106 protein-coding genes, 3 tRNA genes and 1 pseudogene (1 of these 110 running past the window's edge) are annotated in these 114,545 nt (G+C 58.8%); 93 read left to right on the forward strand and 17 right to left on the reverse strand.

The genetic code is table 11. The annotated features are described in order from the left end of the window. The first annotated feature begins 359 nt into the window (after positions 1-359). From HMPREF3053_RS08565 to HMPREF3053_RS08625, 13 genes are all read left to right on the forward strand, one after another. Positions 360-432: transfer RNA gene (locus HMPREF3053_RS08565), tRNA-Thr, on the forward strand. A 39-nt stretch (positions 433-471) separates the two neighbouring features. Beyond that, positions 472-545 (forward strand) — tRNA-Met (locus tag HMPREF3053_RS08570). A gap of 103 nt (positions 546-648) precedes the next feature. Continuing rightward, positions 649-721 (forward strand) — tRNA-Trp (locus HMPREF3053_RS08575). A 456-nt stretch (positions 722-1,177) separates the two neighbouring features. After that, positions 1,178-1,486: a preprotein translocase subunit SecE gene (secE, locus tag HMPREF3053_RS08580; protein ID WP_016422041.1), complete on the forward strand. Its 309-nt coding sequence runs from the start codon at positions 1,178-1,180 to the stop codon at positions 1,484-1,486. Positions 1,487-1,677: 191 nt separating this feature from the next. Continuing rightward, a complete protein-coding gene (gene nusG, locus HMPREF3053_RS08585; protein WP_048732408.1) occupies positions 1,678-2,547 on the forward strand; it encodes a transcription termination/antitermination protein NusG in 870 nt (289 codons plus the stop codon). Between the two features lie 338 nt (positions 2,548-2,885). Then, complete coding sequence (gene rplK / locus HMPREF3053_RS08590) at positions 2,886-3,323, forward strand: 50S ribosomal protein L11 (RefSeq protein WP_016422043.1); 438 nt, start codon at positions 2,886-2,888, stop codon at positions 3,321-3,323. Positions 3,324-3,424: 101 nt separating this feature from the next. Then, positions 3,425-4,129: a 50S ribosomal protein L1 gene (gene rplA, locus HMPREF3053_RS08595; protein WP_016422044.1), complete on the forward strand. Its 705-nt coding sequence runs from the start codon at positions 3,425-3,427 to the stop codon at positions 4,127-4,129. Between the two features lie 253 nt (positions 4,130-4,382). Next, a complete protein-coding gene (locus HMPREF3053_RS08600; RefSeq protein WP_070767573.1) occupies positions 4,383-5,015 on the forward strand; it encodes a hypothetical protein in 633 nt (210 codons plus the stop codon). Between the two features lie 387 nt (positions 5,016-5,402). Further along, on the forward strand, positions 5,403-5,915 hold the full coding sequence (gene rplJ, locus HMPREF3053_RS08605) for a 50S ribosomal protein L10 (RefSeq protein WP_016422046.1): 513 nt from the start codon (positions 5,403-5,405) through the stop codon (positions 5,913-5,915). Positions 5,916-6,039: 124 nt separating this feature from the next. Continuing rightward, on the forward strand, positions 6,040-6,423 hold the full coding sequence (gene rplL / locus HMPREF3053_RS08610; protein ID WP_038627619.1) for a 50S ribosomal protein L7/L12: 384 nt from the start codon (positions 6,040-6,042) through the stop codon (positions 6,421-6,423). 225 nt (positions 6,424-6,648) lie between these two features. Further along, positions 6,649-7,614 (forward strand): cell envelope lipid trafficking protein PgfA, encoded by a 966-nt coding sequence (locus HMPREF3053_RS08615; RefSeq protein ID WP_070767574.1) that lies wholly within the window; start codon positions 6,649-6,651, stop codon positions 7,612-7,614. Positions 7,615-8,049: 435 nt separating this feature from the next. Further along, positions 8,050-11,538, forward strand: a complete 3,489-nt coding sequence (locus HMPREF3053_RS08620) for a DNA-directed RNA polymerase subunit beta (RefSeq protein WP_049190603.1) — start codon at positions 8,050-8,052, stop codon at positions 11,536-11,538. A 148-nt stretch (positions 11,539-11,686) separates the two neighbouring features. Next, the gene (locus HMPREF3053_RS08625) at positions 11,687-15,658 is read left to right on the forward strand and encodes a DNA-directed RNA polymerase subunit beta' (RefSeq protein ID WP_070767575.1); all 3,972 of its coding nucleotides are present in this window, start codon (positions 11,687-11,689) and stop codon (positions 15,656-15,658) included. A gap of 253 nt (positions 15,659-15,911) precedes the next feature. Here HMPREF3053_RS08625 and HMPREF3053_RS08630 read toward each other — a convergent pair whose 3' ends face one another. Continuing rightward, positions 15,912-16,559 (reverse strand): SDR family oxidoreductase, encoded by a 648-nt coding sequence (locus HMPREF3053_RS08630; protein WP_070767576.1) that lies wholly within the window; start codon positions 16,557-16,559, stop codon positions 15,912-15,914. A 296-nt stretch (positions 16,560-16,855) separates the two neighbouring features. Here HMPREF3053_RS08630 and HMPREF3053_RS08635 point away from each other — a divergent pair, with 296 nt between their 5' ends. The 19 genes from HMPREF3053_RS08635 to HMPREF3053_RS08725 all read left to right on the forward strand — a co-directional run bounded on the left by HMPREF3053_RS08635 (position 16,856) and on the right by HMPREF3053_RS08725 (position 33,259). Then, a complete protein-coding gene (locus tag HMPREF3053_RS08635) occupies positions 16,856-18,394 on the forward strand; it encodes an FAD-binding oxidoreductase (protein WP_070767577.1) in 1,539 nt (512 codons plus the stop codon). A gap of 91 nt (positions 18,395-18,485) precedes the next feature. After that, complete coding sequence (locus tag HMPREF3053_RS08640) at positions 18,486-19,790, forward strand: SAM-dependent methyltransferase (RefSeq protein ID WP_070429873.1); 1,305 nt, start codon at positions 18,486-18,488, stop codon at positions 19,788-19,790. A gap of 388 nt (positions 19,791-20,178) precedes the next feature. Continuing rightward, complete coding sequence (gene rpsL / locus HMPREF3053_RS08645) at positions 20,179-20,550, forward strand: 30S ribosomal protein S12 (protein WP_005509887.1); 372 nt, start codon at positions 20,179-20,181, stop codon at positions 20,548-20,550. A 3-nt stretch (positions 20,551-20,553) separates the two neighbouring features. Then, the gene (gene rpsG / locus HMPREF3053_RS08650; RefSeq protein ID WP_016422052.1) at positions 20,554-21,024 is read left to right on the forward strand and encodes a 30S ribosomal protein S7; all 471 of its coding nucleotides are present in this window, start codon (positions 20,554-20,556) and stop codon (positions 21,022-21,024) included. A gap of 298 nt (positions 21,025-21,322) precedes the next feature. Continuing rightward, positions 21,323-23,455 (forward strand): elongation factor G, encoded by a 2,133-nt coding sequence (gene fusA, locus HMPREF3053_RS08655; RefSeq protein WP_083317235.1) that lies wholly within the window; start codon positions 21,323-21,325, stop codon positions 23,453-23,455. Between the two features lie 502 nt (positions 23,456-23,957). After that, positions 23,958-25,148: an elongation factor Tu gene (gene tuf / locus HMPREF3053_RS08660; protein ID WP_070767578.1), complete on the forward strand. Its 1,191-nt coding sequence runs from the start codon at positions 23,958-23,960 to the stop codon at positions 25,146-25,148. A gap of 668 nt (positions 25,149-25,816) precedes the next feature. Further along, entirely contained in the window at positions 25,817-26,122 is a 306-nt protein-coding gene (rpsJ, locus tag HMPREF3053_RS08665; RefSeq protein ID WP_003938093.1) for a 30S ribosomal protein S10, read from the forward strand. A gap of 31 nt (positions 26,123-26,153) precedes the next feature. Further along, on the forward strand, positions 26,154-26,810 hold the full coding sequence (rplC, locus tag HMPREF3053_RS08670; RefSeq protein WP_070767579.1) for a 50S ribosomal protein L3: 657 nt from the start codon (positions 26,154-26,156) through the stop codon (positions 26,808-26,810). Next, on the forward strand, positions 26,807-27,454 hold the full coding sequence (gene rplD / locus HMPREF3053_RS08675) for a 50S ribosomal protein L4 (RefSeq protein ID WP_005510033.1): 648 nt from the start codon (positions 26,807-26,809) through the stop codon (positions 27,452-27,454). Before rplC ends, rplD begins: the two co-directional genes overlap by 4 nt. Next, positions 27,454-27,759, forward strand: coding sequence for a 50S ribosomal protein L23 (gene rplW, locus HMPREF3053_RS08680; protein WP_005509869.1), 306 nt, complete (start codon positions 27,454-27,456; stop codon positions 27,757-27,759). The genes rplD and rplW overlap by 1 nt, the downstream gene beginning before the upstream one ends. Before the next feature lie 37 nt (positions 27,760-27,796). Beyond that, the gene (gene rplB, locus HMPREF3053_RS08685; protein ID WP_005509800.1) at positions 27,797-28,639 is read left to right on the forward strand and encodes a 50S ribosomal protein L2; all 843 of its coding nucleotides are present in this window, start codon (positions 27,797-27,799) and stop codon (positions 28,637-28,639) included. A gap of 14 nt (positions 28,640-28,653) precedes the next feature. Beyond that, positions 28,654-28,932 carry a 30S ribosomal protein S19 gene (gene rpsS / locus HMPREF3053_RS08690; RefSeq protein WP_005509882.1) on the forward strand — a complete coding sequence of 93 codons (279 nt, stop codon included), beginning with the start codon at positions 28,654-28,656 and terminating at the stop codon, positions 28,930-28,932. Positions 28,933-28,935: 3 nt separating this feature from the next. Next, positions 28,936-29,298 carry a 50S ribosomal protein L22 gene (rplV, locus tag HMPREF3053_RS08695; protein WP_005509775.1) on the forward strand — a complete coding sequence of 121 codons (363 nt, stop codon included), beginning with the start codon at positions 28,936-28,938 and terminating at the stop codon, positions 29,296-29,298. Next, a complete protein-coding gene (gene rpsC / locus HMPREF3053_RS08700) occupies positions 29,298-30,038 on the forward strand; it encodes a 30S ribosomal protein S3 (protein WP_005509954.1) in 741 nt (246 codons plus the stop codon). Before rplV ends, rpsC begins: the two co-directional genes overlap by 1 nt. A 3-nt stretch (positions 30,039-30,041) precedes the next feature. Next, on the forward strand, positions 30,042-30,458 hold the full coding sequence (gene rplP / locus HMPREF3053_RS08705) for a 50S ribosomal protein L16 (protein ID WP_049170015.1): 417 nt from the start codon (positions 30,042-30,044) through the stop codon (positions 30,456-30,458). Next, positions 30,458-30,694, forward strand: coding sequence for a 50S ribosomal protein L29 (rpmC, locus tag HMPREF3053_RS08710; protein ID WP_005509851.1), 237 nt, complete (start codon positions 30,458-30,460; stop codon positions 30,692-30,694). Before rplP ends, rpmC begins: the two co-directional genes overlap by 1 nt. Next, entirely contained in the window at positions 30,691-30,969 is a 279-nt protein-coding gene (gene rpsQ, locus HMPREF3053_RS08715; RefSeq protein WP_048760623.1) for a 30S ribosomal protein S17, read from the forward strand. The genes rpmC and rpsQ overlap by 4 nt, the downstream gene beginning before the upstream one ends. Before the next feature lie 200 nt (positions 30,970-31,169). After that, complete coding sequence (gene mgtE, locus HMPREF3053_RS08720) at positions 31,170-32,519, forward strand: magnesium transporter (RefSeq protein ID WP_070767580.1); 1,350 nt, start codon at positions 31,170-31,172, stop codon at positions 32,517-32,519. A gap of 53 nt (positions 32,520-32,572) precedes the next feature. After that, entirely contained in the window at positions 32,573-33,259 is a 687-nt protein-coding gene (locus HMPREF3053_RS08725; RefSeq protein WP_083317236.1) for a class I SAM-dependent methyltransferase, read from the forward strand. Here HMPREF3053_RS08725 and HMPREF3053_RS08730 read toward each other — a convergent pair. After that, the gene (locus HMPREF3053_RS08730) at positions 33,239-34,135 is read right to left on the reverse strand and encodes a carbohydrate kinase family protein (RefSeq protein ID WP_070767581.1); all 897 of its coding nucleotides are present in this window, start codon (positions 34,133-34,135) and stop codon (positions 33,239-33,241) included. The genes HMPREF3053_RS08725 and HMPREF3053_RS08730 overlap by 21 nt on opposite strands. Before the next feature lie 22 nt (positions 34,136-34,157). Between HMPREF3053_RS08730 and HMPREF3053_RS08735 the strand changes: the two genes are divergently transcribed. The 3 genes from HMPREF3053_RS08735 (at position 34,158) to HMPREF3053_RS08745 (ending at position 38,569) form a co-directional block, all read left to right on the forward strand. Next, positions 34,158-35,495 (forward strand): glycoside hydrolase family 32 protein, encoded by a 1,338-nt coding sequence (locus HMPREF3053_RS08735; protein ID WP_070767582.1) that lies wholly within the window; start codon positions 34,158-34,160, stop codon positions 35,493-35,495. Positions 35,496-35,611: 116 nt separating this feature from the next. Next, positions 35,612-37,624: a sucrose-specific PTS transporter subunit IIBC gene (locus HMPREF3053_RS08740; RefSeq protein WP_070767583.1), complete on the forward strand. Its 2,013-nt coding sequence runs from the start codon at positions 35,612-35,614 to the stop codon at positions 37,622-37,624. A 162-nt stretch (positions 37,625-37,786) separates the two neighbouring features. Beyond that, positions 37,787-38,569, forward strand: a complete 783-nt coding sequence (locus HMPREF3053_RS08745; RefSeq protein WP_070767584.1) for a formate/nitrite transporter family protein — start codon at positions 37,787-37,789, stop codon at positions 38,567-38,569. Between the two features lie 43 nt (positions 38,570-38,612). Here the strand turns inward: HMPREF3053_RS08745 and HMPREF3053_RS08750 are convergent, their stop codons facing one another. Together HMPREF3053_RS08750 and HMPREF3053_RS08755 are read right to left on the reverse strand one after the other, a co-directional pair. Next, the gene (locus HMPREF3053_RS08750; RefSeq protein WP_070767585.1) at positions 38,613-39,329 is read right to left on the reverse strand and encodes a VIT1/CCC1 transporter family protein; all 717 of its coding nucleotides are present in this window, start codon (positions 39,327-39,329) and stop codon (positions 38,613-38,615) included. Between the two features lie 129 nt (positions 39,330-39,458). Then, a complete protein-coding gene (locus tag HMPREF3053_RS08755; RefSeq protein ID WP_070767586.1) occupies positions 39,459-40,700 on the reverse strand; it encodes a multidrug effflux MFS transporter in 1,242 nt (413 codons plus the stop codon). Positions 40,701-40,997: 297 nt separating this feature from the next. On the opposite strand from HMPREF3053_RS08755, the gene rplN reads away from it, so the two are divergent. From rplN to rplO, 10 genes are all read left to right on the forward strand, one after another. Beyond that, a complete protein-coding gene (gene rplN, locus HMPREF3053_RS08760) occupies positions 40,998-41,366 on the forward strand; it encodes a 50S ribosomal protein L14 (protein ID WP_070653456.1) in 369 nt (122 codons plus the stop codon). Beyond that, a complete protein-coding gene (gene rplX / locus HMPREF3053_RS08765) occupies positions 41,367-41,681 on the forward strand; it encodes a 50S ribosomal protein L24 (RefSeq protein WP_005509963.1) in 315 nt (104 codons plus the stop codon). A gap of 2 nt (positions 41,682-41,683) precedes the next feature. Then, on the forward strand, positions 41,684-42,238 hold the full coding sequence (rplE, locus tag HMPREF3053_RS08770; RefSeq protein WP_005509901.1) for a 50S ribosomal protein L5: 555 nt from the start codon (positions 41,684-41,686) through the stop codon (positions 42,236-42,238). 382 nt (positions 42,239-42,620) lie between these two features. Further along, on the forward strand, positions 42,621-43,517 hold the full coding sequence (locus HMPREF3053_RS08775) for a GDSL-type esterase/lipase family protein (RefSeq protein WP_049170004.1): 897 nt from the start codon (positions 42,621-42,623) through the stop codon (positions 43,515-43,517). A gap of 401 nt (positions 43,518-43,918) precedes the next feature. Then, entirely contained in the window at positions 43,919-44,317 is a 399-nt protein-coding gene (gene rpsH / locus HMPREF3053_RS08780) for a 30S ribosomal protein S8 (RefSeq protein ID WP_005509822.1), read from the forward strand. A gap of 15 nt (positions 44,318-44,332) precedes the next feature. Beyond that, positions 44,333-44,869, forward strand: coding sequence for a 50S ribosomal protein L6 (rplF, locus tag HMPREF3053_RS08785; protein WP_048760667.1), 537 nt, complete (start codon positions 44,333-44,335; stop codon positions 44,867-44,869). Continuing rightward, positions 44,869-45,267 (forward strand): 50S ribosomal protein L18, encoded by a 399-nt coding sequence (gene rplR, locus HMPREF3053_RS08790; RefSeq protein WP_048760670.1) that lies wholly within the window; start codon positions 44,869-44,871, stop codon positions 45,265-45,267. Before rplF ends, rplR begins: the two co-directional genes overlap by 1 nt. Before the next feature lie 34 nt (positions 45,268-45,301). Then, positions 45,302-45,919, forward strand: coding sequence for a 30S ribosomal protein S5 (gene rpsE / locus HMPREF3053_RS08795; protein WP_005510059.1), 618 nt, complete (start codon positions 45,302-45,304; stop codon positions 45,917-45,919). Between the two features lie 5 nt (positions 45,920-45,924). Further along, positions 45,925-46,110, forward strand: a complete 186-nt coding sequence (gene rpmD, locus HMPREF3053_RS08800) for a 50S ribosomal protein L30 (protein ID WP_005509843.1) — start codon at positions 45,925-45,927, stop codon at positions 46,108-46,110. A gap of 7 nt (positions 46,111-46,117) precedes the next feature. Beyond that, positions 46,118-46,564: a 50S ribosomal protein L15 gene (gene rplO / locus HMPREF3053_RS08805; protein WP_016422071.1), complete on the forward strand. Its 447-nt coding sequence runs from the start codon at positions 46,118-46,120 to the stop codon at positions 46,562-46,564. Between the two features lie 103 nt (positions 46,565-46,667). On the opposite strand, the gene HMPREF3053_RS11295 is transcribed toward rplO, so the two are convergent. Both HMPREF3053_RS11295 and HMPREF3053_RS11300 read right to left on the reverse strand, forming a co-directional pair. Further along, positions 46,668-47,819: an aminotransferase class I/II-fold pyridoxal phosphate-dependent enzyme gene (locus tag HMPREF3053_RS11295; RefSeq protein WP_370647672.1), complete on the reverse strand. Its 1,152-nt coding sequence runs from the start codon at positions 47,817-47,819 to the stop codon at positions 46,668-46,670. Positions 47,820-47,867: 48 nt separating this feature from the next. Further along, positions 47,868-48,527: pseudogene (locus HMPREF3053_RS11300) on the reverse strand (6-carboxyhexanoate--CoA ligase); the annotation flags it as partial. 348 nt (positions 48,528-48,875) lie between these two features. On the opposite strand from HMPREF3053_RS11300, the gene secY reads away from it, so the two are divergent. After that, positions 48,876-50,213, forward strand: coding sequence for a preprotein translocase subunit SecY (secY, locus tag HMPREF3053_RS08815; protein WP_048731466.1), 1,338 nt, complete (start codon positions 48,876-48,878; stop codon positions 50,211-50,213). Continuing rightward, positions 50,213-50,764 (forward strand): adenylate kinase, encoded by a 552-nt coding sequence (locus HMPREF3053_RS08820; protein ID WP_005509947.1) that lies wholly within the window; start codon positions 50,213-50,215, stop codon positions 50,762-50,764. The genes secY and HMPREF3053_RS08820 overlap by 1 nt, the downstream gene beginning before the upstream one ends. A gap of 171 nt (positions 50,765-50,935) precedes the next feature. Here HMPREF3053_RS08820 and HMPREF3053_RS08825 read toward each other — a convergent pair whose 3' ends face one another. Then, the gene (locus HMPREF3053_RS08825) at positions 50,936-51,517 is read right to left on the reverse strand and encodes a hypothetical protein (protein WP_070545638.1); all 582 of its coding nucleotides are present in this window, start codon (positions 51,515-51,517) and stop codon (positions 50,936-50,938) included. Positions 51,518-51,654: 137 nt separating this feature from the next. On the opposite strand from HMPREF3053_RS08825, the gene map reads away from it, so the two are divergent. From map to HMPREF3053_RS08870, 9 genes are all read left to right on the forward strand, one after another. After that, complete coding sequence (gene map, locus HMPREF3053_RS08830; RefSeq protein ID WP_049190406.1) at positions 51,655-52,455, forward strand: type I methionyl aminopeptidase; 801 nt, start codon at positions 51,655-51,657, stop codon at positions 52,453-52,455. Between the two features lie 284 nt (positions 52,456-52,739). Beyond that, complete coding sequence (infA, locus tag HMPREF3053_RS08835; protein ID WP_016422077.1) at positions 52,740-52,961, forward strand: translation initiation factor IF-1; 222 nt, start codon at positions 52,740-52,742, stop codon at positions 52,959-52,961. Positions 52,962-53,257: 296 nt separating this feature from the next. Then, entirely contained in the window at positions 53,258-53,626 is a 369-nt protein-coding gene (gene rpsM, locus HMPREF3053_RS08840; RefSeq protein WP_005509836.1) for a 30S ribosomal protein S13, read from the forward strand. Between the two features lie 3 nt (positions 53,627-53,629). Next, positions 53,630-54,034 carry a 30S ribosomal protein S11 gene (gene rpsK, locus HMPREF3053_RS08845; RefSeq protein ID WP_016422078.1) on the forward strand — a complete coding sequence of 135 codons (405 nt, stop codon included), beginning with the start codon at positions 53,630-53,632 and terminating at the stop codon, positions 54,032-54,034. 24 nt (positions 54,035-54,058) lie between these two features. Then, positions 54,059-54,664 (forward strand): 30S ribosomal protein S4, encoded by a 606-nt coding sequence (gene rpsD, locus HMPREF3053_RS08850; RefSeq protein ID WP_005509964.1) that lies wholly within the window; start codon positions 54,059-54,061, stop codon positions 54,662-54,664. A 73-nt stretch (positions 54,665-54,737) separates the two neighbouring features. Then, on the forward strand, positions 54,738-55,763 hold the full coding sequence (locus HMPREF3053_RS08855) for a DNA-directed RNA polymerase subunit alpha (protein WP_016422079.1): 1,026 nt from the start codon (positions 54,738-54,740) through the stop codon (positions 55,761-55,763). A 37-nt stretch (positions 55,764-55,800) separates the two neighbouring features. Beyond that, positions 55,801-56,271 carry a 50S ribosomal protein L17 gene (gene rplQ, locus HMPREF3053_RS08860; RefSeq protein ID WP_016422080.1) on the forward strand — a complete coding sequence of 157 codons (471 nt, stop codon included), beginning with the start codon at positions 55,801-55,803 and terminating at the stop codon, positions 56,269-56,271. 293 nt (positions 56,272-56,564) lie between these two features. Further along, positions 56,565-57,455, forward strand: coding sequence for a tRNA pseudouridine synthase A (locus HMPREF3053_RS08865; protein ID WP_048731480.1), 891 nt, complete (start codon positions 56,565-56,567; stop codon positions 57,453-57,455). A 59-nt stretch (positions 57,456-57,514) separates the two neighbouring features. Continuing rightward, entirely contained in the window at positions 57,515-59,656 is a 2,142-nt protein-coding gene (locus HMPREF3053_RS08870) for a DUF6541 family protein (protein ID WP_070545641.1), read from the forward strand. Between the two features lie 589 nt (positions 59,657-60,245). Here HMPREF3053_RS08870 and HMPREF3053_RS10920 read toward each other — a convergent pair. After that, the gene (locus HMPREF3053_RS10920; RefSeq protein WP_083317238.1) at positions 60,246-61,397 is read right to left on the reverse strand and encodes a hypothetical protein; all 1,152 of its coding nucleotides are present in this window, start codon (positions 61,395-61,397) and stop codon (positions 60,246-60,248) included. A 114-nt stretch (positions 61,398-61,511) separates the two neighbouring features. On the opposite strand from HMPREF3053_RS10920, the gene eccB reads away from it, so the two are divergent. After that, on the forward strand, positions 61,512-62,954 hold the full coding sequence (gene eccB / locus HMPREF3053_RS08880; RefSeq protein WP_070767588.1) for a type VII secretion protein EccB: 1,443 nt from the start codon (positions 61,512-61,514) through the stop codon (positions 62,952-62,954). On the opposite strand, the gene mycP is transcribed toward eccB, so the two are convergent. Both mycP and eccD read right to left on the reverse strand, forming a co-directional pair. Beyond that, positions 62,913-64,151, reverse strand: a complete 1,239-nt coding sequence (gene mycP, locus HMPREF3053_RS08885) for a type VII secretion-associated serine protease mycosin (protein ID WP_246819395.1) — start codon at positions 64,149-64,151, stop codon at positions 62,913-62,915. The two genes, eccB and mycP, sit on opposite strands and share 42 nt — an antisense overlap. Before the next feature lie 14 nt (positions 64,152-64,165). Further along, positions 64,166-65,581, reverse strand: a complete 1,416-nt coding sequence (gene eccD, locus HMPREF3053_RS08890; RefSeq protein WP_224784273.1) for a type VII secretion integral membrane protein EccD — start codon at positions 65,579-65,581, stop codon at positions 64,166-64,168. 247 nt (positions 65,582-65,828) lie between these two features. Here eccD and eccCa point away from each other — a divergent pair, with 247 nt between their 5' ends. The 18 genes from eccCa (at position 65,829) to HMPREF3053_RS08980 (ending at position 86,861) form a co-directional block, all read left to right on the forward strand. After that, positions 65,829-69,602 carry a type VII secretion protein EccCa gene (gene eccCa / locus HMPREF3053_RS08895; protein ID WP_070767591.1) on the forward strand — a complete coding sequence of 1,258 codons (3,774 nt, stop codon included), beginning with the start codon at positions 65,829-65,831 and terminating at the stop codon, positions 69,600-69,602. Further along, on the forward strand, positions 69,602-70,990 hold the full coding sequence (locus tag HMPREF3053_RS08900) for a type VII secretion-associated protein (RefSeq protein WP_070545656.1): 1,389 nt from the start codon (positions 69,602-69,604) through the stop codon (positions 70,988-70,990). Before eccCa ends, HMPREF3053_RS08900 begins: the two co-directional genes overlap by 1 nt. A gap of 205 nt (positions 70,991-71,195) precedes the next feature. Continuing rightward, positions 71,196-71,522, forward strand: coding sequence for a WXG100 family type VII secretion target (locus HMPREF3053_RS08905; protein WP_005510029.1), 327 nt, complete (start codon positions 71,196-71,198; stop codon positions 71,520-71,522). A 73-nt stretch (positions 71,523-71,595) separates the two neighbouring features. Next, positions 71,596-71,883 carry a WXG100 family type VII secretion target gene (locus HMPREF3053_RS08910; RefSeq protein WP_016422090.1) on the forward strand — a complete coding sequence of 96 codons (288 nt, stop codon included), beginning with the start codon at positions 71,596-71,598 and terminating at the stop codon, positions 71,881-71,883. 320 nt (positions 71,884-72,203) lie between these two features. After that, positions 72,204-72,647 carry a 50S ribosomal protein L13 gene (gene rplM, locus HMPREF3053_RS08915; RefSeq protein ID WP_005509852.1) on the forward strand — a complete coding sequence of 148 codons (444 nt, stop codon included), beginning with the start codon at positions 72,204-72,206 and terminating at the stop codon, positions 72,645-72,647. Next, positions 72,644-73,204, forward strand: a complete 561-nt coding sequence (gene rpsI, locus HMPREF3053_RS08920) for a 30S ribosomal protein S9 (RefSeq protein ID WP_016422091.1) — start codon at positions 72,644-72,646, stop codon at positions 73,202-73,204. The genes rplM and rpsI overlap by 4 nt, the downstream gene beginning before the upstream one ends. Positions 73,205-73,424: 220 nt before the next feature. Continuing rightward, positions 73,425-75,347 carry an acyltransferase family protein gene (locus tag HMPREF3053_RS08925; protein WP_070767592.1) on the forward strand — a complete coding sequence of 641 codons (1,923 nt, stop codon included), beginning with the start codon at positions 73,425-73,427 and terminating at the stop codon, positions 75,345-75,347. A gap of 43 nt (positions 75,348-75,390) precedes the next feature. Further along, complete coding sequence (locus HMPREF3053_RS08930; RefSeq protein ID WP_070438199.1) at positions 75,391-77,079, forward strand: VanW family protein; 1,689 nt, start codon at positions 75,391-75,393, stop codon at positions 77,077-77,079. A gap of 102 nt (positions 77,080-77,181) precedes the next feature. Further along, a complete protein-coding gene (gene glmM, locus HMPREF3053_RS08935; RefSeq protein WP_070767593.1) occupies positions 77,182-78,525 on the forward strand; it encodes a phosphoglucosamine mutase in 1,344 nt (447 codons plus the stop codon). A gap of 16 nt (positions 78,526-78,541) precedes the next feature. Next, positions 78,542-79,198 (forward strand): isopentenyl-diphosphate Delta-isomerase, encoded by a 657-nt coding sequence (idi, locus tag HMPREF3053_RS08940; RefSeq protein ID WP_016422095.1) that lies wholly within the window; start codon positions 78,542-78,544, stop codon positions 79,196-79,198. 4 nt (positions 79,199-79,202) lie between these two features. Then, positions 79,203-80,228, forward strand: coding sequence for a mevalonate kinase (mvk, locus tag HMPREF3053_RS08945; RefSeq protein ID WP_241482029.1), 1,026 nt, complete (start codon positions 79,203-79,205; stop codon positions 80,226-80,228). Next, positions 80,225-81,202, forward strand: coding sequence for a diphosphomevalonate decarboxylase (gene mvaD, locus HMPREF3053_RS08950; protein ID WP_048731502.1), 978 nt, complete (start codon positions 80,225-80,227; stop codon positions 81,200-81,202). Before mvk ends, mvaD begins: the two co-directional genes overlap by 4 nt. Before the next feature lie 12 nt (positions 81,203-81,214). Beyond that, positions 81,215-82,300 (forward strand): phosphomevalonate kinase, encoded by a 1,086-nt coding sequence (locus HMPREF3053_RS08955; RefSeq protein WP_070438132.1) that lies wholly within the window; start codon positions 81,215-81,217, stop codon positions 82,298-82,300. 93 nt (positions 82,301-82,393) lie between these two features. Continuing rightward, positions 82,394-83,449 (forward strand): hydroxymethylglutaryl-CoA reductase, encoded by a 1,056-nt coding sequence (locus HMPREF3053_RS08960; RefSeq protein WP_049190384.1) that lies wholly within the window; start codon positions 82,394-82,396, stop codon positions 83,447-83,449. Between the two features lie 210 nt (positions 83,450-83,659). Then, complete coding sequence (locus tag HMPREF3053_RS08965) at positions 83,660-84,850, forward strand: hydroxymethylglutaryl-CoA synthase (protein ID WP_070545663.1); 1,191 nt, start codon at positions 83,660-83,662, stop codon at positions 84,848-84,850. Between the two features lie 99 nt (positions 84,851-84,949). Next, positions 84,950-85,285, forward strand: a complete 336-nt coding sequence (locus tag HMPREF3053_RS08970; protein WP_016422101.1) for a hypothetical protein — start codon at positions 84,950-84,952, stop codon at positions 85,283-85,285. After that, the gene (locus tag HMPREF3053_RS08975; RefSeq protein WP_070549711.1) at positions 85,285-86,580 is read left to right on the forward strand and encodes a hypothetical protein; all 1,296 of its coding nucleotides are present in this window, start codon (positions 85,285-85,287) and stop codon (positions 86,578-86,580) included. The genes HMPREF3053_RS08970 and HMPREF3053_RS08975 overlap by 1 nt, the downstream gene beginning before the upstream one ends. Then, positions 86,580-86,861 carry a hypothetical protein gene (locus HMPREF3053_RS08980; RefSeq protein ID WP_070549712.1) on the forward strand — a complete coding sequence of 94 codons (282 nt, stop codon included), beginning with the start codon at positions 86,580-86,582 and terminating at the stop codon, positions 86,859-86,861. The genes HMPREF3053_RS08975 and HMPREF3053_RS08980 overlap by 1 nt, the downstream gene beginning before the upstream one ends. Before the next feature lie 15 nt (positions 86,862-86,876). On the opposite strand, the gene HMPREF3053_RS08985 is transcribed toward HMPREF3053_RS08980, so the two are convergent. Beyond that, positions 86,877-87,755, reverse strand: coding sequence for a dienelactone hydrolase family protein (locus tag HMPREF3053_RS08985; protein ID WP_070549713.1), 879 nt, complete (start codon positions 87,753-87,755; stop codon positions 86,877-86,879). Positions 87,756-87,839: 84 nt separating this feature from the next. Between HMPREF3053_RS08985 and glmS the strand changes: the two genes are divergently transcribed. Beyond that, entirely contained in the window at positions 87,840-89,714 is a 1,875-nt protein-coding gene (gene glmS, locus HMPREF3053_RS08990; RefSeq protein ID WP_070767594.1) for a glutamine--fructose-6-phosphate transaminase (isomerizing), read from the forward strand. Here glmS and HMPREF3053_RS08995 read toward each other — a convergent pair. Together HMPREF3053_RS08995 and HMPREF3053_RS09000 are read right to left on the reverse strand one after the other, a co-directional pair. Then, the gene (locus HMPREF3053_RS08995) at positions 89,697-91,049 is read right to left on the reverse strand and encodes an HNH endonuclease signature motif containing protein (protein ID WP_049169963.1); all 1,353 of its coding nucleotides are present in this window, start codon (positions 91,047-91,049) and stop codon (positions 89,697-89,699) included. The two genes, glmS and HMPREF3053_RS08995, sit on opposite strands and share 18 nt — an antisense overlap. Before the next feature lie 219 nt (positions 91,050-91,268). Continuing rightward, on the reverse strand, positions 91,269-92,330 hold the full coding sequence (locus HMPREF3053_RS09000) for an esterase/lipase family protein (protein WP_070767595.1): 1,062 nt from the start codon (positions 92,328-92,330) through the stop codon (positions 91,269-91,271). A 24-nt stretch (positions 92,331-92,354) separates the two neighbouring features. On the opposite strand from HMPREF3053_RS09000, the gene HMPREF3053_RS09005 reads away from it, so the two are divergent. The 10 genes from HMPREF3053_RS09005 (at position 92,355) to groL (ending at position 103,014) form a co-directional block, all read left to right on the forward strand. Then, positions 92,355-94,025: a bifunctional ADP-dependent NAD(P)H-hydrate dehydratase/NAD(P)H-hydrate epimerase gene (locus tag HMPREF3053_RS09005; RefSeq protein WP_016422108.1), complete on the forward strand. Its 1,671-nt coding sequence runs from the start codon at positions 92,355-92,357 to the stop codon at positions 94,023-94,025. Then, positions 94,022-95,635, forward strand: coding sequence for an alanine racemase (alr, locus tag HMPREF3053_RS09010; RefSeq protein WP_070767596.1), 1,614 nt, complete (start codon positions 94,022-94,024; stop codon positions 95,633-95,635). The genes HMPREF3053_RS09005 and alr overlap by 4 nt, the downstream gene beginning before the upstream one ends. Positions 95,636-95,665: 30 nt before the next feature. Continuing rightward, entirely contained in the window at positions 95,666-96,316 is a 651-nt protein-coding gene (gene tsaB, locus HMPREF3053_RS09015) for a tRNA (adenosine(37)-N6)-threonylcarbamoyltransferase complex dimerization subunit type 1 TsaB (RefSeq protein ID WP_070767597.1), read from the forward strand. Further along, positions 96,313-96,792, forward strand: coding sequence for a ribosomal protein S18-alanine N-acetyltransferase (gene rimI / locus HMPREF3053_RS09020; protein ID WP_016422111.1), 480 nt, complete (start codon positions 96,313-96,315; stop codon positions 96,790-96,792). Before tsaB ends, rimI begins: the two co-directional genes overlap by 4 nt. A 38-nt stretch (positions 96,793-96,830) precedes the next feature. Further along, the gene (locus tag HMPREF3053_RS09025; protein WP_016422112.1) at positions 96,831-98,567 is read left to right on the forward strand and encodes a pyruvate dehydrogenase; all 1,737 of its coding nucleotides are present in this window, start codon (positions 96,831-96,833) and stop codon (positions 98,565-98,567) included. Positions 98,568-98,622: 55 nt separating this feature from the next. Then, entirely contained in the window at positions 98,623-99,051 is a 429-nt protein-coding gene (locus tag HMPREF3053_RS09030) for a hypothetical protein (protein WP_042388422.1), read from the forward strand. A gap of 58 nt (positions 99,052-99,109) precedes the next feature. After that, entirely contained in the window at positions 99,110-100,189 is a 1,080-nt protein-coding gene (gene tsaD, locus HMPREF3053_RS09035; RefSeq protein WP_049170057.1) for a tRNA (adenosine(37)-N6)-threonylcarbamoyltransferase complex transferase subunit TsaD, read from the forward strand. 103 nt (positions 100,190-100,292) lie between these two features. Continuing rightward, the gene (locus HMPREF3053_RS09040) at positions 100,293-100,934 is read left to right on the forward strand and encodes a hypothetical protein (protein ID WP_049169953.1); all 642 of its coding nucleotides are present in this window, start codon (positions 100,293-100,295) and stop codon (positions 100,932-100,934) included. 156 nt (positions 100,935-101,090) lie between these two features. Further along, positions 101,091-101,390 carry a co-chaperone GroES gene (gene groES / locus HMPREF3053_RS09045; RefSeq protein ID WP_005510054.1) on the forward strand — a complete coding sequence of 100 codons (300 nt, stop codon included), beginning with the start codon at positions 101,091-101,093 and terminating at the stop codon, positions 101,388-101,390. 19 nt (positions 101,391-101,409) lie between these two features. Then, a complete protein-coding gene (groL, locus tag HMPREF3053_RS09050; RefSeq protein ID WP_016422116.1) occupies positions 101,410-103,014 on the forward strand; it encodes a chaperonin GroEL in 1,605 nt (534 codons plus the stop codon). A 119-nt stretch (positions 103,015-103,133) separates the two neighbouring features. Here groL and HMPREF3053_RS09055 read toward each other — a convergent pair whose 3' ends face one another. Beyond that, positions 103,134-103,457 carry a WhiB family transcriptional regulator gene (locus HMPREF3053_RS09055; protein WP_016422117.1) on the reverse strand — a complete coding sequence of 108 codons (324 nt, stop codon included), beginning with the start codon at positions 103,455-103,457 and terminating at the stop codon, positions 103,134-103,136. Positions 103,458-103,594: 137 nt separating this feature from the next. Continuing rightward, the gene (locus HMPREF3053_RS09060; RefSeq protein WP_038629374.1) at positions 103,595-103,963 is read right to left on the reverse strand and encodes a DUF5319 domain-containing protein; all 369 of its coding nucleotides are present in this window, start codon (positions 103,961-103,963) and stop codon (positions 103,595-103,597) included. 263 nt (positions 103,964-104,226) lie between these two features. Between HMPREF3053_RS09060 and guaB the strand changes: the two genes are divergently transcribed. The 4 genes from guaB (at position 104,227) to guaA (ending at position 110,411) form a co-directional block, all read left to right on the forward strand. Continuing rightward, positions 104,227-105,756, forward strand: a complete 1,530-nt coding sequence (guaB, locus tag HMPREF3053_RS09065; protein ID WP_016422119.1) for an IMP dehydrogenase — start codon at positions 104,227-104,229, stop codon at positions 105,754-105,756. A 50-nt stretch (positions 105,757-105,806) separates the two neighbouring features. Continuing rightward, a complete protein-coding gene (locus HMPREF3053_RS09070) occupies positions 105,807-106,955 on the forward strand; it encodes a GuaB3 family IMP dehydrogenase-related protein (RefSeq protein ID WP_048731529.1) in 1,149 nt (382 codons plus the stop codon). A 119-nt stretch (positions 106,956-107,074) separates the two neighbouring features. Further along, complete coding sequence (locus tag HMPREF3053_RS09075) at positions 107,075-108,823, forward strand: FAD-dependent oxidoreductase (RefSeq protein ID WP_070767598.1); 1,749 nt, start codon at positions 107,075-107,077, stop codon at positions 108,821-108,823. Positions 108,824-108,836: 13 nt separating this feature from the next. After that, a complete protein-coding gene (gene guaA, locus HMPREF3053_RS09080) occupies positions 108,837-110,411 on the forward strand; it encodes a glutamine-hydrolyzing GMP synthase (protein ID WP_070642892.1) in 1,575 nt (524 codons plus the stop codon). 4 nt (positions 110,412-110,415) lie between these two features. Here the strand turns inward: guaA and HMPREF3053_RS09085 are convergent, their stop codons facing one another. Then, complete coding sequence (locus HMPREF3053_RS09085) at positions 110,416-111,093, reverse strand: hypothetical protein (RefSeq protein WP_070767599.1); 678 nt, start codon at positions 111,091-111,093, stop codon at positions 110,416-110,418. 149 nt (positions 111,094-111,242) lie between these two features. Between HMPREF3053_RS09085 and HMPREF3053_RS09090 the strand changes: the two genes are divergently transcribed. The 3 genes from HMPREF3053_RS09090 (at position 111,243) to HMPREF3053_RS09100 (ending at position 114,090) form a co-directional block, all read left to right on the forward strand. Continuing rightward, a complete protein-coding gene (locus tag HMPREF3053_RS09090; protein WP_038629377.1) occupies positions 111,243-111,548 on the forward strand; it encodes an antibiotic biosynthesis monooxygenase family protein in 306 nt (101 codons plus the stop codon). 182 nt (positions 111,549-111,730) lie between these two features. Continuing rightward, positions 111,731-112,426, forward strand: coding sequence for a hypothetical protein (locus HMPREF3053_RS09095; RefSeq protein WP_070595978.1), 696 nt, complete (start codon positions 111,731-111,733; stop codon positions 112,424-112,426). Further along, positions 112,426-114,090: a Y-family DNA polymerase gene (locus HMPREF3053_RS09100; RefSeq protein WP_070604451.1), complete on the forward strand. Its 1,665-nt coding sequence runs from the start codon at positions 112,426-112,428 to the stop codon at positions 114,088-114,090. The genes HMPREF3053_RS09095 and HMPREF3053_RS09100 overlap by 1 nt, the downstream gene beginning before the upstream one ends. Positions 114,091-114,129: 39 nt before the next feature. Here HMPREF3053_RS09100 and HMPREF3053_RS09105 read toward each other — a convergent pair whose 3' ends face one another. Then, positions 114,130-114,545: the 3' portion of an AMIN-like domain-containing (lipo)protein gene (locus tag HMPREF3053_RS09105; protein ID WP_049190345.1), read on the reverse strand. The gene runs 265 nt beyond the window's last position; only the last 416 of its 681 coding nucleotides appear in the window; its start codon lies off the right edge, out of view; its stop codon occupies positions 114,130-114,132.

Raw genomic sequence — 114,545 nt, forward strand, 5'->3', positions numbered from 1 at the left:
CCGAATCCAGACACACTTTCTGTCGTTTAACCCGGGATGCGGGGCGGGGGTTTGGGGTAGGGGCTCGAGTGAGGGGCTCTGGATTAAGCGGGGGCAGGGGCTCGAGTTAGAGGTCAGCCACTCATCGATGAGCTATTCACTTATGGTTCCGCTGGAGCTCATCGATAAGTGAATAGATTATCCATAAGTGCGCGCCAAATGTCTGCAAACGTGACAAGAAATACCGCTGCCTACCTGCTGATTTGTGCTTAGTGGTGATTTCGGGTTAATCTTTGCAAGGCTTCACGGAGAGCACAGAGCGAAACGAAGCGGTCAACAATTGGCCACGGAGTTACGTGCTGAGTTCAACGGATGCTGATGCCCCCTTAGCTCAGTCGGCAGAGCGTTTCCATGGTAAGGAAAAGGTCGACAGTTCGATTCTGTCAGGGGGCTCTGTTCTTTTATACGGACTTATGTCCGGTAGAGAATAGGGGCGATGTAGCTCAGATGGTGAGAGCGCACGACTCATAATCGTGAGGTCGGGGGTTCGATCCCCCCCATCGCTACTACGGACAGTGATGTTCGTCGAACCCCGCCTTGATTATGCAGCAATGCAGTAAGGTGGGACATTGTCAGCTAAGGACTGAAAAGTTCTTTCGCTGGTGGTGAAGGGGCGTGGCTCAATTGGTAGAGCAGCGGTCTCCAAAACCGCAGGTTGCAGGTTCGAGTCCTGTCGCCCCTGCAAGTACCCGTCATCCAGGGCGTATGAAAATGCGTCTGGGTGGCGGGTTTTTCGTTTATGTTCGGTGGCGGTGGGGCAATGCGAGTTACTGACTGCGTTTATGACAAAAACAGCTCGAAAAATGGCTTGAAAGTGTCATAAACCCATACAGTTTCACATTTGCAGCCCCAAGTTCGCATCCCCGAGCGAGCGGCCGAAGCGAGCAGCCCGAGCGAGCAGCCCGTAGCTCTTTGGGGTTGTCAGAATCGAATCTCGAAGCCTGCGGTTCCCACGAAGGGCATTTCTTCGATAGTGTGGATTATCGGCTAGAATTTACGCACTGAACCAGACTTGCTCTGCACAGTGGGGGCTTGGCTCCGGAGAACTTCCCCGGAGTTTGCCCTTGAAGAATTCACGTTTGAGTTTCACTGTGCAGTATCTTTAGGTCTCATATGCACGAAGTAGCGAAGGAGCATCGTGTCTGAGGAAAACCAGACTTTCCAGGCGGCGGCTCGCCCGTCCGGTAAGCGCCAGGCGACGGGCGCGCAGACCACCGTGGCGAAGAAGCCTGCGCGTGAGAAGGAGACCAACGAGCTTTCGACTCGTAATCCTTTGGTTTTCATCAAGCAGGTTGTTGACGAGCTGCGCAAGGTGATTTGGCCGACCGGCCGCCAGATGGTCACCTACAGCATCATCGTGATTCTGTTCCTGATTGCCATGATCGCTCTCGTGTGGGGTGTGGACACGCTGGCCGGTCTGGGTGTCCGATCGGTGTTGGGTAAGTAATCGGTTATACTGTTTCGCAGTGATGCTTTTCATCCCGCCTCCGAGTTCCGGACGGCGGGATTATTCGTTAGCGCAGCTGGTGTCTGGCTGTGCGAAGTGATTGCGGATGGCATATTGGCTCTTAGGACTCTTTAGGCGAAGATGCCAATGTCGCGAACCGTTGATGTAGATACAAGAGGGGTTAGCACGACATGAATGATGGTCAGAATATTTTCTCCGACGCCCAGTCCGCGGATGCTGCCGCAACTGAGCAGGATGCGCAGGACGCACCGGCTCAGGTAGAAGCTCCGGCCGAGGGTGCAGTCGCAGCCGCAGCCGACGCAGCCGCAGCTGACTCTGCTGCAGCAGAAGCAGCGCCGGCAGAGGAGACTGCCGCTGACGCTGAGGCACAGGCAGCTGCTGACGCAGATGCCGAGTACCGTAAGCGCCTGCGCGAGTTCCAGCGTGAGCTCAAGCGTCGTCCGGGCGACTGGTACATCATCCAGTGCTACTCCGGCTACGAGAACAAGGTGAAGACCAACCTGGAAATGCGCGCCCAGACCATGGGTGTCGATGAGCAGATCCACGAGGTCATCGTTCCGGTTGAGGAAGTCGAAGAGCGCAAGGACGACGGCAAGAAGAAGATCGTTAAGCGCAAGCTGCTGCCGGGCTACGTTCTGGTTCGTATGAGCCTGGATGACCCGTCCTGGTCCGTCGTCCGCGACACCCCGGGTGTTACTTCCTTCGTCGGTAGCGAGGGCCAGCCGTCCAAGGTCAAGATTCGCGAGGTCGCTAAGTTCCTCATGCCGAAGGAGACCATCACCGCGGACGCCGCTGAAGAAGCTGCAAATGCTGACGGTGAGCTGGCTGTCGCAGCGGCGCCGCAGGCGGAGAAGAAGGCCGTCGCCATCGACTACGAGGTCGGCGAGTCCGTCACCATCCTGTCCGGTCCGTTCGCATCTGTGGCTGCGACCATCTCCGAGATCGACCCGGACACCGGCCGCATGAAGGCTCTGGTTTCCATCTTCGGCCGTGAGACCCCGGTCGAGCTGGGCATCGATGAGGTCGAGAAGCTGAACTAGGCCCGACCTCAAGCCAGGCGCAGAGCCAAGCGGAGAGCACCGCCAAGCCAAGCGCCGAGCAAGGCACCAGCTAGCTCGCTCGCGCAACCAATCCGGTAACGGATTTTGATGCACGCCATACGCTGCGGTAACGTAGCCAGGCGTGCATTTTTGTGCCTTGAGCACAGATGCGCCAAGTAATTCGTATCCCCGGTGGCTGGCACCAACTCGATGACCAGCGCCAGCGGCCATGATGGTCGAGGGCGCAAGGGTCGTCGTAAAGCGTCGGCATCCGGACGGGGTGAGTCGCCTTTTCATCGGGGCGGCGCGCCCCGGTAACTAGGAAGTAGGTTAATCCGATGGCTCCGAAGAAGAAGCTTTCTGCGATTATTAAGCTGCAGATTCAGGCTGGTCAGGCTAACCCGGCTCCGCCGGTTGGTCCGGCACTGGGTGCTCATGGTGTCAACATCATGGAGTTCTGCAAGGCTTACAACGCAGCAACTGAGAACCAGCGTGGCAACGTTGTCCCGGTTGAAATCTCTGTCTACGAAGACCGCTCCTTCACCTTCGTTCTGAAGACCCCGCCGGCAGCTAAGCTGCTGCTGAAGGCCGCTGGCATTCAGAAGGGCTCTGGCGTTCCGCACACCAACAAGGTCGGTTCCGTGACCTGGGAGCAGTGCAAGGAAATCGCCGAGCTGAAGAAGCCGGACCTGAACGCTAACGACATCGAGATGGGTGCACGCATCATCGCCGGTACCGCTCGTTCCATGGGCATCACCGTCGAGGGCGCTAAGTAAACCGTCAGCGTTTAGCTGCTCCTTCATCAAGTGGTAGGGCCAGCTTCGGCCCGCTATACACCACAATCCAACCATTTCACTTAATTGAGATTGGACTTTTCATGAGCAAGAACTCCAAGGCATACCGCGCCGCCGCCGAGAAGATCGACGCCGGCCGCATTTACTCTCCGCTCGAGGCCGCTAACCTGGCCAAGGAGACTTCCTCCAAGAACTACGACGCCACCATCGACGTCGCTATCCGCCTGGGCGTTGACCCGCGCAAGGCTGACCAGCTGGTTCGCGGCACTGTCTCCCTGCCGAACGGTACCGGTAAGACCGTCCGCGTTGTCGTCTTCGCTGCTGGCGAGAACGCCACCAAGGCTGAAGAGGCTGGCGCTGACTTCGTTGGCTCCGAGGAGCTGATCGAGAAGATTCAGGGCGGTTGGACCGACTTCGACGCTGCTATCGCTACCCCGGACCAGATGGCCAAGGTTGGTCGCGTGGCTCGCATCCTCGGCCCGCGTGGTCTGATGCCGAACCCGAAGACCGGCACCGTTACCCCGGATGTCGCTAAGGCTGTCACCGAGATCAAGGGCGGTAAGATTTCCTTCCGCGTTGACAAGGCTGCAAACCTGCAGGCTGTTATCGGTAAGGCTTCCTTCGACGCTGAGAAGCTGGCCGAGAACTACGGTGCGCTTATCGACGAGCTGATGCGCCTCAAGCCGTCCGCTGCTAAGGGTAAGTACCTGAAGAAGATCACCGTCTCCGCCACCAACGGCCCGGGCATCCCGGTTGACACCAGTGTGATCAAGGACTACACCGCCTAAATCAGCATCAGCCGATAGGCGAGTGTGCTCTTCACGAGTCACTCGAGAGTGACTCTGAGCAAAGCTCTTTAAAACCGCCGCCGCGCGCACTTTCCAGAGTGTGTGAGGTGGCGGTTTTGCATTGGCATAAGGGGTATCGATAGCGCGGTGGGGGCTTGGGCGCGGTAGACGTCGTAAAGCGAATTGCTAATCCAAACAACTAATCCAGGCGAAATGGACTCACAGCCAAAGTTTGTTGCTTAAAATCGCGACTATGATGTTAATTTTGGAACCCGAAGAAGGGCTGGAGGCGCTCGGCGAGATTAATCGCCTGGCGCAGCTCGACGACGGTTCCGGAATTATTGAATCGCAGCTCATCTCGTATCTCGACTCGTTGGGCGACGACGCCTATGACATGCCCTGCCTGCGCATCGCGGGACAGACTCTGCTGGGCGAGGTACTGACGGGGCTAGGGGAGGACGAGCGCGTAGCTGAGGTCCTTCGCCGCAATATCCAGGACTCTGTGGTGCTTCCGGGGATGAGTGAGGAGGAAGCTCTGCAAGCTCGGGCGGCGCAGGTCGTGGTCGTGCGGCTGTTGCGCATCATCGCGCGGATGGAGGCCGTCGAGCTGCGCAATGTCGTGGCGCAGCAGTGCCTGGCATCGCAGATCCCGCCGGTTGTGCGCGTGGCACTGACACTCACCGTGGATATTCTCGACGCCGCCAGATTGGACGCACATCCCGACGACATGGTGCGCGTGGTGCTCGACTACGCCGACCAAGTGCTCTGGCTTGCCGACGACAACCTGAATGCGTACTTTGCCGAGCTCGAGATGATTGTCCAGCAACGTGAGAAGGACCTGGAGTTCGGCCGCTTCGGAGAGCCAGGTGCGGCGCGGTTTGGATAGGCGATTTGGTTAATTGCCAGGGTCTGGTATAAAGTTTCTTCACGAAGTTTGACCGGCTTCCAATCGGTACCAACATCGAGTTGGGAAGATGGAGGTTGGTACTCAAGTTTCACCGAAGACCGTCGGTCATTCGCTTTGAAAGAAGCGGATTGAAGGTTTCATTGTAGGAATACAGTGAGCGGCCCACGCAGGAGGACTTGGAAGCGCTTGCGCAGTTTGACTTCACCTGCTGGCCTTGGGGTTGGCGGAGTTGAAGTGGAACACGCCACAAGAATTGTGCGCCCCATCCTTGTGCGAGGATTGGGGCGTTTGTTGTATTTGCGCAAAAGAATCCTTCACTTGGCCGAGCGGAAAATTGCAAAGACCAGGAAGGAGGCGAGAGTACACATGGCAGCAAATGCTGAGAAGATTGCAGCTGTTGCAGCGCTGAAGCAGGACGTTGAAGAGTCCAACGCTATCGTGCTGACTGAGTACCGCGGCCTGTCCGTTGCGGAAATCACGGAACTGCGTCGCGCCCTCGGTGCTGATGTTAAGTACTCCGTCGCCAAGAACACCATGATCAAGATCGCTGCCGACGAGGCAGGGATTGAGGGTCTTGATGAGCACCTGAACGGCCCGACTGCAGTCGCCTTCATCAAGGGCGAGGCTGTGGATGCGGCTAAGGCGATTAAGAAGTTCGCCGGTGACAACAAGAACCTCGTGATCAAGGGCGGCTACATGGACGGTGCTGCAATGGATGCAGCACAGTTCGAGGCTCTTGCGGATATGGATAACCGTGAGACCACGCTGGCAAAGCTGGCTGGTGCCTTCAACGGCGTTCTGGCGAACGTCGCTGGCCTGCTCGATGCTCCGACCTCCTCGGTTGCCCGCCTTGCTGCGGCACTCGAGGAAAAGAAGTAATCCCGAGCGGCTCGCGAACTACGCGAACTAAATCACGCGAAAAACTTTTAAATATCACTTTGACGGCTTCGACCCCAGGGATCTCTGAGGGGAGCGGCCGCACCACACTCATAGGAGAATATCCATGGCTAAGTACACCACTGAGGAACTGCTCGAGGCTTTCAAGGAAATGACCCTCGTTGAGCTCACCGAGTTCAAGAAGGCTTTCGAGGAGGAGTTCGACGTCACCGCTGCTGCTCCGGTTGCAGTTGCTGCTGCAGGCGCTGCTGGCGGCGAGGCTGCTGCTGAGGAGAAGGACGAGTTCGACGTCGTCCTCGAGGACGCTGGCGCTAAGAAGATTGGCGTTATTAAGGCTGTCCGCGAGATCGTCTCCGGCCTGGGCCTGAAGGAGGCTAAGGAGATGGTTGAGTCCGCTCCGAAGGCTATCCTGGAGGGTGCTTCCAAGGACGACGCTGAGGCTGCTAAGGCTAAGCTGGAAGAGGCTGGCGCAAAGGTCTCCCTCAAGTAATTCAGTTACTTGCTTCGGCCCCGGTAGTGGCCTAAGGCTACCAATTCTGACCGCCAATTCTGGGATTTTTACCCGGGGTTGGCGGTTCTTTTGTTTCTGGGGCCTTTGCTAACCCACCCGACCCCGGGCAAAACCTCACTAATCTCACCCGTCACAGGGAGTTGGGGGCAAAAACCAGACCACTCATTGTCTTGATTGCCCCTATTGGCCTGTAAAGTATCTAACATGCTCTCACGGCCGAGAATTTTGTCTATCCTTCTGTTGGGTCTAGGCACCGCACTGCTTGCTGCTGGCATCTTGCTGCCCAAAGTGCTCAATGTTGATCCCAAAATGCCGCTTGACCTGCCGCCGGTGTCGTACACTCTGCGGGCGGAAGACGGCGTATCCACCAGGATTAACGAAGAAGGCAAGCGGGAAGAAGTGCACTCGCCGCTGCAGCGACAGCTTCACGGCGTGCTTATCGAACCCGCCGATGCGGACAAGGTTTCGCTTCGTGTCGGTGTGACTGAAATGCGTGAGCTTCCCCCTGAGGTTATGGGCACCGACCCGCTGACGGAACTTATCGAGGCCAATATCTGGACAGTGACCATTGACCGACTCACCGGCGAGGCGCTGGCTCCTGCGACGCTCGTCGATCGCATGGCCGGCGTTCCGCGGTCTGTGGCTTTCGAGGGGAACTGGGTGAAGCTCCCGGCCGACACGGAGGAAAAAGAATACCTGATCTTTGATGATTTCCTCCACGATTCCTTGCCGGCAAAGTTTGTCGGGGAAGAGGAGCGCGGTGGCAACCGCGTTCTGCATTTCCGTCAGGATATTGAGAAGACGAATCTCGCCCAGAAGTACCGTTCTTACGTCTCTCAGCTAACTCAGGATGACAAATCCGGGTTCCTCCAGTACCAGGGCACCCGTGATTTGTGGGTTGAGCCGAAGTCTGGCTCGGTCATCGATATGGCCGAGGACATCCACCTTTGGTGGGAGACTCGCGACGGCGAGCCGATCATGGACTACCTGCGCTTCAACGGAAAGATGGACGAAGGCCTTTCCAATCAGCTTCTCTTCGGCGCAATACAGAATTTCCAGCGCCCGGCTCTAGAGCCGTGGTCAATCGGTCTCATTACGTCCGGTTCGATTCTGGTATTCATCGCAATCGTGGGCATCGTGCGTCCTTCGACCCGTCGTAAAGCAGAGTAACGCTTTACGACGGCCATAGCGCCCAGGCCTCACCCTTTATATCGGTGACGGGTGAATGCGACACGCCCGATTTGTCAAGTTGTACTAGACAACTGCCAGTTTTTGATATAGGCTAAATCGTTGCGCTGGAATTAGTGTATCTGTCGCCAGCTCTTTTATAGTTTGCGCTCGGGGCTCGGGGCTATTATGTAGCACCGTTTTTCGTGCATCTAGCTGTTAAAGGAGTTGCCGCGGCGCCGTCGTTAGGGCTCGGGGGCTCGCCTTTTAAAGGCTGGTCTTGGAGGCCAAGTGGCGGGGGAATCACTTTCGTGTGTGACCAAAGGTTAGACGCAAAGTATCCCGGTGCGCAACAGAAATAATTCCTGCAACTTGAATCGCGTATAAACCAAGCGGGCGGAGCGCACCACCGGTTGCCGGTGTGCTCCACCGCGTGAGGTGCTGGAAGGACGCATCTTGGCAGTCTCCCGCCAGACCAAGGCAGTAACCGGTATTCCCGGAGCTTCGAAGAGGTACTCGTTTGCAAAGATTCAGGAGCCGATCGCGGTTCCTGGTCTGCTCGACCTGCAGCGTGAGTCTTTCGCATGGCTCATTGGCACGCCTGAGTGGCGCGCTCGTCGCCAGGAGGAGCTCGGAGAAGACGCTCGGGTTACCAGCGGTCTCGAAGATATTCTAGAAGAGCTCTCTCCGATCGAGGACTACTCCCAGAAGATGTCTCTGACGCTGTCGGACCCATGGTTCGACTCCGTCAAGAACACCGTGGATGAGTCCAAGGATAAGGACATCAACTACTCGGCTCCCCTCTACGTCACCGCGGAGTTCACCAACCGCGAGACCGGTGAGATTAAGAGCCAGACTGTCTTCATCGGCGACTTCCCGATGATGACGGATAAGGGTACGTTCATCGTCAACGGAACTGAGCGTGTCGTTGTTTCTCAGCTGGTGCGCTCTCCGGGCGTCTACTTCGATGAGACCATCGACAAGTCCACCGAGCGCCCGCTGCACTCGGTGAAGATTATTCCGTCGCGCGGTGCGTGGCTGGAGTTCGACGTCGACAAGCGGGACACCGTCGGCGTTCGTATTGACCGTAAGCGTCGCCAGCCGGTCACGGTTCTGCTGAAGGCTTTCGGCTGGACCACTGAGGAAATCAAGGAGCGCTTCGGCTTCTCTGAGATTATGATGGCCACCCTGGAGAAGGACGGTGTTGCAAACACCGACGAGGCTCTGCTGGAGATTTACCGCAAGCAGCGCCCGGGTGAGCCGCCGACGCGCGAGTCCGCGCTGGCTCTGCTGGAGAACAACTTCTTCAAGCCGAAGCGCTACGACCTGGCCAAGGTCGGTCGCTACAAGGTCAACCGCAAGCTGGGCCTGGGCACTGAGGTCTCTGGCGAGATGGTCCTGACCGAACAGGATATCGCTACCACCATTGAATACCTCGTGCGCCTGCACGACGGCGAGAATGTTATGACCTCGCCGGAAGGGGTCGAGATCCCGGTTGAGACCGACGATATCGACCACTTCGGTAACCGTCGTCTGCGTACCGTAGGCGAGCTGATTCAGAACCAGGTTCGCGTGGGTCTGTCCCGCATGGAACGCGTGGTTCGTGAGCGCATGACCACTCAGGACGTGGAGTCGATCCAGCCGACCACTCTGATTAACGTGCGCCCGGTCTCCGCGGCTATCCGTGAGTTCTTCGGTACTTCCCAGCTGTCCCAGTTCATGGACCAGAACAACTCGCTGTCGGGTCTGACCCACAAGCGTCGTCTGTCCGCACTGGGGCCGGGTGGTCTGACCCGTGACCGTGCTGGTCTCGAGGTTCGAGACGTTCACCCGTCCCACTACGGCCGCATGTGTCCAATTGAGACCCCAGAGGGTCCGAACATTGGCCTGATTGGTTCGCTGTCCTGCTACGCACGCGTGAACCCGTTCGGTTTCATTGAGACTCCGTACCGCCGCGTCCGCGATGGTGTCATCACCGACGAGGTCGACTACCTCACCGCTGATGAGGAAGACCGCTACGTCGTCGCGCAGGCTAACACCCCGATTGATGAGAACGGCCGCTTCGTTCAGGAGACCCTGTCTGTTCGTAAGAAGGGTGGTGACGTCGAGTCCGTCCGCGCCGATGAGGTCGACTACCTCGATGTTTCCCCGCGTCAGATGGTCTCCGTGGCTACTGCCATGATTCCGTTCCTCGAGCACGATGACGCTAACCGTGCCCTGATGGGTGCGAACATGCAGCGCCAGGCTGTGCCGCTGCTGCGTTCGGAGGCTCCGTTCGTCGGTACCGGTATGGAGCAGCGTGCTGCTTACGACGCGGGCGATGTCATTGTCGCTTCGGCCACCGGTGTGGTCGAGACCGTGTCGGCAGACTTCATCACCATCATGGACGATGAGGGCCAGCGCCACACCTACCTGCTGCGCAAGTTCGAGCGCACCAACCAGGGCACCTGCTACAACCAGAAGCCACTGGTTGACGAGGGCCAGCGTGTTGAGGCCGGCCAGGTCATCGCTGACGGTCCGGGTACCGACAACGGTGAGATGGCACTTGGTAAGAACCTGCTCGTGGCATTCATGCCGTGGGAAGGTCACAACTACGAGGACGCCATCATCCTGAACCAGCGCATGGTTGAGGAGGACATCCTGACCTCGATTCACATCGAGGAGCACGAGATTGACGCCCGCGACACCAAGCTGGGTCCGGAGGAAATCACCCGTGACATCCCGAACGCGTCCGAGGAGATGCTGAAGGATCTGGATGACCGCGGTATCGTCCGCATCGGTGCCGACGTTCGCGATGGTGACATCCTGGTCGCTAAGACCACGCCGAAGGGCGAGACTGAGCTGACTCCGGAGGAGCGCCTGCTGCGCGCTATCTTCGGCGAGAAGTCCCGTGAGGTCCGTGACACTTCCATGCGTGTTCCGCACGGTGAGTCCGGCAAGGTCATCGGCGTCCGCGTCTTCTCCCGTGAAGACGATGACGACCTGGCACCGGGTGTCAACGAGATGGTCCGCGTGTACGTTGCGCAGAAGCGCAAGATCCAGGACGGCGACAAGATGGCAGGTCGCCACGGTAACAAGGGCGTTATCGGCAAGATTCTGCCGCAGGAGGACATGCCGTTCCTGCCTGACGGCACCCCGGTCGACATCATTCTGAACACCCACGGTGTTCCGCGTCGTATGAACATCGGCCAGGTTCTCGAGGTTCACCTCGGCTGGCTGGCGAAGGCCGGCTGGAGCATTGAGGGCGACCCGGATTGGGCTAAGCGTCTTCCGGCCGACCTGCACGACGTTCCGTCCGACTCCCTGGTTGCAACCCCAGTGTTCGACGGTGCTGAGAACGAGGAGCTCGCTGGTCTGCTCGCGTCGTCCCGCCCGAACCGTGACGGCGAGGTGCTGGTCAACGCTGACGGTAAGGCCACGCTGTTCGACGGCCGCTCTGGCGAGAAGTTCCCGTTCCCGGTTTCGGTGGGCTACATGTACATGCTGAAGCTGCACCACCTGGTCGACGAGAAGATTCACGCTCGCTCCACCGGTCCGTACTCCATGATTACCCAGCAGCCGCTGGGTGGTAAGGCTCAGTTCGGTGGTCAGCGCTTCGGTGAGATGGAGGTGTGGGCAATGCAGGCATACGGCGCTGCCTACACCCTGCAGGAGCTGCTCACCATCAAGTCCGATGACGTGGTTGGCCGCGTCAAGGTCTACGAGGCAATCGTGAAGGGCGACAACATTCCGGATCCGGGTATTCCGGAGTCGTTCAAGGTGCTTCTGAAGGAACTGCAGTCGCTCTGCCTGAACGTTGAGGTCCTTTCGGCCGACGGCGTTCCGGTTGAGTTGGGCTCCTCCGACGATGAGGAACTCGACCACGCGACCGCTTCCCTCGGCATTAACCTGTCCCGCGATGAGCGTTCCGACGCTGACTCCGCATAGTTTCTCGCTTCACGACGAAACATTGCGTGAGTATCAGGGTCGGGAAGCCCTAACTCGCGAATAACCCAACACAGACGACAACGTACAAAAACCTCCGCAGAGAATTTGGTTTCCGCATTACTTCGATGCGGAGGGAAAGGGAAAACAGGTGCTCGACGTCAACAACTTTGACGAGCTCCGGATTGGGCTCGCTACCGCCGACGACATCCGCCGCTGGTCTCGCGGTGAGGTCAAGAAGCCCGAGACGATTAACTACCGTACGCTGAAGCCGGAAAAGGATGGCCTTTTCTGTGAGCGTATCTTCGGCCCGACCCGTGACTGGGAGTGTGCTTGTGGTAAGTACAAGCGCGTTCGCTTCAAGGGCATCATCTGTGAACGCTGTGGCGTTGAGGTGACCAAGTCGAAGGTTCGCCGTGAGCGCATGGGCCACATTGAGCTGGCCGCTCCGGTCACTCACATCTGGTACTTCAAGGGTGTGCCGTCCCGCCTCGGCTACCTGCTCGACCTGGCTCCGAAGGATTTGGAAAAGATCATCTACTTCGCTGCCAACATCATCACCTCCGTGGATGAAGAGGCTCGCCACAACGACCAGGAAACCCTCGAAGCAGACATGCTCGTGGACAAGAAGCTGGTTGAGGACGATCGCGACCAGGAGCTGGCCGAGCGTGCCCAGACCCTGGAAGAGGATCTGGCTGAACTCGAGGCAGCGGGTGCCAAGGCTGATGCCCGTAAGAAGGTTCAGTCTGCAGCCGAGCGCGAGATGCGCCACATCCGTGAGCGCGCCCAGCGCGAGCTGGATCGTCTCGACGAGATTTGGAACACCTTCATCAAGCTTGAGCCGAAGCAGATGATTATCGACGAGGGCATTTACACCGAGCTCGTCGACCGCTACGAGGATTACTTCACCGGTGGTATGGGTGCTGAGGCTATTCAGACCCTGATCCGCAACTTCGACCTGGCCAAGGAGGCCGAGGAGCTGCGCGAGATTATTCGCGACGGCAAGGGTCAAAAGAAGATGCGCGCCCTGAAGCGCCTGAAGGTTGTCACTGCATTCCTGCAGTCCGGCAACGATCCGGCCGCTATGGTGCTCGACTGCATCCCGGTGATCCCACCGGAGCTGCGCCCGATGGTCCAGCTCGACGGTGGCCGCTTTGCGACCTCCGACCTGAACGACCTCTACCGTCGTGTCATCAACCGCAACAACCGCCTGAAGCGCATGATTGACCTCGGCGCTCCGGAGATCATCGTCAACAACGAGAAGCGCATGCTTCAGGAATCCGTTGACGCACTGTTCGACAACGGTCGTCGCGGTCGTCCGGTCACTGGTCCGGGTAACCGCCCGCTGAAGTCCCTGAGCGACCTGCTCAAGGGTAAGCAGGGTCGTTTCCGTCAGAACCTGCTGGGTAAGCGTGTGGACTACTCCGGTCGTTCGGTTATTATCGTCGGCCCGCAGCTGAAGCTGCACCAGTGTGGTCTGCCGAAGCTGATGGCTCTTGAGCTGTTCAAGCCGTTCGTTATGAAGGAGCTCGTGGCCAAGAGCTACGCGCAGAACATCAAGAGCGCGAAGCGCATGGTTGAGCGTCAGCGCCCAGAGGTGTGGGACGTCCTCGAAGATGTCATTACCGGACACCCGGTCCTGCTGAACCGTGCACCTACGCTGCACCGCCTGGGTATTCAGGCGTTCGAGCCGGTCCTGGTTGAGGGTAAGGCAATTCAGCTGCACCCACTGGCATGTGAGGCTTTCAACGCCGACTTCGACGGTGACCAGATGGCAGTTCACCTGCCGCTGTCCGCTGAGGCACAGGCAGAGGCTCGCGTCCTGATGCTGTCCTCGAACAACATTCTGTCGCCGGCTTCCGGTAAGCCGCTGGCTATGCCGCGTCTGGATATGGTCACTGGCCTGTACTTCCTGACGTTGGAGAAGCCGGAGCTGCCGGGTGGCCACCAGGATGCCACCGAGGACGCACCGGAGCAGGGTATTTACACCAGCCCGGCCGAGGCCATCATGGCTTACGACCGCGGTGCAATTGGCCTGCAGAGCCCGATTAAGGTGCGCATCAGCCACCTGCGTCCGCCGGCTGAGATTGAGGCCGAGCAGTTCCCAGATGGTTGGAACAAGGGCGATACCTGGCTGGCTTCGACCACGCTTGGCCGCGTTATGTTCAACGACCTGCTGCCGTGGAACTACCCATACGTCGAAGGCGTCATGGCTAAGAAGCCGCAGGCCGCGATCATCAACGACTTGGCTGCAAAGTACCCGATGATTACGGTCGCTCAGACCGTCGACAAGCTCAAGGATGCTGGTTTCTACTGGGCTACCCGTTCTGGTGTCACCATTGCTATGTCTGACGTGCTGGTCCTCCCGAACAAGCGTGAGATCCTGAACGGCTACGAAGAGAAGGCCGCCACGGTGGAGAAGAAGTTCCGCCGCGGTAAGCTCTCGGCTGCTGAGCGTCACGAGTCGCTGGTTAACCTGTGGAAGGCCGCGACCTCTGAGGTCGGTGAAAAGGTCGAGGCTCTGTACCCGGATGACAACCCGATTCCAATGATCGTGAAGTCGGGTGCTGCCGGTAACATGGGCCAGATTCACTCGCTGGCCGGCATGAAGGGCATGGTCACGAACCCGCGTGGTGAGTACATCACCCGCCCGATTAAGACCTCCTTCCGCGAAGGCCTGTCGGTTCTCGAGTACTTCAACAACTCGCACGGTTCCCGTAAGGGCCTGGCCGATACCGCGCTTCGTACCGCTGACTCGGGTTACCTGACCCGTCGTCTGGTCGACGTTGCGCAGGACGTCATCGTTCGCGAAGAAGACTGTGGCACCCACGACGGTGTCATTGTCGAGATCGGCGAGGATGTCCTGGACGCAACCGGCAACCCGACCGGCGAGATCCGTCGTGCGAAGTACGTCGAGACCGCCGCGATCGCTCGTGTGCTGGCAGCCGATGTCACCGACGCTGAGGGCAATGTCCTTATCGAGGCTGACACCGACCTGAACGACGACCACATCACCCTGGCTCTCAGCCACGGTGTCAAGGAAGTCAAGGTCCGCTCGGTTCTGACCTGCTCCACCGCAACCGGTGTCTGTGCCAAGTGCTACGGTCGCTCGATGGCAACCGGCAAGCTGGTCGACATCGGAGAGGCTGTCGGTATTGTCGCTGCGCAGTCCATTGGTGAGCCGGGTACCCAGCTGACCATGCGTACGTTCCACCAGGGTGGTGTCGGTGGCGACATTACCGGTGGTCTGCCGCGTGTCCAGGAGCTGTTCGAGGCCCGCGTGCCAAAGAACAAGGCTCCGCTGGTCCGCGAAAACGGACGCGTGCGCCTGGAAGAGGATGAGCACTTCTACACGCTCACCCTCATCCCGGATGCCAACAGCGAGGACGAGGTCGTCTACGACAAGCTGTCCAAGCGTCAGGGCCTTGCTGAAATCACCGTCGATGGCCGTCGTCGCGCCATCCGCGATGGTGACCATGTGGTCAAGGGACAGCAGCTGCTCAAGGGCGCTGCCGATCCGCACGAGGTCCTCGAGGTCCTGGGTCGCCGAGGCGTTCAGCGTCACCTCATCGAGGAAGTCCAGTCGGTCTACCGTGACCAGGGTGTGGCCATTCACGACAAGCACATCGAGGTTATCGTCAGCCAGATGCTGCGCCGCGTGATTGTGTCTAAGCCGGGTGACTCCGACCTGCTGCCAGGTGCACTGGTCGAGCGCTCCACGGTCATGGCTAAGAACCGCGAGATTGTTGCCTCCGGTGGCAGCGTCATCGAGGGTCGTCGCGTGCTGATGGGTATTACCAAGGCATCGCTGGCCACCGAGTCCTGGCTGTCCGCCGCCTCCTTCCAGGAGACGACGCGCGTGCTTACCGACGCCGCTATCAACAAGCGCTCGGATAAGCTCATCGGCCTGAAGGAGAACGTGATCATCGGTAAGCTGATCCCGGCTGGTACGGGTATCTCGCGCTACCGCAACATCACGGTTGAGCCGACTGAGGAAGCTGCCCGCCAGGCAGCCGCCCCGTTCGCTTCCTTCGGTGAGGGCTTCTACGGCGCTGAGGACACCTACGGCATCGACCAGGTCGGTTCCGCAGTTCCGCTGGATGACATCGGAACCTTCGAGTAAAAACCAATAGCTTTGCGGCAGTGGCTGGGGAGCGGGAGAATTCCCTCGGTCACTGTCGGGCAAAGCACCTCGCCTGACAGTTGGGGCTTCGTGCGCTAACTGTTAGGTGGCAACCGGAAAAATCCTCCGGCACAGTTGTGGCTTACTAGCAGCTTGCTAGTTCGTCACGGTTGTGCCGGAGGATTTTTCTTTGTCAGGAGTTAGCGGTTTCCAAGAAGATGAGAGCTAATTATGTACCGCTCTCGGATGTCGCTTAAGCCTTGAGTGCCTCCGAAATCGGAGTGTTGCCCTCGTTGAAGTTGATCATGCGACGAACAGTGGCGTCGTTGAATACGGTCTGTGCGATGACATTGGCGACGGTCGCGCGAGCGACCTTGCCTGCCTTAGTTGCAGCAGTGTCGATGGAATCCGGACCCTTATCAAGGGTAAGTGTGCTTGGGCCGAGAATGGTCCATTCGAGGTCTGACGCGCGCAGCGCTTCGTCGGCTGCAGCCTTGGACTCGGCATAGGCAAAGAAGCTGTGATCCTCTGGAACGCCATGGTCGTGACCCGCACCAAAGTAGGAGACCATGACGTAGCGCTTAACGCCAGCCTGCTCGGCTGCGGCAATCGAAGTAATAGCTGCGTCGCGGTCGATCGCGTACGTCCGTTCTGGTGAACCTCCACCAGCGCCGGCGGACCAAATCACAGCGTCGTGCCCGCGCAGGAGGTCCGCAAACTGCTCGGTCGAGAGACTGGTGATGTCGTAAACGGCTGGAGTGGCACCGAGAGCCTCGATATCCGGAACCTGGTCGGGGTTGCGAATAACAGACGTGACCTCGTAGCCATCGGAGATAAGTAGGGGAGTAGCGATTTGGGCCACCTTGCCGTGGCCGCCAATGACAATAACCTTCTTAGACATGTCCCCACCTATACGCTGTCAGTACACTGCTGGCAATGAAGAAGGCATTCGCCTGTGGTGAGCATGGCGAAATTCTGTTTCATACCGCATTCGGTCGCCACCCCTTTTAAAGGGTAAGCCGACTGGACACTAAGGTTACCCATAGCAAGTTATAGATATAGAGGTAAATCCCCTTTTCAGGCGATGAATTGCTCTCCACGGAGAATGCAAAGTTTGGTGGCTTCCCACGAAGATGCGAAAAACAATCCGTCAACTTGCATAGAAGTCACCCAAGACCTGCGGTTACGGTAGCTTTCATGGCTCATCAACAGAATCCTGGTGTTGGCACTGTCCCTCGTTTAGCCGGAAGGCTCACTGCCGCGGCAGCAAAGCTGGCACCAGGGCGGGGGATTGACCAGGTCTGTGTTGAACCGGTGGGCTGGTACGCGCATGAGCAGGGAGTGCAGAAACTTCTGGAGAGTTTTCAATCTATTCCCGTCGATAAGCGAGTGCGGTTGGCGAAGCAAACGTCGAACCTTTTTCGGACCCGCAGTGAAACCGATGTTCCTGGCCTCGATGTCAGTGGCCTCGGTGGGGTAGTGGCCGTTGACCCTGTTGCAAAGACTGCCGATGTGCAGGGAATGTGCACGTACGAAGACTTGGTGGATGCCACCTTGCCCTATGGGCTCATGCCCTTTGTAATCCCTGAACTGAAGACAATCACGCTCGGCGGAGCTGTCACAGGCATGGGCGTAGAGTCCACAGCGTTTCGCAATGGTCTGCCGCATGAATCGGTCCTGGAAATGGATATTCTGACGGGCACTGGCGAGATTATTACCTGCTCTCGTACTGAAAATGTGGACCTGTTCCGTGGCTTTCCTAATTCCTATGGGTCGCTCGGGTACGTCGTGAGACTAAAGATTGAGCTGGAAGAAGTACTGCCGTACGTTGAACTCCGGCACGTGCGATGCCACTCCACAACAGAGGCGGCTGAAAAGCTCGCAACCGTTGTCGCCGAGAAGGAATACCAAGGCGAACCCGTTGATTTTCTTGATGGTGTGGCGTTCTCGCCGGAAGAAATCTACCTTGTGCTCGGCCGTAAGACGGAGGAAGAAGGTCCTGTCTCGGACTACACCCGGGACAAGGTTTACTACCGCTCGCTCCAGCATCCATCGGGAATCACCCGAGATCGTCTCACCATTCGCGATTACATCTGGCGCTGGGATGTTGACTGGTTCTGGTGCTCTCGAGCTTTTGGAACCCAGAATCCGACAGTGCGGGCTATGTGGCCGCGAGAGCTCAAGCGTTCGTCTTTCTATTGGAAGCTGGTTGGACTCGATAAGAAATATGACCTTGAGAACAAGATGAAGGCTCGGAAGGGCCTGCCAGCTAACGAGCGCGTCGTTCAGGATATCGAAGTCACTGTCGACCGACTGGCTGAGTTTTTGGATTGGTTCTTCGAAGCTTGCGATATCCAGCCAGTGTGGATGTGCCCAATCCACCTTCGGGAAGGTTCAGAGAATCTGATTGGTGGCGGTGACAAATTAGCCGATAGTGACAGCCCGTGGCCGCTCTATCCGCTTGATCCCGAGACCACCTGGGTCAACGTGGGGTTCTGGTCAGCAGTGCCAATAAATTTGGTGCCCGGCGATTCGCGTCCCGGCGCCTTTAACCGGGTCATCGAGGAAAAGGTCAGTGAATTGGGTGGCCATAAGTCACTGTATTCCGAGGCTTTCTATTCGCCGGAGCAGTTTGAAGAGCTCTATGGAGGCGGTCTGCCCGACGAGCTCAAGGAAATCTACGATCCCAACTCGCGCTTCCCGCGCCTTTATGACAAGACCGTTGCTGGCGCTTAAATCAATCGCAACGCCGAGTGTTTAACCCTGCGCCGACGTCTAAAACAAAAACAGATCACTTAGCCACATCTTTCAAAGATAAGGACTCATCATGGCGTTTACTCCAATGACCGTTGCAGAGATCTTTGAGGCCTTCATCGATACTTCGGAAAAGCCACTGCCGCTGCGTTTGACTGCTTTCGACGGTTCGGCGGCAGGCCCGGAGGATGCGAAAGTAGGCATCAACGTACGCTCGCGCGACGTTTTGAACTACATCGTGACTCATCTGCGTGACGATGTCGGCTTTGGGCGAGCATTCGTTACCGGTGAACTGGAACTGACCCGTGTGAGCCTCGGGCACCCCATCGAGGCCTTCGGGGCGCTGATGGATCTGCATGATCAATTCGAGGTTCCACCTGCTGCAACTTTGGCAAAGGTCGTCCGCTCGCTACGGGCGATGGGGCTGCCGTATGTTCCTGAAATCCCGGAGATCGAGCGCACCGCATGGTGGAAGAAGCGCCTGCACAACGGTCTGGCTCGCCATTCTAAGGAACGCGACGCAGAGTCAATCTCTTCGCATTACGACGTGAGCAATGAATTCTATGAGTTCCTACTCGGCCCGTCGATGACGTACACCTGTGCGTACTATCCGAATGAAGACTCTACGCTTGAAGAGGCTCAAGAGAACAAGTATCGCCTCGTGTTCGATAAGTTGCGTCTGAAGGAAGGCGACCGGCTTCTCGACGTTGGCTGCGGTTGGGGCGGCATGGTTCTCTATGCAGCTAGGCGCGGAGTGAAGGCGATTGGCGTGACTCTCTCCGAACAGCAGGCAGAGTGGGCACAGGCGAAGATCAAGGAAGAAGGTCTCGAGCACCTCGCCGAGGTGCGTTTCCAGGATTACCGAGATGTCGCCGAGCAGAACTTCGATGCCATCTCTGCGATTGGCATCCTGGAGCACATTGGCGTTAAGAACTACCGGAGCTTCTTTGGTTTCCTTTACGGGAAGCTGAAGGAGGGCGGTTTGATGCTCAACCATTGCATTACTTACTGGGATAATCACCGCACCCGCAAGGGCACCTTCATTGATCGCTACATCTTCCCTGACGGCGAGCTCACTGGCGTTGGCACAATCATGCATGCCATGCAGGACCAGGGATTCGAGATGGTCGATCAGCAGAACCTTCGTTTTGACTATGCTCGCACTCTCAACGACTGGTGCGAAAACCTGGAGAACGACTGGGATAAGGCAGTTGAGCTTGTCGGAGAACAGACGGCGAAGTTGTGGGGCATGTACATGGCCGGCTCGGAATACAATTTCCGTCACAACGCCATCCAGCTGCATCAGGTGCTGGGAGTTAAGTTGCTGCCTGACGGCTCCCGCGGCGATGTTCCCGAGCGACAGTGGTGGGAGGATTAGAGACTCCAGTGGCGCGAGAGGTCGTGGGGTGAGGCGCGCCGCGCTTTACGACGAAAATTTGGTCGCAAACCGGAGTTGTACTCAAAGTGCTTGAAATTTATAGGCCATTACCAGGGTGTTTGGACTAAATCCGCAGCTCGCGTACTGTTATACAACGATCCCAGAAAAGAATTGGGAACTTGAGACATTACCCAGTAGGCCAGCGAGAGCGGCTGACTGGGTTTCGCACGTTCAAAATCCCTCCATTTCTTGCGTTCAACCGATGGGCTCACCACTGGATGAGTAATAACTTTTCTTGTGATGCATTCACACGGAAGGTGGTTACTCCGCTGCGGTTGGCATCGGGCGTGAGAATGTCCAGCGAGGATTGAAAACAGAAAGAGGCTTCATGCCCACTATTCAGCAGCTGGTCCGCAAGGGCCGCCATGACAAAAAGGCTAAGGTTGCAACCGCAGCTCTGAAGGGTTCCCCTCAGCGCCGCGGCGTTTGCACCCGTGTTTACACCACCACCCCGAAGAAGCCGAACTCGGCTCTTCGTAAGGTCGCTCGTGTTCGCCTGACCTCCGGTATCGAGGTTTCGGCTTACATTCCGGGTGAGGGCCACAACCTGCAGGAGCACTCCATGGTGCTTGTTCGCGGTGGTCGTGTTAAGGACCTCCCGGGTGTCCGCTACAAGATCGTCCGTGGTTCCCTCGACACCCAGGGTGTCAAGGACCGCAAGCAGGCTCGTTCCCGCTACGGCGCAAAGAAGGAGAAGTAAGCCATGCCACGTAAGGGCCCAGTACAGAAGCGTCCTGTCGTCAACGACCCGGTCTACGGCTCCCCTCTGGTGTCGCAGCTGGTCAACAAGGTTCTGATCGACGGTAAGAAGTCGACTGCAGAGCGCATCGTCTACGGTGCGCTTGAGCTGTGCGAAGAGAAGACCGGCACTGACCCGGTGCTGACTCTGAAGCGCGCAATCGAGAACGTCAAGCCGGCTCTTGAGGTTCGTTCCCGCCGTGTTGGTGGCGCCACCTACCAGGTTCCGGTCGAGGTTCGTCCGGGCCGTGGCACCACGCTGGCACTGCGCTGGCTGCTGATGTTCTCCCGTCAGCGCCGTGAGAACACCATGACCGAGCGTCTCGCTAACGAGATCCTCGATGCATCCAACGGCCTGGGTGCATCCGTCAAGCGTCGTGAGGACACTCACAAGATGGCGGAAGCAAACCGCGCATTCGCTCACTACCGCTGGTAATCGCTTATCGACGGAGGCCGCGAATGGTCACCGTCGTAAAGCAGCTGCCGGTATGTCAACGGCGCGCGTCGGTCGCGGTCCACAGATCTTTAAGGTCACTCAATAGGGGCCAGCCCGGCGCTCACACCCGATGTCTTGCGTAGAATTTACGCAATAGGTGTACGTCACGGCGCGACTTCGCGCCAAGACGGTGGCATTATAGATAAAGCAAACCCGACCGACGGCGGATTTGACGGCCAATTACAATCCCGTAATTGAGTCTCACCGCCAAACCGATTTGAAACGAGTGGGGAATCAAGTGGCTGAAGGTGCACTTCCCGTTAAGAAGGACCTCCACAAGGTCCGCAACATCGGCATCATGGCGCACATCGATGCTGGTAAGACGACTACGACTGAGCGCATCCTGTACTACACGGGTATTAACCGCAAGGTCGGCGAGACTCACGATGGTGGCGCTACCACCGACTGGATGGAGCAGGAGAAGGAGCGCGGTATTACCATTACCTCCGCTGCTGTGACCTGTTTCTGGAACGACAACCAGATCAACATCATCGATACCCCGGGCCACGTCGACTTTACCGTTGAGGTTGAGCGTTCCCTGCGTGTCCTCGACGGTGCCGTCGCAGTCTTCGACGGTAAGGAAGGTGTCGAGCCGCAGTCTGAGCAGGTTTGGCGTCAGGCTCAGAAGTACGATGTCCCGCGTATTTGCTTCGTCAACAAGATGGACAAGCTGGGCGCTGACTTCTACTACACCGTTGGCACCATCGTTGACCGCCTGGGTGCTAAGCCGTTGGTTATGCAGCTGCCAATCGGCGCTGAAGATGACTTCGACGGCGTTGTTGACCTGCTGGAGATGAAGGCCCTCATGTGGCCGGGCAAGGTCGAGATCGGTACTCCTGCGCAGGTCGAGGAGATTCCGGCTGACATGGTCGACAAGGCTAACGAGTACCGTGAGAAGCTCATTGAGACCGTCGCTGAGTCCGACGAAGAGCTCATGGAGAAGTACTTCGGTGGCGAAGAGCTGACCATGGACGAGATCAAGGGTGCCATCCGCAAGATGGTTCTGAACTCTGAGATCTACCCGGTCTACTGTGGTACCGCGTACAAGAACAAGGGTGTTGAGCCGCTGCTCGACGCTGTCATTGACTTCCTGCCGAATCCGCTGGACATCGGTGAGGTTCACGGCCACCAGATGGGCGACGAGGACGTCGATATGGTCCGTAAGCCGTCTAAGGATGAGCCGTTCTCCGCTCTCGCATTCAAGATTGCTGCTCACCCGTTCTTCGGCAAGCTGACCTTCGTCCGCGTTTACTCCGGTCGTGTGGAGCCGGGCCAGCAGGTCCTGAACTCCACCAAGGACAAGAAGGAGCGCGTCGGTAAGCTGTTCCAGATGCACGCCAACAAGGAGAACCCTGTTGACGAGGCAGTGGCAGGTAACATCTACGCCTTCATTGGTCTGAAGGACACCACCACCGGTGACACCCTGTGTGCACAGGATGCTCCGGTCGTTCTGGAGTCCATGTCCTTCCCGGATCCGGTTATCTCCGTTGCTATTGAGCCGAAGTCCAAGGCTGACCAGGAGAAGCTGGGTACCGCTATTCAGCGTCTGGCTGAAGAGGACCCAACCTTCACCGTTCACCTGGATGAGGAAACCGGCCAGACCGTTATCGGCGGTATGGGCGAGCTCCACCTCGACGTCCTGGTTGACCGCATGAAGCGCGAGTTCAAGGTCGAAGCAAACATCGGTAACCCGCAGGTTGCTTACCGCGAGACCATCCGCAAGCCTGTCGAGAAGTTCGAGTACACCCACAAGAAGCAGACCGGTGGTTCGGGTCAGTTCGCCCGCGTCATCATTGCTCTGGAGCCGTACTCCCCGTCCGCTGAAGAGGTGGAAGAAGGCGAGTCCACAACTTACCTCTTCGCAAACGAGGTCACCGGTGGCCGCGTTCCGAAGGAGTACATCCCGTCTGTCGACGCTGGTATTCAGGATGCAATGCAGTACGGTACCGTCGCCGGCTACCCACTGGTGAACATCAAGGCAACCCTGCTCGACGGTGCTTACCACGAGGTTGACTCCTCTGAAATGGCCTTCAAGATCGCTGGTCAGCAGGCTCTGAAGGAAGCTGTTCAGAAGGCTAAGCCGGTTCTGCTCGAGCCGATGATGGCCGTTGAGGTCATTACTCCGGAAGAGTACATGGGCGAGGTCATCGGTGACATCAACTCCCGTCGTGGCCAGGTCAACTCCATGGAAGACCGCACCGGCGTCAAGGCTGTCAAGGCACTGGTTCCGCTGTCCGAGATGTTCGGCTACGTTGGTGACCTGCGTTCCAAGACCCAGGGTCGCGCTAACTACACCATGATCTTCGACTCCTACGCTGAGGTTCCGTCCTCCGTGGCCGAGGAGATTATTGCAGCTCGTACCGGCGCTTAAGTTGTGTCGGTAGGGTGGGGCACTCATTCAGCGCTGACCCCACCCCTGCACCCACTGCACTGTCACTCTTTTTAGGGAACGCAGTGCGAGGGTCTGCAGCTTTAGTAGATTCCCTCTAGCTTTGACTGTGCTGAGACATCGTCAGACCGTTGGCGTGTGTTAGCACAGGCAAGCTCTAGGGGGTAGCTGCTCGCAATTCATATCGTTGGGCGATTTTAGATCGCAACTCAAATATCTAGTATTTATGCAGGTAAATGACGATGTGAGTTGCTGGCCGTTACCCACCCTTAACTAGGGGGTTGGTCTGGTTTGGAAAACTCCAGTATCCTGCCCTAGTATCGAGTAACTGGCACAGTGAAAGAATAGTGCTCTTTTGCGCGCGCACGTTCCGAAGTCGTAAGCGAACAGCTTGAAGGCTTCTGATGTTGTGAAGGCGGATTGAGTGACCACAAAATTGTGGCTGCGAGAGTCGTGGCCACCTAGACCTCCAGGAGGACTAAAAGTGGCAAAGGCGAAGTTCGAGCGTACGAAGCCGCACGTCAACATCGGTACCATTGGTCACGTTGACCACGGTAAGACCACCACTACCGCCGCTATCACCAAGGTTCTGGCTGACAAGTTCCCGGACCTGAACGAGTCGTTCGCTTACGATGCCATCGATAAGGCACCGGAAGAGAAGGAACGTGGCATTACCATCAACGTTTCCCACGTTGAGTACCAGACGGAGAAGCGCCACTACGCTCACGTCGATGCCCCGGGCCACGCCGACTACATCAAGAACATGATTACCGGTGCTGCTCAGATGGACGGCGCAATCCTGGTTGTCGCTGCTACTGACGGCCCGATGCCGCAGACCCGCGAGCACGTTCTGCTGGCTCGCCAGGTTGGCGTTCCGTACATCCTCGTTGCACTGAACAAGTGCGACATGGTCGACGACGAAGAGATCATCGAGCTCGTCGAGATGGAGGTCCGCGAGCTGCTGGCTGAGCAGGACTACGACGAGGAAGCTCCGATCGTTCACATCTCCGCTCTGAAGGCTCTTGAGGGCGAAGAGAAGTGGGTCGACTCCATCGTCGAGCTGATGGAAGCCTGCGACGAGAACATCCCGGATCCGGTTCGCGAGACCGACAAGCCGTTCCTGATGCCGATTGAGGACATCTTCACCATTACCGGTCGCGGCACCGTTGCTACCGGTCGTGTTGAGCGCGGCGTTCTGAACGTCAACGACGAGGTCGAGATTCTGGGCATCAAGGAGAAGTCCCAGAAGACCACCGTTACCGGTATCGAGATGTTCCGCAAGCTGCTGGATTCCGCTGAGGCTGGCGACAACTGTGGTCTGCTGCTCCGCGGTACCAAGCGTGAGGACATCGAGCGCGGTCAGATTGTTGCTAAGCCGGGCGCTTACACCCCGCACACCGAGTTCGAGGGTTCCGTCTACATCCTGTCCAAGGATGAGGGCGGCCGTCACACCCCGTTCTTCGACAACTACCGTCCGCAGTTCTACTTCCGCACCACCGACGTCACCGGCGTCGTTTCCCTGCCGGAAGGTGTCGAGATGGTCATGCCGGGCGACAACGTTGACATGTCTGTCAAGCTGATCCAGCCGGTCGCAATGGACGAGGGTCTGCGCTTCGCTATCCGCGAGGGTGGCCGCACCGTCGGCGCTGGCCGCGTTACCAAGATTGTTAAGTAAGTTTTCTCCCCGTAGGGGAAATGTCTTAACTAGGTCTTAGAAGAATCCCGACTCCGCATAAGCGGAAGTCGGGATTTTTTGTATCTGTATATAGCCGACACTAGGCGGGAGGGGCTTGGCGCAACGGCCGTCGTTAAGCAGGCCGTGCCGTAATGGATGTGATGTACGTTGCACTTTGGAATCGTGATTTTACATTCGTAGTGCGGACGTGCTTTAATACGGAGGTTGCTTTAACAAAGGCGTTCGCGCCAATTGTTGTATCAGGCCCAGCGGGGAACCAGTACGAAATTGGATTTAGCGCCTATGGTAAGGCGAGCATGACCACGTAGGGACTTTGTTCCCAATCGTGCCTCACGGAGAAAACGGGCGACACGCCCGACCGCGGGGGTCGGAGGTGGCATGGCAAATTAACAGCGGCAGTAGGCAAAATGAAGAGCCCCACGAGGGGGACTTGTTTTCCACTGGGATTTGAGTACAGGCATTATTCGTCCGCTCGGGTCATGGCCAAAAGTTAATTTGCCATGACGATCGAAGACGAAATCGCTTTGAAGTAATGCACAACCCAGTTTTAATTTCTGGCGCTGGCCATAGTTGCTGACGGCGTCGAGAAACATTGACAGGGTCGACGCCCCTTTAATTGGGGCGCGCCGACCGAGGAGAGGACAAGCGTGGCCGGACAGAAGATCCGCATCAGGCTCAAGGCCTACGACCACGAGGCTATCGACGCTTCTGCGCGAAAGATCGTGGAGACCGTTACCCGTACGGGTGCACGCGTCGTTGGCCCGGTGCCGTTGCCAACCGAAAAGAACGTTTACTGCGTTATCCGTTCGCCGCACAAGTACAAGGACTCGCGCGAGCACTTCGAGATGCGCACTCACAAGCGTCTGATCGACATTCTCGATCCAACGCCGAAGACCGTCGATGCACTTATGCGCATTGACCTTCCGGCAAGTGTCGATGTGAACATTCAGTGATCCTGGACTTTTGGTAGCGGAGACAAGATAAATGAGTGAAAACGAGATCAAGGGCATCCTGGGCACGAAGCTCGGTATGACTCAGATCTTCGACGAGGAAAACCGCGTTGTTCCGGTTACCGTCGTTGAGGCTGGGCCGTGCGTAGTGACTCAGGTGCGCACTAAGGAAACCGACGGCTACGACGCCGTCCAGATTGCATACGGCGAAATTGACCCGCGTAAGGTCAACAAGCCGGAATCCGGCCACTTCAAGAAGGCCGGTGTGACCCCGCGTCGCCACAGCGTCGAGATTCGCACCCCGGACGCTTCCTCTTACGAGGTCGGCCAGTCCGTTGGTGTCGACATCTTCGGCGAAATTGAGTACGTCGACGTCACTGGTACCTCCAAGGGCCACGGCTTCGCCGGTGGTATGAAGCGCCACGGCTTTGCGGGCCAGGGTGCAGCTCACGGTAACCAGGCTGCTCACCGTCGTGTTGGTGGCATTGGCGCCTGCGCCACGCCAGGACGCGTCTTCAAGGGCAAGCGCATGGCAGGCCGCATGGGTAACGACCGGGTCACAACCCAGAACCTGAAGATCCAGAAGGTTGACGCTGACGCGAACCTGCTGCTCATCAAGGGCGCAGTTCCGGGTGCACGCGGCGGCCTGCTGGTTGTTAAGACTGCCACGAAGGGTGGTGCTCACGCATGACCAACCTCAAGCTAGACGTACACACCGCTGAAGGCGGCGTGAACGGTTCGGTTGAGCTTCCTGCTTCCGTGTTCGACGCGGAGGTGTCCATCGCCCTGATGCACCAGGTTGTTGTCGCACAGCGTGCAGCAGCTCGCCAGGGCACCCACAAGGTCAAGACCCGCGGCGAGGTTCGCGGCGGTGGCCGCAAGCCGTGGCGCCAGAAGGGTACCGGTCGCGCTCGTCAGGGTTCGATCCGTGCTCCGCACTGGACCGGCGGTGGCATTGTCCACGGCCCGGTGCCGCGCGACTACAGCCAGCGCACCCCGAAGAAGATGATTGCAGCTGCTCTGCGCGGCGCACTCTCTGACCGTGCTCGCCACGACCGCATCCACGTTGTCGAGGAACTGGTCCCAGGCCAGACCCCGTCCACCAAGGCAGCTCGTACTTTCGTCGAGCGTCTGACTGAGCGCCACAACGTGCTCGTCGTTCTGCCACGCGAGGACGTCAACTCGTGGAAGTCGGTTCGTAACCTGCCAGGTGTCCACATCCTGTCTGAGGATCAGCTGAACACCTACGACGTTCTGAAGGCCGATGACGTCATCTTCGCCGTTCAGGCACTCAATGACTTCATCACTCGCACCGCCGGTAAGGAGGAGAAGTAATGGCTACCATCGCAGATCCCCGCGACATCATTGTTGCACCGGTAGTGTCTGAGAAGTCCTACGGACTCATGGAGCAGGGCGTTTACACGTTCCTGGTTCACACCGACGCTAACAAGACCCAGATCAAGATCGCGGTCCAGGAGATTTTCGGTGCCAAGGTCGCTTCCGTCAACACCCTCAACCGTGAGGGCAAGCGCAAGCGTTCCCGCACCGGCTACGGCAAGCGCAAGAACACCAAGCGCGCCTACGTGACTCTCGCGGCCGGCAGCGATCCCATCGACATCTTCGGCGGTTCGGCAGCCTAGCCGCTAGCCGACGAGGAAGTTAAGGAAGAGCAAAAGTATGGCTATTCGTAAGTACAAGCCGACTACGCCGGGTCGCCGCCAGAGCTCCGTCTCCGAGTTCAGCGAGGTTACTCGCTCGACTCCTGAGAAGTCTCTGCTGCGCCCGCTGTCGAAGACTGGTGGCCGTAACGTACACGGTCACATCACCACTCGCCACAAGGGTGGCGGACACAAGCGCCAGTACCGCGTCATCGACTTCCGTCGTAATGACAAGGACGGCATTCCGGCAAAGGTCGCTCACATCGAGTACGACCCGAACCGTACCGCCAACATCGCACTGCTGCACTACGCAGACGGTGAGAAGCGCTACATCATCGCTCCGAAGAACCTGAAGCAGGGTGCCATCGTTGAGTCCGGCGCTAACGCCGACATCAAGGTTGGTAACAACCTGCCGCTGCGTAACATCCCGACCGGTTCCACCATTCACTGCGTGGAGCTCAAGCCGGGTGCCGGTGCACAGCTGGCACGTTCTGCTGGTGCTTCTATTCAGCTTCTCGGTAAGGAAGGCAAGTACGCAGTTCTGCGTATGCCGTCCTCTGAGATCCGTCGCGTCGACGCTCGTTGCCGTGCAACCGTCGGTGAGGTCGGAAACCAGGATCAGATCAACATTCGTTGGGGCAAGGCCGGCCGTATGCGCTGGAAGGGCTGGCGCCCGACTGTCCGCGGTGTTGTCATGAACCCGGTCGACCACCCGCACGGTGGTGGTGAGGGTAAGACCTCCGGTGGTCGCCACCCGGTTTCCCCGTGGGGCCAGAAGGAAGGCCGCACCCGTAAGCCGAACCGCCCGAGCGACCAGCTGATCGTTCGTCGCCGTCGTACCAACAAGAATAAGAAGCGCTAAGGAGGGAACTGAGAATGCCACGCAGCCTTAAGAAGGGCCCGTTCGTCGATGAGCACCTCCTCGCGAAGGTCGATGCACAGAACGAGAAGGGCACCAAGCAGGTCATCAAGACCTGGTCTCGCCGCTCCACGATTCTCCCCGATTTCATCGGCCACACCTTCGCCGTTCACGACGGTCGCAAGCACGTGCCGGTGTTCGTGGATGACTCTATGGTCGGCCACAAGCTGGGCGAATTCGCCCCGACCAAGACCTTCAAGGGTCACGTCAAGGATGACAAGAAGGGACGTCGATAAGCCATGAGCAACGACATTACTTCTGCACGCGCAACTGCGCGCTTCGTCCGCGTTACTCCAATGAAGGCACGTCGCGTCCTGGACACCGTTCGCGGTAAGTCCGTCGACGAGGCACTTAACATCCTGGAGTACGCTCCGCAGGGTGCTGCTGATCCAGTTGCCAAGGTTGTTGCGTCTGCAGCTGCAAACGCTGAGAACAACTTCGGCCTGGACCGTCGTACTCTGGTCATCTCCGAGGCTTACGCCAACGAGGGACCGACCATGAAGCGCTTCCGCCCGCGTGCGCAGGGCCGTGCTTTCCACGTCCGCAAGCGCACCAGCCACATCACCGTGGTCGTCGAGAGCCAGAAGGAAGGTGACCGATAGTGGGACAGAAGATCCATCCACACGGTCTTCGCCTCGGTATTTCCAGCGACTGGAAGTCCCGCTGGTACGCCGACAAGCAGTACGCTGACTACCTGGCCGAGGACATCAAGATCCGCGATCTGCTGTCCACCGGTCTTGAGCGCGCCGGCATCTCCGATGTCGTTATCGAGCGCACCCGTGACCGCGTGCGTGTGGACATCCACACGGCACGCCCGGGCATCGTTATCGGTCGTCGTGGCTCCGAGGCTGACCGCATCCGCGGCCAGCTCGAGAAGCTCACCGGCAAGCAGGTTCAGCTGAACATCCTCGAGGTCAAGAACATTGACGCGGATGCGAAGCTGGTTGCTCAGTCCATCGCTGAGCAGCTCGCCAACCGTGTCGCTTTCCGTCGTGCAATGCGCAAGGCTATCCAGTCTGCAATGCGTCAGCCGCACGTCAAGGGCATCAAGGTTGTCTGCTCCGGTCGTCTCGGCGGTGCCGAGATGGGCCGCACCGAGCGCTACCACGAGGGTCGCGTTCCGCTGCACACCCTGCGTGCGGAGATCGACTACGGCACCCACGAAGCTCACACCACCTTCGGCCGCATTGGCGTCAAGGTGTGGATCTACAAGGGTGACGTGATCGGTGGCCGTCGCGAGTCCGAGATCAACGCCGGCAACGCCCGCCAGCGTCGCGGCAACGACCGCCCGCGTCGCGGTGGCAAGCGTCGTCAGCGTGCATCTGAGAAGAAGGAGGGCTAATTCATGCTCATCCCGAAGCGCGTTAAGTTCCGTCGCCAGCACCGCCCGACCCGTTCTGGTATGTCCAAGGGCGGCAACAAGGTGACTTTCGGTGAATACGGTCTCCAGGCTCTCGAGCCGGCCTACATCACCAACCGTCAGATTGAGGCAGCGCGTATTGCCATCAACCGCCACGTCAAGCGTGGTGGTAAGGTTTGGATTCAGATTTTCCCGGACCGTCCGCTGACCCAGAAGCCGCTGGGTGTTCGTATGGGTTCCGGTAAGGGCCCAGTCGAGAAGTGGATTGCAAACGTCAAGCCGGGTCGCATCATGTTCGAGATGTCCTACCCGGACGAGGCAGTTGCCGTCGAGGCACTGAAGCGCGCAGGCGCTAAGCTGCCGATTAAGACCCGAATCGTTCGGAAGGAGGATCAGTACTGATGTCGAACGGCATTCCCGCCCACGAGCTTCGCTCGCTGGATAACGATGACCTGGTTGCCAAGCTCAAGGAGTCTAAGGAGGAGCTGTTCAACCTCCGTTTCCAGAGCGCTACCGGTCAGCTGACCAACAACCGCCGTCTCCGCACTGTCCGCAAGGATATTGCTCGCATTTACACCGTTATGCGTGAGCGCGAGCTCGGCCTGTCTGCTGCACCAACCGATGGTGATGCAGCATGAGTGAGGAAAACATGAACACCACCGAGGCTGGCGCACGTAAGGTGCGCACCGGTTACGTCGTGTCCGACAAGATGCAGAAGACCATCGTTGTCGAGCTCGAGGACCGCAAGCAGCACGCCCTGTACGGCAAGATCATGCGCACGAACTCCAAGGTCAAGGCGCACGACGAGAACGAAGAGGCTGGCGTGGGCGACCGCGTCCGCATCGAAGAGTGCCGTCCGCTCTCCAAGGACAAGCACTACCGCCTGCTCGAGATCGTCGAGAAGGCTAAGTAAGACCCGATAGCTGAGCAATCAGCTTGGGCTTTACGACGAGAACCCCGCCGCGAGAAACACGCAAGTGTTTTCTGTGGCGGGGGTTTTGTTTTTGGCAAGCCATGTTTCTTCGTGTTTCTATTCCCCTCAGTGCAAGTTTGCTGGGTTTGTATCTCTGATAGCATTGGCGAGGATTTATGCTGTGTGAGGGGAGAAGTTCGGTGACTACTGACGTGACCAGGATTGATGATCGAGACCTGGAGTCCGCACTTCGCTCACACGACGTGGCGACATTGTCGCGGCTTTTAGCTGATATTGAGCCCAAGGCTGCCGCTCGAAAGATGCGCCGCCTCAGCCATGAGGACCGTGCACTGCTCTACCGCACACTGCCGAAGGACACTGCGGTTGAAACCTTCGATGAGCTGGACTCGGCTCTGCAGGCGCACCTGATTGAAAGCCTCCGAGATCCCGAAGTCACCGCAGTCTTTGCGGAGATGGAACCGGACGACCGAGCTGAGTTGCTCGATGAGTTACCAGCCTCGGTTGCTTCAAAACTGCTCGCCGATCTACCGGATGATGAGCGAGAGCTGACCAACATTGTTCTCGGTTACGCCGATGGTTCCATTGGGCGTCGAATGAGCCCGGAGCTGGTGTCGCTTCACGACGATATGACGGTGGGGGAGGCTCTGGAGACCGTCTACAAGCATCTGGATGATGCCGAATCCATCTACACCCTGCCGGTGTCGAACCGGAATCGCCGCCTGGTGGGCGTGGTCAGCCTTCGTGATTTGATGCGCGCCAGCAGTGATATCCATGTTGCGGCGATTTTGCGGAAGGCAGACTACGCAGAGGCCACCGAGTCTGAAGAGAAGGTGGCTCGCATGTGCGCTGATCGTAAGCGCCTAGCTCTGCCGATTGTCGACAGCGAGCAGCGTGTTATCGGTCTGCTCACGGTGGACGACGCACTCCGGATTCTGGAGGAGGCAGACTCCGAGGACCAAGCTCGTATTTCCGGTTCTGAGCCTCTGCGATTGCCCTATCTCGCGACGCCCATTTTCGAGATCGTTCGCTCTCGTGTGGTGTGGCTGCTCGTACTTGCTATCGGTGCGACATTGACCGTGCAAGTCCTGGAAACCTTCGAAGAGACGCTGTCTCAGATGGTGGTTCTTTCGGTGTTCGTGCCGCTGCTGATTGGTACAGGTGGCAATACCGGTAACCAGGCTGCAACTACGATTACGCGTGCGTTGGCGCTGGGGGATGTCCAACCCCGCGATATATTCAAAGTCATTCTCCGAGAGGTGAGGGTCGGCGCGTTCCTCGGTCTATTGCTTGGCACTCTCGGCCTGCTGCTAGCTGGCTTGGTTTACGGTTGGGACATCGGCCTAGTGATTGGCCTTACGCTGCTGGGTATTTGTACTCTCGCGGCAACCGTCGGTGGCATTATGCCGCTGATTGGTAAGAAGTTTGGCATTGACCCAGCAGTCTTCGCTAACCCGTTCATTACGACGCTTGTCGACGCCTCCGGTCTGATCATCTACTTCCTGATCGCTAAGTCGGTACTGGGGATTTAGACCCCACGGTGCGCAGCTGCACCGATACATAAAAAGTGTCCAGCTGCGCCATAATGGTGGCCATGAGCGATGGCACCCACAATCACCGTACTTGGAAAGAAATTATTGCCGCCGATTCGCAGCATTCCCGGCGCTACGCCAACCGATGGCGGGGATTCGTGCGCGAGGGCCGCGATATCGATGGCGAGGCGCGGCTGGTGGATGCGATGGCGCCACGCCACGCTCGAATTCTAGATGCCGGTTGTGGTCAAGGACGCGTGGGCGGTTACTTGGCGAAGGCTGGACACCAGGTCGTTGGTGTCGACGTCGACCCCTATCTCATCGATGAGGCGAAACGCCAGTTCCCGGACGCGACGTGGTTGGTAGGGGATTTGGCGCAATTGCCCCACGTGCTTGACGACGGCCTCGAGAACACGCCCCACGATGACACGGCATCCGCTTTCGATGTCATCATTTGCCCCGGCAATGTCCTGACCTTCGTAGCGCCAGAAGACCGCACGAAGGTACTGCAGGCCTTCGCAGCGGCACTGAATCCGGAGGGCGGTCGTGCCATCATCGGCTTCGGTGCCGGCCGTGGCTGGGACTTTGCGGATTTTGAAACCATTGCGCAGGAGGCGGGGCTCACCGTGATTCAGCGTTATTCGACGTGGGATCTTCGTCCGTTTGAGGATGAGTCTCAGTTCCTGGTTGCAGTGCTTGAGCGGACTAAGTGGCGCGGACTAGGAATCCTTGGCCAGTAGTGCTGCGACCTCAGACTTGGTCGGCGGCTGCGCGCCCTTGCGGGACACAGTGATGGCAGCCGCGGCGGCCGCATAGTGCAGAATCTCGCGCCACTGATCTGGTGATACGGAAGTCAGGTCAGCGGCCGTCAGACCTCGTTCCTCAAGTTGCGCCAAAAGTGCTCCCATAATCGTGTCGCCAGCGCCGATGGTGTCAACGACATTCGCGTTGACGGCTGGTACATCAATGCGGTTTCCGTCGGCAAGCAAAGTGAGTCCATCGCCACCTCGGGTGATAACGGCGACCGGAACTTTAGTCAGTGCCTCTTCGCCAAGGAACTCGACTTCCTCATCGGAAAGCTTCAATAAGTTGGCGTAGGGGAGCAAGCCCATGAGGAATTCGCGGTGTGCATCCGTTGCGTAAATGGGGCGAATATTTGGATCCAAAGCGACCAAAGCGCCATTGGCAGCGAACTGTTTGAGCAATTCCGCGTACCGGCTGGCACCTGGTTCCAGCGCCAGCGAGAGTGTTCCGAAGCATGCGATATTCGCATCGATGAGCTTCGGCTCCACAAGCGGAGTGGCGGTGCCATCGGTATAGAAGGTGTACGTCGCGGAGCGATCTTCGTGGATGGTGGTCACAGCCAAAATGGTTGGCTCCGGACCACGCTGGATGTAAGAGGTATCGACCCCTTCGTTTTCTAAGTGTTTGACCAGCTCATTTCCGAATCCGTCCGTAGATAGGCGCGACTGGAAAATAACATCTGCACCGAGGCGAGAGGCCGTAACCGCGACGTTGTAGGGGCCCCCGCCTAGCGCCGGCACGTGGTTATTGAGGCTGCCAGGAGATACCGGAACGAGGTCAACCAGACCTTCGCCGCAAACACAAATAGCCATGACTTCAATAATATCGGGGAGTATGAGCTATCGGCCGAATTACCATCTGTCACCGCCACAGGGCCGACTGAATGACCCGAATGGCCTTTTCGTGGACGGTGAGACGCTGCATGTGTTCTACCAGCATGATCCATGCTTTCCACATGCGCCGAAGAGAACTGGGTGGGGACATGCGTCCGCGTCGCTCACTACGGCCGAGCGGTGGCGTCATCACCCCGATGCGCTGTATCCAGACATGCCCTATGACAAGCATGGTTGTTATTCGGGCGGCGCGGCTGTTGATGGCGATGATGTGTGGCTCTTCTATACCGGCAACTTGAAGGTAGACGGACGCCGTATACCATCGCAGAACCGCGTCCGTGCGCTTGCTCCCTCCGGTCCGGAGGGTGGCATCTATCTGCGCGATCCGGCTACCCCTCTGATTCCTGACACCGAACCGGGGTTCACCGGGCACTTCCGTGACCCCCAGATTGTTCGTGAAGCAGATGGCTGGCGCATGGCTATCGGCGCCCAGACCGAGGGCGAGAAAGGCACAGTGGTCCTCTATCGCTCAGCTGATTTGGTGAACTGGCATTTCGAAGGGCCACTGCAATTCGATATCACCGGCACCAAGCCGGGCCTGAGCCCAGATATTCTTCCCGGCGGCTACATGTGGGAATGCCCGAACCTCATCACATTGATTGATGAGGCCTCAGCGGAGGAGAAGCAGATTCTGGTCTTCTGCCCGCAGGGGCTCGACCCAGTGAACGTCGATGGGCAAACTCATTACGCCTCGTCTGATCAGTGCGGCTATCTTGTCGGCACGCTCGATGGCGCCACATTCCACGTTGAGCGCGGGTTTAGCGAACTCGATTACGGCTTCGAATTCTACGCACCACAACTGATCGAAACCGGCGCCGGCGACGCCATCATGCTCGGCTGGGTCGGCTTGCCCGCCCAGGACGACAAGCCCACCGTCGCCGACGGATGGGTACATTCGCTCACATTGCCGCGTCGCGTTTCGCTTTACGACGGCACCCTTCGGCAGCAGCCGATGTGGGAAAACGTCTCCGCCGTCGCAGGAGGCAGTAACGCTCCGGAGAGAGAAGGTTTCGGCAATGTGGTTGTCGCTGAGGCCGAAGGCGAGGGCACGTGGGAACTCGTCGACCAGGCTGACTGCGTGGCTTTCAAGGTCGAATTCCGGGAGGGAATTCTTCAACTCGAGCGAGGGGGAGAACAGCGTCGAATAGCGTGCCCGAACGGAAATCTGTTTTTGGTTGCCGACGGCTGTGTCATGGAAGTCTATGCCGGGGATGGCGCCATTGCGGCGTCGCAATCAGTGTTCGCCACCCACGGTTATCGCTGGAAAGGCTGGGTTTAGCTGTCGCCCTAAGTGACATTGCATACAGATTATTGGATTTGTTGGAGTTATGTCCGAATTGTGGGTCTAATTGGTATTAGTAACACCTAGCCCGCATTACTGAAGGGTCTGAATAGATGGATCATAGGGGAGTTGCCGCCAGAACTCTGGAAGCCATCGGCGGTGAAGAAAATGTAGTGGGTATGGCACACTGCGCGACGCGTCTGCGCATGGTGCTCAAGGACTCGAAGAAAGTCGATAAGAACGCCCTGGAGTCAGATCCAGACCTCAAGGGCATCTTCGAAGCCGGCGGGATGTTCCAGGTCATTGTCGGTCCTGGTGACGTCAATATCGTCTTCGATGAGATCAGCAGGATGTCCTCGAAGGACATTGCGGTCTCAACGGACAAATTGAAGGATATCGCTGCCAACTCGGGAAATTGGTTCTCCCGCTTCATCAAGGTACTGGCCGATATCTTCGTGCCGCTGATTCCAATCCTTGTCGGCGGCGGTTTGCTGATGGCCCTGAACAATGTGCTGACTGCCGAAGGGCTCTTTGGCGAGCAGTCCGTTATTCAGATGTTCCCGGCAATGGAGGATGTGGCGGGCCTCATTAACCTGTTGGCCTCTGCACCATTTGCGTTCCTGCCAGTGCTGGTTGGCTTTACCGCGACCAAGCGCTTCGGCGGCAATGAATTCCTGGGTGCCGGTATTGCAATGGCGATGGTGATGCCCGACCTGGTCAATGGATATCAGGTGGCGGAGGCAATTCAAGCCGGAGAAATGCCGTATTGGGACATTTTCGGGCTGGACGTTGCACAGGCTGGTTACCAGGGATCCATCTTGCCGATTCTGGTTATCTCATGGATTCTGGCAACGATTGAGAAGTTCTTCCATAAGCATTTCAAGGGCACTGTCGACTTCATGCTGACACCACTGTTGACGTTGCTCATCATTGGTTTCATCACCTTTGCCGCCATTGGCCCAGTACTGCGCACTGCAGGTGAATGGCTGGGTATCGGCCTGGCAAATCTGTACGAATTCGCGGGCCCTGTGGGCGGCTTCTTGTTCGGCTTGGTTTACTCGCCAATTGTCATTACCGGTCTGCACCAGTCCTTCCCACCAATCGAGTACATGCTGTGGGACCAGGGAGGCTCATTCATTTTCGCGACGGCATCGATGGCCAATATTGCCCAAGGTGGTGCCGCGCTGGCAGTGTACTTCCTGGCCAAGAGCGAGAAGCTCAAGGGCCTGGCTGGTGCGTCCGGTATGTCGGCACTATTCGGAATTACCGAGCCAGCCATCTTCGGTGTGAACCTACGTTTGCGCTGGCCGTTTTACATCGGCATGGGTGCCTCGGCCATTGCCTCAACAATGATTGCAATCCTTGACGTAAAGGCGACCGCACTTGGCGCAGCTGGTTTCGTTGGCTTTGTTTCGATGCGCCCAACGGACATTATGCAGTTCTTCCTCTGTGCGCTGGTCTCACTTGCCATTTCGTTTACCTGTGCGTTCCTCTACGGACGGTTCCTGGTCTCCAAGAATGGTTCGGTCGATCCCGACGAGGTAGGTACTGCAACTCCGACCAGCACGGTCGAGTTTGTTTCCGACGCTGCGGAGAACGCATTCCCAGTGGCCTCCCCGCTGGAGGGGACGGCAGTTGCGCTACCAACTGTGTCCGACCCGATGTTTGCCGGCGGCAAGCTCGGTCAGGGAGTGGCTGTGGAGCCGACCGTCGGAAAGCTGGTGGCTCCTATTTCAGGAAAGGTCATGGTGACCTTCCCAACAAAGCACGCCTACGCCATGCGCGGCTTCGATGCTGAAGGTAACAAGGTGGACATCCTCATGCACATCGGTTTTGACACCGTGAACTTGAAGGGTGAGCACTTCACTTCGTTGGTCAATAAGGGCGACGAAGTTCAGCAGGGAGATACATTGGCCGAGTTTGATATCGAGGCAATCAAGGCCGCTGGATACCCGGTAACTACGCCGGTCGTTATTTCCAACTCGAAGAAGACCGGCCCTGTGCTGCCAGCTGAAGGCTTCCGCGATGGCCAACCAATTTCGTTTGGGGCACCATTGCTAACGGTTGATCCAAAGGTTAAGGATGAGCCGAAGCCAGAGCCAGCTACCACAGCAGAAAAGAAGTAAATCTGCTGCTCTTCGGCGGTGGATTGCCGTTCCTGGTTACAGTGCCTAAGTGGGGGTAAAGCGCTGTGATCGTCGTAAAGCAGTTGCGATTCTGTGCCGGCCTGTCGTTATTCTTTTATGCGAATAACTGCAATTAACGGCACGCAGGGAAAGGCTTCGGCGGTGACGCTATACGAAACGCTGGATACGGCTGGCGACAAGAAACAGGAACTGCTGACGCAGGACTACGGACGTTTTGCCGTGCGAGCGGTCCTGGCGGGCATGTACCTGACGCTCGGGACGGCCTTTGCAGCGGTCGCTGGCCAAGTAGCAGAGGGCGTCGCGCCGGGGACCGGGGGACTGGTTTTTGCGTGCCTGTTCGGGCTTGGGCTGTTCGCCATTGTGGTGCTCGGCGCGGAGCTGGCTACCGGCAGCATGATGTTTGTGTCCTGGTCCGCCACCCGCGGTCGCATGCCGTGGGGAGTGGCTCTTCGGATGGTGGCCGTCGCCACGTTCTACAACTTCATCGGTGCCGCGATTGTGGCGCTGGTGCTAAGCCAGAGCGCCAAACTCGGTGGGATTGATGACACACATCTGATTTCCACCTTGACCGAGGGGAAGCTAGCCAAGCCGTTCTTCGGTGCTTTCGTAGAGGCGATGGGCGCGAACTTCGTGGTCAATATGGCTGTTTTAGGCGCGCTACAAGCCAAAGAAATCATTTCGAAGTTCGCTGTGATTCTGCCGATTATTGCGGTGTTCGTTGGGCTCGGGCTTGAGCATGTGATTGCGAACTTCTCGCTGTTTTCCTTGGCCTTTTTCGCCGATCCGCGTCCTGCCGGCTTCGATGGCCTGCACATTACAGGCAACTGGGTGGCAGTGTGGTTGGGCAACTTCGTAGGCGGTGGCCTGGGAATTGGCGCGGTCTACGCCTGGTTGAACCAGACGAAGACCAGCTATGTTGATTAGCTTTGAGCTTTGCCGGAGCCTATCCGACGGCCTATCTCAAGGGCTATCCGACAGCCTGCCCGAAGAGCAGACCGACGAAGTAGGACACAATCAAACCGAGTGCACCACCAATCACCAGGCGTAGCGCAGCCTTGCCGGAGTGCGTGGAGCTGAGCTTAGCGCTGATGTAGCCGGTCAGAGCCAGAGTCACGATGGTGACAACGGTGACTGCGATTGCGCCAGAGGTGGGGCCGGTGAAGATCAGTGCCGCAATCATTGGCAGGATGGCGCCGAGTAGGAACGACAGTGCCGAAGAACCAGCAGCCGCCCAGGGGTTGGTAAGTTCCTCACCGTCAATGCCCAATTCCAGCTTGAGGTGAGCCGCCAGCGGATCGCTTTGTGCGATGCCGTCGGCAGCATCTTCTGCGATATGTACTGGGATGCCGTAGCCAGAGAGAATCCCCACGAGCTCCTTATGCTCTTCATCTGGAAAGTCTGTAAGCTCGGCCTTTTCTTTGGCAATCAGTGCTCGCTCAGTATCGCGCTGGGTTGAAACCGAGACGAATTCACCCAGAGCCATCGAGATAGCACCAGCGATAACGGCGGCGGCACCAGCAGTCAGAATGGCTTCGCGAGAGGAACCTGCTGCAATCACGCTGAGCAAGATTAGAGCAGTGGAGACGATGCCGTCGTTGGCTCCTAGGACTCCGGCGCGAAGCCAGTTGAGCTTCGACGCCTCAGAAGACTTATGCGGTTCATGAGGATGCGCGTACGTGGTCATGGCAGGACCTTTCTCCCATGTCAGCCTCACGCCTACGGGTGGTACGAGGCCTCGCCATCGATTTAATGCCGATTCGGGCACATTCTCAACCAGCGAAGTGAAACGAGGGCAGTCCTCTCGTATGTAGTTTTATGCCAGCTTATGTGGGTGTTTGCGGAGGCCGTCGCGCGTCAATGTCAATACCGCGATTAGCGCAATCAGCGCGCAGATCAACATTGATATAGCCATTGATAAGGGCAGATTGGAACCAAGCCCCACCAACGGGGAAACCGTGGCGGCCGCGAGGAATTGTGTGAAGCCCATGAGACCGGAACCTGAGCCAATTCCGATATCTCGAACCTCCTCAATTCCGAGTGCCGTGGCATTGGCGAAAATTAGCGGCATCATCGGCACCGTAATGAACAGCAACAGCCAAGTAGTGAAGAAGGTAATCCCGACGATGGCATTAATAATCAGGCCTACCGACGTCACGAGCATGACCGTAAGAGCAACGAAAATGCCCTTGCGGGGATGAAGCCGGTTGATCATCTTGCCGTTGAGGATTGACACAAATGTCAACATCGCTGCATTGGAAGCGAACACGAGAGAGAACTGAGTAGGGGTGAGCCCCAGTAGCTCCTGGAAGATAAAGGGTGACGCAGCGATATAGGAGAACATCACCGAGAAGCCACCAGCGAAAGCTAACAAGTAGCCGACAAATACGGGCCGCTGTAGCAGCCTGCCGATATTAGGCAGGAGATTGCGCAGAGAGCCTGTGGAGCGTCGCTCTGGTGGCAGAGTTTCCGGAACCATCAGAACCACAATCGCGACCATCGCGACGTTGATGGCTGCGAGAAACCAGAACACGCTGCGCCAGCCGAATGTGGGGCCCAGAAAGCCACCCACAAGGGGAGCGATTGCCGGGGCGATGGAGGAAATGCCCATCAGCGTGGAGAAAGCTCTCGCTGATGCCTTGCCCGTCAAGAGGTCTGGGACTACAGCACGAGCCAGAACCACTGTGGAGCCACCAGCTAACCCCTGGAACAGGCGCATTGCAATAAGCGTGCCAATATTCGGTGCTATTGCACAGAGGATTGACGAGCCCAAGAACACCATAGTCGCAATGAGAAGCAACTTCCTACGGCCCAAACTATCGGAGAGAGCGCCAATGACGAGCTGCCCTGCAGCCATGCCAATCATGAAGGTTGTCAGCGTGAGCTGAACCATTGACTCGGTCGCGGAGAACTCCTTGGCTATCTCCACGAAGGAGGCCAGGTATGTATCTGCGCCGAACGGGGCGGCGGCGGATAATAAGGCTAACCCGGCAAGTAGCGATACCGGAAGCGTCTGTGCTGGCTGTGTCTGAGCGTTCTCGGAATGTGGATTTGTCACTGTTTCAGTGTAGGGTTGCCGCGGTATAGGGTTGCTGCGGAGGGTATAAACCATGTTGGGGGCATGAAACTAAGAGATTTTGTTGTCCCGCACGAACGTGCCATAATACACAGGTTGCGCGAAGTGGCTGCGTGCTGCTCTCAACGGTCTATGGCCGTAGTTAGCACGGGGTCAAAGCGATATGGAAGTTGCCTCTAGCAGGTGCTTTCGTCGTAAAGCGTAAACGCAAGACATAAAGACCGCGTGCGTTTAGGACGGAAATCTGACGCACAATGCAACCAGGTCAGGAGAAACGCAGTGATTCAGCAGGAATCCCGTCTGCGCGTTGCCGACAACACTGGTGCACGTGAAATCCAGTGCATCCGCGTTCTCGGCGGCTCGACCCGACGCTTCGCTGGCATTGGCGACACCATTGTCGCAACTGTCAAGGAAGCTGCTCCGGGCGGCAACGTCAAGGCAGGCGAAATTGTTAAGGCAGTCATCGTCCGTGCGAAGAAGGAGACCCGTCGTCCGGATGGCTCCTACATCTCGTTCGACGAGAATGCAGCTGTCATCATCAAGGCCGACGGTGAGCCAAAGGGCACCCGTATTTTCGGCCCTGTCGCGCGTGAGCTGCGTGACAAGAAGTTCATGAAGATTGTCTCGCTCGCACCGGAGGTGATTTAAGTGAAGATCCGTAAGGGCGATACCGTGCTGGTTATCTCCGGTCCGGACAAGGGTGCTCAGGGCAAGGTCATCGAGGCCTACCCGAAGCGCGACAAGGTCCTGGTCGAGGGCGTTAACCGTATCAAGAAGCACGTTGCAAACTCCGCTGCGGAGCGCGGTGCATCCTCGGGTGGCATTGTCACTCAGGAAGCTCCGATTCACGTGTCGAACGTCATGCTGGTCGACGAAGATGGTACCCCGACTCGCGTCGGTTACCGCTTCGATGAGGACGGCAAGAAGGTTCGCATCTCCCGCCGTACCGGGAAGGACATCTAAGCATGAGCGAAAATTACACCCCTCGTCTGAAGGCCCGTTACCGCGATGAGATTCGCGGCAAGATGCAGGAAGAGTTCTCCTACGAGAACGTCATGCAGATTCCGGGCGTCACCAAGGTCGTCGTCAACATGGGCGTCGGCGCTGCTGCTCAGGACAAGAAGCAGATCAACGGTGCTATCAACGACCTGACTCTGATCACCGGTCAGAAGCCGGAGACCCGTCGTGCTCGCAAGTCGATCGCTAACTTCAAGCTTCGTGAAGGCGACGCCATCGGCGCTCGCGTCACCCTGCGTGGCGACCGTATGTGGGAGTTCCTGGATCGTCTGCTGACCGTGGCTCTGCCGCGAATCCGCGACTTCCGCGGTCTGTCTGATCAGCAGTTCGATGGTCACGGTAACTACACCTTCGGCCTGTCTGAGCAGACCATGTTCTACGAGATCGACGTTGACAAGATCGATCGCCCGCGCGGTATGGACATCACCGTCGTGACCACCGCTACCAACAACGAGGAAGGCCGCGCGCTGCTGCGCGAGCTGGGCTTCCCGTTCAAGAAGTAGTTTTGCCTCTTCGGTAGCTTTTGCCTAAAGCTCCGGATGCCGCTTGGCCTCCGGGGCTTTTTGCTGCTCTGTTAACTGCTTATGTTCGTGGGGGAGTGAGGTCGCTGTGCGGGGCCTGCGTAAAAGTTACCAGTGTTGCTGGTGGGAAAGTTGACCCTTTTTGGGGGTTGGAAATTAGTAAAGCCACAAGGTTTCTCAGTTGAAAGTTAGGCGTTTGTGATGATTTCGTTGTAAACTGCCATTCGTCATAGTGACGGCCGCCAAAATGCATTGTGGTCGTTATCAATTTGGGCAAGACTTAAGTGACTTCAGCTTCTGTGTGATTGAGCCAGTGGTTCTACACAGAGCGGTTCTTAAGTTAAAACGCAAAGGGATTAACTACATGAAGAACTTCTCCGTGGCCGTCCGCTCGGCTGCTATTGCAACTGTTGCGGCTCTGGGTCTGAGCTTGGGTGCAGGTGCTGCCAACGCACAGCCGGCACTGCCGGAAATGCCGAACATTCCGATTCCGGGTATCGGCGACACCGGCCCGAAGGGCGTCAAGCAAATCGTTACCTTCGGTGACTCCTTCACCGCTAATGCCGGTAAGGGCGGCCCGCGTGGACTGGCGCCGGGACAGAACGCACTGGTCGCTAACTGCGCTACCGACATGGAAAACTGGCCGAAGATTGCAGCTTCGAAGCTGAACAAGTCCCTGGGTGACTGGTCCTGTAACGGTCTTGGCGGCTTCCCGGGTCAGCTCCTCGCATACCTGGAGGCTTCCATCCAGTACGGCGACATCGGAGAGGGCACCGAGAAGGTTGTCCTGATGTACGGCGGCATGGACTGGGTCCAGTGGGTTGACGTGGCAGGCGAGCTTGTCGCAAAGCCGGATCCCCAGGCTCCATCCGCGTTCAAGCAGACGCTGCGTCAGTTCACTGACCGCGTCCACCAGGTTGCCCCGGGCGCTCAGGTCGTCCTGGCGTCGTACCCTGAGTACGCCACTGATGATCAGCTGTGCCTGGTGAACACCTCGGACCAGACCTTCCCGATCCCGGCACCGGGTGCCAGCGAGATCCAGGGTGCATTCCGTGACAGCATTCGCTCCGCATCTCACCACGTAGGTGCCGGCTTCATTGACGTCTACGAGGCAACCCTCGGCCACGGTACCTGCAACCCGAACCCGGATGAGCGCTTCGTCGCCGGTTTCGCAGACCCGGTGATGGGTCCGATGACCAACCATCCGACGGTGGCTGGTGAAAAGGCAATGGGTAACATCATCGCCGACCAGCTCTACTAATTTCCTCTAGCCGGCGCCATGTCGGCTAGGAATTGAGTTCCACTGTTAATTGGTGGGGCTTCACGCCGCGAGCGGACTAACGTCCGGCCGCGGCGTTTTTGCATTTCGGCAGGGGTTTGTTAGTATCACCAGGTCTGCCCTCTATATGAGGTGCGACAGTAAATGTAAGAACTTTGCTGTAGGCCCCTCGCCTCGCATCGTCTCTGGCGTCACTTGGGTGGCGAGCTGACTCGGCTACTGAACCGAGTTGGCGAACAGTAGCCCTTAAATCGCCGGAATCACGATATTGGCAATAGCTCCAACCCAAGCTTTCGCCGTGTGACAGTTGCTGTTTCCACGGTCATCGGAGCTGGCCACGAGGTGAGAAGGAACCGCAGCGAGAAAGGATACGGTCACTAATCATGACCATGACTGACCCAATCGCCGACATGCTGTCGCGCGTGCGCAACGCTAACAACGCGTACCACGACTCTGTCTCGATGCCGTCGTCCAAGCTGAAGGCCAACATCGCCGAGATCCTCAAGTCTGAGGGTTACATCGCGGACTACGCTGTCGAGGACGCCAAGGTCGGCAAGACCCTGACCCTGAACCTGAAGTACGGTCCGTCCCGCGAGCGTTCCATCGCTGGCGTGCGTCGCGTCTCCAAACCGGGTCTGCGCGTTTACGCAAAGTCCACTAATCTGCCAAAGGTCCTCGGTGGCCTGGGCGTGGCTATCATCTCCACGTCTCAGGGCCTGCTGACTGACCGTCAGGCTTACGAGAAGAAGGTTGGCGGGGAAGTCCTCGCTTACGTCTGGTAAAGGGGGAACTACACAATGTCTCGTATTGGTAAGAACCCTGTCGTTGTCCCGGCAAACGTTACTGCTGAGGTCAACGGCCAGGACGTTTCCGTCAAGGGCCCGAAGGGCGAGCTGTCTGTCTCTATCCCGGCTCCGATCACCGTTGAGCTGAAGGACAATGAGATTGTTGTCAACCGTCCGGATGACCACCGCAAGAACCGCTCCCTGCACGGCCTGTCCCGTTCGCTGATCAACAACATGGTTGTCGGTGTTACCGAGGGCTACACCATCAAGATGGAAATCTTCGGTGTCGGTTACCGTGTCGCCAAGAAGGGCAAGGACCTCGAGTTCTCCCTGGGCTACTCGCACCCAGTCCTGATCGAAGCACCGGAAGGTATCACCTTCGACGTCGACGGCACCACCAAGCTGTCGATCACAGGTATTGATAAGCAGAAGGTCGGACAGCTCGCAGCTAACATCCGTCGTCTGCGTAAGGATGATCCTTACAAGGGCAAGGGTATTCGTTACGATGGCGAGCAGATCCGTCGCAAGATCGGAAAGACGGGTAAGTAATGAGCAACACCAACGAAAAGCGCCTCCCGGTAGGCAAGGACATCTCGACTCGTCGTCGTGTCGCCCGTGCCCGCCGTCACGCACGCCTGCGCAAGAACGTCCGCGGCACCTCCGAGGCACCGCGCCTCGTCGTACACCGCTCTTCCCGCCACATCACCGCTCAGGTTATCGACGACTCCATCGGTCGTACCCTGGCTGCTGCTTCCACTCTGGACGCAGATTTCCGCGGCTTCGAGGGCGACAAGAAGGCCAAGAGTGCCAAGGTCGGCGAGTTGATTGCTGCTCGCGCCAAGGATGCTGGCATCGAGAAGGTCGTTTTCGACCGCGGTGGTTACCAGTACCACGGCCGCGTTGCTGCTCTGGCCGAGGCTGCCCGTGAAGGTGGTCTGAAGTTCTAATGCGCACTTACAAGTCCAACGGAAGGAATGCGTGATGTCGGAACGCGATAAGCGCGAAGGCGGACGTAACTCCGCTGACAACAAGAACAACAACCGTCGTGGTGGCCGCGGTAACGACCGTCGCCAGCAGGACGAGCGTTCGCAGTACATCGAGCGCGTAGTAACTATCAACCGAGTTTCCAAGGTCGTCAAGGGTGGTCGTCGCTTCAGCTTCACCGCTCTGGTCATCGTCGGTGACGGCGAGGGCATGGTCGGCGTCGGCTACGGCAAGGCCAAGGAAGTACCGGCAGCTATTCAGAAGGGTGCTGAAGAGGCTCGCAAGAACTTCTTCCGCGTCCCGATGATTGCCGGCACCATCACCCACCCGGTTCAGGGTGAGACCGCTGCTGGCATCGTGCTGCTGCGCCCGGCTGCCCCGGGTACCGGTCTCATCGCCGGCGGCGCTGTCCGCCCGGTGCTCGAGTGCGCCGGTGTTCAGGATGTTCTGTCCAAGTCGCTGGGTACCAACAACTCCATCAACGTTGTTCACGCAACCGTTGATGCCCTCAAGCAGCTGGTTCGCCCCGAAGAGGTCGCCGCACGTCGTGGCAAGTCCCTCGAAGAGGTAACTCCGGCACGTATGCTGCGCGCACGCGCAGGTCAGGGAGCGTGATTTCCATGGCACTGAAGATTACCCAGGTCCGTGGTACCGCTGGTACCAAGCAGAACCAGAAGGATTCGCTGCGCACCCTCGGCCTGAAGCGCATCAACGATTCCGCCGTTCGCCCGGATACTCCGGCTGTGCGCGGTCTCGTGAACGTTGTGCGTCACCTGGTCGAGGTTGAAGAAGTAGCGGGGGAGTAGGTAAACCATGAGCGAACCAATTAAGCTCCACGACTTGGCCCCGGCTCCGGGTGCTAAGAAGAAGAAGACTCGCGTCGGCCGTGGTGAGGCTTCCAAGGGTAAGACCGCTGGTCGCGGCACCAAGGGCACCAAGGCCCGCAAGCAGGTTTCGGCAGCATTCGAGGGTGGCCAGATGCCACTTCACATGCGTCTGCCGAAGTTGAAGGGCTTCAAGAACCCGGCGAAGGTCACCTTCCAGGTGGTCAACGTTTCGGATCTGGAGCGTCTGTTCCCGAACGGTGGCGACGTCACCATCGCCGACCTGGTTGCAAAGGGCGCTGTCCGCGCTAACCAGCCGGTGAAGGTCCTCGGCGACGGCGACATCAACGTCTCCGTCAACGTCACCGCAACCAAGTTCTCGGGCTCCGCAAAGTCCAAGATCGAGGCTGCAGGCGGCTCTGTCACTGAGGCCTAAAGCATTTAAGCTTTAACAAAAGAGCTCTTAACCCAAGTGGTTAAGAGCTCTTTTTGTATTGAAAGGGAGGAAAGGGGAGGGGAGGGCAGCGCAAACCGCCCGCTTACAGCAGGCCGGTGTTGCGCAGAGCCTGCTCCAGTCGGTCGATGTCAGCGTCCGTATGGAGCGCTGTAATGGTCAATCGCAACATTGCCTCACCACGGGGAACCGTCGGGTAGCGAATCGCAGGTATGTACACGCCTAGCTCCGCCAACCGTGCTGAGGCGTCCATCGCTTCGGCTTCGTCGCCGACGGGCAGCGGGATAATCGCAGATGCGGGGTCGGCCTGTGCACCAACCAGGGAGCGGACGCGCGCAATATTACGCTGCAATCGCTTGACGACGTCTCCAGCCTCCAACTGCTTCAACGCTGCACGGATAGCTGCGACGGAACCGGGGTTCATCGACGTTGAGTACACGAAGCTACGGGCTTGATTGCGTAACAGTTCGCCAACTGGTGCCGAGCAGAGAACGTATCCTCCTTCGACACCGAGAGCCTTGCTCGCGGTGCCGACCACAATGTCCGGGTGAATGCCCAGGTGCGATGCGGTGCCACGGCCTTGCTCTCCGATAACGCCGACGCCGTGGGCGTCGTCAAGCATCAACCATGCGTTGTGACGGCGACAGGTGCGCTCGAGTGCGGGGCCGTCGATGACTTCGCCTGACATGGAGAACACTGAGTCGGAGATGACAAGCTTGTGGCGAGCGCTCGATGTTTCGAGGAGACGGTCGAGTGCCTGGTAGCCAGCGTGCGGAAAGACCGTGACTTTAGCTCGGGCATTGCGGCAACCGTCGATGATGGAAGCATGGTTGGCGGCATCGGAGAAGATTTCAACATCGGCGGTGGCAATGGCGGCGATGGTTGAGTGGTTCGCCTGGTAGCCAGTCGCAAAGAGAACGGCATCGTCGAAACCGAAGAACTGCGCCAGTTCATTCTCAAGTGCGCTGTGGATGCTAGTGCCGGTGGTCAGGCGAGAGCCGCCGGACCCGGTGCCGAAATGTCCAATTGCCTCGGTGGCAGCTGAGATGAGTTCAGGGTGCGTGGACAGGCCGAGGTAGTCCGAAGAAGAAAACAGTAGATAGTCGGTTCCGTCAATTCGGCTGTGTGGCAGTTGTCCGGTTTCGAAAGTGCGCAGTGTGCGGGCAAGCCCTTCAGCGGCCCAGGCCGAGTTCCTTTGGGCGGCGATTGCTGAGAGGTCGCTGTTGGGGGCGGTCACGTCCGGCGAGGAACTGGCGTCAGCTGGGAGCTCGACGTAGACCGGCGCGTTCTCCAGGTAATCGATTAGCTCGGGGATATCGGTGCCGGGTTCAACGATGAAGATGCGAGTACCAAGAGTGCTGCCGTGGTCCTTGATATTGGGGATACGGTGAAAGATTCCGTCCAGCGCCAGATATCCCCGCGTGTAAAAGGGGTCATCAGAGAGGCAGATTTCTGCGACGATACCCGGGGCGCTGTGAACCTTAGATGCGAGGATGAGCGCCTCGTGAAAATGATCCTTGGTGCAGTCCTTACTGGGGTGCGAGATGGCATCAAAAGTGGAAACCCGTACACCACGGGCAGGATTTGGGTCGAGCCGTTCACCGGAGGAGGCATCGATAAGAGCGGCACCGCGGAGACCTGTGAGTGAATAGGCCATTTCGACGGCGATGTCGGCTGCCTGTATGCCTGCAGCGTGTAGGCGTTGAGCAATGAGATTGCGTGCGTCCTCAGGGCTGGGGTTCGACTCTAGAAAGGGAGTCAACGCGGGCACGGTGCCGATAGCTGACTCTTCAACCTTGTCCACAGTGATGTGAATTGTGTCGGCTCGACCCTTGTCGTGGTGAAGTGCACGGCTAGTCATTGCAGAAGCCAGCTGAGGTAGTTCGACAACCGGTGCAAGACGCTCAGCGCCAGAGATATGGCAGCCATCGGCGCTGGATCGCATGCGGATACTGTAGGTACTCACAGAGCAAAACTTTAACACTGTTCAAGTTTTGTCTGGGAAAATTGGGTGGAGCACAGTGAGGGGCGTGGGCTCAGAGGGGAGGGGGCGCTGGGATCGTCGTCAAGCGAAAAGAGGTGATTGGCGGGGCGCTGTACTAACGGTGATATGGAGGTGTATTGCGACGATGTGGAGAAACGCTGGTAGACTCACTACGTCAAATACTGTCAATTAAAGGTTTGAGGAATACGTCATCCGCGTTGCTTAACTAAAACGGGAGACTACTGGCGGATAAGCGGGTAAGTCTTTCGGGAAAAGCGTGGGAGAAGCGGATTTCTTGACCTCGGGAGGATGCACGTGGCTTCCGGTCTCATTGCGGCGTTGCGCGATCCCGATTTGCGTAAGAAGATCTTCTTCACTCTGACGATGATCATTCTGTACCGAATCGGCTCGCAGATTCCAACCCCTGGTATCGACTACCAGTTGGTCAACGCGCAGCTCGAGCAGATTTCGAAAGATCAGTCCAGCGTTTACTCGCTGATTAACCTGTTCTCAGGTGGCGCTCTGCTGCAGATGGCGATTTTCGGCATCGGCATTATGCCGTACATTACGGCCTCGATTATCGTCCAGCTGCTCACGGTGGTGATTCCACACTTCGAGCAGTTGAAGAAGGAAGGGCAGTCGGGTCAGACAAAGATGACCCAGTACACCCGCTACCTCACAGTGGCGTTGGCGTTGCTGCAGTCTGCAGGCATTGTGGCCATGGCAGACCGAGGTGCCCTGTTGGGTGGCTCGCAGTCGCTGCTGGTTAAGGATGCGGGTGTCTTTGACCTCGTGGTGATGGTCGTTGTGATGACCTCCGGTGCCGTGCTGGTCATGTGGATGGGTGAGCTCATCACTGACCGAGGCGTCGGCAACGGTATGTCGCTGCTGATTTTCTCCGGTATCGCCGCTGGTATGCCGGCGCAGGGAGCGAACATTCTGCGCTCCACTACCGGTGTCGTGTTCGCCACCGTGATTGTTGCCGTGCTGATTCTCATCATCGGCGTTATTTTCATTGAGCAGGGACAGCGCCGTATTCCGGTGCAGTACGCAAAGCGCATGGTTGGTCGTCGCCAGTACGGCGGATCTTCCACCTACCTGCCGCTGAAGGTGAACCAGGCCGGTGTTATCCCTGTCATCTTCGCGTCCTCTCTGATTTACGTGCCGGTTCTGATTACCCAGATTGTTCAGTCCGGTCAGTCGAATCCGAACATGGACAACTGGTGGCAGCGCAATGTCATTCAGTACCTGCTGGCGCCGTCCAGTTGGCAGTACATTCTGCTGTTCTTCCTGATGATCATCTTCTTCTCCTTCTTCTACACCTCCGTGCAGTACGACCCGCACGAGCAGGCGGAGAACATGAAGAAATACGGTGGATTCATTCCGGGCTTCCGCCCGGGACGTCCGACTGCTGAATACCTGTCCTACGTCCTGATTCGCCTGCTGACTGTCGGCTCGCTGTACCTGGCGCTGATTGCTGTTCTGCCAAATGTCGCTCTTGATATGGGGCTTGGCGACGCGAACTCCGGTACAGGCGGTATGTTTGGAGGTACAGCCCTGCTGATTCTGGTCAGTGTTGCGCTGACGACGGTCAAGCAGGTTGAAAGCCAAATGATGCAACGTAACTACGAAGGGTTCTTGAAGTAATGCGACTCGTACTTGTAGGTCCTCCCGGTGCAGGCAAGGGCACTCAGGCAGCTATCCTCTCGGAAAAGCTCGGTGTCCCGCACATCTCCACCGGTGACCTGTTTCGCGCAAACATCGGTGAAGGCACTCCGCTTGGCATTGAGGCGAAGTCCTACATCGACGCCGGCAACCTTGTTCCGGACGACGTGACTGTGCGTATGGTCGAGTCCCGTCTGAATGAGGACGACGCTGCCAAGGGGTTCCTGTTGGATGGCTTCCCGCGCACTGTTGGTCAGGCAGAAGAGCTGAAGCGTCTGCTGTCCAACCTCGGCACTGAGCTGGATGCGGTCGTACAGTTCGACGTTTCTGAGGATGTCGTCGTCGAGCGCATGCTGGCCCGTGGTCGCGCAGACGACACTGAAGAGGTCATCCGCAACCGCATGCATGTGTACACCAATGAGACCGCTCCTTTGCTGGATTACTACTCGGAGAAGATCATCAAGATTGCCGCTGAGGGATCCGTTGAGGAGATTAACGAGCGCACGATGGCTGAGCTGGAGAAGCTGAACTAGGCTCCTGGCACACCGGGTAACTAGACGCTCTAGCTTTTTCGCTGGCTGGGGCCGATGGGTTTGCCGGTTGTAGATGGTTGTTGAAGCCGCCCTTTCGAACCGTTGAGGTTTGGAAGGGCGGCTTTTGTGTGTGGCTGTTGGGGCTGGGGTGGGGGCAGCCGATAGTGAGGGCTACTGGAAGTCTTGAATGATTTCGTCGATAAGTGGCTGTGCAGCCTCGGCGCCAATATTCGCGAAAACGAACTCTTGGTAGATGCGGTTATCCTCGTCGATAACCATAACGAAAGGGGACCCCTTGCTGATGCCGCTAAATGCGTGCTTGCCGGGTAGCTCGTATGGCGTGTAGCTCTCGACGGACTCAGCCTTTTCGTTAATGCGCTCGACAGTGGCCGGGTCCTCGGCAGTACTGAGCATTGCGGTGCCACCGTCGCCAACCGCCATTACGCAGGTGAAGCCATGTACGCTCTCGCTGCCAAAAATGACGGGTTTAGAGTCATCCGACTCGACGCAGCTGCCAATCGCCTCCTTAATTGCATCAGGTGTGAAGTTTTGGAGCGACTCAGGCAGTGCAGAGGTGCCCATGAAACCCGAGGTGCTTCCAGGGGCCTCCGGCGATTCTGCGGCAGGGGAAGTGGAGGGGACAGTCGGCGCCGGCGACGGCTCGGGGTTGCTTGAGCATGCGCCAACCAGGAAAAGCGAGCTGGCAGCAATAACAACGCCCGCAGTCTGCGCGGACTTCAACAGTGAATGCATGCCAGTTATCGTAGGGCAGCTCATCTTTGGGTGTAAATTTCTCGGAAGTGGCAGCGATCCGAGCGGCGCCCTCGTAGGTGGCGGGGTACAGCTAGCCGGTGGTTCCCTTCTGGGGCAGAGTAGACTCAACCAGCGTGATGAGTTTTCGACGCCGCCGCAAAGTAGTTCCTGCCCGCACCGAGGGAGAATTGGATGCGATGCAAGCGGCCGGCGAGATCGTCGGTCGTGCATTGCTAGCCTGCCGAGACGCCGCTAAGCCAGGGGTCACCACGGCAGATCTCAATGAGATTGCGCACCAGGTCATTATCGATGCTGGCGCAACGCCGTCCTTCCTTGGCTACGAAGGCTTCCCGGCATCTGTCTGCGCATCAGTGAACGAAGTAATTGTCCACGGCATTCCGTCTTCGTCTACGGTTCTCGCCGATGGTGATTTAGTCTCAATTGACTGTGGCGCAATCCTGGATGGCTGGCACGGCGATTCGGCACTTACTTTCGGCGTCGGAAAGCTGAGTGACGATGTCGAAAAGCTGAACATTGCGACATCAGAGGTCCTCGCCGAAGGTATTAAGGCCATGGTGCCGGGCGCTCGCCTCACCGATATTTCGTATGCGCTTGAAATGGCCACCCGTGAGGCTGAACTGCGCCACGATATTGAACTCGGCATCGTCGATGGATACGGCGGGCACGGCATTGGGCGCGAGATGCACATGGATCCCTTCCTTCCCAACGAAGGCAAAGCAGGAAAGGGGCCCCGCATCGTCGAAGGCTCCGTTTTGGCCATTGAACCGATGCTCATTCTCGGCGGCGAGTGGGGTAGTGATGAGCTTGACGACGGCTGGACGGTCGTCAGCGCCGATAGAATGCCGGCCTCCCATTGGGAGCACACAGTTGCCGCCACAGCGGACGGCCCCCGTATTTTGACTCCTCGATATGAATAACTAGTGCGTGAGAGGCCACGCGAAAGGTCAGAATGTTGCCATAAAGGCTGCGATGAATTCTGAGCGCGGGGAGCGAATCCGCCTGCCGTCGCTTGCAACCGGTCCCATAGTGGTCGTATTTGGTAAAAACGCAGGTCGCGTGTAAAGTTGGGCGATGGTGTGGGCGCAGTGTCGCTGCAGTGATGATTATCTCTGCACGGAACTGCTAAAACACCAGGCAGAGTAGAGATTTCCCAACTGGTGCCGGGATTGTCCCGGGTATCCGCCAGAGAGACGTGGAGGACATGGCTAAAAAGGAAGGCGCAATTGAGGTTGAGGGTCGCGTCGTCGAGCCCTTGCCGAACGCGATGTTCCGAGTGGAGCTGGACAACGGGCACAAGGTGCTCGCCCATATCAGTGGCAAGATGCGCCAGCACTACATCCGTATTCTCCCGGAAGACCGAGTCGTAGTGGAGCTTTCTCCGTACGATCTCGAGCGTGGGCGAATCGTCTACCGCTACAAGTAAATCGACCTGACCACTGTTGGTAGTGGTTATGGGCTTATTTACTAACTAGACAGAAACTCCACCGTCCTAGCTGCTTCTGGTGACGGCCGCGTGATGTTGAGACCTGGTGTCTCAGCAGTTCGGCGCGGCGGTTCTTTATGAAAGCTTTTCCACAGAAGTAAGCGAGAATACCTCCGGCAACGGTGGCTGGAGCCTTTCTATAACACTTGCGCGACTCGGCGTCCGACCGAGTAAGCCGGGTCTGGGAAGGATGGCAGTGGAGTAAACCACCGCATCAACCGGAAGGAAATTGCCGTATGGCACGCCTTGCTGGAGTTGACCTGCCACGCAACAAGCGTATGGAGGTCGCTCTTACCTACATCTATGGCATCGGCCCCGCCCGTGCCAATGAGCTGCTGGAGAAGACCGGCATCTCTCCGGATCTGCGCACCGACGCTCTCACCGATGAGCAGGTTGCTGCGCTGCGTGACGTGATTGAAGCTACCTGGAAGGTCGAGGGTGACCTCCGCCGCCAGGTTCAGGCTGATATCCGCCGCAAGATTGAGATTGGTTCCTACCAGGGTCTGCGCCACCGTCGTGGCCTGCCAGTCCGTGGTCAGCGCACCAAGACCAACGCTCGTACGCGTAAGGGTCCGAAGAAGACGATCGCCGGAAAGAAGAAGTAAAACATGGCAGCTCCGAAGTCCGCACGCGGCCGTCGTACCGGCCGTCGCGTTGTAAAGAAGAACGTGGCTCAGGGCCACGCATACATCAAGTCCACCTTCAACAACACCATCGTGTCCATCACGGACCCGAAGGGCGCTGTTATCTCGTGGGCCTCCTCTGGTCACGTCGGTTTCAAGGGCTCTCGTAAGTCCACTCCGTTCGCTGCTCAGATGGCCGCCGAGAACGCTGCTCGTAAGGCCATGGAGCACGGTATGAAGAAGGTTGACGTTTTCGTTAAGGGTCCGGGTTCGGGCCGCGAAACCGCCATCCGTTCCCTCCAGGCCGCTGGCCTTGAGGTGTCCTCGATCTCGGATGTGACCCCTCAGCCGCACAACGGCTGCCGTCCGCCGAAGCGTCGTCGCGTCTAGGAATAGGGTAAGGAGAGAACAGAAATGGCCCGTTATACCGGTCCCGCAACCCGTAAGTCCCGTCGTCTCCGCGTCGACCTCGTCGGTGGCGACATGAACTTTGAGCGTCGTCCCTACCCTCCGGGGCAGGCTGGCCGCGCTCGTATCAAGGAGTCGGAGTACCTGCTCCAGCTCCAGGAGAAGCAGAAGGCACGTTTCACCTACGGCGTGATGGAGAAGCAGTTCCGTCGCTACTACGCCGAGGCTCACCGTCGTCCGGGCAAGACTGGCGATAACCTCGTCGTCCTGCTGGAGTCGCGTCTCGACAACGTTGTCTACCGCGCTGGTCTGGCTCGTACCCGTCGCCAGGCTCGTCAGCTGGTTTCCCACGGCCACTTCACCGTTAACGGTAAGAAGATTAACGTGCCGTCCTTCCAGGTAAGCCAGTACGACATCATCGACGTGCGCCCGAAGTCGCAGAAGATGATTTGGTTCGAAGAGGCACAGGAGAACCTGGTCGACGCTGTCGTCCCGGCATGGCTTCAGGTTGTTCCTGAGTCCCTGCGCATCCTCGTGCACCAGACCCCGGAACGCGCACAGATCGACATTCCGCTTCAGGAACAGCTGATCGTCGAGTTCTACTCGAAGTAATAACCAACTTCGCTTGCATCCATTCATTCCCTATGGCGTCATATAGCGGTCGCCACCTGGAGGATTTTCGAAAATGCTCATTTCCCAGCGCCCAACGCTGACTGAGGACTACATTGATTCCTCTCGCTCCCGGTTCGTTATCGAGCCGCTGGAGCCGGGTTTCGGTTACACCCTCGGTAACTCCCTTCGTCGTACGTTGCTGTCGTCCATTCCGGGCGCTGCAGTCACCAGCATCCGCATTGACGGTGTGCTGCACGAGTTCACCACTATCCCGGGCGTGAAGGAAGATGTCTCCGACATCATCCTGAACATCAAGGGTCTGGTGCTCTCGAGCGAGTTCGATGAGCCGGCTACCGTTTACCTGCGTCGCGAAGGTGCAGGCGCGGTGACCGCTGCAGACATTGAGTGCCCAGCAGGTGTGGAGATTCATAACCCGGATCACCACATTGCTACTCTCAATGATTCCGGTCGCTTGGATATTGAGATGATCGTTGAGCGTGGTCGTGGCTACGTGCCGGCGACCCCGAACTCCGGTGGCGAAATCGGCCGCATTCCGATGGACCAGATTTACTCGCCAGTTCTGAAGGTCAGCTACAAGGTGGAGGCTACTCGTGTTGAGCAGCGCACCGACTTCGACAAGCTGATCATCGATGTCGAGACCAAGAACTCGATCACCGCCCGCGACGCAATGGCGTCGGCAGGCAAGACTCTGGTTGAGCTGTTCGGTCTGGCACGTGAGCTGAACGAGGCTGCTGAGGGCATCGAGATTGGCCCGAGCCCGCGCGAGGCTGAGGATGTCGCTGCGTACCAGACTCCGATTGAGGATCTGGACTTCTCTATGCGCTCCTACAACTGCCTCAAGCGTGAGGAGATCCACACTGTCGGTGAGCTCGCTGCTCGTACCGAGTCGGATCTGCTGGATATCCGCAACTTCGGTGACAAGTCCATCAATGAGGTCAAGGAGAAGCTCGCTGAGCTTGGCCTCGCTCTGAAGGATTCCCCGAACAACTTCGACCCGGCTGCTGTCGCTGATTTGGACGCTGCCTCGGGCGATGACGCTGACTGGACTGATGGCGCAAGCGCTGGCTACGACGAGTAGTTCACCGACGCGACTTCATTAAAACGAGGAGATACCTATGCCTACCCCTAAGCAGGGTTCCCGTCTCGGCGGCTCCGCTTCGCACCAGAAGAAGATTCTGGCCAACCTCGCGAAGCAGCTCATCGAGCACGGCAAAATTAAGACCACCGACACCAAGGCCAAGCTGCTGCGTCCGTACGTTGAGAAGCTGATCACCAAGGCAAAGCGCGGCACTCTCGCAGATCGCCGCAACGTTGCAAAGCTGCTTAACGACAACTACGCAGTTAAGAAGCTGTTCGACGAGATCGGTCCGCAGTTCGCTGATCGCGACGGCGGCTACACCCGCATCATCAAGCTGGGTAACCGCAAGGGCGACAATGCCCCGATTTCTCTGATCGCTCTGGTTGAGGAAGAGACCGCAACTGCTGAGGCAACTCGCGCAACTCGCGCCGCTGCTTCCAAGCAGGCTGAAGAGGCAAAGGCCGAAGAGGCTGAGGCTACTGAGGCTGAGGCTGCAGAGGAGGAGTAATTCCCCTCGCCGACGGCTTCTGGCCTTCACAGCTTTGAACCCCCGTTGAGCAGTTCATATCTGAACGCTCTCCCGGGGGTTCTTTGTGCTTAACGACGGTGCATAGCGCCCGTCCCCAGTTCTGCCTCCGGTTACACCGACGGATTACGCACCAACATTGAGAGCTATACGGAGACCCTGCGGTGGAAACTGCTGATTCTCTAATCCGGGGTCCCGGCTACAATCTGTTAACCGTGACATCACTTACTCCAACGACTCCGGATGCCCCGTGCGATTCTCCCGATCGTGCCGCTATGGGGAGCACCGACTCCGACCTGGTTCGGTTGCGTTTTGACATTGCTTATGACGGGACAGATTTCCACGGTTGGGCTGCTCAGCGCGATAAGCCCACGGGAGAACCGGTGCGGACTGTGCAGGCGACGTTGGAATCCACTCTGGAGAAGGTGTTGCGCACTCCAGTGCAACTGACTGTGGCCGGTCGTACAGATGCTGGTGTCCATGCCTCCGGGCAGGTGGCTCACGCAGATGTTCCTGTCTCCTGTTTAGACACACGTTCTATCGCAGGGGATCCGGGTAATTTGGTTCGTCGTGTAGCGCGACTATTGCCCGCGGACGTGACGCTTCGGGGCACCTCGTTTGCGCCCCCGGGTTTCGATGCCCGTTTTTCCGCGTTACGTCGGCACTATGTCTACCGTGTCACTAGTTGCGTCAGTGGCCCGCTTCCTACCCGTGCTCGCGATACGGCCCACTGGCGGCGGTCAGTGGACATCAACCGCATGCAGGTGGCGGCTGATGCCCTACTGGGGCTCAATGACTTTGCCGCTTTTTGCCGACACAAGCCGCATGCGACGACCACTAGAGATTTACAGCAGTTCCAGTGGTTCGACGTATCTACGCGGGAAGAACCAGAGCTGTACGAGGCCCATGTGACTGCCGACGCGTTCTGCTGGTCTATGGTGCGCTCACTGGTTGGGGCCTGCCTTAGTGTCGGTGAGGGGCGACGTGCGGTTGGATTCACTGAACAGTTGTTGAGTGAAGAGAAGCGTTCCCCGTTGGTCCCGGTGGCAGAGGCGCGTGGGCTCAGCCTGGTAGGTGTTGATTACCCCGGCGATGCTGATTTGGCGGCCAGGGCGGAGCAGACCCGCGAGCGTCGTGATGCCCGGACAGATGTGGACGAGGCTTAAATGTACAAGCTCTCGGTAATACTCCCTGAAGAAAGTGACCGTAGGAGGAGTGTTCGGTAGTGGTGTGGGCAATTGTTAGCTTGGTTGCGCTGCTCGTAATCCCCGGCGCTGTTGTAGTGCGAGCCAGCGGCGTTCGTACTCCGTGGGCTCTGGCCCTCGGTCCTGCGGTGACGTTTGGTATCGCAGGTACTGCAGGGTGGGCGCTCGGCGCTATCGATGTGCGCTTCACCTTGGTCAGTGCGTCTATCTGCTGGGCCGTGACACTACTTCTCGCGCTTTGCTGGAGTGGCGGCAGCGCTTTGATTCGGCGGCGGCGCGGTAGTGTCGATCGCTCAGTGTCGGCCGAGACGCAGCCGCCCGCCGCAAGTCGATGGCGCGAGTTGGGCTATGGGCTAATCGCAAGTATCGGGGTCATCATCGCAGCGGCGGTTCTCACGTGGACCGCTATCGGCCGCATCGCTTCAATGTCCGAGGGGATGGCGACCATCCAGCAAGGCTGGGACACACTCTGGCATGCAAGTGTGCTCCGTTCGATTACGGAAGACGGCATGGCCTCGGCCACTAGGATGGGCGAGATCCAGAATGTGGAAACTCAGGCGGTGTCCTACTATCCCGCCGCATGGCATGCGTTCGGTGCGCTTTGGGTATTGATTGTCCGTCTACCAATCACCGAGGCGGTCAATTACCTCGGCATTATCATTCCGGCCGTGACCATACCTACGGCGGCTGCGGCGCTGACCTGGCGAATTATTGATCGCCGAAAGCTGTCCACTGCCGTTGCTGCAGGGGTTGCAGCGCTTGTTTCCGCAGCGCTTCCGGTATTGATGCCCGTCGGGGTCTTCGTGGGGGCCTGGCCGTACCAGGTCTCGATTGCGCTAGCGATTACCGTTTTTGCCTTTGTTACGTCGCTCCCGCACGCACCTCAGCGCATCTTGAGCGCCGCGCTTTCGATAATCGGTATCGGAGAGCTCCATCCGGCATCGGTACCTACAGTCGTTATGCTCGGTGCAATTTGGTGGTTGTGCTACCGCCTGCCGCGTCCCGCGCATCCTGAACTGGGTGCGGTTCGCGCCAGGCTTTACGACGTCGCGGTGATTGCAGCCGCCTTCGTGCCAGCAGTGGCAGTTCTCCTGCCGCAGTGGCTTACGGGAACTTCTCAGACCGAGGATGTGCGCGCGGTTAGTGCTGAAGTAGACGACCTCGATCGTTTCGATGCGTGGTATCGAGGCGCCACAATGCTGACTCGCCACACTGAGGAATTCCGGCCGTTCTGGCCAATTATCATCCTTGGTTTCATCGGGATGGCGTTTTTGGTTTTCGCAGATACTTCGCGCCGACGGGTGTGGGTAGTACCGGCCTGGTTTGTTTCGGTGTTGATGACGACCCACGCGCTCAATCATTTTGGTGGCGTGCCGGGCGATATTCTCGCGCTGTATACGGATCTTCACTATTCGACGCCTCACCGGTTGGTGATGGTCACCGCGTACCTGTATTCCGCGTTTGCGGGTATCGCCGTTGCGTGGGGCTGCGCGTGGGCGGCTCGAATTAGTGAGTCAAAGGTGCCATCGACGGGGCGGGTTCTGGGGTTGAGCTTAGCGACGGTGAGCTCTGCTGTACTTGTGGTCTATGGAGTGGCGTCTAATGCTAGCGCTGCGGATTTCGCCTACAAGAGCCCTAGGGAATGGCAAATCATTTCCAAGGCTGACTTGAAGGCATTTGATTGGTTGGCCGAGCAGCCGGAGGCACATAAGTACCGCACGTTTACCAATCCGCCGGAGGGGTCCAGCTGGATGTACGCTCGCAATGACTTGCCAGTAGTGTTCCCGCACTATGACTGGCCAGTGGCGAATAAGTGGACTGCCACCTCAATGCTGTATTGGCACGCTGATTACCTCGGTTTTCCAGACCCCGACCGGCCGGATGGGGTGAACGATGTCGATCGCTCAGCCCGAAAGCTGAACGTGGGATTCATCTATTTGTCACCCCCGGGTATTTGGGATTCCAAGGAGGATTTAGAGTTTCCTGGTGAAGGGCTCTGGGTAGCTCCAGGGGTAACCCCTGTTTATCGAGATAGGGAAGTAACTATCTTCGCCTTCAATGACGTGATTACGCCAGAACGCATCGACGAGATGCGAGCTAGTTCTCCGGAAGTAATTCCTCCCTCGGCTACTAGGGGATGGAGCGATGGTCGGGTAGGTTAGGACACCATGCGGATGAATAAATTTATGGCAACGATCGCAGCTGGTGTGATGATGACTTTCGCGCTGGCCGGATGTGGAGACGACGAGCCGGCTAAGCCGGAAGTCTCGAATCGCTCCGTCAGTTCTTCCGCAAAGACTAAATCCTCGACTCCGCCGAAGCCGACTGAGGAGTCGACGACACCGACAGAATCAGAGACGCCGACGGAAACTCCTGCAATCACCCAGGTCAATGATGCGGATTACACCCCGGCGGACGGCCCAAATACTCGACTCTTTCAGTTGGAGGATGGCACGACACGTTGCTTCCTCAACGATCTGAGCGGTGACGCCTACTTGGCCTGCCAGGTGAATCTTGCCAATCCTCCGATGGTCGATGACGGCACGGGAAACAAGGTTCCCGCCAATGCTGTGTCCTGGAACCCGGGGGGAGTTACTTACGAGGTCCTGACGTTCCCGCCGGCGGGTGAGATGAAGACGCTGCCAGCGAATTCTCAGTTGAGCGCATTCGGTTACAACTGTGCGGCCTATGGCCCGTCGACTCTGGAGTGCTCGGGACCAGCGGGCGCTGCCACTATCGACAATGGCAATGTCACTGGTGCACAGATGCCGAAGGAGGATGTGCCTCCTGCAGCAGGCGGTCAGCCGGGTGGCCAAGAAAATGGCGCTCCGAATGACCCGGCGCAGCAGGGGGAGCCTGACGGCTCCCAGGCGCCGGGCGGTCTGCCAGATTTGGGTGCGTTGATTCCGGGACTAAACCGCTAGTTGCCCGCATAGCTAGTGGCTGCAATTCATCGGTAGTGCGGGCGGTAGATAGCGTCCAGGTGAATTCGCCCATCGCCAGTCGAGGGCACGAAGCTGGCATTTCCGCTGCTGCCGTGGGCGAACCTGTACGACTGACCTCGATGATTCTCGCGATTCCAGTACACAGGTCGGGCTCATACTCTTCGACAACAACCACATCGACGGTGTCGTCTCCAGCTCGCGCGAGAAGTACTGCGCCCAGATCAAGGGCCACAGTATAGAAATGTGGTCGGGCCGTGCGAATTCCTACTCGATAGCCGAGGGAGAGCATTCCGATGAGCAGCTCACAAATGTCCTGATTGCCGCAGTCGACCTCCAACCGGGGTAAGTTCGCGGGACACATTGTGATGGTTTGTCCGCTGCTCCCGGCTCCTATGACCTGCGCCGGACCATTAGTGATAGCGATGTCACGTTGTCGGCTTAACCACAGGTGCGGTTTGCGTCCCAACGCCGCCACATGATGAGAGCGTCCAGTGCGGCGCAGCTGCACGACCTCCGCAGAGCTCTCAGTCAGAGCACATTCCGGTGCCGTCAATCGCCGTGCGCGAATACCAAGGGTTCCCAGCCGGTGGATGAGGAAGCGTAGGGCTTTGTCAGCGGAGGCTTCCACCGGAAGAGTTGCCACCAGATGTGTCCAGGGTTCAGGGGCTGTGCCGGAGCGCTCGGCTGCTCGGAAGTAGCGGTGCGCATGCTCTCCGCGGACTTCCGGCGCAATGTGATAAAAGCACAGCGCATCCAGGGTCACTGGGCTGTCGTCGGCAAGCGAGACGATATCCGCAGCGCTTAGCTGGCTGCGCAGGCCTGGCGTGAGACGTAGCCCGATGAGTTGTCCTGGTTCGGTGCGTCGCAGGCGGTCGCGAAGGCTGCGGCCGCGCACAGGGACATGCGCGCCTGCAGTGATGGTTATTGCTGTAATGAGCAGCCACAATGACAATGGCATGTGAAAATCCCCCCAATATGTTCCCCACTAAAATTCCCCTGGTCGCACAGTAGCGCGGCCTGGCTTACTCTGCAGGGTAGAGATTATTTGGGGGAATAGTTTTGGGGGAAACTCATGCCACGTACGCCGACTACGCCTAGCCAGGTCAGCGGTCATCGATTCTTGATTCGTCGGATTGAGCACGCGCTTGTGCGTGCGGATTCGCGAATGCTGCACGACCCTCTGCGCACGCGAACGCGAGCACTGTTTATCAGCTGTGCGCTGGTGGTTTTACTGGCCGCAGGCACTGCGGTGCTGTCGTTGGTGCGGCCGCAGGGCGGTTCTAGCTCCAATGAGCAGCTGATTGTCGTATCGGGGTCGGAGGGCCTGCATGTACGTGTCAATGGTCGATTGCATCCAGTCGCGAATCTCGCGTCGGCGCGGTTAATTTTGGGCAATCCTGTTGAGCCGAAACGGGTGCGCAGTAGTGAGTTGGACAAAGAGGACATCAGTTTTGCTGTCGGGATTGAGGGCGCTCCCGCAGTTCCGGCCGCGCCGGCAGGCTCTGGTGCCTCGGGAGCTGCCAAGAGGGGCAGTGCAGGTGCGCCGGAGTTGGCACTGTCTCTGTGCGAGCGGACGGTCCAAGACCTCGGGCAGCCGTGGATTGTTGCAGAGTCACTTGCGCGTCTTGAAGAAGTACGTGGGGAACCGCAGCAGCTTACCCGAACCCACTCGGACAGTGCCGTCGTTGCCGATGGCCAAAACCTCTGGCTGATTACGCAGGGCTACCGCTCGCGGTTGGATGTCAACCACCCGGAGCACGCCGCTGTTTCTCGAGCGCTGGGGTTGGAGCGCGCCGCAGTCCGGCCTGTCAGCCCTGCGTTGCTCAGAACGATTCCGGAGGTTCCGATTCTGGCCGCACCAGCAATCCCGAACCGCGGCGCACCCACGCACTTCGCCGCTCCATTCGACACAGTCGGCAATGTGATTGAGGTCGGGCAGCGGCGCGTTATCGTACTTGACGACGGTGCCGCGATTCTCTCCCCGGTGCTAGGAGAGCTATTAGCTGCGCATAGCCCAGTTCTGCAGGCCAGTGAGGGGCAGCTGGCGGCAGTTCCCGTTGCGAATGCGCCAGCAGTCCCGGGGCTACCTGAAAAGCCGTTGACGTTTGCCGATGCTGATGGCTGGTTGTGTGCCGGCCGGATAGCAGGACGGCCGCAAGCTCTGGTGCAGTGGTCGCAGCATGCTCCGGAGGGGCGGCACGTGGATTACCCACATGCCGACGGTTCGGGTGCGGCCGTCGACGGTTTCGTGGATGGTCGCAGCCGTGAGCGCAGCTCAATTGCAGTAAGCGTAAATGGGGCCGTACACGTCATTTCGCCAGAGGGGATGCGCTTTGCTGTGCACGATCGCACAACGCTGGCTGCCCTCGGGTTTAATGCATCAACCAATGCCGATAGCGGTGGCACGCGACCAGTGGACTGGGAAGTGCTGGCCGCGTTGCGCGGAGGCCCTGAGCTGAGTAAGCAGGCGGCGCTAGGGCCGCTGTCTGGGACGCGAGAGCAACCAGGCACCTAGGCCTAGCGCGCATATCAGGAGCAATCCAGTCGCCCGGAGCGGTGCATTGCGCTCCTGCGAAGAAAGCAGATCCGGCGGAGCCGGTGCGGCAGCGGGGTTGGCTGCGTGCTGCGCAGCGGTGTCTACAGTGGTCCAAATCAGAGCGTCATAAGGTGCAATGATGCCGCGACCAAGGCCGAGCCCGGAACTAATTGGGCTCGCGGAATTAAGGATGATGTCGCGAACCTGTGCTGGGGAAAGCTCTGGGTTTCGTGCCAGCAGCAGGGCAGCTGTGCCCGACACGGTTGGCGTGGCAAAGCTGGTGCCGGCAATCTGTTGATCTCGGGTGTTATCCCCGGACCCGAGCACGTGGCGGTCTATGAGACCGGTGGGGGTGCGCGGATCGGGACCGAGTACGGGGCCGCCGGGAGCGGAGACATTGACCCATTGTCCCGTGATTGCATACTCCGCGGGTTGTGCTTGGCCGGCATCGTCGAACTGTACTGCTGATACTGCGATTACCTCCGGCAGAACTGCGGGCCACGCTACGGATCCGTCCTGACAACTATCGCCCTTATTTCCTGCCGCTGCGACCACTACTGCGCCTGAGATTTCCGCGCGTGCGACGCTCTCGGCAACATCTGTTGCACCTTGGGGCATTACACCTGCCGGGGCACACGATGTGAGCGAGATATTGATGACTCGCGCGCCCTCCGCGACGGCCCTGTCGATAGCTTGTGCCAGCGACTCCAAATTTCCTTCGCCATCGGCCGTTTGTCTTATCGACAACACGTGCGCGTCGGGCGCCAGTCCGGCGAAACCATCGGCACCGGGCCGGCCTGCAATAATGCCGGCTACTAGAGTTCCGTGACCGTCGCAGTCTACGAACCCGCTGTTGCCGTCGACAAAATCGCCACCGTCGAGAACCTCGCCCAGGCGCTCATTGGGTGAGACCCCGGTATCGATTACCGCCACCGTAATCCCCGCACCCGTCGTCAGTTGCCATGCTTGGCGAAACCGAAGAGCTTTTTCGATCACCGTCGGTTCATGCAGTGCGCTTTCCGACGACAGCATCGTGGCCACGCAGTCCTGGCTGTTCTGGGCAGCCGCTATTGGTGCGATGCCCGACGGTGCTACTGCGGTGGCCGCCGTCAACGTCGAGATAAGCACTGTGGAAAGTGCGGCCGTGGCGGTGAGACGAGTTTTTATGGCATTCATGAAAAGTGGGTTTTTCACTGGAAGAACCCACTTACGAACTCAGGGAATTCGGCAATGATGGCCGCAATGGGCAAAATAACGGCGATACTGCAGGCCTCGGTTAGCTCAGCTATGCGGCGCGTTGTAGGTGAGATGCGTGACGCGGGAAATGCGGCTAAGGCGGTGGCTGCAAGCATTGGGGCGACAAGGCCAGCGGAGACTGGCCAATTACCCTCGAACCACTGTTGAAAAGCGACGGCCACAATGACGGCAAGACCAGCTAAAGCAGTGCAGGTGGAAGCTACTTTCCGGGCTTGGCCACGGGAATGAATTGCACAAAAGACTATGACAGCAGCAGCCATGCCCAGAGGCCACCACCTGTTCCCATAGGCTCCGGAGAAAAGTACCACCAGGGTGAAGATGCTGAGACTTCCGGTGCCACTGCAGAGGATGCCATCGAGAATCCACCCCGCTCGCTTAGGTGCGTTGTGGGATATTTCGGGAGTTTCGCTGTCATCGAAGCTCTCGCCGGCGGCAGGGACTTTGGGTACGCGAATACCGGCAGCCTTGATAGCGATGGAAGGTGCCAGCAGTATCAGGATGACTGCACTAGCAGCGGTGAGCGCTCCTGATTGAACCGAGTTGTGGAAAAGTGCGACAGCCGCAGCGTAAATACCGAAGGTAACTGCAGCACTGAGACTCGCCGCGCCCAGGGTAACGGTGATGCGGTTGTCGCCGTCGCCGGTGTTGGAAATGAGAAAAATCAAACCGATGACGGCAAGCGCGACACTAATCGCAGCAGTCGGCGGCCAGTCGGTGAGTATGCGGTGTAGGTCGAGGCCAACGAAGCAGAGTCCCGAAGCGGTGCCCAGAATGAGCACTTGCAGCTCCAGGGACATGACAATCGCCGGTTTTGCGCTACGCAACAGCGCCAGGCGCAGTCCACCGGCTACTGCCAGCAGCGCGATGAAGCTGATTGCCGCGGCCAGTGTGGAATCGGTACTGCTCAAGCTCAGTGAGGCAGCTGCGATTGAAGCCGTGGCCACGAGGGCGGCGGTACAGCCAACAACCAAATCAGCCGTCCCGATACCGTCGGTATAGGTGGTGTCGGTAATAGCATCGGCGGCATCGAAGAGTCGAGGTTTGGGCACGGGACCTGGGTCGTTGATAACAACCAGGCGTTCGCCTGGTGCAATACCGGCATCGTTCAGGGTGTCGTCGGCAAGCAAAATCGTGCCAGTGGCGGTCCGTAGCTGCCACTGTGCCAGCGGGAAGTCCGCAATGTCGATATCGAAAATTTGCAGGATATCCGGTACAAGTGCGGCGATTGCGACGTTGGTCGGTAACGCAAGGTCTGCGTGTGCTCGGTTGGTGTCTTCGGGCATGTGTGCGGCATCAATGCGCACGCGAATGAGTTCCCCCAGCATGTATTTCCCCCATGAATTCTGCATGCTTTAGTCCCTCTAGAGTGGCGTACAACTCGTTAGAGCGCTACTCGGGGTAGTAACTGCGCGTGCCCCCGCTATCAGTTTCGGCCATGCGCTGCGAGAATCCGGAGTGTGTTTTAAGCTATGTGCACACCGATTGGTCGGGGGATTGGCCGTCGAGTGAACACAAGGGGCGACACATAGCGGGGGGATTTTTGTGACTAGTGCACGGGCGGGGATTTCGGCTACCCGAAAAGCGGGGCCACAGCCTATGACGGGCACAATCGCGCCGGATGCGCCACCGGAAGCGCCGGAGCCACAGCCGGTGCCGCTGATGCGTGCACTCATGCCGTTGATCATGGTCGTGGCGGTGGTTGGCATGGTGGTGTTGATGTTTGTCTCTGGGATGGGACGTAACCCGATGTCGTTTATGTTTCCGCTGATGATGGTGTTTTCCACTGTGGGCATGATGGTGTCGGGCGGGGCGGGAAATAAGGACATGGCACCGGCGCGAAAGGACTATCAGAGGCATTTGTCCAGTATTCGCCGGGCGGTGGCGAAAGCAGCGAGGATGCAGCGTGAATCGGCGCAGTTTATCCACCCTCGGCCTGGAACTCTGTGGCAGCTGGGGGCGATGGGGCGGGCGTGCGAACGCCGAAAGGGGGACCCGGATTTCTTGCAGCTGCGCATCGGGGTGGCAACGCAGCAGCCCGCAACGCCTGTGACACCGCCGGCAATTCCGGCGCCCGAGAAACTGGATCCGGTTTCCGCCGTAGCACTGCGGGAAGTTATTCGATCGGCTCGTCAGGTTGAGGGAGTGCCCTTTGCCATAGATGTGTCGGCCTTTGAGATCATCGCCCTCACTGGAGATACCGCGGCGCAGGGGCTGGCTCGAGCGATGGTCGCCCAAGCCGCTGCGTTGCATCATCCGGAGGATTGCCTGATTGCAGTTGTGGGAGATGGGTGGGAATGGCTGAAATGGACACCACACCACGGACACCCCGCAGTTACTGATGCCTGTGGCTCAGCGCGGTTGCGGGCAGCGACGTGTGCGCAGCTGACGGAGCTGCTCACGGCTATCGACACACTGCCAGCTGCAGTGCTGATTGTGCTGGCGGATTCGAGCGGACAGCTCGATGTCACTGAACTGACACCGATTTTTGACGCGGCGGGGTCGGAGACCTCGGTAGTTCTGCTGACCGTCGTGGAAGCGCAGTCAACGTTGTGGGAGGCCGCGGTTAACCATGGCATCGCGCTGGTCGTTTCCACTACTGCTGTGCATGCGGAAACCGCGTCCGGAAGGGAGGAGATTGGTGTACCTGATCAGCTGAGTCCAGCAGAAGCGGAGGTTCTTGGGCGGAGCTTGGCGCGTTTTGAAGTGCCAATAAGCGCAGATGATTCTGTTAAGACCTCGGAAGATCCGGTTATGGAGGAGCTCGGGTTGTATCCGCCTCCGACAACTCTGCGCTACCGACCGCGCTCTGGCAGTGCTCGTCTGCGTATTCCCGTTGGGGCTGATGACGGCGGCGCGCCGGTCTATCTGGATTTTAAGGAGAGCGCCGAGGGCGGCATGGGGCCACACGGTCTGTGCGTTGGTGCCACAGGATCGGGTAAGTCGGAATTCCTCCGAACGACCGTGGTAGGGCTCGCAGCCACGCACAGTCCGGATCAGTTGAACTTTGTGCTGGTGGACTTCAAAGGCGGGGCGACGTTTCTGGGACTGGATCAATTGCCTCATGTCTCGGCGGTGATTACCAACTTGGAGCAGGAGCTTATCCTGGTCAACCGCATGGAAGACGCACTGCGCGGTGAGATGACGCGGCGCCAAGAGCAGCTACGTGCTGCGGGGAATTTCGCCGGTGTCAGTGACTATGAACAGGCCCGGCGCGCTGGACAGATAGATGCGCCACCTATGCCCGCGTTGCTGATTGTGGTGGATGAGTTTTCGGAGCTGCTCTCCGCACGCCCGGAGTTTGCCGAGCTTTTCGTTGCGATTGGTCGGTTGGGGCGCAGTTTGCACATGCATTTGCTGCTGGCCAGTCAGCGTCTGGAGGAAGGCCGCTTACGCGGACTGGAAAGCCATCTTTCCTATCGCATTGGGTTGAAGACCTTTTCCGTCGCGGAGTCCCGCAGCGTGCTGGGGGTTCCGGACGCCTATCATCTGCCGGCCATCCCGGGCATTGGGTATATCAAATCTGCTGCCGCCGAGCCGGTGCGTTTTCGGTCGGCGTATGTTTCCGGCCCGGTGGTCCGTCCGCAGCCTGTTGACGGTGCGGCGGCTGGGGCAGAGCAGGGGCTGCAGGGCCAGGTCGCCGCTGTCGCTGAATTTACCGCTGAAAATTGGACGCGGGAAGCTCTCGGCGCGTCGCTAAGCGATGGTGGAATGGTGGACCCGCCTGCGCAGACATCGGAGCAGACGGTGCTCGGTGCCGTGGTGGCAGCGGTCTCGCACGTACCGACACGTGCGCATCGCGTGTGGCTGCCACCATTACCGGAGGCCATCGAGCTCCAGCCCGACGAGCAGCTGCCGCGACAGCGATTGACCGGTGTGATTGGGCTGGTGGACAAGCCGCTGTTTCAGCGCCAAGACCCACTGCGTATTGACCTGCGCACAACCGGCGGGCACATGGCAATCGTCGGAGCGCCGCGGTCAGGAAAGACCACTGCCGCACGCACAGCGATCCTCGCGCTTGCCGACGGCATCAGCGCCCGTGACCTGCATTTTTATATCGTCGACTGTGGTGCGGGCGGCTTGAGCGACCTGGCTGAGTTGCCGCATGTCGCGTCGGTTGCACACCGCGGAGACGAGGAGCTTATTCGCCGTACGATTGGTTTTTTGCGTCGTGAGGTAAGTCGTCGGGAACAGCTCTTTCGCACTAATGGATGGCTCTCTCCGGAAGCAGCACGGGCGGCAGGACAGCCGGATTCGGTGTTGGTCATTGACGGCTGGGGTGCGTTCAAAACGGAGTTTCCGGCGCTGAGCGACGATGTGCAGGCGCTGGTTGCAGATGGATTGGCGGTGGGAATTCATGTCCTGCTCACGGCCTATCGCTGGACGGACATGAGACCTGCCGTTCGCGACCTGATTGGTACGCGGATTGAGCTGCGGCAGGCGGAGTCGATGGATTCAATGATTGACCGTAAGGCAGCAGAGCTGGTGCCGGAGAGCCCAGGACGCGGAGTCGCGCCGGGCGGGTTTGCGATGCTGGTAGCTCTCACCGGCGTTGCAGACGCTAAGCGGATTGCAGAGACAGCGCCGCACGGTGAGCAGGCACCAAAGCTCCAGTTGTTGCCGCGGCGGATTGATATTGCGCGTTTGCCACGACCAGCGGCCGCGACGAGAGGTGCGATTGCAGTGGGGCTCGAAGAAGCCGGTCTGGGCGCGGTGATATTCCACCCAGAAAAGGATCGTCACCTACTGATATTCGGTTCGGCAGGCAGCGGCAGAACCGCCGCGTTGAGGGGCATCGTTCACCAGTTGCGGTACTCGCAGTCGTCCTCGAAATTCGTCGTAATTGACTACCGCCGTGGGCTAATGGAGGCCGTGCCCCAAGAGCGGCTGGCCGGCTATGCGGGCTCGGCTGCGGTGGCGACACCCATGCTGGCAGAGCTGGCAGAGGTACTGAAGGCCCGTCTCCCGCAACCGGATATCACCCCAGCGCAGTTGAAGGCCCGAAATTGGTGGAGTGGTCCAACCATCAATGTCATCGTGGACGACTATGACCTCGTGGCCGGCTCGCGGGGTAACCCCTTGCAGCCGCTGGCAGAAGTCATCGCTCACGCCGCCGACATTGGGCTCAATATCTTTTTTGCCCGTCGAATCAGCGGGGCGTTGCGATCCCTCCACGACCCGGTCATGGGTGCGGTTAAGGACCAGGGTGCCAGCGTCTTTGTTATGGACGGCACACGCGACGACGGCCCCATCCTCGGCGTAAAGCCCTGCGAGCAGCCGCCGGGCCGTGGCTATTGGGTGGCGCACGGCCAGAGTCCGCAGGTTGTGCAGTTGGGGTGGTTGGATACCGCTGGTGACCAGGAGGACAGTTGATGATTCGGGTCGAATCTTCCTCCACCACCCAGACCCCGACGCTGCGCCACGGCACCTGGCACCTGTGGGGACTCGCGGCACCTGCAGACACCGCAGAACCGGCGGTGCATGGCCCTAGACCGCTTCTCGAGAGCATGCAAACAGTCATTGTGCCCAGCTATTGGGGTGCTGTGCGACAGTGCCGGTTGGCCTCCGCGCTATTGGCTGCTGAACTCAATCCGTACATCCTGACGCTTGCCGACGCCGTTGTGGAACTCGATGAGGCAACTGTGTCTCATAGCGTGTTGGTGGAAGTAGAGGAAACGCGTGTCTGTGTCACTCGTCTGAGCGGGGGCCACATTGCCAGTCGGATGACACATTTGGTCGGAGCGAACGACAGCGCACCATTGGTGGAAACAGTCATTGCGCTGGCTTATCAGCTGACCATGTATCCGGATGCGCCCCAGGGGATACCCGATGATGTGGAAGTTAGCGGTGGGCGCGGTATTACCGAGTATCCGCCCCGCTGGCAGGAGGATATTGAGTTCATCGTCGGCGAAGTTCCACCTGGGCTAGCGAACCCGCGGCGAGCTCTACTAGTCGATCGTCTGCGCGACCGTGGGTTTTTGGTCTTCGACTGTCCAGCCTCGCGGCTCGGGGAGTGCGTAAATCCGGCCTGGTTGAAAAGCATCGGCGACGCTGAAGCCGGTGAAGTGGAGCAATTGGAGGATCTCGCGGGGAGGCGTCCTGCAGCCAGGGTAGAAGCCAGCGCAGTGTCGAATCAAAGCACAGTTGTGTCAGTAGCTGCCGTTGGTTTGTTGACGGTGGTAGTGCTGATTGTTGGGATTGCTGCATGGCTCATTAGTGGCGGCATAGGCAGGGAGAACGAGGGGAGGCAGAAGCAGCGTGAGACATCGCACGCACAGGCTCCTCCTGTAACTACGCCGCCTGTAACTACGCCTCCACCCACATCGAAACCGGTTCCCGATTCTGCTCCAGTAGTCACGCTGGCCAATGCAGGCGTGGAAGCTCGGTTTCCCGGCGGGTGGGAGCTTGATTCGGCAAGTCCGTTCGACCGTCTGATTGCGGTGGATGGCGGAGATATGCGCGTATTGGTGCTCGCTAATCCGCTTTCGCAGGACATGGCGCTTGAACATCTAGCAGCAGCTTTGAGTAGCTCCGTTGCCGGGGATGAGACAAAGTCCGCGCCGGAACGCAGGCAAGTACTGGGCACCGATGTCGTAGTCGTAGAGGAGCGGCTGCCGTCAGGTAATTCGATAGTGCTCTGGCATCACAAAGTGATGGACGGAACTCAAGTCAGTGTGGGGTGCCAGTTCAGAGGAAGGACTATTACGCCGGTACGGCCCGTATGCGACCAGGCAGTAGTAAGCGCTCGGCCGGTGCCGTAATACGCAAGGGGCGTAGAGAAGGTGACCAGGGGATGGGCGGGGGGGGTAGGCAGGGGTAAAGGTTGGAAAACCAAAATGGAACCGAATCGGGGTTTTTCGCGCCAAACAATATGACGGGTTTTTAACGCGGGAAGCTGGCTGGCTCGCGCGGGGAGGTAAAAATGCCGTCGTTAATCAGTCACTCAACACGAATAAGGGGGAAACAGTGGCAAACCTATTTGCAGCCGAATCAGATCAAATGACCACTACCGCGGGGGACGTCGATGGCGTCAACTCGGAAGTACAGGGCGAGCTGGGTCGCATTCGAGGCGTCGTGGACGGTCTGGCGGGGGAATGGAAGGGCCAGGCTAAAGACAGCTTCGATGATCTGATGCTTCGTTGGGATGACGCAGCTATGCGTCTATCCAATGCGCTGACGGATATCGCGGATAACATCCGCGCAAATTCCAGCAGCTTCGATGCGGGCGAGGACGAGGGGGCGTCGTCGTTCAAGCAGGTGGCAGCAGCGGGTGCGTCGTTGCTGAACCTCTAAACGTTTTATCGAATCGCACAACCACAACACTGAATCACACAACACACATCACCTTTTGGGGAAAGGGTTCTTAATGCAACCAATTAGGTACAGTTTTGGCGGCATCGACGGTGCTGCCGATGACATTCGGTCCACTTCTGGCACCATCAACGGGCTGCTCGGAGATTTGAAGAAGCGCATCGCGCCGATGGTCTCTACGTGGGAGGGTGACTCTTCGGATTCTTACCAGGAGGCTCAGCGTGAATGGGACACAGCAGCGGAGGAGCTCAATATGATTCTCACGACTATCGCGGATACGGTCAGCGCAGGTAGCCAGCGAATGGCGGATATTAACCGCCGCGCGGCAGCTAGCTGGGGATAGCTTGGTTCCTGCTTGAGGCACTTTTGATTGAGCTATGTAACCGGGGGAGGGGAGGACATTGCTCAATTGAGATCTTCAGTTAGGTATCTGCCTTTGAAGTATTCTTGCTAGCAGCACTCCAGGGGGGGGGAAAGGCCAGTCTCAGCAGTTTGCGGCTGAGACTGGCTTTGGCATTTTTTGTTCTAGTGCCATCTCAAGGTAGAGTAGTCAAACTGTGTGCGCACACGTGAATGTTGCCTCGGGTCTCCACCGGCCGCCGGGGAATAACAACAGTGTGCACGGTGGCTGGCAAATCTACACGGACCCTAAAAGGAGTCATGTTGTCTACTTTCCATCCGAAGGACGGTGACATCGAGCGCAAGTGGTACGTCATCGACGCTACCGACGTTGTTCTCGGCCGTCTGGCTACTCACGCCGCAGACTTGCTGCGCGGTAAGGGCAAGGCTTACTTCGCCCCTAACGTCGACTGCGGTGACCACGTCATCATCATCAACGCCGATAAGGTGCACGTCTCCTCGAACAAGCGGGAACGTGAGATGCGCTACCGCCACTCGGGCTTCCCGGGTGGCCTGAAGTCGATGACCCTGGGTCGTTCCCTCGAGGTTCACCCGGAGCGTGTTATCGCTGAGGCTATTGAGGGCATGATGCCGCACAACAAGCTTTCGCGTGCGTCCATCAAGAAGCTGCACGTCTTCGCCGGTTCCGAGCACCCGTTCGCCGGTCAGAAGCCTGAAAACTACGAGATCAAGGCGGTGGCACAGTGACCAACCCACAGGACGTCAATGAGAACCAGAACGTAGAGGCCACCGAGGCTTCCTACGATGATGTTCAGGCTGCCGCTGCTGCTGCCACTGAAGAGTTCACCTCTTCCATCGGCGACGCAGTTGCTACCGAGACCGAGGCTGAGGCTGCTCCGGCTGCACCGCTGACCCTGGATCGTCCGATTCAGACTGTCGGTCGTCGTAAGCGCGCTGTCGCCCGCGTCGTTCTGACCGCTGGTTCCGGCAAGATTGTCTGCAACGGCCGCGAGCTCGAGGATTACTTCCCGAACAAGCTGCACCAGCAGGAGATCAAGGATCCGTTGGTCCTGGTCGAGCGCGAGAGCCAGTTCGACATCAAGGCCAACATCAACGGTGGTGGCCCGTCCGGTCAGGCCGGTGCTCTGCGCCTGGCTATTGCTCGTGCCCTGAACGAGTTCAACCCGGAGGAGCGCAGCGTTCTCAAGAAGGCTGGCTTCCTCACCCGCGACGCTCGTGCTGTCGAGCGCAAGAAGGCTGGTCTGCACAAGGCCCGTCGCGCACCGCAGTACTCCAAGCGTTAAGCTTTACTGCTTCGAAAAGCACCTCAGTTTGCGTATTACACGCAAGCCGAGGTGCTTTTTTGGGTTAAAGTCCGCCGTGACCAGGCATGGCTGCATTTTTGAGACAAGCCCCGTACGTTAGACTTTTATCCGTTAAAAACTGCCACGAGAATCGTTTATCGCGGTGCGATTGCAGTGCGATGAAAGTGCGATTGCAGTGCGATGGGAAGAAGGAAATCGTATGGCGGTGAGCACCACAGCCACCAAGACCTCCGACGCGAAGAGCTCCTCTAGCTCGTCGTCGGTGGCGAAGCATCCCTTCCGCATTCGACGCGTACCAGGCATTGATGGGCTGCGCGGTCTGGCCGTTGCCACAGTGGTGATCTACCACTACTTCGATAATGTGCTGCCCGGTGGCTACATCGGTGTGGATATCTTCTTCGTGCTCTCCGGATTTCTTATCACCTCGCTTCTGGTGCGCGAACGCGCGGTCACTGGGCGCATCGATCTAAAGGACTTCTGGCTCCGTCGACTGCGCCGCATCGCTCCGGCTGCGATGTTCGTGTTGTTTATTTCCATCGCCGTCGCAGGTCTGGTCGGCGGGGATCCCGCTGTTGGCTTGTCGACGCAGTTTCTCGGCACGGTCTTTTTCGTCAATAACTGGACGCAGATTGCGGGTTCTCAGTCCTATTTCGCGGATTCCGGAGTGCAGCTGTTAGCGCACTACTGGTCACTGTCGGTGGAGGAGCAGTTCTACTTGCTCTGGCCATTGATCTTTGTGGCTCTTCTCGCCCTGAAGCTGGCATCTCGCAAGCTGGCAGCAGTGGCGGGCATTGGGGCGGTTGCTTCTTTCGTGTGGATGGTCTCGCTCTACGATCCGAAGGTCGACCCCACGAGGGTCTACTACGGTACCGATACTCACGCCTTTGGACTCCTGTTTGGCGCGGCCCTCGCATTGTGGTTGACATCGACGTCGTCACGCGCAGAGGCGGACTCCTGGCCACGCACAGAACCCCTGCTGCGGGACTTCTTTGGCAGTTCTGCCCAAGCTTTCGTAGTGGCCTCGCTGCCTCTGATCTTCCTTTCGTTGGTTCTGCTGATGATGTCGGATACTGCGTCGGCGACTTACCGCGGTGGGTTGGTGTTCGCCTCGTTGCTGTCGGTGGCGATTCTCTATCTTGTCGTTCGCGGTGTCTCACCCGTGCGTCAGATTTTTGAGTTCAAGCCACTGTGCTGGCTGGGAAAGATTTCCTTCTCGCTGTACCTGTGGCACTGGCCGGTCATCGTGCTCATCCGCGAACTGCTGGAGCGCAATGAGGCCATGCAGTATGAGAACCTCGCTGCCTTCGCAGGCATCGCGCTATCGCTGCTTTTGGCGAACTGGTCGTACAAGAATGTGGAATCGCCAATTCGCCGGATGGGTTACCGCCGTTGGATGTCGCAGTTTTCGGGCACGCAGTTTGCCGGTTCCTGGAAGCCGCGCGTTGCAGCAGGGCTGGCGCTGGTCGTCGTGGTTGGTGCAGTTGTGGGAATGGCCACGGCGCCGAAGATGACGCGTTTGGAGGCACAGCTACAGGAGGCAGCTGAGCGCCGTGCACAGGCACAAAAGGCGGAGGAAGCCGAGTTGGCCAAGCGCGTTATGCCGCGTGGTGACCAGATCACCGCTATCGGCGACTCTGTGATGCTCGCCTCGGCGTCCGCGTTGGAAGAGAAGCTGCCCGGTATCTATATCGATGCGGCTGTTTCTCGTGGTTATCCGGCTGCGCCAGAGATTATCGCCAGTATGAAGGCGGCGGGTACGCTCGATCCATTCGTCGTGCTGGGTCTTGGTATCAACCAGTCGGCTGCGGCATCGGACGAACACCTGTTGGATGAGATCCTCGATTCGCTGGGTGAAGACCGCATCATTGTCCTCATCAACCCGTACGGTGATCGTGTGTGGATGCCGCAGTCGGAGAAGGAAGTCCTCGACGCGGCAAAGAAGCGCGACAATGTCTATGTGTCTGACTGGTGTCATGGTGTGCGTGATGATTTGTCCAAGCTGCGCGCGGACCTTATCCACCCGACCCCGGATGGCGCCGAGGTCTATGCCAATGCCGTGGTCGATGCTTTCCAGCAGTATGCGAAGAACAAGAAACGCATTCCGGACACCTGCGGAATCTAATAAAAATCTAGTTAGTAGTGTTTCCACGGTAAAGTAAGTGGCTGTGGCCAAACAAAAGTCTTCCTCCAGTCACCGTGGATTAAAGATTTTCCTCGGCATCGTCCTCGGTATCTTCGCACTCTTCGGTGTGTTTTACGCTGTCGATTACGTGCTGAACAAGGACCATGTCCCGCGCGGGTCTACCGTCGCGGGTATTGACATCAGCACGCTGAGCGCGAATCACGCTGAGGCGAAGCTCGAAGAGCAGCTCGGTGATCTTTCCACTCATCCAGTGGCGTTTCGTGCCGGCGAACGCACGGCGGAGGTTCTGCCCGAGGAGGCGGGGCTGAGCATCGACTGGGAGAAGACGGTCGCGCAGGCGGGTAAGCAGACGGCGAACCCAGTTACCTGGGTGCGCAGTTTCTTTACTACCCGTGAGCTGGATTTGGTCAGCGATATCGATAGCTCTAAGTTCGAGCCGCAGGTCGACCGTCTCGTCGGCGAACTGACTATTGCTCCCGTCGATGGTGAGGTCAAGCTTGTCGACGGCCGCGTGGAAACAACTCCACCGGTCATCGGCCAAGATGTCGACCGCAATGCGGTCAGCGGGGATTTGGCCGCCAAGTGGTTGTCGCCGGAGGGTATCGATGTAGAGACCACCGCGCACGACCCGGCTATCGGTGAGGATCAGGTCCGTGAGGCAGCTGAGGGAGAGGCCGCCGATGCGGTGTCGGGCCCCATTGTTGCCAAGGGCCGTGATGGCAAAGATGGTGTAATTCCTCCGGAGCGCATGGCTGAAATCATCAGCTTTGTGCCGCGCGACGGTGGATTGGCCGCCGATATTAATGTCGACCGCGCACGCGAGATCCTCGAGGAGGGGCTGGCTGCTTCCGAGGTTGATAAGCGCAATGCGTCGATACGCTTCAGCGGTGGTTCGCGTGAAGTGGTCCCCTCGGTTGATGGCGTAGCCGTGAAGTGGGATGAAACTATGAAGGACTTCGCCGAGCGTGTGACTTCGACGGATAAGCGCGAGTTCGATGCGGTCTACGAGGACAAGCCCGCCACCTACACCACCGAACAAGCGGAAAGTGCCACCTTCGATGATGTCATTGGTGAGTTCACCACCGGTGGCTTCAGCTCGGCATCGGGAACAAACATTGCCCTGGTGTCGCAGATGGTCAACGGCGCATTCGTGGCGCCGGGCGATACATTCAGCCTGAACGGCTACACGGGTCCGCGCGGTACTGCGCAGGGTTTTGTCGAGTCGGGCATCATCCTCAACGGCCATGCGGATAAGGCTGTCGGCGGTGGCATTAGCCAGTTCGCTACCACTTTGTACAATGCTTCGTACTTTGCGGGCATGGAGGATGTCGCGCACACTCCGCACAGTTACTACATTTCGCGTTACCCGGCCGGCCGTGAGGCGACGGTGTACGAGGGCGCAATCGACCTAGCGTTTAAGAACAGTTCCGACACTCCGATTCTCATCGAGGCCGTTACTACTGGCTCCGACGTCACTGTGCGCATCAAGGGTGTGAAGAAGGTCAACGTTGAGTCCATCAATGGTGGACGTTGGGCATACACGCAACCACAGCGTATGCAGGTCAGTGGCAGCTCTTGCCAGCCGTCGTCGGGTGCGCAGGGCTTCACCACTTCCGATACACGCGTCATTCGGGACCTCTCGGGCGCGGAAATATCGCGTGAAACTCAGACTACGGTTTATGACCCGCAGCCAATTGTGTCCTGTGGCTAGTCTGGATTCGCCTGCGCGACCGGCTAAAGTAATACAGCATTGACAATGCAATAGTCCGCGATACCAAAACTCATAAAACCCCCAAGGAGTGGTCTAGCAACAATGGCACGTCTTTTCGGAACTGATGGCGTCCGCGGTTTGGCGAATAAGACTCTGACCGCACCGCTGGCAATGCGGCTGGGTGCTGCTGCGGCCACTGTGCTGACTAGCGGCACGAATCCGTCGGGGCGTCGTCCCCTGGCCATCGTTGGCCGCGATCCGCGTGTCTCCGGTGAGATGCTCGCCGCAGCGCTGTCTGCCGGCATGGCTTCCCAGGGCGTCGACGTTTTGCGTGTCGGCGTGCTGCCCACTCCGGCTGTCGCTTTCCTCACCGACGACTACGGTGCCGACATGGGTGTGATGATTTCGGCTTCTCACAACCCCATGCCGGACAACGGCATCAAGTTCTTCGCCGCGGGCGGCACCAAGCTTGACGACGCGGTGGAGAAGGAAATCGAACACGCTCTCCACAACCTGCCGGAGACCGGCCCCACGGGCACCGGAGTGGGGCGTGTCATCGAGGAGGCCCCAGACGGGCTCGACCGCTACCTGTTCCACCTCTCCCGTGCGGTCAGTACCAAGCTCGACGGCATTCGCGTCGTGGTGGATTGTGCAAATGGTGCTGCTTCGCAGGCAGCCCCCATGGCGTACGCGGCCGCCGGTGCCGACGTCGTCGCTATTCACGACAAGCCGAACTCTTACAACATCAACGACAACTGCGGTTCCACCCACATTGAGGTTTTGCGCGCGGCAGTGCTGGAGCACGGCGCGGATCTGGGACTGGCTCACGATGGCGATGCCGACCGCTGCCTGGCTGTGGATTCGCAGGGCAACATCGTCGACGGTGATCAAATCATGGCCATTCTGGCCGTCGCCATGAAGGAAGAGGGGCTGTTGCACCACAACACGCTGGTGGCCACTGTGATGAGCAACCTCGGCCTCAAGCTGGCGATGGAGGAAAACGATATCGCCCTGCGCACCACCAAGGTCGGCGACCGCTATGTGCTGGCTGATTTGAACGCTGGCGGTTACTCGCTCGGCGGTGAGCAGTCGGGGCACGTGGTCATTCCGGATCACGCCACCACTGGTGACGGCACCCTCACCGGTCTGTACCTCATGGCGCGGATGGCACGCACTGGTAAGTCTCTGGCTGAGCTGGCCTCCGTAATGAAGGTGCTGCCGCAGACTCTGATCAACGTACCGGTGTCGAACAAGGCCGCAATTCTGGAGTCTGATGAGGTCAAGGCCGCCATCGAGGCAGCAGAGGAGAAGCTGGGTTCCACCGGCCGCGTGCTGCTGCGCCCGTCCGGCACCGAGGAGCTCTTCCGCGTAATGGTAGAGGCCGCCGATGCGGAATCGGCGCGCAAGATTGCCGGGGAGTTAGCTGCTGTCGTGGCCGCAGTCTAAAGTCAGGAGTGTGGAAATGAATGATGCGCCAGAGGACATTAAAGCCCGTTTTGCCCCGGGTGAAGCCGACATCCAGGTAGAGGTAGTCGATCGTGACGGTCGAGTTCTCGGTACCGTCGGCAAGCTTGAAGCACACGTTCCGCCGGGAATTTTGCACCGTGCCTTTTCTCTTTTCCTCTTCGATGAGCAGGGACGCATGCTGCTGCAGCGCCGTGCGGAGTCGAAGTATCACTCACCACTGTTACTGACGAATGCGACCTGCTCGCACCCACTGCCGGGGGAGCCGGTGGCCGATGCCGTTGAGCGTCGTGCGAAGGAAGAGCTCGGTGCGGATGTCTCCCAGTTGGAGGAAATCGGCATTGTTATCTACCAGGTCATCGATGATCGTTCGGGATTGGCAGAGCACGAGTACAACCACGTGTACGCCGGCATCGTCGATCCGAAGTCGGTGGATATCAACCCCGATGAGGTCGATGAAGTGGTGTACGTGACCCCGCAGGAGCTCGCAGAACGTCGTGCGAACGAACCGATGACGGAGTGGTTTAACCACGTCTGGGGTGTCGGGGCGGAGAAGTTCTCCAAGTACGGTTTCGACATTGCGGGTGTGCCGGGTATCCATGGCCCCGCAGAGGCGCAGGCTGCCGCACAGTCGGTTTCGGAAAAGGATGTGTAGCTTCGTGACCAGCGTAGAAAACGCCAGCGTCGACGACTTCGGCCTCGACAAGTCCGAGGAATTGGAGACCGGGGAGTTCTATGCCCTGGCCAATGAACAGGGTGCCGCATTCGGTGAAGGCCATGCCAAGTCGATTTTGTTGGGTGAGCACTCTGTCGTCTACGGCAAGCCGGCTATTGCGCTGCCGGTGACGTCGCTGCGCACGATGGCGTGGATTGACCGCGTGGAGGATTCTCCAGTCCTGTTTTCCATGGACGGCGAGGTCATCGACATCGACGAGCTGCCGGAGCGCTTTGCCTCCATCGCCGCTGCACTCCGCGCTGGCCTGCGCACCTTCGGTATTCCCGAACGCGACCTGCTGGTTCGTCTCCGCTCTGGTATCCCGCCCGCCGCAGGGCTGGGTGGTTCTGCCGCAGTGGCACATGCGCTTATCGACGCAGTGCGTGACCTCGCCGATGGCACTCTGACCGAGCGTCAGCGCTTTGACCTGGTGCAGGAAGCTGAGCGTCTGGCGCACGGTAACCCCTCTGGCCTGGATGCCACGGTTGCCCGCGCATCGCGTCCGGTTTACTTCAAGCAGGGTGAGTTCCATCCGCTGAAGGTGGCCAAGAAGATGTTGCTGGTGCTGGGGGATACCGGTGTGCGTGGTTCGACGTCGCTGGCCGTTGCCCGCGTGCGTGGTTTCGTCGATTCCCACCGAGTCCACGGCCAAGAGTTGTTGGACCACTTGGGGCAGCTGGCCGATGGCGCGGTGCACAACCTGGCCAAGGGCGATTTTGCCCGTCTGGGACATCGCATGGACTCGGCGCAGGAAGCGCTAGAGGAACTAGGTGTTGGGCATGAGTCCATTACCGATCTCGTCACTGCCGCCCGACTGGCAGGTGCCCACGGGGCAAAGCTCACTGGTGCCGGTTGCGGTGGCTGTGTGATGGCGCTGGCAGAGTCCGCCGATCACGCGGAACTGATTAGCCATGCCATGATGGGCGCCAATGCCGTTGCTACTTGGACTGTGGAGGTAAATCCCTCGTGACCACGACCGCTACCGCCGTCGCTCATCCCAACATCGCTCTGATTAAATACTGGGGCAAGCGCGATGAGGCCGTGCAGCTACCGGCCACAGGTTCGCTGTCCCTTACTCTGGGCATCGCTCCGACGACGACCACGGTGTCGCTTATCGACGATCCCAGCGTCACCGCCGACTCGGGCACTCTGAACGGCCAGGAGATGGTGGGCAAGGACCTCTCCCGTGTCCAGAAGTTTTTGGATTTGGTCCGCGAGCGTGCGGGCAGCACTAGCTTCGCAGAGGTGACCAGCACCAACGAGATTCCGACGGGTGCGGGTCTGGCTTCGTCCGCGTCAGGTTTTGGCGCTCTCGCGCTGGCCGCGGCGAAGGCCTACGGCCTGGACTACACCCCGGAACAGCTCTCTGCTCTGGCCCGTCGCGGTTCGGGCTCGGCCTGTCGCTCTATTTTCGGCGGCCTCGTTGAGTGGCTGCCCGGCGATGACGATGCTTCCAGCCACGCAGTGGCTCTGCCGGATTCCGGCCTGGATCTCTCCCTGGTCGTGGCGGTTTTGGCCCCGGGGCGCAAGAAGATTGACAGCCGTGCCGCCATGCGTCGCACGGTCGAGACATCACCGTTCTTCCCGGCCTGGGTGGAGCAGGTGCCTCGTGATATCGAGGACATGAAGGCCGCCATTGCCGCTGCGGACTTCACTGCGGTCGGCGAGCTTGCCGAGGCCAATGCCATGCGCATGCACGCCACTATGCTGGGGGCTCTTCCTCCGGTGCGGTACTGGAATCCGGATTCGGTGGCGGCTCTCGATCTCGTCGCTACGCTGCGTGACGAGGGCACCGAGTGCTACGCCACCATGGATGCCGGGCCGAACGTGAAGGTGCTGTGCCGCAGCGGCGATGCCGAGACCATCGCGGATCGTTTCCGCGCAGAGTTCGAGGATATTGACGTGCTGGTTTCCGGCTCCGGCCCCGGCGCTTACCTGGTGTAGCTGGGGGAGTAGTTGAGCAACGCTAAAGGCGGACCTATCGAAGGCGAGTCCATCGGCCGTGGCTGCGGCAAGCTGTACCTCACTGGTGAGTATGCGGTGATGGATGTCGAGGGGCTGGCCGTCATCGCAGGTGTCGACCGCTATGTGACAGTTCGGTGCCGCGATGCCGAACCATCGCAGCCGGTCTCTCGCGTGTACTCCAGCTATTACGGCCCGCAGGGGCGCGTCATTGATATCGATGCACCAGATGACATCGCTACCCATACGATTTCCCTGGTCTATCGCATTGCTGCGGGCGAGTTGGAAAACACCCCAGAGCGCCCCATAAATATCGTCATTGAATCAGACCTCGATGACGCCGACAGTGGTGCGAAGTATGGCCTGGGATCCTCCGGGGCTGTCGCTGTGGCTGTAACTCGTGCGCTGGGGACGCACCTGGGTCTGGAGCTGGATTCACTGGACGTGTACAAGATTGCGATGGTGGCCACGCTTCTGGCTGGTGCAGCTGGTTCCGGCGGCGATATCGCGTGCTCCGCGCACGGCGGGGTGGTGCTCTATCGCCGGCCGAATCCGACGGCGCTCGCAGAGCTCGTGGCGGCTGATCCTGTCGCTGCCGTGGCGGCACCGTGGCCGAATCTTCGCATTGACGCCCGCACCGACCTCGGTGGGCTACAACTGTTGGTCGGCTGGACGGGCAGTCCGGTGAAGACGGACTCGCAGTTGAAGAAGGCCGGTGGCGCAGACCGTGATTTTGTGCGCGGGGTCTCGTCGATAAGCGAAAGACTCTGGCAGGCGCTTGCCGACGGCGACCACACGGCGGCGTTTGCCTGCCTGCGTGAGAATCGGACGCTGCTGCAGGACTATGAGCGTGAGCGTGCTGTGTGCATCGAGACGGAGAAACTGAAAGCGCTCGCCGACATCGCCGATGGCGCGGGGGCCGCGGGCAAGAGCAGTGGCTCCGGTGGTGGTGACTGTGGAATCGCGCTGGTGGGAGTCTCAAAAGATGCCGATGCCGAGGAGACTGCCGCGGACATCACCGCGCGCTGGCAAACCGCTGGCATCCAGCCGTTGCCGCTGAAGCTGGCCGCTCAACTTTGACCACAGTTTTTTGACCGTAGAATTTAAGACAGCTGAAATTTACAGAAGCTGGGAACCGAAGCTGCATGCAGCTAGAAAGGGTCGCTTAGGACAATGGCTGAAAAGAGCTCGCACGACCTGGAATATGCACACGTACCGCTGAGCTGGATTGGTCCGGTGCGCATTAGTGGCAACGTCATGAATGACGAGGTGAAGATTCCGCTGGCGACTTACGAGACCCCGCTGTGGCCGTCGTGTGGTCGCGGTGCGAAGGTCTCCCGCATGATCGAAGGTGGCATTACCTGCACTTTCGTCGGTGAGAAGATGACCCGATCGGTGATTTTCACTCTCGACTCGGCAGCTGATGCCGTCATTGCGCGCGACAACATCCTGTCTCGTTATGACGAGCTGAAGAAGGTCGTGGAGTCCTCCTCGCGTTTTGCCAAGCTGGTAGATATTCACTTCCAGATCGCATCGCGTCTTCTCTTTGTCCGCTTTGACTTCTTCTCCGGTGACGCCTCGGGCCACAACATGGCCACGCTGGCGTCTGAGCGTTTGATGTCCTACCTGATGGAACAGATGCCAGAGTTGGGCTATGGCTCGATCTCGGGCAACTTCTGTACCGATAAGAAGACTTCCGCAGTCAATGGCATTCTGGGCCGCGGTAAGTACGTGATCGCCGAGGCCGTCATTCCGGAGCCGGTTGTCCGCGAGCGTCTGCGCACAACTGCCAAGCGCCTGGCTGAGCTCAACGAACGCAAGAACCTCGTCGGCTCCATCATGGCCGGTTCGCTGCGCAGCGGTAATGCGCACTACGCCAATATGCTGCTGGGCTTTTACCTCGCTACCGGTCAGGACGCTGCGAATATCGTCGAAGGCTCGCAGGGGCTGACGCAGGTAGAGGCGCTTGACGACGGCTCCGTGCGCTTTAGCTGCACCCTGCCACATTTGATCGTCGGTTCCGTGGGCAACGGCAAGGGCTTGGACTTCGTGGAGAAGAATCTCACGGCGCTGGGCTGCAAGGAGGACCGTGAGCCGGGCGAGAATGCCCGTCGTCTAGCAGCGTGCTGCGCGGCAATCGTCTGGTGTGGTGAGCTTTCCCTGCTCGCGGCACAGACGAACCCGGGTGAGCTGATGGAGGCGCACGTTTCTATCGAGCGTGCGAAGTAGTGGTTTGTGAATAGTCGTTTGCGACAATTCGCAAAACCTAAGACAAATCTCAGGTAAACGCGCTAGATTTCTGTAGTAGGCAATTAACATTTTGTGGGCAAAATATCCCGTGGTCTGATGACTGCTCTGATGGCCGTTCTGATGACATGGGGATGTTTCGTTGCCCGTTATTTCTTAAAAATCTGTAGAGGTAGTGAAGGCACGGTTTTGATGACAACAAGCAATGTGACCCCGATCGGTATTGATGACATCGCCTTTGCGACGGGTTCGTACTGCATTGACCTCGCCGATATTGCGCCCCGACTCGGAGCGGAACCGGCAAAGTACCACAAGGGCCTGGGGCAGGAACGCTCCAGCGTGGTTGCCTCTGATGAAGATCCGGTGACGATGGCCGCGACCGCGGTGAAGAAGATCGTCGACCGCCACGGTATCGACGGCGTGCGCACCATCATGTTCGCCACTGAGACCGGTATCGACCAGTCGAAGGCCGCTGCTGTCTATGTGCATGAGTTGGTCGGTCTTGACCCGCACGCGCGATCTGTCGAGCTGAAGCAGGCTTGCTACTCCGGTACCGCGGCGCTGCAGTTCGCGTGCGCTCTGGTGGCCCGCAATCCGGAGGAGAAGGTCATCGTTGTCGCCTCCGACATTGCCCGCTATGACCTGGACTCCGCTGCGGAGCCGACCCAGGGCGCAGGTGCTGTAGCCATGCTGGTGACCGCTAATCCGCGCATCCTGGCTATCGATGCCGCTTCGGGCGTCTTCACCCGCGAAGTTATGGATTTCTGGCGTCCGAACCACCGCAGCCAGGCGTTGGTGGAGGGCAAGCTCTCTATTAGTGCTTACATCGACGCTGTTCAGGGTGCTTACGAGGACTACCGTGCCCGCGGCGGTGTGGACTTCAGCGAGATTGACTACTTCAGCTACCACCAGCCGTTTACCAAGATGGCCTACAAGGCGCATCGGCAGCTTTCGGCCAATAACGGCGTGGAGCTCACCGCAGAGGACGAGGCCCGCCAGCTCGGCCCAACCACCGCGTACAACCGCATCATCGGTAACTCCTATACCGCATCGGCCTACTTCGGCCTGCTCTCGCTGCTGGACACCGAGAAGGACCTGGCTGGTAAGAAGGTCGCTGTTGTCTCCTATGGTTCCGGCTCGGTTGCTGAGTTCCTCACCGGCAATGTGGTCGAGGGCTACGAGTCCCAGCTGCGCGCCGCAGATAATGCTCGTGAACTGGATGAACGCGTAAAGCTCGATGATCCGACCTACTACCGCCACGCTCAGGTGACGCATGAAGATCCGGGTGAGTACTCCAACCTGGGAGACGACGCCCTGATTGGCACCGGCCCATTCAGCTTCACCGGTGTTGAGGGGTGTAAGCGCATCTACCGCGCTCGTTAGCCCCGGGGGCACCCGTGCTAGTACCTCAACGGAACCGAATCCCCTTTTTTCGCGCCTAACAGTAATAAGAACTGTTTTTCGCGGGGAAGGGGATTTTTCGTGTCCGCACGTTTTACTGGAGGCAGTGGCGGAGGCTTGCTGCACTTTTCGGAAGATGCAGTGACAGCGGCTGCCCGAGAGATCGAGCAGCGCGGCCGTGAAGGCCATGAGCGGTGGGGAAGCGCTCCCGATATTTCCGCGGCAGACTGTGGCCAGGGTTTTGCCGCCCAGGGGCGTCGTCTGCAGCAGGCGGCAGCGCGGCTGCGTGAGCACGGGCAATCGATGTACGCGGGACTTGGCAATCATGCTCCGGCAGTGCGGGAACAGTGGCGTGTCTTTGCAGGCTGTGACAGCGACGGGAGCGCCGACCTCGGTGGAATTGAGGTAGTGGACTGATGCCATGGGTTGCTCGAATTCTTCCGATATTGGTGCGTGTTATTGGCCGTGGAAGCCGTATTGGAGCCAAGCGCGGGGTTGGCGGCATCGGCAAGAATCTGCCCAAAGTCTTGGATAAGGTGCGACGCGCTGACGGCTGGAAGGGCAGCGCCCTATCCAAGTTCTCTAACTCCGTGGGGTTGATAGCCTCCGCGATAACTATTGCTATGGCTTTCGATTGGGGCGGTTTGAAAGGCGATGCCGCCGACGCCGCCAAGGAACGCTGTGATAAAGCCGCGCAGGACTGTGCGAATCAGGATGAGCAGTCCGCCAATGGCGCGCAGAGCGTCGGCGAGTGCGGCAAGAAAGTCGACGAGGTCCTGGAGGATTGCGAAAAGCAGGCCGAAGATATGGCTGAGCAAACCGACGGCATCCTCTCTCAGTGCGAAGCGCTTGTCGACGATCCGGAGGTCGGCGCCGAAGCCGCACAAGTGGCCCAGCAGGTGTGTAACAGTCTCGTCGACTCCACTGGTCAGCTCTACGATGCGCGTAATAGTTGCATCGAGCAGTGTCTTGAGCAGGCAGCGTGTGACACTGAGGCCGCGGTGGTCGCCACCCCGCCGCAGCCTCCTACTGTTCCTGCCAGTTCGGGTGCTACCTCGGCGGCCTGTGCAGAGGTGGCTGAGTCTGGGAGTGGCGAAGGAGCTACTGTAACCGGTGGCAACGGTGCTACCGCTGGTGGAATTGGGGTCGTTGCCAACGTTGATATTGGGATAGAGGCAGGCGTTGCTGCTGGAATATCCGTTGGAGGTGCCATTGGCGCTGCCGGGGCGGCCAGTATCGCTGGAATTGCGGGAGCTGTCGGGGTTGCAGGCAGTGTCGCGTCCTCACTGCTCAACTTAGACATGTGCACGGAGACGGAAGAGCCAGTGTGCGAACAGGCACCTGCGCCAGCACCAGCACCAGCACCAGCTCCTGCGCCGGAGGACTGTGTGCCGGAACCCGAACCAGAACCCAAGCCCGAACCTGAACCCAAGCCCGAACCTGAACCCGAGCCCGAACCTGAAAATGTTCCTGAACCGCCTCCTCCAGCTGAGAAACTAAAGCACTTGGGAATCGAGCTGCCACAGGAGCCGCAAGCAGAACAGCGAGCGGAACCGCAGCCAAAACCACAAGCAGAGCCGCAGCCAGCACCAGCCCAGGATTCGGCAGCATCAGTGCAGGAATCTGCTTCCGCTGTGCCCGAGCCCCCTGAGCAGCCCAACGCCCAGGAGCTTGTGGGCGCGGTCAATTCGCCAACGGCAGGTGAGTGGTAGTGGGGAGTAAGCATGCCGCGAAATATGACCGGATTGGGCAGGACTATTACGACGCTGCTGCAATGACCAGGCAGGAGTTCGATACGGCGATACAGAGGGCACAGAAAGAATTGCAGGGTTTGGAGGAGCGTCGTAAAGCACGCGAAATTAAGGAGAGGGAGGTGGCGGCGGGCGTCGAAAAGCAACAAAAAACCGCCCGACCGAAGGGAACCGTTACGCGGTTGTTCGGGCGGGCGGGGAAAGGGACGCCGACGGTGAAGTCGATTCGGGGCGTGTCCTGAAGCGTGGCCTAGTGACTACTTGCCGGGAATCAGCGAGTGCTCCGGGTTTTCCGGCAGCTCCTTGATGAGCCACTCCATGTCGCGGTTAGTTGTGCCCTTGATAATGGCGGTCGGGTCTGCGAAATCCGAGTACTTCTTGTCGTCACCGACCGTGGCCAGCAGGAAGCCTGTGAGCGCGGCGCGTGCAACCTCCTGGTACTTCACCTTGGAGGAAGAGAAGCCCGCTAGACGACGGAGAAGAGTTGTTTCCGAGAAGCTGCCCTGGTCAGCCTTGTCTACTTCGCGGTAAACGACATCGCCCTTCCACTGAACAGCCAGGCGAGCCGGGTTACCGCGATCGAGCCACTGATCCTCGCCAGGAGCCAGGACGAGGCCCGGGGCCGAGACATTAGTTGCAGCGGCGCTGGAGGAAGGCGCGGTAGTTGCGGGGAAGACGCAGCCAACGCCGGAGATGAGGTCGTGACCAGCGGCGGCGAGGACGGCTACGCCAGCGCCCATGCCGTGGCCGGCAACGCCGAGTTTCTTCGGGTGGACGACGACCTTGCCCTCTCCGAGGCGGACACCAGCGAGAATCTGGAGCGCTGTCTCCAAATCGTTGGCGAGACCACGGTGATCTGCCACGATGCCATTTTCGGTGTCCGGAGCAGCGACCGCGATGCCCCACGAAGCTAGGTGACGCAGCGTGGCGTGGTACTCCTCAATCGGTGTGCGCCAATCGTGTGCGAAGGCGATACCGGGGATGCCATTGCCCTCGGCAGGCGTGTAGACCTTTCCCGGCAGGCCAGTAAAAGCGAGATCACCGACCATGACGCGGTGCGGTCCACGCTTGGAAAGATTAGATGTCAGAGTCTTCAAGTTGTCAGCCACAGTGAATAGCTTAACTATAAGGTGCATACCTTTGCTGAAAAAGTGCCAGGATGAGCGAGAATGTCTATTTCGTTATGACGATTTTCCGCTTCGCGGGTTATTCTGTAGGGCATGTGTGGAATCGTTGGATATGTGGGCCATCAGCCCGCCCTGGATATTGCTGTCGATGCGCTACGACGCATGGAATACCGTGGCTATGACTCCGCGGGTGTTGCCATTGTCGACGATCAGGGGCATATCACTGTAGAGAAGAAGGCCGGTAAACTCGCCAACCTCGAGGCTGCCCTTGATGCGGATGGGCGCGACAAAATCACTGGAACCACCGGAATTGGGCACACCCGCTGGGCTACCCACGGTCGCCCAATTGATGAGAATGCCCACCCACACCAGTCCTATGACGGCAAGGTGGCTATCGTCCACAACGGCATTATCGAGAACTTTGCTCCGCTACGTCAGGAGCTGGAGGATGCCGGCATTGAGCTGAAGTCCGAAACCGACTCCGAGGTCGCCGCGCACATGCTCGCCCGTGCCCTGGACGGTTCCGACGGCGGATCTACCGCTGGTGATTTCGAGGCCTCTGCGCTGTCCGTGCTCAACCGCCTCGAGGGTGCTTTTACGCTGCTGTTTACTCATGCAGACCACCCGGACCGCATCATCGCTGCTCGTCGCTCCACTCCGCTGATTGTCGGTGTGGGCGAAAACGAAATGTTCCTCGGCTCCGATGTTGCGGCTTTCATCGCGCACACCCGCGAGGCCGTGGAGCTGGGGCAGGACAACGTCGTCATCATCACCGCAGATGACTACCGCATTCTGGATTTCGCCGGCAATGAGCAGCAGGGTCGACCATTCACCATCGACTGGGATCTCGCCGCAGCCGAAAAGGGTGGCTATGACTCCTTCATGATGAAGGAAATCCACGAGCAGGCTGCCGCCGTCCGCGATACGTTGGCCGGTCACCTCGTTGACGGCCGCATCGTTCTCGACGAGTCTCGCCTGAGTGACCAAGATCTGCGTGACATCGAGAAGGTCTTCGTCGTCGCCTGTGGTACCGCATACCACTCCGGTTTGTTGGCCAAGTACGCCATTGAGCACTGGGGTCGTATCCCGGTCGAGATTGAGGTCGCTTCCGAGTTCCGCTACCGCGATCCGGTGCTGGACCGCCAGACGCTGGTGGTCGCTATTTCGCAGTCGGGCGAGACTGCTGACACCCTTGAGGCCGTGCGACACGCAAAGAGCCAGGGCGCCCGCGTGCTGGCTGTCTGCAATACCAACGGTGCACAGATTCCGCGTGAGTCTGACGCCGTGCTCTATACGCACGCCGGCCCGGAGATTGGTGTTGCTGCAACCAAGTCGTTCCTGGCGCAGGTAGCCGCAAACTACCTGGTCGGATTGGCTCTTGCCCAGGCACGCGGCACTAAGTACCCGGATGAGGTCACTCGCGAGTTTGAAGAGCTGGAGACCATCCCGGCACTGATTGACAAGGTCGTCGCTAAGGGCGATGAGTTCATCGACATGGCCAAGGAAATCGGTGCTATTCCGACGATGCTCTTCCTCGGCCGTCACGTTGGCTTCCCAGTCGCACTTGAAGGTGCGCTGAAGCTCAAGGAGCTTGCCTACATTCACGCAGAGGGGTTCCCGGCAGGCGAGCTCAAGCATGGCCCAATTGCACTCATCGAGGATGATCTTCCGGTCGTCGTCGTAGTGCCATCGCCGAAGGGTCGCGCCGTGCTGCACTCCAAGATTGTCTCCAACATCCAGGAGATTCGTGCCCGTGGTGCCAAGACCATCGTGATTGCCGAAGAAGGGGATCAGTCGGTGGTTCCTTTTGCGAACTACCTGATTGAAATCCCGGAGACGTCCACGCTGCTCCAGCCGCTGTTGTCTACGATTCCGATGCAGTTCCTGGCAGCTGAGATCGCTCGCCAGTGCGGTAACGAGGACATCGATAAGCCGCGCAACCTGGCTAAGTCAGTCACCGTCGAGTAGTTCGTCCTGCTTTCGTCGGTACTGCTCAATCTCCGCATCGAGTTCTTCATCCGTGAGGGACTCGATGCGTTTTGCTTCTTCCTCGGATAGGTCCCAGACCTCATCGGATACATGGCAAAATGACAACATCCAATCGAGGTTGCGTTTCTGAATCGTCTTCATCTTCCGTGTCACACGCTGATGAAAAGTTTGCTTGCCGACGTTCTTTAGCGGCCCAACCGGAACGCTAGTCGCGGTGTCCCCATTACGGGAAGTCCACACTTCTGTTCCGTCGGGGTATCTGTCGATATCCCAGCCCTCGTGCGTTTTTAGATTGTGGTGTCGGCGGCAGAGACAGTGCAGATTCTCAGTGTCAGTCGGCCCGCCCTGCTTGGGATTGTCGTGGTTGTACGGCTGAATATGGTCCAGGTCGCACTTGGCTGCCGGGACGTCGCAGCCGGGGAAGCGGCAGGTACCGTCACGCCCACGGACGCGAGCCACCTGGCTCTCAGTGGGGCGGTAACCATCCACCTTGCTGTCGGCGGAGATACGGATGTGAGTTGCGCGAGCAAGCCATTCTTCGGTGGCTACCTCGCTCAACCAGCCGACGCCATCAATCCATGCTGGCCCACCGCCGACCTCGCGGTAGACATTGATGACAATCTCGGCATTGGTCGATTTCTGTGCCAGCTGTAGTAGCGCTTCCGCCTGCGTGCACTGTTCACCACGATTGATTGCTGTGTTGCGAATCCCCTGAATCCTGGCCATGAGCTCGGTCGCGCGGTCGTTTTCAAGGATTGCTGTGACCTTTTTGTGCTTGCCATCGCCCGTGTCGGAGAGTGCGACCGCTTCGCCTTCTGGAACCCGTTGGGTGCCGTCGTTGCGGGCGCAGTCGTTGTACTCAGAAACCAAGTCGCCGATTAGACGAGACAGCGTGTAGACACCAACCATTGCTTGTCGAGGTCGCGTCGGAGTGAGCATTTCCAAAAGATGGGGCTCTACCGTGTCGAACTGATCTGGTGACAGCCCGGCAACGCCATTGGCGATGGCGCGGAGATGGGCTAACGAGAAACAGAAGGTGGATTCGATGAGAGCCCGGACTTTTGGTAGGCGTTCGAACATCAGCGCAATTTCGCACAGCGTAGAACACTTGCCGCGGCTAAGGCCGGTTCGAATGCTTATGCGGGCAAGATGGTGATTGACATCGACCTCCTCACCGGGAGCGCAGATATCGATCAGTTGAAGGTCTGCGGCGTTGATGGCACGGGCCGCGCTGCTAATCGGGTCGTCGGATTGCTGGTTGGCCCATGAGGGCTTTTGACCTGGTGCTGGAAGTTCTGTGGGCGGCGATGACATTGGTTATCCCCCTGATTACTACGTGTCCGCCGGAGAATTGAAGATTGTGTTCTGTGGTGGAGAGAAGCGTGGTGGAGGCTGTTTCAACCAGTCCCGCCAACCTCTGTGCACCGGCCAAAGAACTTTTGCTTACAAATTTTCCCTACAACCCAAATCGTACACCTGTTTGAAAAACTGTCAATAGAATTCTGGAAATACGTTCTAAAATTCTGTGCTGAATTAGATCCGGTCCCTCCGTCCGAGCCTCCTCCGTCCGAGGCCCCTCGGCAGGGCGCCGTACATAGGCAGGACTCGCTGTCGCGGATGATGCGGGACATTACCAGCTTCAGCGCCATCCAGTTCCTCCAAGAACTCGTGAATGCGTTCGAGCGTATTGGGGGAGTAGAGCAGTGCGAGGTGATCAGACCAGTCGCCACCGCCAGTGGCATTGTTGACGTTCGTAATGTGGTGACCCTCTTGTTCGGGCAAAAAGGCGCCGGTCCACGGGCGAACCACGGTGTCAAAAGGGGTGCCGATATTCAGGTAGTGCGGACCACGTCGGGTAATGCCACGCGCTGCGCGGTTCAGAGTCGCAATGTAGTCAGAGTCCAGCAGCTGTTGAATGCAGGCACGGCCGACAAGGCGGTCGACGAGTTTGTGCATCGGTAGGCCGCATCGCTCAAGGGCACTGAGCCTTCGGCGCATGCCCCACGCAGTAGTGCCTCGGTGGTTTCCCGCAAGAGAGATGACTGCCCGCACGGGGCTGTTGTCGGAGGCGTACTGCTCGGCTGCTTCTTCGTTGAGGCCACGGTTCAGAGCTTCGTCGTAAAGCGAATCGATGCTCGCGTTGGCGTAGCTGCGGCAGTGTAGACCGCCCTGGGAATGACCGATGAGGTCGATGCGGGGTAGGGAGAGGTGGGCACGGAAGCGGTCGAGAAGGTCGGTGACTTCAGCGAGCGCATCGCTCAAATCGGTGGTGGCTTTGACGCTACGGAGACGGCTGACCAGCGCGGCGGGGTCGGAGCCGTAATCGAGTGAGAATACGGGGCGATTCCGGGCGAGGAACGGCCCCAACATGGCGAAGGAGTTGAACGAGTTCATCCAGGTGCCGTGAACCAGGACAATTGGTGTGCGACCGTTGTATCTGTCCAGGTCAGGAGTGACTTTGCCGTCGAGGATTTCGCGAACGTCCTGCACGCCGTGGGGGATCCATTCGGGATGACGCAACGAGCGCAGGTATGCCTGCGGAAAGGCGCGCAGTAGAGGGCCGAAAACTCGCGTGCTCGGGGAGTAGTCATCCATAGGGGCTAATCGTAGGCTGGGTTTATGACGTACTGCTACACAGCTGCCGAAATTCGCGCCGCGGAACAGCCCTATCTGGACGCACAAACGCGTGACGACGAACTCATGCGCCACGCAGCCGCCGCTGTGTCGGAGGTGGCGGAGCGGATGCTCTCAGAGGCATCTCCGGAGCCTGGTCGCGGTCGCGTGCTGCTGTTGGTCGGATCGGGAGGCAATGGTGGCGATGCACTCTATGCTGGCCGAAACTTGTCCTCGGATGGGCATGGCGTGGATGCGGTTTTGCTGGGCTCGAAGCCGCATGAACGGGCGCTGAAAGCTTTTGAACTCGCAGGTGGGCGGGTGCTGCCGTTGGGGTGTGACCGGGAGACGGATTTATCGAAGATTCTGTGGTCGATTAGTGAAGACTACGCATTGATCATCGACGGCATCGTGGGGCTCGGAGGTCACGGCGCGCTGCGTGAAGAGGCCGCGTGGTTGGTGCGCGAAGCGCGGTTGGGCAAAGTTCCCATTCTCGCGGTTGATGTGCCGAGCGGCGTAGAAGCCGATACTGGGCGTACTTTTGACCCGCCTGCCCAGACCATCAATCCAGACCCTGATTTGGAGGAGGGACAGAACCCGTACTTGCCATCTCACGTCGAGGCCACGACAACGGTGACTTTCGGCGGTCTGCGCTACGCGCACTCGCTGTCCGAATCCTGTGGCACCGTCGAATTACACGAAATTGCGCTCGATGCCTTCTCCCTCGAACTTCCAGGACTGGGGCAGACGCTCTATGAAAACGGTACCTACAATGCCGTCCACCACCAGACTCCGACCGTGGAGTTCTACGAAGCCCTAGGCGGGAGCTTTCCGGCACCACTTGGCGCGATGACCCCGCTCGAACCCGGTGCTGCAGACCACAAGTACTCCACTGGAGTTACAGGAATCGCCGCCGGTAGCGAGGCGTATCCCGGCGCAGGTCAGCTGTGCGTCACCGCTGCCGTGCATGCGACCAGTCCCGCGGTCATCTATGTCGGCGACGCGGCCGCACGTAACCGCATCACCGCAGCCTTGCCGACGGTCATTACGCAGCAGGACTCGGTGGATCGCAAAGAGGTACGCGTCGATGCCTGGGTCGTCGGTCCCGGTCGGGGCACTGATGAGAAAGCCGCCGAGGAACTGCGAGACATTCTGGCCACTGACAAACCAGTGGTCATCGACGCTGACGCACTGACACTGCTGTCGAAGCATGAGGACATCCGACAGCTCGTTCGTGAGCGCGGCCAGGAGCGCAACCTGCGCACTGTTCTCACGCCGCACGCCGGTGAATTCGAGCGCCTGACCGGGCACGAGGTCACTAACCCCATCGCAGATGCGCGTGAACTTGCCGAGCAGTTCTCCTCCGAAGTGTTGCTCAAGGGACGCCGCACTGTGATGGTCAATCCGACAACGCAGCGCACAGTCGTGATTGACGCGGGTAGCTCCTGGGCAGCCACGCCGGGCTCTGGCGATGTACTGTCCGGGCTCCTCGGCGCCTGGGTAGCGCGTGGCGAAGCCCTCTATCTACCAGCAATTATTCATGCGCGCGCCGCATTTTTGGCCGCGCAGACAGAGTTCGGACCAGCACCCTGCAGCGCCCAGGACATCGCCGAATCCATCCGAGATGCCACCGCATGGTTCACCAACGAAGGCAGCAGTGGCAAAATACGGCTATGACTTCCTCGGCACCAGCCATCCTGACCCATACCGTTAATCTCGACGCGATCACCCACAATGTGAAGACCGTCAAGGCCATCGCAGGGGTGTCGGAATTCATGGCCGTCGTCAAGGCGGACGGCTACTCGCAGGGTGCGCTGCAGACCGCGCGTGCCGCGCTGGCCGGCGGGGCAACGCAGCTCGGTGTCGCAACAATCGACGAGGCGCTCTCCCTCCGCGAGGAACTCCGCGCCACGCTTGACGACGGCCACGCCATCCCCATCCTTGCCTGGATCTGGGACGCAGCGGCCACCTCGTTGGTGCAGCGAGCTGTGGCTGCAGATATTGACCTCGGTCTGCCGTCGATGGTTCATGCGCTGGCCGTGGCCAATGCCGGGCGGGCGCTGTCGGTGACACCACGTGTGACGGTGATGGTCGATACGGGCTTGGGGCGCTCGGGATTCTCTATGGCCAATGGGGACTTTGAGCATGCGGTCGCTCAGCTGGTTGAGCTGCACAAGACCGGTGCTCTGAACGTCACCGGTGCTTTCACGCACTTTGCGTGCGCGGATGAGCCGGGCCACGAGAGCGTCGATAAGCAGGCACAGAATTTCTGTGCTGCGATTGCGGCACTGCGTGAGGCGGGGCTGGACGAGCTGATTAACCATGCGGCGAATTCGCCGGCATCGTTGTCACGTCCTGACCTGGCCTTCGATATGGTGCGTCCAGGGCTGGCGATTTATGGTGGCGAGCCAATTGTGGGTGCCACCCATGGATTGCGTCCGGCGATGAGGTGGGAAGCGTCGGTCATATTGGTCAAGAAGCTGCCGGCGGGGCAGTCGGTGTCCTACGGACAGACGTGGACAGCTGACCGCGATACCACCATCGGCATCGTGCCCTGTGGCTACGCCGACGGTATGATGCGCTCGGCCTCCGGGCATTTCGAGGTCAGCATCAATGGCACGCGCTATCCGCAGGTAGGGCGCGTGTGTATGGATCAATTCGTCGTCGACCTGGGGCCCGACACCGAAGTCGAGGCCGGCGACACTGCGGTTATCGTCGGTGATCCCGCACTGGGGGAGCCCGGTCTCGATGACCTCGCGAAGGCATCCGGCACCATTAACTACGAAATCCTCACTGCGCCAAAGGGACGCAGCGAGCGAAAGTGGGTGCGCAGCCGCATCGCGCCAACCGCAGAGGACATGCGTGACCTCGGCGAGGAAATTGGCCGGGAGTTGGCAGCTGGGGATCTGGTGATTCTCGATGGCCCACTCGGCGCGGGCAAAACGACCCTCACGCAGGGCATCGCCCGCGGCATGAATGTGCGCGGTCGCGTGACGTCGCCGACGTTCACAATCGCCCGCGAGCACCGTCCGCTGGCAACCGACGGCGTCACCCTCATCCACGTCGACGCCTATCGACTCTTCGGCGAAGAGGGACCCGGCTCCGATGGCGAGGCCTTCGATGCGCTGGACTCGCTCGATTTGGACACCGACCTTGAGGACAGCGTCGTGGTCGCCGAGTGGGGAATGGGGCTCGCCGAGGTGCTCTCCGAGCGCTATCTACAGGTGAGTATCGATCGTTCGCGTGACGACGATGCCCGCGTCGTCACCTGGACGTGGAGCAAGTAGCTTCAAGTCGGTTCAAGTAGGTTACTGAGTATGAACATTTTGGCCGTTGACACATCGACTCCACAGGTCACCGCGGGAATTGTCCGCGATGGTGAAACCGTGGCCGAAAAGCTGCACCTGGATGCCCGTGCGCACAACGAGGTGCTGGTGCCGCTGATTCAGCAGTGCCTCACTGACAGTGGGGTGGCGGCAACCGAGCTAGATGCCGTGGTTGTCGGCTGTGGGCCGGGGCCGTTTACGGGCTTGCGCGTTGGTATGGCCACCGCAGCCTCCTTCGCCGACGCTCTGGGAATTCCCTGCTACGGCATCTGCAGCCTGGATTCGCTTGCGGGTGGGGTTGGCGATGAACTGGTCGTCACCGATGCCCGCCGCCGCGAGGTGTACTTCGCCGCCTACCGCGATGGCCAGCGAGTTTTCGGCCCGGGAGTGGCCAAGCCAGCCGACGTCATGGAGCTGCTCAAGGAAGAACTTGCAGCAGAAGCCGCCGACTTCGCGCCGAGCCAGGCCCGCGGCAGCCTCAGCCACATCGAGCAAATTACCGGGCTTGAGGTTGCTGCCGAACAAGTCTTTCCCACTCCGACAGCCATGGTTGAAGCGGTCGACTTTGACTCCGCGCCGGGCCCACTGGTGCCGCTGTACTTGCGCCGTCCGGATGCCGTTGTCCCGAAGGCTATGAGATGAGCGTCGTCAAGCTAGTGCGTCTCGGGCCTCCTGCGGCCAAGGCGTGTGCGGCGATTGAGGCGGAGCTATTTGCCGGCGACGATCCCTGGTCGGAATCGGCCTTTATGGCCGAGCTGGCCGCGCCGAACAATTTCTACGTCGGGCTGATTGCAGATGTAGACGAGGACGAAGAACTGTGCGGCTATGCGGGGATTACCAAGCTGGGGCCTGCGGGTGCCGCCGAGTACGAGATTCACACCATCGGGGTGGGGAAGAAGTGGCAGCGCCGGGGCTTTGGGACGCAGCTGATGGACGCGCTGATGGCAGCTGTGGCGGAGGATTCGGGCCCGGTGTTTTTGGAAGTTCGCACAGATAACGAACCCGCAATCGCCATGTATCGGCGCTATGGCTTCGAAAATATGGGGCTGCGAAAGAACTATTATCCGGGCTCTGGGGCGGATGCGTACACGATGTGTCGGCCTGAGTTGGCCAGCTAGATGTTGACGTATTGACTAATCTGCGTTAAACCAGGCACATGGCTAAAACCTTTGCAAAACAGCTCGTAGAAACCCTAGAGAAGCAGGGTGTCAAGCGAATCTTCGGACTCGTTGGAGATAGTTTGAACCCCATTGTCGACGCTGTGCGCGAGTCCTCCATTGAGTGGGTGCACGTTCGCAACGAAGAGGCTGCCGCCTTCGCCGCCGGCGCGGAGTCCCTGGTCACCGGCGAATTAGCAGTGTGTGCGGCCTCCTGTGGCCCGGGTAATACCCACCTCATTCAGGGCCTGTATGACTCCCACCGCAACGGCGCAAAGGTGCTGGCGCTGGCATCGCACATTCCTTCCCGCCAGATTGGCTCGAACTTCTTCCAGGAGACCCATCCGGAGTTCATCTTCAACGAGTGCTCCGGTTACTGCGAGATGGTCAACTCCGCTGAGCAGGGTGGCGTCGTTTTGCATCACGCTATCCAGTCGACCATGACTGGCCACGGTGTTTCCGTGCTGGTTCTGCCGGGCGACATTACAACGCATGAAGTGGAAAATGATGAGTTCGTCACCTCCACAATCAGCAGCGGTCGCCCAGTCGTATTCCCTGACGCCGGCCAGGCCGCCGCGCTTGCCGACGCAATCAACGAGGCTAAAACCGTCACGCTTTTCTGTGGCGCAGGTGTGAAGGACGCCCGCGAACAGGTGCTCAAGCTTGCGGAGAAGATTAAGTCGCCGGTGGGACATGCGCTGGGTGGCAAGATGTACATCCAGTACGACAACCCCTATGACGTCGGTATGTCCGGCCTGCTGGGCTACGGCGCCTGCCACGATGCCTCCAACGATGCTGATCTGTTGATTCTGCTCGGTACTGACTTCCCGTACAACGACTTCCTGCCGACTAAGAACGTCGCACAGGTCGATATCGATGGTCGTGCCATCGGTCGTCGTACCACGGTGAAGTACCCAGTCGTCGGCGATGTGGCTGCCACAATCGAAACCATCCTGCCGCACCTGGATGAAAAGACCGATCGCTCCTTCCTGGACAAGCAGCTGCGGAACCACGAGCGCCTGCTCAGCCACGTCATCGAGGCATACACCCACGACGTTGAGAACATGCGCCCGATTCACCCGGAGTATGTAGCCGACCTGATTGATAAGTACGCCGATGACGATGCCGTCTTCACCGTCGATACCGGTATGGGCAATGTCTGGGCTGCACGCTACGTCACGCCGAATGGCAAGCGAGAGCAGATTGGTTCTTTCCGTCACGGCACTATGGCCAATGCACTGTCGCAGGCCATTGGTGTGCAGGCTGCTGACCGGGACCGTCAGGTCATTACCTTCAACGGTGACGGTGGCCTGTCAATGCTGCTCGGTGAGCTCATCACCGTGAAGCAGGAGCAGCTACCCATCAAGATGTTTGTGTTCAACAACTCCTCGCTCGGCATGGTCAAGCTGGAAATGCTGGTTCAGGGGCTGCCGGAGCACGAGACCGATCACGACGCAGTGGACTACGCCGGAGTCGCAGAGTCGTTGGGTATCAAGGCCATCCGAATTGAAGATCCGGCCGATGCGCCTCGCCTGATTCAGGAGGCGCTGGCATACGACGGCCCGGTGCTGGTGGACATGATCACCGACCCGAATGCCCTGTCCATCCCGGCAAATATCACCTGGGACATGCTGATGGGATTCTCCAAGGCCGCTACTCGCACCGTCTTCGGCGGCGGCGTTGGTCAGATGATCAACATGGCACGGTCGAACCTCCGCAACATCCCGCGGCCATAGTGGGGGTAGCGCTCTCGAGATGCGGGAGCGGGTGCGGTGCGGTACCTCTGTTTCCATGATTAAAGGTTTTCTGGTGAACCCTGACCTGACGCATCGCATCGTCGAATTTGAGTTGGAGGCCGCTGCTACATTCCTCGGCGGAGTTTCCTCCGACCGTGTTTCGGTGGCGTTTCAGGAAGACGGCGCCGATTACGCCGCTCTCTACAACCCGACGGCCAAGGCTGAGGGCGCTGAACCGAATCCGGTCGCGTCCCTCGGCCGCAATGAGGCTGCTACGGGCAACTCGGCTTTCTTTACCGACCCCACCACCGCAATTTGCGGAACGGTCGTATTTGTCGACGCCGAGGGCAAGGATATCGGCGACGAGGAAATCGAGCGTATTAAGCACGGTATGCGCGCCGTGCGTCACTACCGCGATGACTACCCAGAGGAATACGCTCTCTGGCGTGCCGCTGTGCGGAACCTCGGTCGCCTCGAAATTTAAACTCGGTCGCTGGTAAGTGACCCGGTGGTGCGCTAGTACCATGACTGCTATGACCGAGTTGACCCTGCTGGCAATCGAGAGTTCCTGCGATGAGACTGGCGCTGCAGTGATGCGTGTGCGCTACGACGACACCGACACCAGCGCCCCCGCCATTCCCGAGGTGGAAGTGCTTGCCGACGTCGTCGCATCCTCCATGGAACAGCACGCCCGCTTCGGTGGTGTGGTCCCGGAGATTGCTTCCCGCGCTCATTTGGAAGCCCTGCAGCCAGTAGTCTCCGAGGCGCGCGCGCAAGCAGCTGCCAAGCTCGGTATCGATACTTTTATCCCAGATGCCGTCGCCGCTACCGTGGGACCCGGTCTCGCCGGTGCGCTGCTGGTCGGTTCGGCAGGCGCGAAGGCTTATGCCGCCGCCTGGGGTGTGCCTTTCTACGGCATTAATCACCTTGGTGGCCACGTTGCTGTCGGAGCTCTCGACGGCGCGGATCTATCCAACGCAGTGGCGCTCTTGGTTTCCGGCGGGCACACGCAGCTGCTGCGCGTGCAGGGGGTTGGTCGTCCGATGGAGGAGCTCGGATCGACGCTTGACGACGCAGCCGGAGAGGCATACGACAAGGTTTCGAGGTTGCTTGGGTTGGGTTACCCGGGCGGCCCGATTATCGATAAGTTGGCTAAGCAGGGAAATCGCAAGGCCATCGCGTTTCCTCGCGCCATGATGCGCCAGCAGGATGCGCGCCATGACTTCTCCTTCTCCGGCTTGAAAACCGCCGTGGCCCGCTATGTCGAAGCGGCAGAGAAGGAAGGTCGTGAATACTCCGTAGAGGACGTCTGTGCTTCCTTCCAGGAGGCGGTCTGCGATGTATTGACCAAGAAGGCCGTTCGCGCAGCTCAGGATGTGGGGGCCACTACGCTGCTGCTCGGTGGTGGTGTGGCTGCGAACTCGAGGTTGCGTGAACTCGCAGCGGCGCGAGCTACCTCGGCAGGAATTACGCTGCACGTGCCACCGATTAAGCTGTGCACCGACAACGGTGTCATGATTGGCGCAGCTGCCGCCTACCTCATTGCCGCGGGGGTCAAGCCCTCTGGCTACGCCTGCCCGACCGACCCCTCCATGCCTGTGGAAGATCCTGTAATGCAATAAGCAGTGATTGCCCCTCGGATCCATGTTAAATTTCGTTAACTGACTTTGACTTGTTTCTCTGCCATGGATCGCAGGACAATTACAGGAAAGCGCTTGCCCAAAAATGAGTAAAGACTACAGCGAGTGGGAACTTCAGCCATCCGATAATTCGCATAATCAGACTGAGCTGTTTGCGCCGCAGGGTGAACTGCAAACAACGCAAGCACCGCAAGTTGAACATCAGCGCGGTCGTGCTCGGGGAGTGCTATGGGCAGTCATCGCGCTGCTGCTTGTGGTGATTGTCGCTGTAGCGGCGGTGCTTTACCTAGTTGTGAGTGGTCGAGGTGAGCAATGGTTTGGTGCAGGTGCCAAGGATGAAGTAACGCCGAAGCTCACTGTTACTGCGACTGCGACGGAGACCGTGAAGGTGAAGTCGCCGGAGAAAGCCAAGAAGGAAACTACGAGTACGGCTACGCCCGATTATCCGATTAGTGGGGATTGCGAGGCATCGGCGTTCCCGACTACGGAGGAAAACTTTACGATTGTCGCCTGTGACGGATGGTGGGCGCTGGGTGGGCGCGCAAACAGTGGTGGACTGGCGGTCTACCAATGGGACGAAGGTGCCTGGCAAAGGAGGGAGCCAGACAGTCGTTACACAACCGGTTCTGGTGGCCCGTGCTTTAGCGATGAGTACATCAAGGAACACGGAATGACGGTTACTGTGTTCGGTCGTATGGCGTGTAACCCCGACAAGCTGACCAATTAGCATTAGCGCTCACTATTGTTGAGTGTTAGCACTTGCAGGGGTAGAGTGCTAACGAAGGTTGTTTGACACACAGTTGTTCACCCGCGACGACGGCTGTGCACGGCAGACCAACCGGCACAAGAACATCACATCACCGCATGTATGGAGGAATTCATCGTGGCGAACGTCAACATCAAGCCGCTGGAGGACCGCGTCCTCGTCCAGATCAACGAAGCAGAGACCACCACGGCTTCTGGCCTGGTTATCCCGGACTCCGCTAAGGAGAAGCCGCAGGAAGCTACCGTTATCGCAGTTGGTCCGGGTCGTTGGGCCGATGACGATGACCGCATTCCTATGGACGTCAAGGAGGGTGACATCGTCATCTTCTCCAAGTACGGCGGCACTGAGCTGAAGTACCAGGGCGAAGAGTACCTGCTGCTGTCGCAGCGCGACATCCTGGCTGTTATCGAGAACTAAAGGGAGGACGTACCCACACATGGCGAAGCTTATTGCTTTTAACGAAGAGGCTCGCGAAGGCCTCAAGCGCGGTGTGGACACGCTTGCCGACGCAGTCAAGGTCACGCTTGGCCCGAAGGGTCGCAACGTTGTCCTGGACAAGGCCTTCGGCGGTCCGCTGGTCACCAATGATGGTGTGACCATCGCCCGCGACATCGACGTTGAGGATCCGTTTGAGAACCTCGGCGCGCAGTTGGTTAAGTCCGTTGCGGTCAAGACCAATGACGTTGCCGGTGACGGTACTACTACCGCAACGCTGCTGGCACAGGCGCTGGTCCACGAGGGTCTGCGCAACGTTGCAGCCGGCGCAAACCCGATTTCGCTGAACCGTGGTATTCACGCTGCATCCGACAAGGCGGTTGAGCTGCTGAAGCAGCGCGCCACCTCGGTCAGCAGCTCTGCTGCCATCGCACAGGTGGCAACCGTTTCCTCGCGCGACACTGAAATTGGTGACCTGGTTGCAGGTGCCATGGACAAGGTTGGCAAGGACGGCGTCGTCTCTGTGGAGGAGTCGCAGTCGATTGCCACCGAGCTGTCCGTGACCGAGGGCGTGTCTTTCAACAAGGGCTTCCTCTCGCCGTACTTCATTACCGACGTCGAGGCTCAGCAGGCAATTCTTGACGGTGCACAGGTGCTGCTGGTCCGTGAGAAGATTTCCTCCCTGCCGGAGTTCCTGCCGATTCTGGAGAAGATTGCCGAGTCCGGCAAGCCGACTCTGATTATGGCTGAGGATATCGAGGGCGAGGCGCTGTCCGCACTGGTCATCAACGCTATGCGCAAGACCTTGAAGGTTGCCGCAGTGAAGGCACCGTACTTCGGTGACCGTCGTAAGGCGTTCATGGATGATCTGGCAGTTGTCACCGGTGCAACCGTCGTTACGGCTGACACTGGCATGCAGCTGAAGGACGTAGGACTTGAGGTGCTGGGTAACGCACGCCGTATCACCATTACCAAGGACGAGACCGTTCTGGTTGACGGTGCCGGCACCGCTGAGGCTGTGGAAGAGCGTCGTAACCAGATCCGTGCCGAGATTGAGCGCACTGACTCTGACTGGGATCGCGAGAAGCTGGAAGAGCGTCTGGCGAAGCTCTCTGGCGGCGTGGCTGTCATTAAGGTCGGCGCTGCTACCGAGACCGAGGTCAACGAGCGCAAGCTGCGTGTCGAGGATGCCATTAACGCTGCTCGTGCGGCAGCTCAGGAAGGCGTCATCGCCGGCGGCGGTTCCGTACTGGTGCAGATCTCCCGTGAACTCGAGGCATTCGCTGACGAGTTCGAGGGCGACGAGGCAGTCGGTGTCCGTGCAGTTGCCAAGGCTCTGACCCGTCCGGCTTTTTGGATTGCTGAGAATGCTGGTAAGGACGGTGCTGTCGTTGTCTACCACATTGGTGAGCTGGAGAACGGCAACGGCTACAACGCTGCTACTGACACTTACGAGAACCTGATTGAGTCCGGCGTCATCGACCCGGTCAAGGTCACTCACTCCGCAGTCGTCAACGCAACCTCCGTGGCGCGTATGCTGCTGACCACCGAGGCTTCCGTTGTGGATAAGCCGGAGGAAGAGCCGCAGCACGATCACGCTCACTAATTGTCAGTGAGCTAGTGCCCGGGCCTTTGGCACGTAAAATGCTCCCCACCTTTCAATCTGAGGGTGGGGAGCATTTTGGTTTTTATGTGAACCGGCTGGAGTCCGAGAGAGGGGAGGGACTACATGGCAGTAACTAGAACGCGTTCAAGTTCGCGTTCACGTGCGGCCGGCTTAGCTCGAAGGATTTCATTTCGTTCAGATTCGCTGAGACCGCCCCAGACACCGTATGGCTCACCAACCTTGAGTGCGTGACTACGGCACTGCATAAGAACAGGGCAAGAACGGCAGATAGCCTTCGCACGGGCTTCACGCAGGCTGCGTGCGCGTCCGCGCTCGCCTTCCGGGTGGAAGAAGGTCGCGGAGTCCTGCCCGCGGCAAGAGCCGTGCAGCTGCCAATCCCACAAATCCGCATTGGGCCCGGGCAAGTGGTCGATGTACGTCATCGGAATTGATGTCTCCTTCATTGAGCTTTCTTGAAGCAGTGAGCTCAAGTGTGGAGGCCAACAATGAACGGTTGGTAAACCTAAGGAGGCCAGCCGGGATACTACGCAAACAATTCCGTCAAACTCTTACCAAATTTTTAGAAACGGCCAGGTCGTCGAGAACGCAAACCGTCGACAAAGCCTGCGCAGTAGTCCCATGGGGCGTAACGGGAGGGGTCTGGATCGAATTGTGGCTCGTGAACCGGGGATGCCTGGCCAGACAGGAGCATCAGGTAGTGGTTTTCCAAAACCTCCCAGTTATAAAAGTGCTCGTCACCGCAGTCCTCACACAACATGCAGACGCCCAGTAATCCCTCTGGGCTCAAAGCGGTGCGGAATAGGCGAACTGCGGCCAGATCTTCAAGAACCTCTCGACGTTCCTGGTCTGTCAGTGGAGCAAACGGCTCATCCGGCTCGAGAAAGCTTGCCGGGTCATTGGGATCTCCTTCGAACGGATCCCGCGGCATGGATGAGAAAAAGTTGTGGTTCACAACCACTACCGTAACAGCTCTGTACGGCAATCCTGTCGATTGGCGATGCACTTAGTTGGGGTTTAGTTCACCTTGGAATAACCCTCAGCTAGCTTTCGGCTAACCCTTGTCGGGCACCTGTCGCTCCGCCTAATTGTCGCGTTTCATCACTGAAGGACTACCCTGTATATAACGTTTGGCAACCACGAAGCGATAGCGCCCCTGGCCGGATGTCGGCAAGGGTGGAGCAGGAGGAGTCCATGACCAACCCCACGGGAATTAGCCTCGGCGGAGACAATCCCAACAAGATTCCACTAGTCGGCCTTACATTCGATGACGTCCTGCTGCTGCCGGATGCTTCGGACGTTATCCCCTCCGGCGTTGATACTTCGACGCAGCTCACTCGTGAGCTGCGTCTGAACATTCCGGTTGTGTCCGCTGCTATGGACACCGTCACCGAGGCCCGCATGGCTGTTGCCATGGCCCGCCAGGGCGGTATGGGTATCCTGCACCGCAACCTGTCTATCGAGGAGCAGGCTCAGCAGGTCGAGATTGTGAAGCGCTCTGAGGCTGGCATGGTGTCCGACCCGGTGACCTGTTCCCCGGATGACACCATCGCCGAAGTAGATGCCAAGTGCGCTCGTTACCGCATCTCGGGCCTGCCGGTCGTCGATAAGGACGGCAAGTTGGTCGGTATCTGCACCAACCGTGACATGCGTTTTGAGGCAGACCTGAACCGCAAGGTTTCCGAAATCATGACCCCGATGCCGCTGGTCGTGGCTGAGCAGGGTGTGTCTGGCGATGCGGCGCTGAACCTGCTGCGCGCTCACAAGGTGGAGAAGCTGCCGATCGTCGATGGCGAAGGCCGCCTGACTGGTCTGATTACCGTCAAGGACTTCGTCAAGAAGGATCAGTACCCGAATGCTTCCAAGGATGGTTCCGGCCGTCTGCTGGTCGGTGCTGGCATCGGTACCGGCGAGGACTCCTGGAAGCGCGCGCACGCATTGGCTGACGCAGGCGTAGACGTGCTCGTTGTTGATACCGCTCACGCCCACAACTCAGGTGTACTTGAGATGGTCTCCCGCGTTAAGAAGGAATTCGGCGAGAACATCCAGATTATCGGCGGCAACCTGGCTACCCGTGGCGCTGCACAGGCCATGATTGACGCGGGTGCAGATGCCATCAAGGTCGGTATCGGCCCAGGCTCGATTTGCACCACTCGCGTTGTCGCAGGTGTGGGCGCCCCGCAGATCACCGCCATCATGGAAGCCTCTGTCGCAGCTAAGAAGGCTGGCGTTCCGATTATCGCCGATGGCGGTATGCAGTTCTCCGGCGACATCGCCAAGGCTCTGGCAGCCGGTGCATCCTCCGTCATGCTCGGTTCGATGCTGGCCGGTACCGCTGAGGCTCCGGGTGAGGTCACCTTCGTCAACGGCAAGCAGTACAAGATGTACCGTGGCATGGGCTCGCTGGGTGCTATGCAGGGCCGCGGCCTGACCGGTGAGAAGCGCTCCTACTCCAAGGACCGCTACTTCCAGGCTGATGTCAAGAGCGAAGAGAAGCTGGTTCCGGAAGGCATTGAGGGTCGTGTTCCGTTCCGCGGCAGTATCGACTCCATCGTTCACCAGCTGGTCGGTGGTCTGCGTGCAGCTATGGGCTACACCGGTTCCGCTACCGTCGAGCAGCTGCACGACGCACAGTTCGTCCAGATCACCGCTGCAGGCCTGCGCGAGTCGCACCCGCACGATATCCAGATGACTGTCGAAGCGCCGAACTACTACCAGCGCTAAACTGGCTTAGTCGAGTTAAATTCCACGGAAAGGGCATGTGAGGAAAGCTCATGCGCGACATCGTTGAAATCGGTATTGGCCGCGAGGCACGCCGGACCTACGAGTTGGACGATATTGCACTCGTTCCCACTCGGCGTACCCGGTCGTCCAAGGACGTCGATACCTCCTGGCGAATTGACGCCTACGATTTCGAACTCCCGATGATGATGCATCCGACAGATGCCATCGCCAGCCCGGAATCCGTCGCTGAGTTTGCTCGCCTGGGCGGTTTGGCGGTTCTCAACGCCGAGGGTATCTGGGCCCGTCACGCCGATGCGCAGGACAAGATCGCCGAGCTGGTGGAGTTGGCAAAGAATGCCGCCACCAAGCGTGAATCCGAGGCAGCGAACCGCAAGCTGCAGGAACTGCACTCTGCTCCAATTGATACTGACCTGTTGGTTGAGCGCATCAAGGAGATTCGCGCAACCGGCGCGATTACTGCAGTTCGTGTCTCCCCGCAGCATGCCCGTGAGCTGGCTCCGCTGGCTATCAAGGCCGGCATCGACTTGTTGGTTATCCAGGGCACGCTGATTTCCGCAGAGCATGTCACGGCTCAGGGTGAACCGCTAAACCTCAAGGACTTCATCGGCAGCCTGGACGTTCCAGTTATCGCCGGTGGCGTTGTCGACTACCAGACTGCGCTGCATCTGATGCGTTCAGGCGCAGCTGGTGTGATTGTCGGTACGGGCTTTACGACGTCCCCGGATGCGCTCGGTATCGATGTGCCAATGGCTACCGCTATTGCGGATGCTGCAGCTGCCCGTAAGGACTACCTCGATGAGACCGAGGGGCGCTACGTCCACATCATTGCTGATGGCGGCATTGATACCGTCGGTGACATTGCCAAGGCAATCGCCTGCGGTGCGGATGCTGTGGCACTGTCCAGTGTGCTGGCAACCGTCCACGAAGCTCCGGGGCAGGGCTACGCCTGGCCGTCTGTTGCGGCACACCCGAAGTACCCGCGCGGTGCGGTGTGGCCGGTCGTCGACGATGAGAAGGAATTGGTCAGCCTGGAAGAGGCTCTGTTTGGCCCGTCCGCTTCGCCGTTCGGTGACCGCAATCTCGCCGGTGGCCTGCGTCGCGCGATGGCCAAGTGCGGCTTTACCAACCTGAAGTCCTTCCACCGCGTTGAGCTGTCGGTACGTCCAAAGGGTTTTTAATCAAAGTAATCGGATAGTTTTTTCGCAAAACTACCTTACTGAAAAGCCACCTCCGCTTAGGGTTAGGAACATGAGTTCCGCGCATTAGCGTTACGCCCTTAGAGAAGGTGGCTTTTCCCATGAGTAAACAACGCGATTTCGATGTTGTAATCGTCGGTTCCGGTTTCGGTGGTTCTGTTTCTGCTTTGCGGTTGACTGAAAAGGGCTACCGAGTGGCAGTTCTCGAAGCTGGTCGACGGTTCGAAGATAAAGACTTTGCCAAGACCAGCTGGCGGCTTCACAAGTACCTGTGGGCTCCTAAGCTGGGACTCTTTGGTGTCCAGCGTGTGCACATGTTGAAAGATGTCATGATTCTCGCTGGTGCTGGAGTCGGCGGTGGTTCTCTTAACTACGCAAACACTCTGTATAAGCCGGGCACCGAGTACTTCCAGCACCGTCAGTGGGGGCACATTACCGACTGGGAGTCAGAACTCACTCCGCACTATGACAATGCATCTCGCATGCTCGGGGTGGTCACCAACCCATCCGACACGCCTGCCGACGTCGTCATGCGTGAGGTAGCCGAAGATATGGGTGTGGGCCATACTTTCCGCTCGACTCCGGTGGGTGTGTTCTTTGGCGCCAAGACAGGTGGACAGGGTGCGCCAGGGCAAACAGTTTCCGATCCTTACTTCGGGGGGATTGGCCCGGACCGTACTGCTTGTACGGAATGTGGTGAGTGCATGACTGGTTGCCGTCACGATGCCAAGAACACCCTGGTTAAAAACTACCTCTACTTGGCGGAGAAGTTCGGTGCGCAGGTCTTTGACCGCACTACCGTTACCGGCCTGCATCCTCAGGCTGATGGCTCCTGGGTTATTGACACTGAGCGCACTGGCCGTTGGGTAGCTAAGGGCAAGCAGCAGTTTAGCGCTAAGCGCGTCATTCTCGCCGCCGGTGCCTGGGGCACCCAGAATTTGCTGCATCGCCAGCAGGCCGATGGGCACTTGCCGCTGCTACCGAAATCTTTGGGCAAGCTGACCCGCACCAACTCCGAGGCTATTTTGGGCGCGATGGGTACGAAGGTGGACCCGGAAAATGACTTCTCTAACGGTGTAGCCATCACTTCATCATTCTTCCCAGACGAGGACACCCATATCGAGCCAGTGCGCTACGGTAAGGGCTCTAATGCCATCGCAATGCTGCAGATGATTATGACCGAAGGAGGTCGTCGGACTCCGCGATGGTTGCAGGCTGTGGGGACCGTCGTAAAGCATCCTAACTACCTGACGCAGCTCGTGAATCTGCGTAAGTGGTCGCAGCGCACCGTGATTTCTCTGGTGATGCAGAATCGCGACAACTCGATTACGACGTACCTGCAAAAGATCGGGCCGGTGCGTTTCCTGATGAGTAAGCAGGGCGAGGGGGAGCCGAATCCGACGTGGATTCCGTCGGGTAACGAAGCTACGCAACGTGCGGCGGACAAGCTCAGTGCACGTGGTCGGAATGGTCGTGTGCTGGCTGGGGGCACTATCGGTGAGTTGGCAAACATTCCTTTGACAGCTCACTTCATTGGCGGCGCAACGATTTCGGATTCACCCGAAAACGGCGTTGTTGATCCGTACTTGCGTGTGTGGGGTTACCCGACGCTCTCGATTCACGACGGTTCGGCGATGGCAGCCAACCCGGGAGTGAACCCGTCACTGTCGATTTCCGCGAATGCGGAGCGTGCAACGTCGCTGTGGCCGAATAAGGGTGAGGAAGATCAGCGTCCGGCGCAGGGTGAGTCCTACGTGCGCCTGGATCCGATTGCTCCGGTGAACCCGGCTGTGCCGGAAGATGCTCCGGCTGCACTGAACCTGGGTATGCCTGCAGTCCGTAAGTCTTGATAAGCTTTAGGGCGTGTCTGAACAGGTGACTAAGCCCGTCCTCGTCGTGGACTTCGGTGCGCAGTATGCGCAGCTCATCGCGCGACGTGTGCGCGAGGCAAAAATTTATTCCGAAGTGGTCTCGCATGATGCGACGACCGAAGAAATTAAGGCCAAGAACCCGGCTGCGCTGGTGCTGTCCGGCGGCCCGTCCAGTGCCTACGCCGAAGGTGCCCCGAAGCTCAACCCAGAGTGGCTTGAGCTGGGCATTCCGGTGTTTGGTATTTGCTACGGCTTCCAGGCGATGACTGAGGTGCTCGGCGGCACGATTGCTGCTACCGGTGACCGTGAGTACGGCCGCACGCAGCTGAACGTCGTCGACGGTGGCGGTGTCGCTCACACTGGTGTGCCGGAGACACACGAGGTGTGGATGAGCCACGGTGACGCGGTGTCTAAGGCGCCGGAGGGCTTCACCGTTACGGCGTCCACCAAGGGTGCTCCGGTAGCGGCTTTCGAGTGCTTGGAAAAGCGCATGGCCGGTGTGCAGTACCACCCGGAGGTCAACCACTCGCCGTATGGTCAGCAGGTTCTGGAGAAGTTCCTGTATGAGATTGCTGGCCTGGAGCCGGACTGGACTGCCGCTAACATCGCGGAAGAGCTGATTGAGCAGGTCCGTAATCAGGTCGGTGAGACCGGTCGCGCAATTTGCGGTCTGTCTGGCGGCGTTGACTCCGCAGTTGCCGCCGCACTTGTGCAACGCGCTATTGGTGACCGTCTGACCTGTGTCTTCGTCGACCATGGGCTGCTGCGCCAGGGTGAGCGCGAGCAGGTTGAGAAGGATTTCGTTGCCGCAACTGGTGCGAAGCTGATTACCGTCGACGATTCCAAGGTCTTCCTGGATGCTCTGGCTGGTATCACCGATCCGGAGACCAAGCGTAAGACCATCGGCCGTGAGTTCATCCGCTCCTTCGAGCGCGCTGTCGCACAGGCGCTGGAGGGCGCTCCGGAGGGCGAGACCGTGGACTTCCTGGTCCAGGGCACCCTGTACCCGGATGTGGTTGAGTCCGGTGGCGGTTCTGGTACCGCCAACATTAAGAGCCACCACAACGTCGGCGGTCTGCCGGATGACGTTGAGTTCACCCTCGTTGAGCCACTGCGCCTGCTGTTTAAGGACGAGGTCCGTGCGGTCGGTCGCGAACTGGGGCTGCCGGAAGAAATCGTCGCTCGCCAGCCGTTCCCGGGTCCGGGTCTTGGTATCCGCATCATCGGCGCTGTCGATAAGGAGCGTCTGGATACCCTCCGCCGCGCCGACGCCATTGCACGCGAGGAAATGACGGCCGCAGGTATGGACGAGGTTGTCTGGCAGTGCCCGGTCGTCCTGCTTGCCGACGTCCGCTCGGTTGGTGTCCAGGGTGATGGTCGTACTTATGGCCACCCAATCGTGCTGCGCCCGGTTTCCTCTGAGGATGCGATGACCGCTGACTGGACTCGCGTTCCGTACGACACCTTGGAGAAGATCTCCACCCGTATCACCAACGAGGTGCCGGAGGTCAACCGAGTGGTCCTGGACGTGACCTCCAAGCCGCCGGGAACCATTGAGTGGGAGTAAGCCACTAGTTGGCAAGGGCCGTGTCTGTGAGTTGTGCAAACTCGCGGGCACGGCCCTTTTCCGTCAGGGCCGAATTGTTCCTGGTGATGGTGATGCGCTTATCGGCCACGAGTGTGTGGAGGGCTGCGCTCACGGCATCGTCGTCAAGCATGGCGAAGTAAGACAGCTGGTCGGTGAAGAAGACGTAGTTGTCGCGCAGACGTGCGGTGAAGAGGACCGCGAGGATGCGGGCCTCTGGTGAGTCGGCGGGATAAGGGCAGCGTTGGGCGAAGTCGTCGGGAAGTTGTGTGGCCATCGGGAGGAAGCCGAATTGCCGCGGCAGGATTGCGCAGGTAGCGGTGATGGCGGACAGAACTAGGGTCACTATGCAGGCGATCGGTGTAGAGGAGATTCGTTCGGCGACAGCAGCAATAATCCATGAGCCGGGGAAAATCAGCAGCACGCTTACGCTGGAGGTCCAAGAGATGTCGTTTGGTGACTCACGCATCGGCTCGGCGAAATAGGATGGCCGAGTTTCTTTGGTGGGTGTTTTTGCGTGGCGCGGGAAAATGGTGATGCCAATGAGTGCGAGTAGAAGCGCAATCAGGATCCACCAGCCAATGGCGCCGATGATATGGGCGTTAAGCAGCGCGAGCAGCGTAATCACTGCGGTGATGACGCCAATCGCCGTCCCCAGCCGCACGGGGTTATTGATAAATTTTGTCGTGCGTTGAGTTGCGTCTTGGTAAGGCCCTGAAGAGTGTTGGCGTCGGCTGCATTCAGTCATACTTCTTAAGTTTAGTAGCGGTGGAACTATAGATTGTTGAGAGTCGTGTGGCTAGTGTTATGACCATGAGCATTGTAAAAATTAACGCTATTACCGTTCCTGAGGGTGCGGGAGAAGAGCTCGAACGTCGCTTTTCCGCTAACTCTTCGAAAATGACCGATGTCCCGGGTTTTATTGGTTTCCAGCTGCTGCGTCCAACCGCAGGGGAGAGCCGCTACTTCGTCTTCACTGAGTGGGAGAGCGAGGAGGCCTACCAGGGGTGGCGTGAGGGCCGTGCGTTCAAGGCATCGCATGAGGGCGAAAAGCGCAAGCCGGTGTCGTCGTCGGCTGATTTGCTCGAATTCGATGTAGTCCTGGATGTGAAGGCGTAAGCATTACGCAATGTAGTGTTCGGCTGAGGTTAGAGCGTCGCGCGGTGGTGTGCGGCGCTTTTCTTCGCACATTAATATCGAACGTACGTGCTATTTAAGGTAGTGTTTAATCCGCTTGTTGGGAAAGAATATTCGAGCAGGGTTCGTGGTGAGCATGGCAGTGAGATGAGGTGGAACAAGAAGTGACAACGGCGGTCAATATTGCTGCGGGGCAGTCTAGGGAGCAGACTATTGCGGCATTGCGGCAGGCGATGGCAGCCCAGTCTGGTGGGACTGCAACTGGTGCAACCTTTGGGCTCGGTGAGGCGCTGCCGGTGCCGGTGGCGTTGGAAAATACGTTGGCGGGAGCAGTGCGAAAAGGGGCTGTCAGTGTCATTGAACAGCCCGGTGCGGTATTGGCAGGCCTAATCGCGGAAGTTACGAAGACAGGTCATGTTGCGCTAGTTGGGCTCTCCGAGCAGGGGTTGCTCTCCGTGGTGGAGTTGGGCGGGAAGCTATCGAACATTGTCTGTGTGCCAGATCCTGGAATGCAGCCACTTGAAGTAATTGGGCTGTTGGCGGACGGCGTTGACTTGGTGGTGGCTTCGTTGGCACGCACTCCGCCGCCGTCGCAGGCACGTCCGCTGCAGGCACGACTGCGCACGAGTGGTTGTGCTCTGGTTTTTGTCGGGCAGCAGTGGCCGGGCGCTGAGTCGGAAATTTCCAGCTCTGTTGCTGGTGTTTCCGGGATTGGTACTGGTTATGGCCGGATTCGGGCAGTGGATTACCACGTCAGTGTGTCGGGGACGCGGTTTCCGCGGAGGCAGTGCCGTTGGCGGGTGGGGGAACAGGTGGAACAGAACAATGTGGTCGCCTTTCCCGCACAGAGGAGGTCCTAATGGCAGCGGCGGAATCGAGCCGTGTGGTGGCGCTATGGCTTCCTGATTGGCCAGTGCAGGCAGCGCATCTAGCATCTGTGACGTCGCAGGCTAATCCGCTCAGTCCAGTTGCAATTGTGGGTGATAGCGGAGTCGCTGCTTGTTCTCCAAGTGCGCGCCGTGCAGGGGTGCGGCGCGGGCAAAGTCGTCGCCATGCGGAAGCGTTGTGCCCGGAACTGGAGGTTGTCGAGGAAAGTGCGGTGCGCGACGCTGCGGAATTCGAATCCGTGCTGCAACGGTTGGAGGCGGTGGCAGCTGGTGTCGAAGCTCTACGGCCAGGCTTGGCGGTTGTGGCAGCGCGAGGGGTAATGCGTTATTACGGCGGACAGGATGTGGCCTTGGAAAAGCTGCTTGATGCCGCTGCGGTACCGGGCGTGGACTGCAGCTTGGGACTCGCAGACGATATTGTGACGGCTATTTTGGCAGCGCGCAGGGGAGTGCTGGTAGCTCCCGGGGAGGATGAAGGCCAAAGATTTCGGCAGGGAATCTCTCTGGTGGAGCTGAGGGCGGAAAGTGCACTGGAGATGCCCGCAGAGCTTGCGAAGTCGTGGCAGGAACTCGGCCTGCGCACATTGGGGGATGTCGCTGCGTTGCCTAAGCGGGATATAGCCAACAGGTTTGGGGCGCAGGGGGCTAGATGGCACGATTTGGCCTGCCGTGGGGAAGTGCGGTTGGTGGCACCGCGATCTTTGCCGCCAGGACTGGCGGTGAGCTACCAGTCTTGGGAGAGTCCACTCCGAAGAGTGGATGAGGCCTCATTCGTCGCGCGCTTTCTAGCTGGGCAACTGCATGAAAAACTTTTTAACCATGGGTATTCGTGTTACCGCTTAGCGGTGGTGGCGCAGTTTAGTGACGGCTCAGAGGTGCGCAGAGTATGGCGCTGCACTGAGCCACTGGCAGAACAGACTACGGCTGACAGAGTTCGGTGGCAGCTCGATGGCTGGCTGAATAACAGGAATCGGCAGCAGCCACGAGGGAACAGCGACACTGGTGCTGGAACTGTTGACGGCGCTGAGGAAAATGACGGAGATGATAGCCGCGGAATCGTAGAGCTGCAGTTAGAGCCACTGGATGTGGTCGCCGCCGGGACTGTAAAGCAGGATTTGTGGCACGGTAGTGATGATGCGCGAGCTAAAGCGCGCCGGGCTGCAGAGCGTGTGCAGGGGTTACTGGGGCCAGAGGCAGTACAGCAACCAGTCATGCAAGGCGGGCGTGGCCCAGGCGAAAGAGTGGGATTTGTCGCTTTCGGAGAAAACCCCAAAAACACAAAAACCGCGGAAATTAATCAGCCATGGCCGGGAGCTGTTCTTGCTCCCAATCCGGCAATTATTCCTGCGACTGCGAATGCAGAGGTGGAAGTGCTCGACGCCGATGGGCACACCGTGGGCGTAACTGGGCGAGCGACCATGACGGCGGAACCGTCCCTGGTGCGACATGGAGTAACAACATATCGCGTGTCATCGTGGGCTGGGCCCTGGCCGATTGATGAGCGCTGGTGGGTACCCGATGAGGCTCGCCGAGCGGCAAGAATACAAATCCGTGCGGTAGCGAATGACGGTACCATCGCCGCCTGGTTGCTCATAGGGCATGCCGGCGCATGGAGAATCGAGGGTGCTTACGCGTAGAGACGCAGTGGAGGAGGAGTGCGTCGGTGGGCAAACCGATTACTTCGATTGGAAGTCAATAACCAGGCGGTTCGGATTGCTCAACGAGAAAACCTTGAACGGGGTCTTATCTCCCTTGAGCCCGACGACATACTGAGTCTGCCCCTCGAAGGTTCCGGCACCGACGACTTCCTTAATAACGGACGTCGATGTCGGCTTGACCGAGTCAGAGGGGAAGTCCTCCATCTGGAAATCAAAGGGGTAGCCCATGCCCCGCAAGTCGATTACCAGCTTGGCTGTGCCGTCGACAGAAATCGGCTTGCCGGAGCCCTGCTGGGTTGGGACATCCTCGTAACGGACGAAGTATCCCGGTGTGCCCTCGCCGGTGAGTTCAAAGACAATACGGTCATAACCGTCGTGGGAACCGACGCGGACATCTTGAATACCCAAGTAAGCGCCATCGGAAGGAGCAGCTT

Origin of the sequence: Corynebacterium sp. HMSC064E07 (assembly GCF_001815745.1) — a bacterium.
Taxonomy (GTDB): domain Bacteria; phylum Actinomycetota; class Actinomycetes; order Mycobacteriales; family Mycobacteriaceae; genus Corynebacterium; species Corynebacterium jeikeium_D.

What these genes read in the sequence shown, in the direction of transcription:
- mycP (WP_246819395.1), bottom strand. Translation starts at nt 64,151, where the DNA reads ATGAATGCCATAAAAACTCGTCTCACCGCCACGGCCGCACTTTCCACA.
- HMPREF3053_RS08965 (WP_070545663.1), top strand. Translation starts at nt 83,660, where the DNA reads ATGACAACAAGCAATGTGACCCCGATCGGTATTGATGACATCGCCTTT.
- HMPREF3053_RS08635 (WP_070767577.1), top strand. Translation starts at nt 16,856, where the DNA reads ATGGCTCATCAACAGAATCCTGGTGTTGGCACTGTCCCTCGTTTAGCC.
- HMPREF3053_RS08995 (WP_049169963.1), bottom strand. Translation starts at nt 91,049, where the DNA reads ATGTCATCGCCGCCCACAGAACTTCCAGCACCAGGTCAAAAGCCCTCA.
- rpsM (WP_005509836.1), top strand. Translation starts at nt 53,258, where the DNA reads ATGGCACGCCTTGCTGGAGTTGACCTGCCACGCAACAAGCGTATGGAG.
- infA (WP_016422077.1), top strand. Translation starts at nt 52,740, where the DNA reads ATGGCTAAAAAGGAAGGCGCAATTGAGGTTGAGGGTCGCGTCGTCGAG.
- rplW (WP_005509869.1), top strand. Translation starts at nt 27,454, where the DNA reads ATGGCTACCATCGCAGATCCCCGCGACATCATTGTTGCACCGGTAGTG.
- HMPREF3053_RS09000 (WP_070767595.1), bottom strand. Translation starts at nt 92,330, where the DNA reads ATGGATGACTACTCCCCGAGCACGCGAGTTTTCGGCCCTCTACTGCGC.
- rplL (WP_038627619.1), top strand. Translation starts at nt 6,040, where the DNA reads ATGGCTAAGTACACCACTGAGGAACTGCTCGAGGCTTTCAAGGAAATG.
- HMPREF3053_RS08735 (WP_070767582.1), top strand. Translation starts at nt 34,158, where the DNA reads ATGAGCTATCGGCCGAATTACCATCTGTCACCGCCACAGGGCCGACTG.
- rplD (WP_005510033.1), top strand. Translation starts at nt 26,807, where the DNA reads ATGACCAACCTCAAGCTAGACGTACACACCGCTGAAGGCGGCGTGAAC.
- rpsK (WP_016422078.1), top strand. Translation starts at nt 53,630, where the DNA reads ATGGCAGCTCCGAAGTCCGCACGCGGCCGTCGTACCGGCCGTCGCGTT.
- HMPREF3053_RS08865 (WP_048731480.1), top strand. Translation starts at nt 56,565, where the DNA reads ATGGGGAGCACCGACTCCGACCTGGTTCGGTTGCGTTTTGACATTGCT.
- nusG (WP_048732408.1), top strand. Translation starts at nt 1,678, where the DNA reads ATGAATGATGGTCAGAATATTTTCTCCGACGCCCAGTCCGCGGATGCT.
- eccD (WP_224784273.1), bottom strand. Translation starts at nt 65,581, where the DNA reads ATGCAGAATTCATGGGGGAAATACATGCTGGGGGAACTCATTCGCGTG.
- HMPREF3053_RS09005 (WP_016422108.1), top strand. Translation starts at nt 92,355, where the DNA reads ATGACGTACTGCTACACAGCTGCCGAAATTCGCGCCGCGGAACAGCCC.
- HMPREF3053_RS09030 (WP_042388422.1), top strand. Translation starts at nt 98,623, where the DNA reads ATGATTAAAGGTTTTCTGGTGAACCCTGACCTGACGCATCGCATCGTC.
- HMPREF3053_RS08825 (WP_070545638.1), bottom strand. Translation starts at nt 51,517, where the DNA reads ATGCATTCACTGTTGAAGTCCGCGCAGACTGCGGGCGTTGTTATTGCT.
- rplR (WP_048760670.1), top strand. Translation starts at nt 44,869, where the DNA reads ATGAGCAACACCAACGAAAAGCGCCTCCCGGTAGGCAAGGACATCTCG.
- HMPREF3053_RS08820 (WP_005509947.1), top strand. Translation starts at nt 50,213, where the DNA reads ATGCGACTCGTACTTGTAGGTCCTCCCGGTGCAGGCAAGGGCACTCAG.
- HMPREF3053_RS08775 (WP_049170004.1), top strand. Translation starts at nt 42,621, where the DNA reads ATGAAGAACTTCTCCGTGGCCGTCCGCTCGGCTGCTATTGCAACTGTT.
- rpsD (WP_005509964.1), top strand. Translation starts at nt 54,059, where the DNA reads ATGGCCCGTTATACCGGTCCCGCAACCCGTAAGTCCCGTCGTCTCCGC.
- glmS (WP_070767594.1), top strand. Translation starts at nt 87,840, where the DNA reads ATGTGTGGAATCGTTGGATATGTGGGCCATCAGCCCGCCCTGGATATT.
- map (WP_049190406.1), top strand. Translation starts at nt 51,655, where the DNA reads ATGAGTTTTCGACGCCGCCGCAAAGTAGTTCCTGCCCGCACCGAGGGA.
- rpsS (WP_005509882.1), top strand. Translation starts at nt 28,654, where the DNA reads ATGCCACGCAGCCTTAAGAAGGGCCCGTTCGTCGATGAGCACCTCCTC.
- HMPREF3053_RS09040 (WP_049169953.1), top strand. Translation starts at nt 100,293, where the DNA reads ATGAGTAAAGACTACAGCGAGTGGGAACTTCAGCCATCCGATAATTCG.
- HMPREF3053_RS09025 (WP_016422112.1), top strand. Translation starts at nt 96,831, where the DNA reads ATGGCTAAAACCTTTGCAAAACAGCTCGTAGAAACCCTAGAGAAGCAG.
- rpsQ (WP_048760623.1), top strand. Translation starts at nt 30,691, where the DNA reads ATGAGTGAGGAAAACATGAACACCACCGAGGCTGGCGCACGTAAGGTG.
- HMPREF3053_RS08725 (WP_083317236.1), top strand. Translation starts at nt 32,573, where the DNA reads ATGGTGGCCATGAGCGATGGCACCCACAATCACCGTACTTGGAAAGAA.
- rplV (WP_005509775.1), top strand. Translation starts at nt 28,936, where the DNA reads ATGAGCAACGACATTACTTCTGCACGCGCAACTGCGCGCTTCGTCCGC.
- idi (WP_016422095.1), top strand. Translation starts at nt 78,542, where the DNA reads ATGAATGATGCGCCAGAGGACATTAAAGCCCGTTTTGCCCCGGGTGAA.
- HMPREF3053_RS08975 (WP_070549711.1), top strand. Translation starts at nt 85,285, where the DNA reads ATGCCATGGGTTGCTCGAATTCTTCCGATATTGGTGCGTGTTATTGGC.
- eccCa (WP_070767591.1), top strand. Translation starts at nt 65,829, where the DNA reads ATGACGGGCACAATCGCGCCGGATGCGCCACCGGAAGCGCCGGAGCCA.
- rplO (WP_016422071.1), top strand. Translation starts at nt 46,118, where the DNA reads ATGAGCGAACCAATTAAGCTCCACGACTTGGCCCCGGCTCCGGGTGCT.
- alr (WP_070767596.1), top strand. Translation starts at nt 94,022, where the DNA reads ATGACTTCCTCGGCACCAGCCATCCTGACCCATACCGTTAATCTCGAC.
- HMPREF3053_RS09070 (WP_048731529.1), top strand. Translation starts at nt 105,807, where the DNA reads ATGCGCGACATCGTTGAAATCGGTATTGGCCGCGAGGCACGCCGGACC.
- HMPREF3053_RS08630 (WP_070767576.1), bottom strand. Translation starts at nt 16,559, where the DNA reads ATGTCTAAGAAGGTTATTGTCATTGGCGGCCACGGCAAGGTGGCCCAA.
- HMPREF3053_RS08600 (WP_070767573.1), top strand. Translation starts at nt 4,383, where the DNA reads ATGATGTTAATTTTGGAACCCGAAGAAGGGCTGGAGGCGCTCGGCGAG.
- HMPREF3053_RS08985 (WP_070549713.1), bottom strand. Translation starts at nt 87,755, where the DNA reads ATGCACCTTATAGTTAAGCTATTCACTGTGGCTGACAACTTGAAGACT.
- HMPREF3053_RS08855 (WP_016422079.1), top strand. Translation starts at nt 54,738, where the DNA reads ATGCTCATTTCCCAGCGCCCAACGCTGACTGAGGACTACATTGATTCC.
- glmM (WP_070767593.1), top strand. Translation starts at nt 77,182, where the DNA reads ATGGCACGTCTTTTCGGAACTGATGGCGTCCGCGGTTTGGCGAATAAG.
- HMPREF3053_RS09055 (WP_016422117.1), bottom strand. Translation starts at nt 103,457, where the DNA reads ATGACGTACATCGACCACTTGCCCGGGCCCAATGCGGATTTGTGGGAT.
- HMPREF3053_RS08740 (WP_070767583.1), top strand. Translation starts at nt 35,612, where the DNA reads ATGGATCATAGGGGAGTTGCCGCCAGAACTCTGGAAGCCATCGGCGGT.
- rplK (WP_016422043.1), top strand. Translation starts at nt 2,886, where the DNA reads ATGGCTCCGAAGAAGAAGCTTTCTGCGATTATTAAGCTGCAGATTCAG.
- rpsG (WP_016422052.1), top strand. Translation starts at nt 20,554, where the DNA reads ATGCCACGTAAGGGCCCAGTACAGAAGCGTCCTGTCGTCAACGACCCG.
- HMPREF3053_RS09100 (WP_070604451.1), top strand. Translation starts at nt 112,426, where the DNA reads ATGGCAGCGGCGGAATCGAGCCGTGTGGTGGCGCTATGGCTTCCTGAT.
- HMPREF3053_RS08900 (WP_070545656.1), top strand. Translation starts at nt 69,602, where the DNA reads ATGATTCGGGTCGAATCTTCCTCCACCACCCAGACCCCGACGCTGCGC.
- HMPREF3053_RS08730 (WP_070767581.1), bottom strand. Translation starts at nt 34,135, where the DNA reads ATGGCTATTTGTGTTTGCGGCGAAGGTCTGGTTGACCTCGTTCCGGTA.
- eccB (WP_070767588.1), top strand. Translation starts at nt 61,512, where the DNA reads ATGCCACGTACGCCGACTACGCCTAGCCAGGTCAGCGGTCATCGATTC.
- HMPREF3053_RS08640 (WP_070429873.1), top strand. Translation starts at nt 18,486, where the DNA reads ATGGCGTTTACTCCAATGACCGTTGCAGAGATCTTTGAGGCCTTCATC.
- rplE (WP_005509901.1), top strand. Translation starts at nt 41,684, where the DNA reads ATGAGCGAAAATTACACCCCTCGTCTGAAGGCCCGTTACCGCGATGAG.
- rimI (WP_016422111.1), top strand. Translation starts at nt 96,313, where the DNA reads ATGAGCGTCGTCAAGCTAGTGCGTCTCGGGCCTCCTGCGGCCAAGGCG.
- rpsH (WP_005509822.1), top strand. Translation starts at nt 43,919, where the DNA reads ATGACCATGACTGACCCAATCGCCGACATGCTGTCGCGCGTGCGCAAC.
- groL (WP_016422116.1), top strand. Translation starts at nt 101,410, where the DNA reads ATGGCGAAGCTTATTGCTTTTAACGAAGAGGCTCGCGAAGGCCTCAAG.
- rplQ (WP_016422080.1), top strand. Translation starts at nt 55,801, where the DNA reads ATGCCTACCCCTAAGCAGGGTTCCCGTCTCGGCGGCTCCGCTTCGCAC.
- rpsE (WP_005510059.1), top strand. Translation starts at nt 45,302, where the DNA reads ATGTCGGAACGCGATAAGCGCGAAGGCGGACGTAACTCCGCTGACAAC.
- HMPREF3053_RS08910 (WP_016422090.1), top strand. Translation starts at nt 71,596, where the DNA reads ATGCAACCAATTAGGTACAGTTTTGGCGGCATCGACGGTGCTGCCGAT.
- HMPREF3053_RS10920 (WP_083317238.1), bottom strand. Translation starts at nt 61,397, where the DNA reads ATGCCATTGTCATTGTGGCTGCTCATTACAGCAATAACCATCACTGCA.
- guaB (WP_016422119.1), top strand. Translation starts at nt 104,227, where the DNA reads ATGACCAACCCCACGGGAATTAGCCTCGGCGGAGACAATCCCAACAAG.
- HMPREF3053_RS08960 (WP_049190384.1), top strand. Translation starts at nt 82,394, where the DNA reads ATGGCTGAAAAGAGCTCGCACGACCTGGAATATGCACACGTACCGCTG.
- HMPREF3053_RS08925 (WP_070767592.1), top strand. Translation starts at nt 73,425, where the DNA reads ATGGCGGTGAGCACCACAGCCACCAAGACCTCCGACGCGAAGAGCTCC.
- rplF (WP_048760667.1), top strand. Translation starts at nt 44,333, where the DNA reads ATGTCTCGTATTGGTAAGAACCCTGTCGTTGTCCCGGCAAACGTTACT.
- secY (WP_048731466.1), top strand. Translation starts at nt 48,876, where the DNA reads ATGCACGTGGCTTCCGGTCTCATTGCGGCGTTGCGCGATCCCGATTTG.
- rplJ (WP_016422046.1), top strand. Translation starts at nt 5,403, where the DNA reads ATGGCAGCAAATGCTGAGAAGATTGCAGCTGTTGCAGCGCTGAAGCAG.
- rplA (WP_016422044.1), top strand. Translation starts at nt 3,425, where the DNA reads ATGAGCAAGAACTCCAAGGCATACCGCGCCGCCGCCGAGAAGATCGAC.
- rplB (WP_005509800.1), top strand. Translation starts at nt 27,797, where the DNA reads ATGGCTATTCGTAAGTACAAGCCGACTACGCCGGGTCGCCGCCAGAGC.
- rpmD (WP_005509843.1), top strand. Translation starts at nt 45,925, where the DNA reads ATGGCACTGAAGATTACCCAGGTCCGTGGTACCGCTGGTACCAAGCAG.
- rpsL (WP_005509887.1), top strand. Translation starts at nt 20,179, where the DNA reads ATGCCCACTATTCAGCAGCTGGTCCGCAAGGGCCGCCATGACAAAAAG.
- rpmC (WP_005509851.1), top strand. Translation starts at nt 30,458, where the DNA reads ATGTCGAACGGCATTCCCGCCCACGAGCTTCGCTCGCTGGATAACGAT.
- HMPREF3053_RS09075 (WP_070767598.1), top strand. Translation starts at nt 107,075, where the DNA reads ATGAGTAAACAACGCGATTTCGATGTTGTAATCGTCGGTTCCGGTTTC.
- HMPREF3053_RS09090 (WP_038629377.1), top strand. Translation starts at nt 111,243, where the DNA reads ATGAGCATTGTAAAAATTAACGCTATTACCGTTCCTGAGGGTGCGGGA.
- tsaB (WP_070767597.1), top strand. Translation starts at nt 95,666, where the DNA reads ATGAACATTTTGGCCGTTGACACATCGACTCCACAGGTCACCGCGGGA.
- HMPREF3053_RS09060 (WP_038629374.1), bottom strand. Translation starts at nt 103,963, where the DNA reads ATGCCGCGGGATCCGTTCGAAGGAGATCCCAATGACCCGGCAAGCTTT.
- HMPREF3053_RS08750 (WP_070767585.1), bottom strand. Translation starts at nt 39,329, where the DNA reads ATGACCACGTACGCGCATCCTCATGAACCGCATAAGTCTTCTGAGGCG.
- rplP (WP_049170015.1), top strand. Translation starts at nt 30,042, where the DNA reads ATGCTCATCCCGAAGCGCGTTAAGTTCCGTCGCCAGCACCGCCCGACC.
- rplC (WP_070767579.1), top strand. Translation starts at nt 26,154, where the DNA reads ATGAGTGAAAACGAGATCAAGGGCATCCTGGGCACGAAGCTCGGTATG.
- HMPREF3053_RS08615 (WP_070767574.1), top strand. Translation starts at nt 6,649, where the DNA reads ATGCTCTCACGGCCGAGAATTTTGTCTATCCTTCTGTTGGGTCTAGGC.